The sequence below is a fragment of the Streptomyces sp. NPDC096205 genome (assembly GCF_044763135.1).
In the GTDB taxonomy this organism is placed as follows: Bacteria; Actinomycetota; Actinomycetes; order Streptomycetales; family Streptomycetaceae; genus Streptomyces.
The window spans coordinates 1-111906 of the sequence record NZ_JBIWFS010000001.1 but is presented as its reverse complement, the minus strand read 5'-3'; the positions used below and the strand labels follow the sequence as shown (position 1 = coordinate 111906).

The 111906-nt window shown below is 72.5% G+C and carries 97 protein-coding genes and 1 pseudogene (1 of these 98 only partly in view); 54 read left to right on the top strand and 44 right to left on the bottom strand.

Annotation, left to right across the window (positions count from 1 at the left end):
* From ACIQ6Y_RS00490 to ACIQ6Y_RS00480, 3 genes are all read left to right on the top strand, one after another.
* Positions 1 to 624: the 3' portion of a branched-chain amino acid ABC transporter permease gene (locus ACIQ6Y_RS00490; protein ID WP_404030746.1), read on the top strand. Its footprint begins 519 nt before the window's first position; only the last 624 of its 1143 coding nucleotides appear in the window; its start codon lies beyond the left edge, outside the window; it ends in the stop codon at positions 622 to 624.
* Entirely contained in the window at positions 621 to 1895 is a 1275-nt protein-coding gene (locus ACIQ6Y_RS00485) for an ABC transporter substrate-binding protein (RefSeq protein WP_404030743.1), read from the top strand. Before ACIQ6Y_RS00490 ends, ACIQ6Y_RS00485 begins: the two co-directional genes overlap by 4 nt.
* A gap of 88 nt (positions 1896 to 1983) precedes the next feature.
* Entirely contained in the window at positions 1984 to 3753 is a 1770-nt protein-coding gene (locus ACIQ6Y_RS00480) for an ABC transporter ATP-binding protein (protein ID WP_404030741.1), read from the top strand.
* Between the two features lie 78 nt (positions 3754 to 3831).
* On the opposite strand, the gene tgmB is transcribed toward ACIQ6Y_RS00480, so the two are convergent.
* From tgmB to ACIQ6Y_RS00450, 6 genes are all read right to left on the bottom strand, one after another.
* Positions 3832 to 4821 carry an ATP-grasp ribosomal peptide maturase gene (gene tgmB, locus ACIQ6Y_RS00475; RefSeq protein ID WP_404030738.1) on the bottom strand — a complete coding sequence of 330 codons (990 nt, stop codon included), beginning with the start codon at positions 4819 to 4821 and terminating at the stop codon, positions 3832 to 3834.
* 13 nt (positions 4822 to 4834) lie between these two features.
* Complete coding sequence (gene tgmA, locus ACIQ6Y_RS00470) at positions 4835 to 5026, bottom strand: putative ATP-grasp-modified RiPP (RefSeq protein WP_404030735.1); 192 nt, start codon at positions 5024 to 5026, stop codon at positions 4835 to 4837.
* Between the two features lie 270 nt (positions 5027 to 5296).
* Positions 5297 to 5581 (bottom strand): DUF1232 domain-containing protein, encoded by a 285-nt coding sequence (locus ACIQ6Y_RS00465; RefSeq protein WP_404030732.1) that lies wholly within the window; start codon positions 5579 to 5581, stop codon positions 5297 to 5299.
* Between the two features lie 187 nt (positions 5582 to 5768).
* On the bottom strand, positions 5769 to 6896 hold the full coding sequence (locus tag ACIQ6Y_RS00460) for a hypothetical protein (protein ID WP_404030729.1): 1128 nt from the start codon (positions 6894 to 6896) through the stop codon (positions 5769 to 5771).
* 283 nt (positions 6897 to 7179) lie between these two features.
* Positions 7180 to 8544, bottom strand: coding sequence for an FAD-dependent oxidoreductase (locus tag ACIQ6Y_RS00455; protein WP_404030727.1), 1365 nt, complete (start codon positions 8542 to 8544; stop codon positions 7180 to 7182).
* Positions 8545 to 8680: 136 nt separating this feature from the next.
* Positions 8681 to 9529: an alpha/beta fold hydrolase gene (locus ACIQ6Y_RS00450; RefSeq protein WP_404030724.1), complete on the bottom strand. Its 849-nt coding sequence runs from the start codon at positions 9527 to 9529 to the stop codon at positions 8681 to 8683.
* Between the two features lie 84 nt (positions 9530 to 9613).
* Between ACIQ6Y_RS00450 and ACIQ6Y_RS00445 the strand changes: the two genes are divergently transcribed.
* Positions 9614 to 10213: a TetR/AcrR family transcriptional regulator gene (locus tag ACIQ6Y_RS00445; RefSeq protein ID WP_404030721.1), complete on the top strand. Its 600-nt coding sequence runs from the start codon at positions 9614 to 9616 to the stop codon at positions 10211 to 10213.
* A gap of 146 nt (positions 10214 to 10359) precedes the next feature.
* On the opposite strand, the gene ACIQ6Y_RS00440 is transcribed toward ACIQ6Y_RS00445, so the two are convergent.
* Positions 10360 to 11415, bottom strand: a complete 1056-nt coding sequence (locus tag ACIQ6Y_RS00440) for a collagen-binding domain-containing protein (protein ID WP_404030718.1) — start codon at positions 11413 to 11415, stop codon at positions 10360 to 10362.
* A 198-nt stretch (positions 11416 to 11613) separates the two neighbouring features.
* Between ACIQ6Y_RS00440 and ACIQ6Y_RS00435 the strand changes: the two genes are divergently transcribed.
* The 4 genes from ACIQ6Y_RS00435 to ACIQ6Y_RS00420 all read left to right on the top strand — a co-directional run bounded on the left by ACIQ6Y_RS00435 (position 11614) and on the right by ACIQ6Y_RS00420 (position 14961).
* Positions 11614 to 12282, top strand: coding sequence for a hypothetical protein (locus ACIQ6Y_RS00435; protein WP_404030715.1), 669 nt, complete (start codon positions 11614 to 11616; stop codon positions 12280 to 12282).
* 135 nt (positions 12283 to 12417) lie between these two features.
* Complete coding sequence (locus ACIQ6Y_RS00430; protein ID WP_404030713.1) at positions 12418 to 13179, top strand: hypothetical protein; 762 nt, start codon at positions 12418 to 12420, stop codon at positions 13177 to 13179.
* A gap of 29 nt (positions 13180 to 13208) precedes the next feature.
* Positions 13209 to 14744, top strand: a complete 1536-nt coding sequence (locus tag ACIQ6Y_RS00425; protein WP_404030710.1) for an FAD-dependent oxidoreductase — start codon at positions 13209 to 13211, stop codon at positions 14742 to 14744.
* A gap of 43 nt (positions 14745 to 14787) precedes the next feature.
* Positions 14788 to 14961 (top strand): CsbD family protein, encoded by a 174-nt coding sequence (locus ACIQ6Y_RS00420; protein WP_404030707.1) that lies wholly within the window; start codon positions 14788 to 14790, stop codon positions 14959 to 14961.
* Between the two features lie 110 nt (positions 14962 to 15071).
* Here ACIQ6Y_RS00420 and ACIQ6Y_RS00415 read toward each other — a convergent pair whose 3' ends face one another.
* Together ACIQ6Y_RS00415 and ACIQ6Y_RS00410 are read right to left on the bottom strand one after the other, a co-directional pair.
* Positions 15072 to 15851: an SDR family NAD(P)-dependent oxidoreductase gene (locus ACIQ6Y_RS00415; RefSeq protein WP_404030704.1), complete on the bottom strand. Its 780-nt coding sequence runs from the start codon at positions 15849 to 15851 to the stop codon at positions 15072 to 15074.
* A 67-nt stretch (positions 15852 to 15918) separates the two neighbouring features.
* The gene (locus tag ACIQ6Y_RS00410) at positions 15919 to 17478 is read right to left on the bottom strand and encodes an APC family permease (RefSeq protein WP_404030701.1); all 1560 of its coding nucleotides are present in this window, start codon (positions 17476 to 17478) and stop codon (positions 15919 to 15921) included.
* A 474-nt stretch (positions 17479 to 17952) separates the two neighbouring features.
* Between ACIQ6Y_RS00410 and ACIQ6Y_RS00405 the strand changes: the two genes are divergently transcribed.
* Together ACIQ6Y_RS00405 and ACIQ6Y_RS00400 are read left to right on the top strand one after the other, a co-directional pair.
* On the top strand, positions 17953 to 18690 hold the full coding sequence (locus tag ACIQ6Y_RS00405; protein ID WP_404030699.1) for a D-Ala-D-Ala carboxypeptidase family metallohydrolase: 738 nt from the start codon (positions 17953 to 17955) through the stop codon (positions 18688 to 18690).
* Positions 18691 to 18762: 72 nt separating this feature from the next.
* On the top strand, positions 18763 to 19428 hold the full coding sequence (locus tag ACIQ6Y_RS00400) for a lipoprotein (protein ID WP_404030696.1): 666 nt from the start codon (positions 18763 to 18765) through the stop codon (positions 19426 to 19428).
* Positions 19429 to 19447: 19 nt separating this feature from the next.
* Here ACIQ6Y_RS00400 and ACIQ6Y_RS00395 read toward each other — a convergent pair whose 3' ends face one another.
* Positions 19448 to 20374 carry a GNAT family N-acetyltransferase gene (locus ACIQ6Y_RS00395; RefSeq protein ID WP_404030693.1) on the bottom strand — a complete coding sequence of 309 codons (927 nt, stop codon included), beginning with the start codon at positions 20372 to 20374 and terminating at the stop codon, positions 19448 to 19450.
* 220 nt (positions 20375 to 20594) lie between these two features.
* Between ACIQ6Y_RS00395 and ACIQ6Y_RS00390 the strand changes: the two genes are divergently transcribed.
* The gene (locus ACIQ6Y_RS00390) at positions 20595 to 21434 is read left to right on the top strand and encodes an alpha/beta fold hydrolase (RefSeq protein ID WP_404030690.1); all 840 of its coding nucleotides are present in this window, start codon (positions 20595 to 20597) and stop codon (positions 21432 to 21434) included.
* A 46-nt stretch (positions 21435 to 21480) separates the two neighbouring features.
* Here the strand turns inward: ACIQ6Y_RS00390 and ACIQ6Y_RS00385 are convergent, their stop codons facing one another.
* Together ACIQ6Y_RS00385 and ACIQ6Y_RS00380 are read right to left on the bottom strand one after the other, a co-directional pair.
* Positions 21481 to 21765, bottom strand: coding sequence for a hypothetical protein (locus tag ACIQ6Y_RS00385; protein ID WP_404030687.1), 285 nt, complete (start codon positions 21763 to 21765; stop codon positions 21481 to 21483).
* Positions 21766 to 22011: 246 nt separating this feature from the next.
* Positions 22012 to 22578 (bottom strand): hemerythrin domain-containing protein, encoded by a 567-nt coding sequence (locus tag ACIQ6Y_RS00380; protein ID WP_404030684.1) that lies wholly within the window; start codon positions 22576 to 22578, stop codon positions 22012 to 22014.
* A gap of 337 nt (positions 22579 to 22915) precedes the next feature.
* Between ACIQ6Y_RS00380 and ACIQ6Y_RS00375 the strand changes: the two genes are divergently transcribed.
* From ACIQ6Y_RS00375 to ACIQ6Y_RS00365, 3 genes are all read left to right on the top strand, one after another.
* Positions 22916 to 23398, top strand: coding sequence for a hypothetical protein (locus ACIQ6Y_RS00375; RefSeq protein WP_404030681.1), 483 nt, complete (start codon positions 22916 to 22918; stop codon positions 23396 to 23398).
* 168 nt (positions 23399 to 23566) lie between these two features.
* On the top strand, positions 23567 to 24769 hold the full coding sequence (locus ACIQ6Y_RS00370) for a polysaccharide pyruvyl transferase family protein (RefSeq protein ID WP_404030679.1): 1203 nt from the start codon (positions 23567 to 23569) through the stop codon (positions 24767 to 24769).
* 44 nt (positions 24770 to 24813) lie between these two features.
* Positions 24814 to 26247: an FAD-dependent oxidoreductase gene (locus ACIQ6Y_RS00365; RefSeq protein ID WP_404030676.1), complete on the top strand. Its 1434-nt coding sequence runs from the start codon at positions 24814 to 24816 to the stop codon at positions 26245 to 26247.
* A 9-nt stretch (positions 26248 to 26256) separates the two neighbouring features.
* On the opposite strand, the gene ACIQ6Y_RS00360 is transcribed toward ACIQ6Y_RS00365, so the two are convergent.
* Both ACIQ6Y_RS00360 and ACIQ6Y_RS00355 read right to left on the bottom strand, forming a co-directional pair.
* A complete protein-coding gene (locus ACIQ6Y_RS00360; RefSeq protein ID WP_404030674.1) occupies positions 26257 to 27873 on the bottom strand; it encodes a right-handed parallel beta-helix repeat-containing protein in 1617 nt (538 codons plus the stop codon).
* Between the two features lie 155 nt (positions 27874 to 28028).
* On the bottom strand, positions 28029 to 28481 hold the full coding sequence (locus ACIQ6Y_RS00355) for a YbhB/YbcL family Raf kinase inhibitor-like protein (protein WP_404030671.1): 453 nt from the start codon (positions 28479 to 28481) through the stop codon (positions 28029 to 28031).
* Between the two features lie 229 nt (positions 28482 to 28710).
* Here ACIQ6Y_RS00355 and ACIQ6Y_RS00350 point away from each other — a divergent pair, with 229 nt between their 5' ends.
* From ACIQ6Y_RS00350 to ACIQ6Y_RS00335, 4 genes are all read left to right on the top strand, one after another.
* Positions 28711 to 29223: a hypothetical protein gene (locus ACIQ6Y_RS00350; protein ID WP_404030669.1), complete on the top strand. Its 513-nt coding sequence runs from the start codon at positions 28711 to 28713 to the stop codon at positions 29221 to 29223.
* A gap of 203 nt (positions 29224 to 29426) precedes the next feature.
* Complete coding sequence (locus ACIQ6Y_RS00345) at positions 29427 to 31757, top strand: molybdopterin cofactor-binding domain-containing protein (protein WP_404030666.1); 2331 nt, start codon at positions 29427 to 29429, stop codon at positions 31755 to 31757.
* Between the two features lie 8 nt (positions 31758 to 31765).
* Complete coding sequence (locus ACIQ6Y_RS00340; protein ID WP_404030664.1) at positions 31766 to 32242, top strand: (2Fe-2S)-binding protein; 477 nt, start codon at positions 31766 to 31768, stop codon at positions 32240 to 32242.
* A 55-nt stretch (positions 32243 to 32297) separates the two neighbouring features.
* A complete protein-coding gene (locus ACIQ6Y_RS00335; RefSeq protein ID WP_404030661.1) occupies positions 32298 to 32867 on the top strand; it encodes a PadR family transcriptional regulator in 570 nt (189 codons plus the stop codon).
* 2 nt (positions 32868 to 32869) lie between these two features.
* Here the strand turns inward: ACIQ6Y_RS00335 and ACIQ6Y_RS00330 are convergent, their stop codons facing one another.
* Positions 32870 to 33238 carry an SRPBCC domain-containing protein gene (locus tag ACIQ6Y_RS00330; RefSeq protein ID WP_404030658.1) on the bottom strand — a complete coding sequence of 123 codons (369 nt, stop codon included), beginning with the start codon at positions 33236 to 33238 and terminating at the stop codon, positions 32870 to 32872.
* On the opposite strand from ACIQ6Y_RS00330, the gene ACIQ6Y_RS00325 reads away from it, so the two are divergent.
* The 4 genes from ACIQ6Y_RS00325 (at position 33237) to ACIQ6Y_RS00310 (ending at position 38736) form a co-directional block, all read left to right on the top strand.
* Entirely contained in the window at positions 33237 to 34952 is a 1716-nt protein-coding gene (locus tag ACIQ6Y_RS00325; protein ID WP_404030655.1) for a hypothetical protein, read from the top strand. The genes ACIQ6Y_RS00330 and ACIQ6Y_RS00325 overlap by 2 nt on opposite strands.
* An 80-nt stretch (positions 34953 to 35032) precedes the next feature.
* Positions 35033 to 36541 (top strand): ricin-type beta-trefoil lectin domain protein, encoded by a 1509-nt coding sequence (locus ACIQ6Y_RS00320; RefSeq protein ID WP_404030652.1) that lies wholly within the window; start codon positions 35033 to 35035, stop codon positions 36539 to 36541.
* Between the two features lie 240 nt (positions 36542 to 36781).
* Entirely contained in the window at positions 36782 to 38158 is a 1377-nt protein-coding gene (locus ACIQ6Y_RS00315) for a diacylglycerol/lipid kinase family protein (RefSeq protein ID WP_404030649.1), read from the top strand.
* Positions 38158 to 38736 carry a phosphatase PAP2 family protein gene (locus ACIQ6Y_RS00310; RefSeq protein WP_404030646.1) on the top strand — a complete coding sequence of 193 codons (579 nt, stop codon included), beginning with the start codon at positions 38158 to 38160 and terminating at the stop codon, positions 38734 to 38736. The genes ACIQ6Y_RS00315 and ACIQ6Y_RS00310 overlap by 1 nt, the downstream gene beginning before the upstream one ends.
* A gap of 123 nt (positions 38737 to 38859) precedes the next feature.
* Here the strand turns inward: ACIQ6Y_RS00310 and ACIQ6Y_RS00305 are convergent, their stop codons facing one another.
* Together ACIQ6Y_RS00305 and ACIQ6Y_RS00300 are read right to left on the bottom strand one after the other, a co-directional pair.
* Entirely contained in the window at positions 38860 to 39732 is an 873-nt protein-coding gene (locus tag ACIQ6Y_RS00305) for a trypsin-like serine protease (RefSeq protein ID WP_404030643.1), read from the bottom strand.
* Positions 39729 to 40754 (bottom strand): LysR family transcriptional regulator, encoded by a 1026-nt coding sequence (locus ACIQ6Y_RS00300; protein ID WP_404030640.1) that lies wholly within the window; start codon positions 40752 to 40754, stop codon positions 39729 to 39731. Before ACIQ6Y_RS00300 ends, ACIQ6Y_RS00305 begins: the two co-directional genes overlap by 4 nt.
* Positions 40755 to 40843: 89 nt before the next feature.
* Between ACIQ6Y_RS00300 and ACIQ6Y_RS00295 the strand changes: the two genes are divergently transcribed.
* Genes ACIQ6Y_RS00295 through ACIQ6Y_RS00285 form a run of 3 tightly spaced genes read left to right on the top strand, consistent with a single transcriptional unit; the run spans position 40844 to position 43541 of the window.
* Positions 40844 to 41764, top strand: a complete 921-nt coding sequence (locus ACIQ6Y_RS00295; protein WP_404030637.1) for a zinc-binding dehydrogenase — start codon at positions 40844 to 40846, stop codon at positions 41762 to 41764.
* The gene (locus ACIQ6Y_RS00290) at positions 41761 to 42798 is read left to right on the top strand and encodes an alpha/beta fold hydrolase (RefSeq protein WP_404030635.1); all 1038 of its coding nucleotides are present in this window, start codon (positions 41761 to 41763) and stop codon (positions 42796 to 42798) included. Before ACIQ6Y_RS00295 ends, ACIQ6Y_RS00290 begins: the two co-directional genes overlap by 4 nt.
* Positions 42795 to 43541, top strand: a complete 747-nt coding sequence (locus ACIQ6Y_RS00285) for an SDR family NAD(P)-dependent oxidoreductase (protein ID WP_404030632.1) — start codon at positions 42795 to 42797, stop codon at positions 43539 to 43541. The genes ACIQ6Y_RS00290 and ACIQ6Y_RS00285 overlap by 4 nt, the downstream gene beginning before the upstream one ends.
* A gap of 3 nt (positions 43542 to 43544) precedes the next feature.
* Here ACIQ6Y_RS00285 and ACIQ6Y_RS00280 read toward each other — a convergent pair whose 3' ends face one another.
* Positions 43545 to 44651, bottom strand: a complete 1107-nt coding sequence (locus ACIQ6Y_RS00280) for a CapA family protein (RefSeq protein ID WP_404030629.1) — start codon at positions 44649 to 44651, stop codon at positions 43545 to 43547.
* A 140-nt stretch (positions 44652 to 44791) separates the two neighbouring features.
* Here ACIQ6Y_RS00280 and ACIQ6Y_RS00275 point away from each other — a divergent pair, with 140 nt between their 5' ends.
* The 5 genes from ACIQ6Y_RS00275 to ACIQ6Y_RS00255 all read left to right on the top strand — a co-directional run bounded on the left by ACIQ6Y_RS00275 (position 44792) and on the right by ACIQ6Y_RS00255 (position 50456).
* The gene (locus ACIQ6Y_RS00275) at positions 44792 to 46237 is read left to right on the top strand and encodes a glyceraldehyde-3-phosphate dehydrogenase (RefSeq protein WP_404030627.1); all 1446 of its coding nucleotides are present in this window, start codon (positions 44792 to 44794) and stop codon (positions 46235 to 46237) included.
* A gap of 199 nt (positions 46238 to 46436) precedes the next feature.
* Positions 46437 to 47366, top strand: coding sequence for a hypothetical protein (locus tag ACIQ6Y_RS00270; RefSeq protein ID WP_404030624.1), 930 nt, complete (start codon positions 46437 to 46439; stop codon positions 47364 to 47366).
* A 242-nt stretch (positions 47367 to 47608) separates the two neighbouring features.
* The gene (locus tag ACIQ6Y_RS00265; protein ID WP_404030621.1) at positions 47609 to 48652 is read left to right on the top strand and encodes a polyprenyl synthetase family protein; all 1044 of its coding nucleotides are present in this window, start codon (positions 47609 to 47611) and stop codon (positions 48650 to 48652) included.
* Between the two features lie 152 nt (positions 48653 to 48804).
* A complete protein-coding gene (locus ACIQ6Y_RS00260; RefSeq protein ID WP_404033625.1) occupies positions 48805 to 49698 on the top strand; it encodes an ABC transporter ATP-binding protein in 894 nt (297 codons plus the stop codon).
* Positions 49695 to 50456: an ABC transporter permease gene (locus ACIQ6Y_RS00255; RefSeq protein WP_404030617.1), complete on the top strand. Its 762-nt coding sequence runs from the start codon at positions 49695 to 49697 to the stop codon at positions 50454 to 50456. The genes ACIQ6Y_RS00260 and ACIQ6Y_RS00255 overlap by 4 nt, the downstream gene beginning before the upstream one ends.
* Positions 50457 to 50519: 63 nt before the next feature.
* Here the strand turns inward: ACIQ6Y_RS00255 and ACIQ6Y_RS00250 are convergent, their stop codons facing one another.
* Positions 50520 to 50672: a hypothetical protein gene (locus ACIQ6Y_RS00250; protein ID WP_404030614.1), complete on the bottom strand. Its 153-nt coding sequence runs from the start codon at positions 50670 to 50672 to the stop codon at positions 50520 to 50522.
* 440 nt (positions 50673 to 51112) lie between these two features.
* Between ACIQ6Y_RS00250 and ACIQ6Y_RS00245 the strand changes: the two genes are divergently transcribed.
* Complete coding sequence (locus ACIQ6Y_RS00245; protein ID WP_404030611.1) at positions 51113 to 51478, top strand: CAP domain-containing protein; 366 nt, start codon at positions 51113 to 51115, stop codon at positions 51476 to 51478.
* A 1-nt stretch (position 51479) separates the two neighbouring features.
* On the opposite strand, the gene ACIQ6Y_RS00240 is transcribed toward ACIQ6Y_RS00245, so the two are convergent.
* Complete coding sequence (locus ACIQ6Y_RS00240; RefSeq protein ID WP_404030608.1) at positions 51480 to 52400, bottom strand: terpene synthase family protein; 921 nt, start codon at positions 52398 to 52400, stop codon at positions 51480 to 51482.
* Positions 52401 to 52782: 382 nt separating this feature from the next.
* Here ACIQ6Y_RS00240 and ACIQ6Y_RS00235 point away from each other — a divergent pair, with 382 nt between their 5' ends.
* A complete protein-coding gene (locus tag ACIQ6Y_RS00235; RefSeq protein ID WP_404030605.1) occupies positions 52783 to 53028 on the top strand; it encodes a hypothetical protein in 246 nt (81 codons plus the stop codon).
* 114 nt (positions 53029 to 53142) lie between these two features.
* Positions 53143 to 53943 carry a pyrroline-5-carboxylate reductase gene (gene proC, locus ACIQ6Y_RS00230; protein WP_404030603.1) on the top strand — a complete coding sequence of 267 codons (801 nt, stop codon included), beginning with the start codon at positions 53143 to 53145 and terminating at the stop codon, positions 53941 to 53943.
* 99 nt (positions 53944 to 54042) lie between these two features.
* Here proC and ACIQ6Y_RS00225 read toward each other — a convergent pair whose 3' ends face one another.
* On the bottom strand, positions 54043 to 54510 hold the full coding sequence (locus ACIQ6Y_RS00225) for a winged helix-turn-helix transcriptional regulator (protein WP_404030600.1): 468 nt from the start codon (positions 54508 to 54510) through the stop codon (positions 54043 to 54045).
* Between the two features lie 94 nt (positions 54511 to 54604).
* On the opposite strand from ACIQ6Y_RS00225, the gene ACIQ6Y_RS00220 reads away from it, so the two are divergent.
* Entirely contained in the window at positions 54605 to 55099 is a 495-nt protein-coding gene (locus ACIQ6Y_RS00220; protein WP_404030597.1) for a PaaI family thioesterase, read from the top strand.
* Between the two features lie 154 nt (positions 55100 to 55253).
* On the opposite strand, the gene ACIQ6Y_RS00215 is transcribed toward ACIQ6Y_RS00220, so the two are convergent.
* Positions 55254 to 55832, bottom strand: coding sequence for a TetR/AcrR family transcriptional regulator (locus ACIQ6Y_RS00215; RefSeq protein WP_404030594.1), 579 nt, complete (start codon positions 55830 to 55832; stop codon positions 55254 to 55256).
* Positions 55833 to 56043: 211 nt separating this feature from the next.
* Between ACIQ6Y_RS00215 and ACIQ6Y_RS00210 the strand changes: the two genes are divergently transcribed.
* A complete protein-coding gene (locus ACIQ6Y_RS00210) occupies positions 56044 to 57720 on the top strand; it encodes a cellulase family glycosylhydrolase (protein ID WP_404030592.1) in 1677 nt (558 codons plus the stop codon).
* 46 nt (positions 57721 to 57766) lie between these two features.
* Here the strand turns inward: ACIQ6Y_RS00210 and ACIQ6Y_RS00205 are convergent, their stop codons facing one another.
* The 3 genes from ACIQ6Y_RS00205 to ACIQ6Y_RS00195 form a co-directional block, all read right to left on the bottom strand.
* On the bottom strand, positions 57767 to 58615 hold the full coding sequence (locus ACIQ6Y_RS00205; protein ID WP_404030590.1) for a carbohydrate ABC transporter permease: 849 nt from the start codon (positions 58613 to 58615) through the stop codon (positions 57767 to 57769).
* Positions 58612 to 59589 (bottom strand): carbohydrate ABC transporter permease, encoded by a 978-nt coding sequence (locus ACIQ6Y_RS00200; protein ID WP_404030587.1) that lies wholly within the window; start codon positions 59587 to 59589, stop codon positions 58612 to 58614. Before ACIQ6Y_RS00200 ends, ACIQ6Y_RS00205 begins: the two co-directional genes overlap by 4 nt.
* 412 nt (positions 59590 to 60001) lie before the next feature.
* Positions 60002 to 61330 carry an ABC transporter substrate-binding protein gene (locus ACIQ6Y_RS00195; RefSeq protein ID WP_404030585.1) on the bottom strand — a complete coding sequence of 443 codons (1329 nt, stop codon included), beginning with the start codon at positions 61328 to 61330 and terminating at the stop codon, positions 60002 to 60004.
* A gap of 268 nt (positions 61331 to 61598) precedes the next feature.
* Between ACIQ6Y_RS00195 and ACIQ6Y_RS00190 the strand changes: the two genes are divergently transcribed.
* Together ACIQ6Y_RS00190 and ACIQ6Y_RS00185 are read left to right on the top strand one after the other, a co-directional pair.
* Positions 61599 to 63998 carry a glycoside hydrolase family 2 protein gene (locus ACIQ6Y_RS00190; RefSeq protein ID WP_404030582.1) on the top strand — a complete coding sequence of 800 codons (2400 nt, stop codon included), beginning with the start codon at positions 61599 to 61601 and terminating at the stop codon, positions 63996 to 63998.
* The gene (locus tag ACIQ6Y_RS00185; RefSeq protein WP_404030579.1) at positions 63995 to 65065 is read left to right on the top strand and encodes a LacI family DNA-binding transcriptional regulator; all 1071 of its coding nucleotides are present in this window, start codon (positions 63995 to 63997) and stop codon (positions 65063 to 65065) included. The genes ACIQ6Y_RS00190 and ACIQ6Y_RS00185 overlap by 4 nt, the downstream gene beginning before the upstream one ends.
* A 107-nt stretch (positions 65066 to 65172) precedes the next feature.
* Here ACIQ6Y_RS00185 and ACIQ6Y_RS00180 read toward each other — a convergent pair whose 3' ends face one another.
* The 6 genes from ACIQ6Y_RS00180 to ACIQ6Y_RS00155 form a co-directional block, all read right to left on the bottom strand.
* Entirely contained in the window at positions 65173 to 66816 is a 1644-nt protein-coding gene (locus tag ACIQ6Y_RS00180) for a cellulase family glycosylhydrolase (protein WP_404030576.1), read from the bottom strand.
* Between the two features lie 276 nt (positions 66817 to 67092).
* A complete protein-coding gene (manA, locus tag ACIQ6Y_RS00175; RefSeq protein ID WP_404030574.1) occupies positions 67093 to 68295 on the bottom strand; it encodes a mannose-6-phosphate isomerase, class I in 1203 nt (400 codons plus the stop codon).
* 655 nt (positions 68296 to 68950) lie between these two features.
* Entirely contained in the window at positions 68951 to 69919 is a 969-nt protein-coding gene (locus ACIQ6Y_RS00170) for an ROK family protein (RefSeq protein ID WP_404033623.1), read from the bottom strand.
* Positions 69920 to 70080: 161 nt separating this feature from the next.
* Positions 70081 to 71118, bottom strand: a complete 1038-nt coding sequence (locus ACIQ6Y_RS00165; protein ID WP_404030571.1) for a YihY/virulence factor BrkB family protein — start codon at positions 71116 to 71118, stop codon at positions 70081 to 70083.
* A gap of 91 nt (positions 71119 to 71209) precedes the next feature.
* Positions 71210 to 73462, bottom strand: coding sequence for an RICIN domain-containing protein (locus ACIQ6Y_RS00160; protein WP_404030568.1), 2253 nt, complete (start codon positions 73460 to 73462; stop codon positions 71210 to 71212).
* Between the two features lie 226 nt (positions 73463 to 73688).
* On the bottom strand, positions 73689 to 74834 hold the full coding sequence (locus ACIQ6Y_RS00155) for a hypothetical protein (RefSeq protein WP_404030565.1): 1146 nt from the start codon (positions 74832 to 74834) through the stop codon (positions 73689 to 73691).
* Between the two features lie 170 nt (positions 74835 to 75004).
* Here ACIQ6Y_RS00155 and ACIQ6Y_RS00150 point away from each other — a divergent pair, with 170 nt between their 5' ends.
* A complete protein-coding gene (locus tag ACIQ6Y_RS00150; protein ID WP_404030562.1) occupies positions 75005 to 75589 on the top strand; it encodes a hypothetical protein in 585 nt (194 codons plus the stop codon).
* A gap of 124 nt (positions 75590 to 75713) precedes the next feature.
* On the opposite strand, the gene ACIQ6Y_RS00145 is transcribed toward ACIQ6Y_RS00150, so the two are convergent.
* The gene (locus tag ACIQ6Y_RS00145) at positions 75714 to 76658 is read right to left on the bottom strand and encodes a DMT family transporter (RefSeq protein ID WP_404030559.1); all 945 of its coding nucleotides are present in this window, start codon (positions 76656 to 76658) and stop codon (positions 75714 to 75716) included.
* 244 nt (positions 76659 to 76902) lie between these two features.
* On the opposite strand from ACIQ6Y_RS00145, the gene ACIQ6Y_RS00140 reads away from it, so the two are divergent.
* Positions 76903 to 77424 carry a GNAT family N-acetyltransferase gene (locus tag ACIQ6Y_RS00140; protein WP_404030556.1) on the top strand — a complete coding sequence of 174 codons (522 nt, stop codon included), beginning with the start codon at positions 76903 to 76905 and terminating at the stop codon, positions 77422 to 77424.
* A 195-nt stretch (positions 77425 to 77619) separates the two neighbouring features.
* Here ACIQ6Y_RS00140 and ACIQ6Y_RS00135 read toward each other — a convergent pair whose 3' ends face one another.
* Positions 77620 to 80712 carry an NPCBM/NEW2 domain-containing protein gene (locus ACIQ6Y_RS00135; RefSeq protein ID WP_404030553.1) on the bottom strand — a complete coding sequence of 1031 codons (3093 nt, stop codon included), beginning with the start codon at positions 80710 to 80712 and terminating at the stop codon, positions 77620 to 77622.
* Between the two features lie 292 nt (positions 80713 to 81004).
* A complete protein-coding gene (locus tag ACIQ6Y_RS00130) occupies positions 81005 to 81490 on the bottom strand; it encodes a cupin domain-containing protein (RefSeq protein WP_404030550.1) in 486 nt (161 codons plus the stop codon).
* 181 nt (positions 81491 to 81671) lie between these two features.
* On the opposite strand from ACIQ6Y_RS00130, the gene ACIQ6Y_RS00125 reads away from it, so the two are divergent.
* Both ACIQ6Y_RS00125 and ACIQ6Y_RS00120 read left to right on the top strand, forming a co-directional pair.
* The gene (locus ACIQ6Y_RS00125) at positions 81672 to 82550 is read left to right on the top strand and encodes a LysR substrate-binding domain-containing protein (RefSeq protein WP_404030547.1); all 879 of its coding nucleotides are present in this window, start codon (positions 81672 to 81674) and stop codon (positions 82548 to 82550) included.
* 184 nt (positions 82551 to 82734) lie between these two features.
* Positions 82735 to 85050 (top strand): DUF4132 domain-containing protein, encoded by a 2316-nt coding sequence (locus tag ACIQ6Y_RS00120; protein WP_404030545.1) that lies wholly within the window; start codon positions 82735 to 82737, stop codon positions 85048 to 85050.
* 85 nt (positions 85051 to 85135) lie between these two features.
* On the opposite strand, the gene ACIQ6Y_RS00115 is transcribed toward ACIQ6Y_RS00120, so the two are convergent.
* From ACIQ6Y_RS00115 to ACIQ6Y_RS00100, 4 genes are all read right to left on the bottom strand, one after another.
* Complete coding sequence (locus ACIQ6Y_RS00115; RefSeq protein ID WP_404030542.1) at positions 85136 to 86626, bottom strand: VWA-like domain-containing protein; 1491 nt, start codon at positions 86624 to 86626, stop codon at positions 85136 to 85138.
* Positions 86623 to 87864: an AAA family ATPase gene (locus ACIQ6Y_RS00110; RefSeq protein ID WP_404030539.1), complete on the bottom strand. Its 1242-nt coding sequence runs from the start codon at positions 87862 to 87864 to the stop codon at positions 86623 to 86625. The genes ACIQ6Y_RS00115 and ACIQ6Y_RS00110 overlap by 4 nt, the downstream gene beginning before the upstream one ends.
* Before the next feature lie 51 nt (positions 87865 to 87915).
* Positions 87916 to 89415 carry a hypothetical protein gene (locus ACIQ6Y_RS00105; protein ID WP_404030537.1) on the bottom strand — a complete coding sequence of 500 codons (1500 nt, stop codon included), beginning with the start codon at positions 89413 to 89415 and terminating at the stop codon, positions 87916 to 87918.
* A gap of 126 nt (positions 89416 to 89541) precedes the next feature.
* The gene (locus ACIQ6Y_RS00100) at positions 89542 to 89889 is read right to left on the bottom strand and encodes a DUF1330 domain-containing protein (RefSeq protein WP_404030535.1); all 348 of its coding nucleotides are present in this window, start codon (positions 89887 to 89889) and stop codon (positions 89542 to 89544) included.
* A 148-nt stretch (positions 89890 to 90037) separates the two neighbouring features.
* Here ACIQ6Y_RS00100 and ACIQ6Y_RS00095 point away from each other — a divergent pair, with 148 nt between their 5' ends.
* Entirely contained in the window at positions 90038 to 90940 is a 903-nt protein-coding gene (locus tag ACIQ6Y_RS00095) for an aminoglycoside phosphotransferase family protein (protein WP_404030533.1), read from the top strand.
* 130 nt (positions 90941 to 91070) lie between these two features.
* Here the strand turns inward: ACIQ6Y_RS00095 and ACIQ6Y_RS00090 are convergent, their stop codons facing one another.
* Positions 91071 to 91838, bottom strand: a complete 768-nt coding sequence (locus tag ACIQ6Y_RS00090) for an SDR family NAD(P)-dependent oxidoreductase (RefSeq protein ID WP_404030531.1) — start codon at positions 91836 to 91838, stop codon at positions 91071 to 91073.
* Between the two features lie 111 nt (positions 91839 to 91949).
* Between ACIQ6Y_RS00090 and ACIQ6Y_RS00085 the strand changes: the two are divergent.
* Positions 91950 to 92458 (top strand): annotated as a pseudogene (locus ACIQ6Y_RS00085) (GNAT family N-acetyltransferase).
* A 62-nt stretch (positions 92459 to 92520) separates the two neighbouring features.
* Positions 92521 to 93492: a phosphotransferase family protein gene (locus ACIQ6Y_RS00080; RefSeq protein WP_404030529.1), complete on the top strand. Its 972-nt coding sequence runs from the start codon at positions 92521 to 92523 to the stop codon at positions 93490 to 93492.
* A 12-nt stretch (positions 93493 to 93504) separates the two neighbouring features.
* Here ACIQ6Y_RS00080 and ACIQ6Y_RS00075 read toward each other — a convergent pair whose 3' ends face one another.
* On the bottom strand, positions 93505 to 93918 hold the full coding sequence (locus tag ACIQ6Y_RS00075; RefSeq protein ID WP_404030526.1) for a VOC family protein: 414 nt from the start codon (positions 93916 to 93918) through the stop codon (positions 93505 to 93507).
* 150 nt (positions 93919 to 94068) lie between these two features.
* On the opposite strand from ACIQ6Y_RS00075, the gene ACIQ6Y_RS00070 reads away from it, so the two are divergent.
* Positions 94069 to 94467, top strand: a complete 399-nt coding sequence (locus ACIQ6Y_RS00070) for a DUF4440 domain-containing protein (protein WP_404030523.1) — start codon at positions 94069 to 94071, stop codon at positions 94465 to 94467.
* A 118-nt stretch (positions 94468 to 94585) separates the two neighbouring features.
* Complete coding sequence (locus ACIQ6Y_RS00065; RefSeq protein ID WP_404030521.1) at positions 94586 to 95167, top strand: TetR/AcrR family transcriptional regulator; 582 nt, start codon at positions 94586 to 94588, stop codon at positions 95165 to 95167.
* A gap of 16 nt (positions 95168 to 95183) precedes the next feature.
* On the opposite strand, the gene ACIQ6Y_RS00060 is transcribed toward ACIQ6Y_RS00065, so the two are convergent.
* Positions 95184 to 95798 (bottom strand): hypothetical protein, encoded by a 615-nt coding sequence (locus ACIQ6Y_RS00060; protein ID WP_404030518.1) that lies wholly within the window; start codon positions 95796 to 95798, stop codon positions 95184 to 95186.
* A gap of 258 nt (positions 95799 to 96056) precedes the next feature.
* Between ACIQ6Y_RS00060 and ACIQ6Y_RS00055 the strand changes: the two genes are divergently transcribed.
* Both ACIQ6Y_RS00055 and ACIQ6Y_RS00050 read left to right on the top strand, forming a co-directional pair.
* On the top strand, positions 96057 to 98108 hold the full coding sequence (locus ACIQ6Y_RS00055; protein WP_404030516.1) for a discoidin domain-containing protein: 2052 nt from the start codon (positions 96057 to 96059) through the stop codon (positions 98106 to 98108).
* A 38-nt stretch (positions 98109 to 98146) separates the two neighbouring features.
* Entirely contained in the window at positions 98147 to 99007 is an 861-nt protein-coding gene (locus ACIQ6Y_RS00050; protein WP_404030513.1) for a hypothetical protein, read from the top strand.
* Here ACIQ6Y_RS00050 and ACIQ6Y_RS00045 read toward each other — a convergent pair.
* Positions 99001 to 99891 carry an EamA family transporter gene (locus ACIQ6Y_RS00045; RefSeq protein ID WP_404030511.1) on the bottom strand — a complete coding sequence of 297 codons (891 nt, stop codon included), beginning with the start codon at positions 99889 to 99891 and terminating at the stop codon, positions 99001 to 99003. The two genes, ACIQ6Y_RS00050 and ACIQ6Y_RS00045, sit on opposite strands and share 7 nt — an antisense overlap.
* A gap of 69 nt (positions 99892 to 99960) precedes the next feature.
* On the opposite strand from ACIQ6Y_RS00045, the gene ACIQ6Y_RS00040 reads away from it, so the two are divergent.
* The 3 genes from ACIQ6Y_RS00040 to ACIQ6Y_RS00030 all read left to right on the top strand — a co-directional run bounded on the left by ACIQ6Y_RS00040 (position 99961) and on the right by ACIQ6Y_RS00030 (position 103388).
* Complete coding sequence (locus ACIQ6Y_RS00040) at positions 99961 to 100821, top strand: LysR family transcriptional regulator (protein WP_404030508.1); 861 nt, start codon at positions 99961 to 99963, stop codon at positions 100819 to 100821.
* Positions 100822 to 101122: 301 nt separating this feature from the next.
* Positions 101123 to 102391, top strand: a complete 1269-nt coding sequence (locus ACIQ6Y_RS00035) for an MFS transporter (protein ID WP_404033621.1) — start codon at positions 101123 to 101125, stop codon at positions 102389 to 102391.
* Positions 102392 to 102452: 61 nt separating this feature from the next.
* A complete protein-coding gene (locus ACIQ6Y_RS00030) occupies positions 102453 to 103388 on the top strand; it encodes a hypothetical protein (RefSeq protein WP_404030506.1) in 936 nt (311 codons plus the stop codon).
* Here ACIQ6Y_RS00030 and ACIQ6Y_RS00025 read toward each other — a convergent pair.
* Positions 103321 to 104037, bottom strand: coding sequence for a hypothetical protein (locus ACIQ6Y_RS00025; protein WP_404030503.1), 717 nt, complete (start codon positions 104035 to 104037; stop codon positions 103321 to 103323). The two genes, ACIQ6Y_RS00030 and ACIQ6Y_RS00025, sit on opposite strands and share 68 nt — an antisense overlap.
* 131 nt (positions 104038 to 104168) lie before the next feature.
* Here ACIQ6Y_RS00025 and ACIQ6Y_RS00020 point away from each other — a divergent pair, with 131 nt between their 5' ends.
* The gene (locus ACIQ6Y_RS00020) at positions 104169 to 105485 is read left to right on the top strand and encodes an MFS transporter (protein WP_404030500.1); all 1317 of its coding nucleotides are present in this window, start codon (positions 104169 to 104171) and stop codon (positions 105483 to 105485) included.
* Between the two features lie 220 nt (positions 105486 to 105705).
* On the opposite strand, the gene ACIQ6Y_RS00015 is transcribed toward ACIQ6Y_RS00020, so the two are convergent.
* The gene (locus ACIQ6Y_RS00015) at positions 105706 to 109080 is read right to left on the bottom strand and encodes a pyruvate carboxylase (protein WP_404033619.1); all 3375 of its coding nucleotides are present in this window, start codon (positions 109078 to 109080) and stop codon (positions 105706 to 105708) included.
* 145 nt (positions 109081 to 109225) lie between these two features.
* Between ACIQ6Y_RS00015 and ACIQ6Y_RS00010 the strand changes: the two genes are divergently transcribed.
* Positions 109226 to 110878, top strand: coding sequence for a protein kinase (locus tag ACIQ6Y_RS00010; RefSeq protein ID WP_404030497.1), 1653 nt, complete (start codon positions 109226 to 109228; stop codon positions 110876 to 110878).
* Positions 110875 to 111816 (top strand): hypothetical protein, encoded by a 942-nt coding sequence (locus ACIQ6Y_RS00005; RefSeq protein WP_404030494.1) that lies wholly within the window; start codon positions 110875 to 110877, stop codon positions 111814 to 111816. Before ACIQ6Y_RS00010 ends, ACIQ6Y_RS00005 begins: the two co-directional genes overlap by 4 nt.
* The last annotated feature ends 90 nt before the right edge of the window (positions 111817 to 111906 follow it).

The following is a 111906-nucleotide window of genomic DNA, read 5'->3' as shown; positions in this document are numbered from 1 at the left end:
TGGTACCTGGGCCTCGCGCTGCTCGCGCTGACCTGGTTCACCGCCCGCGGCATCCTCAAGGGACGCCCCGGCCGCGCGCTGGCGGCCCTGCGCGACAGCGAGACCGCGGCCGCGGTGATGGGCGTGCACGTGGCCCGCGCGCGCTCGGCGGCCTTCGTGGTCTCCTCGATGTACGCGGGCCTGGCCGGGGCGCTGCTCGCCCTCGCCTTCCGCCGGATCGTGCCCGACTACTTCGGCCTCGCCCTGTCCGTCGACTACCTCGCCATGATCGTCATCGGCGGCCTGGGTTCCGTGGCCGGCGCCACCGCGGGCGCCGTGTTCGTCACCGCCCTGCCGCTGCTGATGACCCGCTACGCCGACCATCTGCCGCTGGTCGCCACCCCGGGCTCCGGCGACGGCTCGATCGGCCCCACCGAGGCGGCCCGCTACCTCTACGGCGCCGCCATCGTCGTCATCCTCCTGTACGCCCCCGACGGGCTGCACGGCCTGGCCCGCCGCCTGCGCGCCCGCCGCCGCAAGCCGGCCGCCGACACCCCCCGCCCCACCTCCACCGACACCCACGCGGCCGACACCACCGACACCACCGCCACCACCGCCGTACGAGCCAAGGAGCACACCCCGTGAACGTCACGCACCCCCGCCCCTCCCGTATCCTCCTCGCCTCGGCCCTGACGGCACTGCTCCTCGCCTCCACCGCGTGCAGCTCCAAGGCGGGCGGCGACAGCGCGGCCGACGGCGCCGACGGCGTCAAGGCCGGGCCCGGCGTCACCGACAAGACCGTCAGACTGGGCGCCCTGACCGACCTGACCGGGCCGTACGCCACCCTCGGCAAGTCCATCGTGCAGGCCCAGCAGATGTGGGCCGACGAGACCAACGCGGCCGGCGGCATCTGCGGCCGCAAGGTCGAGATCGTCGTCGAGGACCACGGCTACGACGTGCAGAAGGCGGTCACCGCCTACGCCGACATCTCCCCGGACGTCGTCGCCCTGCCCCAGGTCATCGGCTCCCCTGTCGTCGCGGCGCTCCTCGACGACATCGAGCGCGACCAGGTGCTGACCTTCCCGCAGGCCTGGGCCGCCTCCCTGCTGGGCAAGCAGTCCGTGCAGGTGGTCGGCACCACCTACGACCTCGACATGATCGCCGCTGTCGACTACCTCACCCGCACCAAGGGTCTGAAGAAGGGCGACTCCATCGGGCACGTCTACTTCGAGGGCGACTACGGCGCCAACGCGCTGGAGGGCTCCGAGTGGGCGGCCGAGCGGGCCGGTCTGAAGGTCGTCGCCCAGAAGATCAAGGCCACGGACACCGACCTGTCCGCGCAGGTCTCCGCGCTGCGCGAGGCCGGTGTGAAGGCCATCCTGATCAGCGCCGGGCCCGCGCAGACCGCCTCCCTCGCCGGGGTGGCCGCGTCCCGCGGACTGCTGGTGCCGATCGTCAGCAACGCCCCCGGTTTCGCCCCGCAGTTGCTGAAGACGCCCGCCGCGAAGGCGCTGACCGGCCTGCTGAGCGTGGTCAGCGCGGCCCCGGCCCCCAGCTCCGAACTGCCCGGCATCCAGAAGATGGTGGCGGCGTACCAGAAGAAGTACCCGGGCTCCCCGGTCGACTCGGGCGTGCTCTCCGGCTACAACGCCGCGCAGTTGCTCGGCGCCGACCTGAAGAAGGCGTGCGCGGCGGGCAGCCTCGCCCGCGAGGACGTCGTCAAGGCGCACCGCTCGCAGCAGAACGCCGACACCGGGCTCGGCACCGGGCTGAACTTCTCCGACGTGAACCGGCCCGCGAGCGTGAAGACGTACGTGCTCAAGCCCGACGCGAAGGCGGCCGGCGGGCTCGTCGGCGTCGAGGACGCGCACAGCGCGCCGGGGGTGGAGGAGTACCTGAAGTCGCGGACGTCCTGATCCTGGACGGCGGGGTCCTCTTCGGCGCGACGCGTGGTAGTAAGCGTTTGCCACCCCCGTACGGCAAGCTGGAGAGGACCCCCGCCCTATGGCGTCGTCGACCGAGCCACCCCTCGATCACCGCTACCGGGACGAACACCCCGTCCGCACCCTCGCCTATCTGTTCCGCCCCGACCGCCGGCGACTGGCCGCCGCGGTCGGGGTCTTCACCGTCAAGCACAGCCCCGTCTGGCTGCTGCCGCTGATCACGGCGTCCATCGTCGACACCGTGGTCGAGCACCGGCCCATCGCCCAACTGTGGACCAGCACCGGGCTGATCATGTTCATCCTGCTGGTCAACTACCCGCTCCATCTGCTCTACGTCCGGCTGCTGTACGGCAGCGTCCGCCGCATGGGCACCACCCTGCGCTCGGCCCTGTGCACCCGCATGCAGCAGCTGTCCATCGGCTACCACGCGCGGGTCAGCGCAGGCGTGCTCCAGGCCAAGGTCGTCCGGGACGTCGAGGCCGTCGAGCAGATGGTGCAGCAGACCGCGGAGACCGGGCTCGGCGCGCTGACCGTCCTCACCGGCGGGCTCGTCATCATCGGCATCCGCACCCCCGAGTTCCTGCCTGTCTTCCTCGTCGTGGTGCCCGCGGCGGCGCTGCTGGTGGCGCGGCTGCGGTCCCGGCTGCGCACGCACAACGAGCACTTCCGGCACGAGGTGGAGATGCTGTCCTCCCGGGTGACGGAGATGACCCGGCTGATACCCGTCACCCGCGCCCACGGCCTGGAGGGCAAGGCCCTGAACCGCATGGACGGCACCCTGCGGCGGCTGCTGCAGTCGGGCATGCGCCTGGACCTGCTCAACGGCCGCTTCGGCTCGCTGGCCTGGGTGGTCCTCAACGTCATCGGCGTGCTGGTGCTGGCCGGTGCCGCGCTCGTGTCGTACTACGGCGTCTGGGGCGTCAGCGCCGGGGACGTGGTGATGCTCAGCGCCTTCCTCACCACGCTCACCAACGCCACCACCACCCTGGCCGGTCTCGCCCCGGTCATCACCAAGGGCCTGGAGTCGGTGCGTTCGGTCGGTGAGGTGCTCCAGGCACCCGAACTGGAGGACAACGAGGGCAAGTCGGAGGTGAGGTCCCTGCACGGCGCGGTGACCTTCCAGAACGTCACCTACGCCTACGAGTCCGACCGGGCGGCCGTGCGCGACTTCGACCTGACCGTCGTACCGGGCGAGACCGTCGCGCTGGTCGGCGCCTCCGGGGCGGGCAAGTCCACGCTCCTCAACCTGGTCATCGGGTTCATCCGGCCGACCTCGGGGCGCATCCTGCTCGACGGCACCGACATGAGCACCCTCGACCTGCGCACCTACCGGCGCTTCCTGTCGGTCGTGCCGCAGGAGTCGATCCTCTTCGACGGCACGATCCGCGAGAACGTCGCGTACGGCATGGACGACGCCGACGAGGAGACCGTCCGCGCGGCCCTGCGCGACGCCAACGCGCTGGAGTTCGTCGACCGGCTGCCCCAGGGCCTGGACACCCTGGTCGGCGAGCGGGGCGCCCGGCTGTCCGGCGGTCAGCGCCAACGCCTCGCCATCGCCCGGGCCCTGATCCGCGACCCGAGGATCCTCGTCCTCGACGAGGCCACCTCCGCGCTGGACACCCGCTCCGAGGCCCTCGTCCAACAGGCCCTCGCCCGGCTCCTGCACGGCCGTACCACGTTCGTCGTCGCGCACCGCCTGTCCACGGTCCGCGGCGCCGACCGCATCGTGGTCATGGGCGACGGCCGCGTCCTGGAGACCGGCACCCACGACGACCTCCTCGCCCGGGGCGGCGCCTACGCCGCCCTGCACAGCGGCCAGGCGGTCTCGTAGCGAAGGCCCTGGGCAGGACGGCGCCCAGGGCGTCGGCGGGCCGCGTGCCCCCTCACCCGGGGGCGGCCCGGGGCCGGGTCACGGGACCGCCGCGTTCGTGCCACCGCGGCCCCGCTGGCGGGGCAGGGACGGCGGCGTGGTGGCGAGCCACTCCGCGATGGTGCGCGCGATGGGCTGGCCCGTCTCCACCTCGATGAAGCCGAACTGGCCCGACTGGTTGCACTCCAGGAACCACCACGTGCCGTCGGCGTCCTCGACGAAGTCGAAGGCGCCGTAGGAGAGTTCCGCCTCCCGCAGGTACGCCCGCACGGACTCGGCGACCCTCGGCGGTACGTCGACCGGCCGCCAGGGCTCGTCGGATGTGGCGAATCGCACATCCACCTCGTCCGGGTCGGCGTCCACCGCGGCGGCCTTGCGCGCGGCCAGCAGCCGCTCGCCGACCGCGGTGAGACGGATGTCCGCCCGCTTGGCGATCCGCCGCTGCAGCAGCGTCGGACCGTACGCCACGGCCGAGAAGTCCGTGCCGGGCGCCACCCGGCTGGTCGGCACCGCCCGCGGCGGCTCCTGCGGATGCGCCCCGGACACCGGCTTGACGACCAGGTCCGGGAAACGCTCCGCGAAGTCCCGGGCGGCCTGCGGGAACGTGGTGATCAGCGTGGCCGGCACCGGCAGCCCGGTCGACTGCGCGAGCCGCAGCTGCCACGGCTTGTACCGGGCGCGGCGGGCCGCGTCCGGGTGATTCATCCAGCGTGCCGCGCTGCCGCGCAGCATGCCGTAGAGCGCCTGCGAGGACTCCTCGGTCAGCCACTCGGACGGTTCGGCCACCCGGGCCGCCGGCACCCCCGGCCGGCGCACCCAGACGGACCTCAGCCCGTCGATGCCCACCAGGCGTCCCGCGGACCACAGATGGCCGCGGAACGCGCCGTGCACATACTCGCCCGACAGCGCGACCTGGCCGGTCATGTCGGCCGGATCCAGCCGCAGCACCGGCACTCCGGCCGCGTGCAGATGCACGACCACCATGTCCGCTGTCACATCCTGCTCGGACGTCAGGATCAGAACGGTCATCGACGTTCCGTGTTCAGTCGTCGAAGTGCGTCTTGGAGCCCGCGGTCGATGTCGTGGTCCCCAACTCTCTCAACAGGGCGAGATCGGTGGCGGCGATCCGCCCGTCGAGGAGCACGTTCAACTGCAGTCCGGAGTCATAGGTGTACGCAGCGGTTACGTCCAACTCCGTTGCCGGGCGTGCATAGTTGAGCGCGAACGGTTGCATGGTCTCTCCCTCGTCGGTGCTGCCCGGGACAAGTCCCGGTACAGGCCGCTGTCTTGCTTCGCCCCATGGATCTTGCAGGGCTTCCATTCCTTATACGAATCGAACGAGTGAATGGTTTCGTCACGCTCCGTGGCCACGGGCGTTTCGGTCGCTCTGAACCCTGAGACGGCCGAGGCCGTCCGGCGGTTGACTGATCGTGAGAGAGCTTGCGTGGCCGCGAAACGCGGGCCGCCACCGGTCCGGACGGCGCCGCGCGGTGGTCCGGTTCCGTCAGACGGGCCCGCCCGTGCGCCCGAGAGGGGCACGCAGGGCGCGCAGAGCCAGCAGCAGTACGCCGACGTCGTCCAGGTAGACGGGGTCCGGCAGCAGGTCGGTGGGCAGGACGAAGTAGCCGACAGCGGCCCAGAAGACCCAGCGCGGGCCCGTGGGGAGCCCGGCGCGCCGCAGTCCGCGCCGCGTCCGTACCAGCCGGACGAGCAGGACGACGGCCGCCGCCAGGACGAGCGCCGCGAGCACCGCGGCGACGACGGCGAGCGCGAGGGTGGTCGAATCCACGGAGCCCTCCTGTGTGCGGTGCGAGAGTACGGGCCGATCAGCGCGTGCGGCGTCCGTGCGCCCCGTCCGCACGGCACGCACGCGCTCCTACAGAGTTACCCCCTTCGGCCGCTCTATTGCCGCGACGAAGGAAGGCCACACCCTTCGGGGGCGCGTCGTGCACCCGTACGCCCCTTGCAGGACCCGCTCAGCCCGCCGTCGAACCCTCCTGGCCCGCCGCCCCGGCCTCGTCCGTGCGCCGGGCCCTGGAGGAGCCCCTGAGGCGCTCCAGAGTGCGGGTCAGATGCTGGAAGGGGGACGTGGCCGCGGGCTGTTCGGCGGGCGGCGGGTTCCCGGCCGCCTCGCGGCAGGCGGCCAGCGCCTCGTGGGCCTGCTCGGCGGCCTCCCGGTACAGGTCCCGGGACTTCGTCATCGCCTCCAGCGCCTCGGCGTACATCGCCACCAGCTTGCGCTCGCGGGCGAGTTCCTCCTCCAGCGTCAGCAGGCGCCAGTCCTCCCGCAGCGCGGTGAGCGCCTCCTCCGCCTCCTGCGCCAGCGGCCGGGGCAGCGCGGCGAAACGTGTCACCGCGGCCGTCAGCTCGGCGGGCTCCGAACCGTCGAGGAAGACGCTGCGTACGGTGAGGTCGTCGCCGTCGTACGCCGCCGGGGCGGGGTCGCCGGGCAGCACGACGGCGCCGCCGCGCGGCAGCTGAACGCCGAGGTCGCGCAGGGCGTAGTTCACGGCGCGCAGTTGATGCGGGGCCGCGCGGTGCTCCACCACGCGGTGCCGCAGCCCCACGGGCAGCCATCCGGCGAGCGGCTTGCGGCCGCGCTCGTCGGGCGTCATGGCCTCGTGGACGACGACATGCACCGCCCACCAGGCCTGCGCGGCGCCCTTCAGCACGCGCCGCAGTTCCTTCTCGTCCTCCGGCAGCGGATTGAGCTCGGTGAGAGAAAGCTCACTGCCCGACTCGTGGGCCCACTCCGACTCCGTGCCCTGCGGCCAGAACATCTGAGCCGGCGACGGCCACGCCGCGTCCCACGCCCGCTCCGCCTCGGCGGCCAGCGTCCATGTACGGCCCCCGTCCGCGCCGGTCGCCAGCGTCAGACGCGCCCGTACGGTCACCTCGCCGACCGGCCGCCACCGCGCCTCGAACACCTGGTCCTGCGCGCCCTCGGCGGGAGGCACCTCCAGCTGCCCGTCGAGCGTCCCGGCGTCCGCCAGCTGACGCAGCCGCGCTCGTACGGCGCCTTCAGCGCCAGGACCGACATGGCGGCCGCGGGCCAGCCACACCGTAGGAGGAGTCATCGGGCGGACGGTCGGTGAGCTCGGCATGGGTCCATCGGGGCAGGGGGCGTGGTCCACCTGCCAGTATCCCTGCCGCCAGGTGCCGACGATCAACCGGGGTCCGGACCGGCCGGGGCGCACGGGGTGTGTGAGGGGCGTGCGGGGTGTGTTCCGTGAGAGCCGGAGTGCGCGGTGCGCGTACGACGCCGCGGCGTTCACTCCTGGTCGGAAGCGTGGCGCGGCGGTGAGAATCCCCGGGGCGGACAGGGCCCGCCCGCCATCCGCTTCGGGGCGGGTCCTGTCCGCACGGAGGGCCCGTGGCCCTCAGGTCCTACGCGCCGCTCGCGCGCAGCATGTCCTCGCGCTCGACGATCTTCACGCGCTCGCGGCCCTGCGGCTCGCCCAGCGCCTTCTCGGCGGCGTCGAGCTTGTACCAGCCCTCCCACGTGGTGACCCTCAGACCCCGCTCGGCGAGGAACGCGTCCACGGCCTCCGGCGCGGGCGACTCGGGCGACTGCAGACGACCGCCCGCGAAGTCGTCCAGGAGGTTCGCCACGGTCTCGTTGGCGTCGCCCTTGGTGTGGCCGATGAGACCGACCGGGCCGCGCCGGATCCAGCCGGTGACGTACACGGACTGGAGGTGGGTGCCGCTCTCCTCGATGACCCGGCCGCCCTCGTCCGGGACGGTGCCGGAGCCGAGGTCCCAGGGCAGCTTGGGGAGCTTGTCGGAGAGGTAGCCGACCGCGCGGTAGACCGACTGGACGTCCCAGTCGGTGAACTGGCCGGTGCCCTTGACGTTGCCCGTGCCGTCCAGCTCGGTGCGCTCGGTGCGCAGACCGACGACCTTGCCGTCCTCGCCGAGGATCTCCACGGGCGACTCGAAGAAGTGCAGGAAGAGCTTGTGCGGACGGTCGCCGACGTCGCGTATCGCCCAGTTCTCCAGGGTCTTGGCGACCATGTCGACCTGCTTGTTGCCGCGCCGCTCGGCGATCGAGCCCTCGTCGTAGTCGATGTCCTCGGGGTTGACGATGACCTCGATGCTGGGGGAGTGGTCCAGCTCGCGCAGCTCCATGGGGCTGAACTTGGCCTGGGCCGGCCCGCGGCGGCCGAAGACGTGGATCTCGACGGCCTTGTTCGCCTTGAGGCCCTCGTAGACGTTCGGCGGGATCTCGGTCGGCAGCAGCTCGTCCGCGGTCTTGGCGAGGATGCGGGAGACATCGAGCGCCACGTTGCCGACACCCAGCACCGCGACCTTCTCGGCCTCCAGCGGCCAGGTGCGCGGCACGTCCGGGTGGCCGTCGTACCAGGAGGCGAAGTCGGCGGCGCCGTAGGAGCCGTCGAGGTCGACGCCGGGGATGTTCAGCTCGCGGTCCGCCATGGCGCCGGTGGAGAAGATCACCGCGTCGTAGAAGGCGCGCAGGTCGTCCAGGTGGACGTCGGTGCCGTAGTCGACGTTGCCGAACAGGCGGACCTGCGGCTTGTCGAGCACCTGGTGCAGGGCGGTGATGATGCCCTTGATGCGCGGGTGGTCGGGGGCCACGCCGTAGCGGATGAGACCGAACGGGGCAGGCATGCGCTCGAAGATGTCGATGGACACACCGGGTTCGGCGGCCACGTCGGACTTCAGCAGGGCGTCGGCGGCGTAGATGCCGGCGGGACCGGCTCCGACGATGGCTACCCGCAGGGGGCGGGACATGATCAGGTTCCCTTCGAGCGATGACAGGCGATCTTCGGAGGGAAGCCTAAGTTAAGGCAAGCCTTACTTGGTACGCGGGTCCGGTCTATGGGCTCATAAGCCGGGTTTATGGACTGTCAAAGCTGCCCTTGGGTGCTCACTGGTCGCCGGGCAGCGGGTTCTCCTTCACGAAGCGGCGGATCTCCGCGGTCAGCGCCGTCGGATTGTCCAGTGGCACCAGCGTCCGGGCGTCCGGGATCTCGACGTACCGGCAGTCGGGCAGCAGCCCGGCGAGGCGCCGCCCGGTCGCGGGCGGCATCATGCGGTCCTCGGCGCCCCATGCGACCAGGGCCGGCCGCCTGAAGGACGGCAGCCGCTCGGCCGCCCGCAGATAGCAGTCCGGGTCCCCGCCGCGGCAGAACTTCGCGAAGTCGCGGCGGATCTCCCGGCTGCGCAGCAAAGGCCCGTACCAGCGCGCGATCAGTTCCTTCGGGAGAGGCTTCTTCGCCATTCCGCCGAGTGACGTCTGCATACGGGCGAGCGCCGGGAAACGGAAGGACTGAAGGAGCAGGAAGAGGCCGCCGGGTATGCGGGCGGCGCGGTTCAGGGTCTTTCCCTGGAGGCCCGGCGGGTAATTGTCGAGGGCCTCGCAGGAGGTCAGGACGAGCCGCGCGATCCGCTCGTCGTGCGCCCCGACCATGAGCTGTGCGGTGCCGGTGTCGTTCTGCACGAGAGTGACCTCGCGCAGGTCGAGCCGCTCCAGGAACTCGCCGAGCAGCGCCGCGATCCCGTGCGCCGACAGATCGGCGTCCGGCCGCATCGGCCGCCGGTGACTGCCCAGCGGCTGCACCGGGACCACGACCCGGAAGTCCCCGCGCAGGTCCTCCGTGACATCCGCCCACACCGACTCGTCGAACCCGAGGCCGTGCACCAGGACCACCACGGGTCCGTCGCCGCCGGTGTCCAGATAGTCGATCGTCCCCGCGCTCAGCTCGATCTCGGGCATCGCCTTCGCCTCCGGATCGGTCCGGTCATCAACGTCACGGCTGGACAGGTACTAGATAGAGCGTTCTAGTGGGAGACTACAGGCGTGAGGGACAAAGAATCCACCGATGTACGGGACACCCGCCAGCGCATTCTCCGAGCCGCCACCGAGCTGTTCCGGCGCAAGGGCTACACCGCGACCGGGATGAAACAGATCGCCGAGGCAGCCGAGGCGCCTTTCGGGTCGATCTACCACTTCTTCCCCGGCGGAAAGGCACACCTGGGCGAAGAGGTGGTCCGCACCTCGGGCGCCGCCTATCTCGACCTCGTCATCGCCCTCATGGCGCCGTACGAGGACCGGGCCGCCGCCACCCGTGACGCCTTCACGGGCGCGGCCGAGACGCTGCGCGAACTCGACTTCGCCGATCCCTGCCCGATCGCGACGATCGCCATGGAGGTGGCCGGCACCAGCGAACGCCTCCGGCGGGCGACCGCGGAGGTCTTCGCCGGCTGGATCGACGCCCTCGCCGCGTACTACGCCTCCGGCGGCATGCCCGAACCGGCCGCCCGCGAGACGGCCGGGTCTGTGATCGCGCTCCTCGAGGGCGCCTTCATGCTCGGCCGTGCCGCGCGCAGTACCGAGCCGGTCGTCTCCGCGGGGCGGGCGGCCGAGGCGATCGTGCGTGCGGCCCTCGTGCGCGCGTGAGGGCTCTTCGCCGTGGGGGCTTGTGCGGATGCGTGGCCGCGGGCCGTCCGTGGCTGGTCGCGCAGTTCCCCGCGCCCCTTGGGGACGTGCCCTGAAGGAGCGCGGGGAACTGCGCGAGCAACCCACGACGGCCCGCACGCAAACCTCTACGGCGCCCACGGCTCGCACCGCAACTCCGCCGCGAACGGGGAGTAGAGGATCTCGCCCGCGTTCACCGCCGAGGCCGACTGGTCCGAAAGCGGCCCCGCCACCAGGGACTTGACGATGACATCACCCTCGATGTCCGAAGAGGCGAGATCGGTGACGGCGGCGCCCGGCGCATAGAGGGTGCCGATCACCGTGTCGCCTGACGCGATGGTCATGGACGTGGCGTCGGGGAAGTCCCAAAGCATGTACGGCGCGTTGGCCCCCGAGACGCCGGCGAGGGTGGGGGTGTTCCAGGTGAAGGTGCCGTCCGTGCCGGTCGTGTCGACGACGAACAGCACCGGCGTGTCGGCGGCCGGCGGGTTCAGGAAGGTCAACGTGCCGATGGTGTTGAGCTGTTCGCCGGTCAGCCGGACCACGTTGGTGCGCCCCGGTGTGAGGGCAATCTCAAGTCGGCCGGTGTCCGGCACGGTCGCCGGGACGTTCGCCGCGCACTCGGCCATCGCGTCGGCGCGGTCCCGGTACGTCGAGAACAGCGACGGGAAGTCCATCAGTCCCGAGCGCGTGACCGAGGCCGCCGGCTGCTGGGTCGTCAGCTCGACGCGCGGGGTCGAGTCGTAGGGGAAACCGCTCATGGCGACATGGGTGTCGGCGCTCGCGCCGTTGTCGTCGCGGGTCAGTACCCGGCCGCCCGTCATCCTGCCGAGCTTCACGTAACCGTTCTGCAGGACTCGGAGAACGCCCACCTGGCTGCTGCCCGCGTAGTCGAGCCGCCCGCCGACGAGGAGCGCGGTCGGCTGGGAGTCGCCTGGTGCGGTGAACTTCCCGGGGGTGTGCACGGAGACGTGGTAGTCGTCCCCGAACGTGAGGTCGCCGCCGATCGCGACCGGCCCCTCGGACTGGGTGCTGCCGAGCGTGGCGTCGCCCTCGGTGACGACCCCGAAGCCGTTGTTCCCGGCGACGGGGTTGCCGATGGCTACCGTGTCGCGGCCCGCGGCACCCGCGGTCCCGTTGACGAGCGCAACGGCCGTCAGAGCGCCTGAACAGGTCGCGCTCACGGCGCTGAGGAGCAGGAGCCGATGCCATCGTCTGGTGCCGGAATTCATTGGTTTTGCAGCTTTTGTCATGGTGGGGAATTTAGGGCGACCGGGTCGGGGTGCCGGGAGCCACGCCGGGGCGTGAGGAAAGCGCGTGACCCCCGCCTACGAAGATCGTTCTTGCAGCGCGGTGGATCAATGCGACGGAGGAGCTGCCCGGTGAGCTGCTGGATCACGGTCGGTCTGGGCGCCGCCGCCGTGCTCGTTCCGCTGCCCGGCGGCGCGGGCGCGCAGGTACAGGCACGGGCGGGTGATGCCTATGCCGACGTACGGGTGGGAGTCTGCGCCCCGGACGCGCCGCCCGCACCTGAGAAGCCCGCTGCCGGTCCTGTGGCTCCTGCCCACCCTGCCGCCCCTGCCCACCCTGCCGCCCCTGCCCACCCTGCCGCCCCTGCCCACCCTGCCGCCCCTGCCGACCCTCCAGGCCCTGCCGAGCCGGTGGCACCTCCGGCGGAGCCGCCCGCCCGGCAGGCTCCGGGACCCGAGGGGCGGAGGGCACGGACCGCGAGCGTCCCCGAGAGGACGCCGGCCGAGGAGAGGGAATCGGCCGCAGAGAGAGCGGGACCGGCCACAACACCCACGCCCCACACCCCCTCCGCGCAGACCCCCGACCCCGCGCCCGCCCGCCCGGCTCCACCTCCGGCCCCCACACCACCCACCGCGGCCCCCGACCCCTTCCGCTGGGTCCGTCCGCACCACATCGCCGCCGCTGCCCCGCGACGGACGGCAAGCGGTCTGTCCCTGGTCACCACCAACACGGTCGTGACCGTCCCGGCGATCCTCGCCGCCGCGGCCCTGCGCCCGGCCTCCCGCCGCCGCAGGACCTGACCCGCCCACGGCTGATCCCCGTATCAGCGAATGCCGTACCACCGAAGCCCGTATCACCGAAGTCCGTATCACCGACGCCCGTATCACCGAACCACGTATCCCCGAACCCGTTACCACCGCTCTGGAGTGCACCCCGTGCCGGAATGGCTGATCTACACCCTGGCCGCCCTGATGGTCTGTGCGTTCGTCGTCGCCGCGACCGTCGTGCGCCACCGTCGCGTCGACGACGACGAGGACACGTCCGAGACGCCGGACGTGCTGGAGTACATGGTGATGATGGTCGGCGTGGTCTACGCGATCGTGCTCGGGCTGGCGATCGCGGGGGTGTGGGAGGCGCGCGGGGCGGCGGAGGACACCGTGCGCCGGGAGGCGCTGGCCCTGCACGAGATCGACCAGCGGGTGGACGTCTACCCGGTGGCCTTCCGCGACCAGGTACGCGGCCACATCGACGCCTACGCACGCCACGCGGTGACCGCGGAGTGGCCCGCCATGGAGCAGGACACCGAGCCCGACGACACCGGTGCCGTGCTGCTCGGCCGGATCCGTGCCGACCTCGCCCACCGGCCGCCCGCCGACGAACTCCAGGCCCAGGCCTATCAGCCGCTGCTCGACGAGGTGGCCGCCGCCGACGTGGCCCGCCATGAGCGGCTGGACAGCGGGGGCACGACCCTGCCGGGTGTCGTCTGGTTCGGGCTCGTCGCCGGGGGCTTCGTCACCCTGGGCCTGCTCTTCGCGCTCCAGATCCGCCGCTCCGTGCGGGAACTGCTGCTAGCCACCGCGTTCAGCGCGCTCGTCGTGTTCCTGCTCTTCCTGGTGTGGAGCTTCGACGCGCCCTTCGGCCACTCCGGCGCCGAGTCCGCCGAGCCGCTGCGGGAGCTGTACGCGTCACGGGTGTGACCGGCCGCCGCTCCGGGAACCCGGCGGCCATGCAGCAACAGGCGCTCACCCAGAGGTCGTACTGGCTCGACACCCTCCCGCCCGGCGAACCGGCCCCCGGACCCGAGGGCGAGCTCACCGTGGACGTGGCCGTGATCGGCGCCGGGATCGCCGGGCTGAGCACGGCCTGGGAACTGGTCAGGCGCGGTCACGGCGTCGCCGTCCTGGAGGCCGGCCGGCTCGCCGCCGGGGTCACCGGCAACACGACCGCCAAGCTCAGCGCCCTGCACACCCTCGTCTACGACCGGCTGCGGCGCACCCGGGGCCGTGAGGCGGCCCGGCTGTACGCCCGCTCGCAGACCGACGCGATCCGCGCCGCGGCCGACCATGTCGCCGATCTGGGCATCGCCTGCGACTGGGAGGAGGCGCCGGCCCACACCTACGCCGAGGACCCCGGCCAGGTGTCCGCCCTGCGGGCCGAGGCCGAGGCCGCCGCCAAGGCGGGCCTCGCGGCGTCCTTCGTGACGGAGACCGAGCTGCCGTTCCCGGTCGCGGGCGCGGTCCGAGTCGAGGGGCAGGTCCAGTTCCATCCGCGCAAGTACCTCATGGCGCTCGCCGACGCGATCCGCCGGCACGGCGGCCACCTGTACGAGGGCACGCGGGTCGTCAGGCTGCGTGAGGGCGAGCCGTGCGTGCTGACGACCGAGCAGGGCGTACGGGTCCTCCCCCGGGCCGTCGTCGTCGCCACGCACTACCCGGTGTTCGACCGCGCCCTGCTGTTCACCCGGCTGTCACCGCGCCGGGAACTGGTCGTGGCCGGGCCCGTCGAGGACGGCCGGGCGCCCGAGGGCATGTACATCACCCCCGAGCAGAACACCCGCTCGGTGCGCACGGCCCCCCTCCCCGGTGGAGGCCGGCTGCTGATCGTCACCGGGGAGCACTTCACCCCCGGCACGGGCGGCGACGTCGAGGAGCGCTACCGGGAGCTGGGCGCATGGGCGGCCCGGCACTTCGGCGTGGAGCAGCTCAGCCACCGCTGGGCCGCGCAGGACAACGACTCCACCGACACCGTGCCTCTCGTCGGACCGCTGCACCCGGCGAGCCGGCACGTGTACGTCGCCACCGGCTTCGGCGGCTGGGGGATGAGCGGCGGCATCATGGCGGGTCGGCTTCTGTGCGACGAGATCACCGGCAGGCCCTGCCCCTGGAGCGAGCTGTACGACCCGCGCCGCGTCCGGCCGGTCCTGCGCGAGAGCGGGCACTTCCTGAAGCACCAGGCGCAGGTGGCACGGCATTTCCTGGGCGACCGGCTGCCCGGACCCGCCCGCCCTCCGGCCGAGGGACTGGCCCCGGGCGACGGCGCGGTCCTCACCGTCGACGGGCGGCGCTGCGCGGTGTACCGCGACGAGGACGGCCATCTGCACGCCGTCTCCGCCCGCTGCACCCACCTGGGCTGCCTGGTCGCCTTCAACACCGCCGAACGGACCTGGGAGTGCCCCTGTCACGGCTCCCGCTTCGACGTGGACGGGCAGGTGCTGCAAGGGCCGGCCGTACGGCCCCTGGCACAGCGGGACCTCGGTGTTTGAAGTGCCGCCGACGGGCCACCCGTGTACAGAGAGGTGATCTGTTGTGGCACGGAACCAGAAGGCCAAGGCGAAGAAGGAACAGCTCAAGGGCAAGGCCAAGGAGGCCACGGGCCGGGCGACGGGGAACGAGCGGATGGCCTCCGAGGGCGACCTGGAGCAGATGAAGGGCGACGCCCGGCAGGCCAAGGAGAAGACGAAGGACACCTTCAAGCACTGATGCAATGAAACTGGTCCGGCTCCCGCCCGTGGCGCGGGAGCCGGACCCTTTCTGTCTCAGTGCACCGACAGGTCTCACAGCACCGACAGATCTCAGTGCACCGACAGGTCTCAGTGCACCGACAGGCCGCCGTCCACGAAGATCGACTGACCCGTGATGTACGCCGAGGCCCGGCTCGCCAGGAACACGGTCGCGCCCGCGAAGTCCTCCGCCAGGCCGTTGCGCCCGATCATCGTGCGGGCGGCGAGCTCGGCGACCTTGGCCGGGTCGGAGGACAGCCGCTCGTTCAGCGGGGTCATCACGAAGCCCGGCACGAGGGTGTTGCAGGTGACGCCGTACGGGGACCAGGCCTCCGCCTGCGAGCGGGCCAGCGACTCCAGGCCGCCCTTGGACACGCCGTAGGCGCCGCTCTGCACGAACGCCCGGTGCGCCTGCTGCGAGGTGATGTGGATGATCCGCCCGAAGCCCCGCTCGGCCATCCCCGGGCCGAAGCGCCGCCCGAGCAGGAACGGCGCCTGGAGGTTCACCGCCATGGTGGTGTCCCAGACCTCGTCGGACAGCTCGCCCAGCGGCGGCCGCAGGTTGACGCCCGCGGAGTTGACGAGGATGTCCGGTTCGCCGTACACCGCCACGGCCTCCTCGGCGGCCTTGCGCACCCCGTCCCGGGTGCTCAGATCGGCACTCACCCAGGCCGCCGTGCATCCCTCGGCCGTCAGCTCGTCCACCGTCGCGGCCAGCTCCGCCTCCCGGCGCGCCACGACCACCAGCCTCGCCCCGGCCCGGGCGAGCGCGCCCGCCATGGCCCGCCCGATCCCCGAGCTGCCGCCGGTGACGAACGCGACGCGGCCCTCCAGGGAGAACAGATCCGACAGATACGTGTCTTTGATCATGTCCACACCCTAGAGGGCCGCCTCAGCCGCACTCGCCCGCACCGGGCCTGACCGCACTCGCCCCGGCTCAGTCCTCCGCGACCAGCGCCGGAGTGGAGGTGGTGAGCACCTCGCCGCGGAAGAAGGCGGGGCTGCGGCGCTGCATCACCAGCATGATGACCACGCCGACGGCGAGCAGTCCGACACCGATGACGAAGACGGAGCCGACGCCGAGGACGGAGGAGCCGCTGCCGTAGGCCGGGTCCCACATGTCGATCAGGGTCTTGGCGAACACGGCCGTCAGCAGCAGGCCGCCGACCACCGGGAACAGGCCCTTGAAGAGCAGGTCGCGGCCGGACTTCAGCAGCTCTCCGCGGAAGTACCAGGCGCAGGCGAAGGCCGTCAGCGCGTAGTAGAAGCAGATCATCAGGCCGAGCGCGTAGATGGTGTCGACCAGGACGTGCTCGCTGACCAGCGTCATGACCGTGTAGAACACGCCGGTCGCGATGCCGGACATGAGCGTGGCGCGGCCCGGGGTCTTGAACCGCGGGTGGACCTCGGCGTAGGAGGCCGGCAGCGCCTTGTACGTCGACATGGCGAGGACCGTGCGGGCGACCGGGATGAACGTGGTCTGGAGGCTGGCCGCCGCCGAGGCGAGCACCGCGAGGAACAGCAGGATGCCCAGCGCCGGGCCCATCACCGGACCGGCCAGCGCGGCGAAGACGTTGTCGGAGGTCTCCGGGTTGGCGAGGCCGAGGCCCTTGTCGCCGGAGCCGACGATCATCTGCGCGGCCACACCGGTGGCGAGGTAGGAGCCGACCAGCACGACCATGGCGATCAGCGCGGCGCGGCCCGGTGTGCGGCTGCTGCCGCTGGTCTCCTCGTTGGCGGTCAGACAGGCGTCCCAGCCCCAGTACATGAAGATCGACAGCGACAGACCCGCGGTGAACGCGGCGAACGACTGGACCGCGAACGGGTTGAGCCAGGACCAGGAGAAGTCCACGCCGGTCGGGAAGTCGGTGCTGCCCGCCTTGCCGAAGGCCATCGCCACGAACAGCGCGAGCACCACCAGCTGGAGCCCGACCAGCGCGTACTGCACGCCCTTGGTGGCCGTCATGCCGCGGTAGCTGATGACGGTGGCGGTCGCGATCAGCGCCAGGCACGTGACGATGTGGACGGCCTTGTTGCCGTCGAGCGCGGCCACCGAGTCGCTGCCGGTGATCTCGCCCGCCAGCAGCCAGAAGTACGACGTGGCCACACCGGCCAGGTTCGACAGCACGATGATCGTGGCGATCACCAGGCCCCAGCCGCACATCCAGCCCAGCCGCGGCCCGAAGGCCTTCACGGTCCAGGTGAAGGAGGTGCCGCAGTCCGGCATCGCCTTGTTCAGCTCGCGGTAGGCGAAGGCCACCAGCAGCATCGGGAGGAAGCCCGCGAGGAACACGGCCGGCATCTGCAGACCGACCTCGCCCGCGGTGGAGCCGAGCGTGGAGGTGAGGCAGTACACCGGGGCGACGGTGGAGACGCCGATGACAGCGCTGCCCAGCAGGCCGACGGAGTTCCCGCTCAGGCCCTTGGTGCGCATGCCTTCGACGGAGCGTCCGTCGCCGTCGTCCGCGGCCCGGGGCCGCACGTCCAGCTGAGTCATGAACAGGACGTTAAGTTCTGCGGTTTCCGTGCCGGGCGGGTCGAGGGCAGAGGGCGCATCCCGGACACCGGCCATTTGTTCAACGGTCAACTCCCGCCGAGCACCTTCATTTCTAAGGTGCGACGACGGAAGTGGCTGGATCCTGAAGAACCGGACCGCAAGCGTCCGATATTCGGTAACCGCAGCGCCGCCCGAAATAGGCCTTCCGAAATTTTCCGTGTGACCCACGTCACGCACATGTCGTGGAGGTGAAGGCCGGCGGTCAACCCCGTTGCGCAGGGCGCCGATCGCCGGTTCCGTAAGGGGTTACCGCCGGTCGGACGGGGTGTGCCCGGTGTGACGGATGGGGTCGGTCGCGGGTGCGCGCCGGGTGTCTCGCGCGGATCCGCACCGCCGCAGGGAGGTGTGGTTGACGCGCGTCACATGTGCCGCCACTCTCTGTCGTGCCGCAGGTCCCTCTGCAGAGGAGAGCAGATGCTCAGACGCACGGTTCGACTCTTCGCCGCACTTGTCATGATCCTGTCGGGTACGTTCGCGGGGACCGTCCTCGCCGCGGGCACCGCACACGCCGACGGCTGCTACACCTGGACCCGCACCCTCTCCCAGGGCTCCTCGGGAGCCGACGTCACCCAGCTCCAGATCCGCCTCGGCGGCTACGCCGGCTACGGCGCCGTCCTCGCCACCGACGGCTCCTTCGGACCGGCCACCGAGGCCGCCGTCAAACGCTTCCAGTCGGCGTACGGCCTCACCGCGGACGGCGTCGCCGGCAGCAACACCTTCAACAAGCTGTACGCCCTCCAGGACGACGACTGCACGCCGATCCACTTCTCCTACGCCGAGCTCAACGACTGCAACAGCGACTGGTCCGGCGGCGCGGTCGGCGCGGCCACCGCCAAGGCCAACGCCCTGCGCACCATGTGGAAGCTGGAGGCCGTGCGGCACGCCCTCGGCGACCAGCCGATCACCGTCACCAGCGGCTTCCGCTCGTACGCCTGCAACTCGGCCGTCGGCGGCGCGAGCAACAGCCGCCATCTGTACGGCGACGCCGCCGACCTCGGCGCGGGGCCGCACTCCCTGTGCACCCTGGCCCGGCAGGCCCGCTCCCACGGCTTCCGCGGCATCCTCGGCCCCGGCTACCCGGGCCACGACGACCACACCCACGTCGACCACCGCGACAGCCAGTACTGGTCGGCGCCCACCTGCGGCATCTGACCGCCCTTGGTGCGAGCCCTTCCCGCCCCCTGGATACAGTGTCCCGCCGGATCGCGAACAGGGGAGACAGAAGTGCAGGTCGGGGCGGGAAGAGCGGGTCGGGGACTGGTGGGCGCGGCGCTGCTGGCGGGGCTGCTGACGGCGTGCTCCGGCGGGGCCGATAAACAGTCTGAGAAGCAGCCCGGGACCGCCGCCGGAACGGCCACTGCGGCGAAGACCGCCGAGGCGGTCACCAAGGGCGGCACCCTCGGCCCGGCCGGCTCCGCCTGCGAACTGCCCGTCACCTTCGACCTCGCCGCCGACTGGAAGGCGGAGGCCGTCGAGGCCCTCTCGGCCGGGGACAGCGAGGCGGTCGCCGACCTGCTCCGGCAGGGCCCGGTCTCCGCCGCCTGCGAGGTGGACGCCAAGCCTGCCGGCCACATCGGCTACCTGCGCGTGTGGACCGGCGAGCCCGGCGACGACGACCCCCGCAAGGTGCTGGAGGCCTTCGTCGCCGCCGAGGACGGCAACGCCCAGGAGCGGTACCGCACCTTCGCGGCCGACAGCGGTGTCACCGGCGCCGAGGTGGCGTACCAGCACACCAACGAGCTGTCGGGGGAGACCAAGCAGGAGCACGCCTTCGCCGTCGTCACCGGCAGCGGCCCCGTCGTCGTCCATCTCGGCGGCCTGGACGACGAGGAGCACCGGGGCATGCTCCCGGCGTACGAACTGGCCCGGAAGTCACTCCGTACGGGCTGACCCTCCGATCCTCCGGCCCTCAGGCCAGGACCGTCTCCCAGGTGTCGACGGCGTAGTGCACCGTCATGCCGTGGCGGCGGTACAGCTCCGGTGCCCCCGTGGCGTTCGAGGTGTCCACACCCAGGCCGACCGTGTCCCGGCCCAGCGCGGCGAACGCGGCGAAGGCCTGCCGCAGCAGCAGCCCGCCCAGGCCGCGGCCGCGCGCCTCGGGCAGGACGCCGATGCTGCGGATCCAGCCCATGGCCTCACGGTCGTTGCGCGAGAGCAGGAAGCCCGTCTCGCCCAGGTCGTCCGTCTCCACCAGCCACACCAGGGACCAGTCCAGGGCGTCGGCGTCGATGTCGCTCAGCCAGGCTTCGAAGGAGCGCGGCTGGAAGTCGAAGTGCTGGGCGAACGCCGTCTGGTAGAGCCGGTGGACGAGCGCCTTGTCCGCCTCCGTGGCGCAGGGGCGTATCCGTACGCCGTCCGGCAGCGCGGGCGGCTGGTCGTCGGCGCGGTCCACGGGCCGGCGCAGCACGTGATAGCGGCGTACGTCCTGCCAGCCCCGGTCGCGCAGCCGCGCGGTGTCTGTGGTGGGACGGACATTCAGATGAAGGTGGACCACTGCCCGCTCGGCGCCGTTCTCCCGCGCCCTCTCCAGCGCCCTTGCCTCCATCGCGGCGAGGACGTCGAAACCCGCCTCCTGGTGGTCGGGCAGCACATAGTGGTCGATGTCGATCCGCTCGCCACCCGACTCGTCCCACAGCAGCCCGTACGTGACCAGCCTGTCGTCGTCGAAAGCGAGCCAGGAATCGCGTTCCAGGTCGGCCTCGGGATGCTTCAAGTCGGCTTCGACGGTGTGCAGATCGGTCTCGGCCCGGCCGATCTCGATGAGGTCGACGGCGTTGAGCAGGTCGGTGATGGCGGGCGCGTCGGCGAGCGTGGCCGGACGGACTGTTGCGGGCATAGGGGTCAGCGTCGGGGGAGGGGGACGAGCGCCGCAACGGGTTTTCCCCGGACAACCGGCTTCTTGCCGCACGGGCCCGCTCGCTCTACGGACGGAGGGCCGCCCGCTTTTCGGGGCGCGGCCCGAGTGTTGTCCCGGACACGGGCAGCCCGTTCTCCCGCACACCCGCCCCGCCGAAATGCGGTTGCCCGGTGTCACCGGGGCTGACAGGGTCGCGATCATGGCCACCTTCTCGGCGTTCGACGGCACGACGCTCGCCTACCACGTCTCCGGTCAGGGAGAGCCGCTCGTGTGTCTGCCCGGTGGGCCGATGCAGGACTCCGCCTACCTCGGGGATCTGGGTGGGCTCGGTGCTCACCGGCGGCTGATCATGCTCGACCTGCGGGGTACCGGCGAGTCGGCGGAGCCAAAGGACACGGGGAGCTACCGCTGCGACCGGCTGGTCGACGACGTCGAGGCGCTGCGGGCGCATCTCGGTCTGGAGCGGATGGACGTACTGGGCCACTCCGCGGGCACCAACCTCGCCCTGCGGTACGTCGAGCGCCATCCCGACCGGGTCGACCGGCTGGTGCTGGTCACGCCGAGCCTGTTCGGTGTCGGCGTGACCGTGCCGGGGGAGGCACGCCGCGAGGCCGCGCTGCTCAGACGGGACGAGCCCTGGTTCGCGGAGGCGTTCGCGGCGCTGGAGGACATCGTCGCCGGCCGGGCGACGGAAGGGAGCTGGCAGGCCATCGCCCCCTTCGCGTACGGCCGTTGGGACGCGGCCGCCCGGGCCCACCGCGCCGCCGAGGCGACGCAGCGCAACCAGCAGGCCGCCGCCGTCTACGGCTCCGAGGGCGCCTTCGACCCGGACGCCACCCGCGCCGCACTCGCCGGATTCCACCGCCCGGTGCTCGTGCTCGCGGGTGAGCTGGACCTGAACTCCCCGCCCGGCCCGGTGGCCGAGCTCGCCGCCCTGTTCCCGGACGCGCGTCTGGTCGTACAGCCGGGGGCCGGGCACTTTCCGTGGCTCGACGACGGGTCCCGGTTCGTGGCGGCCGTCGAGGGTTTCCTCAGCTGAGGCCGAGACCGGGGCCGGCGGTGAGGCTGGGACCTGACGGCGGGCGTCAGGCCGGCGCCGGTGCCGTGCCCGGGACGGGTCCTGCGGCGTGTTCGGCGATGTCCGCGCGGTCCAGCAGCTGACGGGCCAGTTCACGGGCCTCCGTCGCGGTGAGCGACGCCCAGATGCCCGGTCCGCCGTCCCGGTGGCCGCCCACGTCCAGCGTGACGCGGCTGATCGGCCGCTCCTCAGGCACCAGCTTGAGGCACTTCACCACGATCCGGCGACCGCACTTGGTCACCAGCTCGGTGGTTCCGGCCGTACCGGACACGTCCCGACCTGTCGCCGCCATCCGTTCCACGCCCCTTCTTCTGCAACGCCGTTGGAGGCCCCCCGCCGGCATCCGCCGGGTCGGGGGAGTGCGGGCCGGACCTGGTTCGTACCCGGTCGTGGCCTCGCGGTCCGCACAACGCCGAGGGGGGCCGGGCCATTCCTGACGCGGGGCCATTTGTGGCAGAAGAGCGTGGGGTTTTTCGGGCAGCGGGAGGGGCGCCGGCCACCCCGCGCCGACGCCCCTCGGATCCGTTGATCAGGGTGGTCAGTCCGGCTTGCCGCGGCCCGTCAGCGCGTCGCGCATCCGGTCGACCAGACCCATGCCGGGGGCCAGCAGCTTGTTCGCCGGCGGCTTGTCGGGGGCCGAGGGGTGCGGGCGGGTCGGCGCGGTCTTCTTCGCCATGCGGACCTTGTCGCCGAGGTCGTCCAGCATCTCGGGCGGGCACGCCGTGCGCAGCATGGGGAAGAGGTTCTCCTCCTCGTCCGCCACATGGGCACGGATCTCGGTCATCAGGTCGCCCATCAGCCGGTCGAACTCCGGGTCGTCCGCCTTGCAGCCCTCCAGGTCCTTCATGATCCGCTCGGCCTTGGCGTGGTCCTCCAGCTCGCGGTCGGCCATCGCGTCACCGTTCGCGATGTGCTCGCGCACGGCAGGGTAGAGGTAGGCCTCCTCGGCCACGGAGTGCCGCACCAGCTCCATCGTGACCTGATCGGCGTACATCTTGCGCTGGTTCCTGTCACCTGACGGCAGCGCCGAGATCCGGGCGAACAGGTCCTCGACCTCCCGGTGATCGGTCATCAGCTCGTCGATGACGTTCCCACCGTGACCCATGTCCTTCACCTCCAGCGTGAGCACGACGGGTTCCGGACGGATCCCGCCGGCGCCCGAGTGCCCCGGGCCCGGCGCGCTACACGGCCCCTGCGCTGAGTAGCGCCCGGCCGGTGCAGCGTGACGCCGCCGACGAGCGGGGTACTCGCCGGGACAGCCGGCCGGCCTCCGCAGGACGTTCTCGAACAGGTGTTTTCCCGGCGGCCGGGCCCGGTGGGTGATCGTGCACGCGTCGGCGGTCGGCCCACGCCCGCCGGCCGTGCGGCACGCGTCACCCGCACCGCCCGCCGCGAGAGCGCGCGAGCCGGTGCTGCCGCACGCACGGAAGGAACGGCAGTCCATGAACGGTGTCGCGCACACGCTGCGGGCCCTGTACGACGGTGAGCAGGCCCTGGAGAGACAACTGGCGGCCACGGCCGAACGCCACCGCGGCGACCACGAGATCCACCACGCCGCCATCGACCTGGCCCGCTGGTCCCACGACCACCGGGCCCGGCTCGCCCGCACCGGCCGGCTCTACGGCCTGGACCTGCCCGTCCCCCTGGTCGACGGCAAGCCCGTACGCCGTCTCGTGCGCGACACGGCCGCCCGCACCCGCCGCGCGGAGCCCGGCCCCGGTCTCCTCGACGACCTGCTGGAACTGCACCTGGCCGCCACCCGCACCTCCCTGCACTGGGAGATGCTCGCGCAGGCCGCGCAGGCCGCCCGCGACGAGCGTCTGCTGGAGCTGGTGATCACCTGCCGCCCCCGCACCTTGCGCCAGATCCAATGGACGCGCACGCTGCTTAAGGAGCTGTCCCCACAGCTGCTCACCCGCGACTAGGGCCACGCCCGGACCGGGCAGGCCGCCCGGAACAGCACATCCGGGCCGCGCCCCAGGGCCCGGACCCCGTCGGTTTCCCACGACGGCTTCGGGCAACTCGGGCCCGAGCCCCCCCGGCCCCACGAAGCGCGCCGGAAGTCCCGTCCCCGCTCGGAACAGGAGTCCCGGATGGCCCTCACCCAGAGCCGCGTGCCCCCCGCCACATCGACCGCGCCGAGGATCGGCGTGCTCGGCTCGTTCGGCGGCTTCAACATCGGCGACGAGGCGATCCTGCTGTGTGTGCTCAGCTGCCTGCGCTCCCACCGGCCCGACGCCCGGCTCGTGGTCTTCAGCCGCGACGCCGAGCACACCCGCACCCACCGGCCCGACGCCGACGAGGTGGTCCACTGGGAGGGCGTACCGCAAAAGCCCGTCCTCGACGCCCTGCAGAGCCTCGACCTGCTGGTCGTCGGCGGCGGCGGATTCCTGTACGACGGTGAGGCCCGGCGCTATCTGCGCCTGGTCAAGGCCGCCCAGGACCGGGGCGTGCCCACCTTCGCCTACGCCGTCGGCGCCGGCCCCCTCAGCGAGCCCGCCGACCGGGAGGCGGTGCGCACGGTGCTGTCCGCCATGGACGAGGTGGTGGTCCGCGACGAGGAGAGCCACCTGGTCCTGGAGGAGGTCGGCGTCGAACGCGAGATCACCGTCACCGCCGACCCCGCCCTGCTGCTGCCCCGCGAGCCCTTCACCGAGCAGATGATGCGCCAGGAGGGCCTGCCGACCGACACCCGGCTGGTGGGGATGTCCGTGCGCGAGCCCGGCCGCGCGGCGGAGAAGCTCGACGAGGGCGACTACCACGCCCTGCTCGCCGACGTCGCCGACTTCCTCACCCGCCGCATGGACGCCCATGTGGTGTTCGTGCCCATGGAACGCCAGGACGTCCACCACGCCCACGCCGTGCTGTCGCGGATGAGCGCCCCGGACCGCGGCCGCATCCTGCACAACACCTACAGCCCCGGCGAGATCCTCGGCTTCATGAACCACCTGGACCTCGTCGTCGGCATGCGGCTGCACTTCGTGATGTTCGCCGCGCTGTCCGGGCTGCCGGTGCTGCCGCTGCCGTACTCCGGCAAGGTGTTCGACTTCGCCCGCCGTATGGGGGCGCCGGCGCTGGTCGGCGTGGCCCGCGAGCAGGCCGGGCTGATGCTCGCCGAGGTGGACCGGCTGTGGGACGAGTTCCCGGAGCGCCGGGAGGTGCTGGAGGTGCGGATGCGGCGGCTGCGCGAGCTGGCCGGAGAGACCTGCCTGCGCTGCGGGGCCCTGCTGGACCGGGTCGACGCCGCCGCCGCGACCCCCGGGCGGATCCGGCACGAGCACATCGAAGGAGTCTGAACCACAGCCCGCGCACCCCCAACCGAGTGGACGGGAAAAGACCCATGCCGATCCTCGAACCACCCCGCGAGACCCGGACGGTCACCCTGCCGCCCCGCGCGGCCCGCCACGGGGGCCGTACCGACGTCCTCGTCGTGGGCGGCGGACCGGCCGGCACGGCCGCGGCGCACGCGGCCGCCGACGCGGGCGCCGACGTCGTCCTGGTCGAGCGCTACGGCTTCCTCGGCGGCAACGCCACCGCCGCCCTGGTGATGCCGCTGATGTCCTTCCACAACGAACAGAAACAGGCCGTCTTCGACGAGTCCGGGGGCGACAACCGGCTGCTGCCGTCCGACCACGGCGAGGGCGAACCCGTCGTCGCGGGCTTCCTGTGGCAGCTGCTGGAACGGCTCGACGCGCGCGGCGGCTGCATCCCGCCCTCCCTGGACACCGGCTACACCGTCCCCTTCGACCCCGAGATCTTCAAGCTCGTCCTCCTCGACCTGCTCGACGAGGCGGGCGTACGGCTGCTGCTGCACGCCTTCGCCTCCTCCGCGCTGCCCCTGGACGACGGCTGGCGGGTCGTCTTCGAGACCAAGTCCGGCCCTGTGGTGATCGACGCGGACGTCGTCGTCGACGGCACCGGGGACGGCGACGTCGCGGTCGCCGCCGGAGCGCCGTACGAGGTCGGCAGGCCCGAGGACGGGCGGGTGCAGCCGATGACGCTGATGTTCCGCATGGCCGACTTCCAACCGGAGGGATTCGCCGCGTACGTGCACGACAACCCCGACCAGTGGCGCGGGGTGCACGGCCTGTGGGACCTGGTCGAGCAGGCCACCGCGGAGGGCGACCTGCGCCTGTCCCGTGAGGACATCCTCTTCTTCGGCACCCCGCACCCGCGCGAGCTCAGCGTCAACAGCACCCGCGTCACCAAGGCCCTCGGCATCGACGTGTGGGACCTCACCCGCGCCGAGGTCGTCGCCCGCCGCCAGCTGGAGCAGATCGACCGCTTCCTGCGCACCCGCGTCCCCGGCTTCGAGGAGGCGTACACCGTGCAGAGCGGCACCCAGATCGGGGTCCGCGAGACCCGCCGCATCCTCGGCGACTACCACCTCACCGGCCATGACATCCTCGGCGCCTGCTCCTTCCCCGACGTCATCGCGCACGGCGCCTACCCGGTCGACATCCACAACCCGCGCGGCTCTGGGACCGTCCTCAAACGCGTCCCGCGCGGACGGTTCTACGACATCCCGCTGCGCTGTCTGCTGCCGCGGGGGGTCGACCGGCTGCTGGTCGCCGGGCGCTGCATCTCCGGCTCCCACGTGGCGCACTCCTCCTACCGGGTGATGCCCATCGCGATGGCCACCGGCCAGGCGGCGGGCGCCTGCGCCGCACTCGCCGTGCGCTCGGGGAAGCTGCCGCGCGAGGTGCCCCACCCGATGGTGCAGCAGGAGCTGCGGCGGCAGGGGGCGCGGGTACAGGACGCGGCCGTGGTCTGAGGTCCGACCTCAGCGGCCCTCGTCGTCCGGCCAGTCCACCTCGCGGGGCGGCGACTCCAGCAGCGTGTCGCCCGAGGCGTTGCCGCGCAGGTCGTTGCCGTGGACACGGCCGCCGACCCAGGTGCCCTCCGGGGTGATGCGTACGCCGTGCGTCTGTGTCTTGGCGTGCTGGTCGTCCCACATCCGGTTGTCGTACAGCTGGAGTCCCGACACATGCGCGGCCACGGTGAGCCCGGCCCGGGGCTCCGGGGGACCGGGCAGCCGGTAGGCGGTGCCGGGCGCGGGGGTGCCCTCGCCCCAGGCGGTGTCCGCGCCCGGCCGCATCGGGGCGAGCGCGAGCCGCCGCTCGGTGTTGTACGACACCAGCGCGCTCTGCGAGCCGACCTGCACCCGCTTGCCGCGGTGCCCGTCCGGACGCCAGTCGGCGTGCTCGTCCGTGATCGAGAGCGGGCCGTAGCGGACGCCGTCCCCGTCGCCGGCCGTGGCCGGCGCCGCCCGGCGGCCGTTGTTGCGCAGCCGGTTGCCCGCGATCGCCGCCTCCCGCAGATCCGCGCCGATCCGTACGCCGTCCAGGGCGTTGTCGCGGATGTCGTTGGCCTCCAGCACCACGTCCGCGGCCGGCTCCTGGTCGCCGCCCTCCAGGTTGTGCTGCCAGTAGCCGTACCGGCCGTTGGCGCTGATCCGGTTGCCGCGCACCGCGTACGGGCCCGGCGTGTTGCCGATCGCGAGACCGTCGCGCAGATTCCCGTCGATCACACATCCGGTGACGATGCCGCCCCGGCCGCCCACGCCGGCCGTGCCCTGCGAGGACACGTCGAAGCCCGCCAGATGGTTGCCGAGCATCGTGCACGAGGTGACCAGCAGGCCGTCGCCACCCCAGTCGGAGATGCCGTAGCGGTTGTCCTCGGTGTGACAGGCGGTGATCCGGATGCCGCGCGGCGGCGGCCAGTTCTCCTGCTGGAGCTCCACGAAGATGCCGTTGGTGCCGTTGCCGATCGCCGTGCACGCGGTCACCGTCAGCCGCTCGACCGCGCCCCAGCCGCCGATGCCGATCCCGATGCCCGCCCCGCCCATGCACTCGCCCGGGTCCTGCCGCCCGCACCGCTCGGCCAGCACCGCCTCCACGACCGTGTCCTGCAGGAAGTCGCAGCCGAAGCCGGTCGCCGCCGTGTCGTGGATGTACAGGTCACTGAACCGGCCTCGGCGTACGTACTGCAGGCCGAGGCCCTTGGCCAGCGGGTCGTACCGCTCGGTGTGCACCCGTGCGCCGTCCACCTCGAAGTGGGCGAAGGTGAGGTCCGTGAGGGCGTTGTCCGGGCCCGCCCCGTGCTCCTGGGCCGTGAACCAGGCCAGCGGCACCGGCTGCCCGGGCGCGCCCGGGTTGCACAGCACGAAGCAGGTGGCCCCCCGTCCCGCCCCGATCAGCGACACGCCGCTGCGCCACAGGACCGGGCGGTCGCGGATCACGAACCGGCCCGCCGGCACCTGGATCACCCGCGGCCGCCCGTCCGCGGCACAGGCCGCGCCGAGCGTGTCCACCAGGTCCTGGAGAGCGGGGCCGTCGTCGGTGCTGCCGTCACCGGACAGACCGTGCTCGCGGGCGTCGACGGTCAGGGGCAGGGCCATGGGTGCGCTCCTCACGTCTTACGTCTCACGCGTGGTGCCGACGGTTTGCCGATACGGCCCCGGGTACCCGGCCGATGCCGCGTGCGCGCGACAGCGGCATGACAGGGGAAGGGCCGACGGCCGGGCCGGGTCCGCGGTACGCCCGGCCGGCCGTCTCACCGGTGGTACAGCCCCACCAGCGTGCCGCTGGCCACCTCCCGCTCCTCCAGCGCCCGGTGCACCTGCTCCGCCGAGGGCTCGTCGGGCAGCACGCACGGCTCCCTGAGCGCGTAGAGGCGGAAGAAGTAGCGATGGGCGTCGTCGCCGGGCGGCGGATGGGGGCCGCCCCAGCCGCGTCGGCCGTAGCCGTTCATGAGGTCGGTCCCACCACGCGGGTGCTCACCGCTCCCCGCGCCGTCGCTGTGCGGGTCGATGCCGACGCAGACCCAGTGCACGAACGTCCCCGACGGCGCGTCGGGGTCCTCACACACCAGGGCCAGCTCGGCGGCGTCGTCCGGCACCCCGGACCAGGCCAGCGGCGGAGAGACGTTCTCACCCTCCAGCGCATACCGGCGCGGGATGTAGGCGTGGTCGTCGAAAGCGCTGCTCTTGAGCTCGATGCCGGTCATGATCCCGGGGTACCCCTGGGGCGGCTGGGCATTCGGGGGAGGGGGGGTGGGGCGGCTTGTGGGAGGGGGGCGCCCCGGATGAGTCGGCTCCCCTGAAGAACCTCCGCCACCGCGCCCCCGATGTGGCGGAGGACACGGAAGCGGTGGCTTCCCGACATGTCCGGCAGGTGAGGGCGCGGGCTACCGTGGTCTGCATCCCAGTGACCGAAGCGACGCGGACGGCCCGGTAGTGCTCGCAGACTTCTCCTCCCTCATCGCGGCGACCACCCGCTGGCTGGCGTGCGCCTACCCGCCCGGCGGGGGTGCCCTGGCGGCCGCTCTGTGCGAGGCGCAGGCCCGGCAGGCGGTGACCGTGGCGGCTTGGCTGCGGTATCCCACGCCGATGGACGCCGCGCTGGTCTCCCTGGCCGGCCCCGGAGGCTCCGCGCGGCTGGACTGGATCACCGGGGCGGACGCGGGCGAGTCCGGCGAGGACGGGTCCGGCTGGCGTACCTGGGTCGACGAGGTCGTCGTGAGCTGGGCGGCGTGCCTGCTCACCGACCCCGTGCTGGCCGCCCAGGGCGTGGCCGCCGCGACGAAGGCCGAGTACGCGCCCGTGACCCCGCTGGGCTTCCGGAGGCTGACCGACCCCGATACCCGCGACCACCAGGCCGCGGCCCTGCTGCGCCACCCCGACCTGCTGGCCCCCGTCGCCGCCCTCCACCGCTCGGACCTCCTGGACCGCCTGGGCCTGACCGCCTGACCCGCGGGCCTGTGTGGGCACCGTTTGTTGCAGCGACCCACCCTCCCGACCAGCGGAATCCGCCCCCGCAGTGCAACAAACCGTGCCCACACGTCCTTGTGGACCTTTCGAGGAGAACTCGAGGACGTCTTCCGGTGCGGGCCCCGGGCGGGCACAGTCGGGAGCCGTGATCGACGGGCATCCTGACCCCGGGGAGGACATCGATGGCAGCTCACGGCCGCCCGCCGCGTGAGGGCACCGCGGCGGAGCCGGAGGGGATCGGCAGACGCAGGTTTCTCGGATACGTGGTGGCCGCCTCCACCCTGACCGTGGCGGCGAGCCTCAGTGAGAGCGCGTCGGCGTCCGCGGCCGTGCCCTCGGTCCCGGGCCCCGCCGAGATCTACGACCTCAACGACATGCTCACGCACGCCACCCTGCCGACGGCCGGCCTGATCACCATCCGGCTCGACCCCGACGGCACGGCCTCCTTCGCCCTGCCGCGCGCCGAGGTCGGCCAGGGCATCACCACCTCCAGCGCCATGCTCATCGCCGAGGAGCTGGACCTCCCGCTGGACCGCATCAAGGTCACCCTCGCCGACGCCCGGCCCGAGCTGCTGTTCAACCAGCTCACCGGCGGCTCCAACACCACCATCTCCACCTTCACCCCGATCAGGGTCGCCGCGGCCCTCGCCCGCGGCCGCCTCCTGAGGGCCGCCGCCCTCGAACTGGGTGAGACCGTCGAGTCGTTGACGACGAAGGCGGGCACGATCCTGTCCACCGCCACCGGCCGCAGCCTGACGTACGGCGAACTCGCGACGAAGGCGGCGTCCCTGACGACCGCTCAGGTCCCGGTGACCCTCAAGGACACCGCCGACTTCACCGTCATCGGCACCCCGCGGCGCCGCCTCGACGCGCTGGACGCCGTGACCGGCCGCAAGCGGTTCGCCATGGACGTGAAGGTGCCCGGCGCGCTCCCGGCGATGATCTGCCGGCCGCCGACGATCAACGGCACCGTCCGCTCGGTGGAGAACCTGGCCGAGGTGCGGGCCATGCCCGGCATCACCGACGTCGTCCCCGTCTCCACCGGCGTCGCCGTCCGCGGCCGCACCTTCGGTCAGTGCATCGACGCCGTCCGCGCTCTGAAGGTCACCTGGGCGCCCGGCACGGCCGAGGGCAAGTCCGACGCCACCGTCCTCGACGAACTGCGCCGGGCCGAACTCCCGCTGGTCGTACCGCCGTTGGACCTGCTGACCAAGGCCGTGGACGAGCGGTTCACGTTCCACTTCGCCAGCAACAGCGCGCTGGAGACCAACTGCGCCGTCGCCGACGTGACCGAGGACTCCGCCGAGATCTGGGCCAGCCTGAAGTCCCCGGTAGTGGCCCAGGAGCAGATTGCGCTGCAACTCGGTCTGTCGCCCGGCGCCGTCAAGGTCCATGTCACCGAGGGCGGCGGCTCCTTCGGCCGCAAGCTCTTCCACGACGCCGCGGCCGAGGCCGCCGAGGTGTCGCAGGCGATGGGCAAGCCGGTGCGGCTGATGTGGCACCGCACCGACGACTTCCGCCAGGGCCGCGTCCACCCCATGTCCACCTCCCGGGTGCGCGCCACGTACGCGCTCGGCGAGGTGCTCACCTACGAGCAGCGGCACACCTCCGTCGCCACCGACTTCGGCCACGGCCTGGGTGAGATCATCACCGCCGAGGCGGCCCGGCTGCCCGTCGGCGACCTCACCTTCTCCGAGACGATCTTCGCGCTGACCCAGCAGAGCCCCTACCACTTCGGCGTCACCACCCAGCTGCTCGCCGAGACGGACAAGGGCTTCAACACCGGCTCGATGCGCAACATCTACTCGCCGAACGTGCGCTGCGCCCAGGAGCTGGTGGTGGACGAGCTGGCCCGGCGCATGGGCAAGGACCCCTACCGGTTCCGGCGCGCGTTCCTGAAGGACGACCGGGGCCGGGCCGTCCTGGACAAGGCCGCCGAAGTCGGCGACTGGGGGCGGGAGATGCCCGCCGGAACCGCGCAGGGCATCGCGCTGCACCCCGAGTACCACGGCTGGGTCGCGGTCCTCGCCGAGATCGACTGCCGCCCGGAGACGACCGGCCGGAAGATCCCCGACGCGTACACCGGCCCGCGCGTCACCAAGGTCGTCTGCGCCGTCGACGTCGGCCTGGCGGTCAACCCGCGCGGCCTTCAGGCCCAGATGATGGGCGGCATCATGGACGGCATCGCGATCACCCTCAGCTCCAGCCTGCACCTCGACAACGGGCACTTCCTGGAAGGCAGTTGGGACAACTACCGCTACACCCGCCAGTGGAACACCCCGCCCGAGCTGGAGATCGTCGTGATGCCCCCGACCACCGGCGAGCCCGGGGGCGCGGGCGAGCTGGCCGTGGCCGGGGCGATGGCCGCGGTGGCCTGCGCGTACGGCCGGGCCGCCGGACGGATGCCGAGGACCTTCCCGATCAACCACTCCGAACCGCTCGGCTTCGAGCCGAAGCCCACCGTCCCGCCGATCCCCGCGTCCCCGGCCGACGGCCTCGACCGCGCCTTCTAGGAGTCCCCGTGCCCGAACACACCTTCATCCTCAACGGCGAAGAGGTCACCGTCGACATCGAGGACGACGTACGGCTGCTGTGGGTCCTGCGGGACGTCCTCGGGGTCACCGGCCCCAAGTACGGCTGCGGGATCGGCGTGTGCCAGGCCTGCACCAGCCACATCAACGGCAAGGCGTTCAACCCCTGCTCGGTCCCGGTGGGGCAGCTGCGCCCCACCGACGAGGTCACCACCATCGAGGGCCTGCCCGCCACGGTCGGCCGCGAACTGCACCCGATGCAGGAGGCCTGGCTGGAGTACGACGTGGCGCAGTGCGGTTACTGCCAGCCGGGGCAGATCATGACGGCCGTCGCCAAGGTGCGCCAGGCCCGCGAGGAGGGCCGCGAGATCACCGAGGCGGACCTCGACGAGATCCGCAACGTGTGCCGCTGCGGGACGTACCACCGGATACGGCAGGCGATCGTGGCGGGCGCGGAGAAGTACTGAGCCGTCTCTCTACTCGTTTCTTTGATTACTCAACGCCGGTGTTAGCTTGGCTGCCATGGCACTGCGACACGCGCTCATGGCGGCCCTGCTCCGGGGCGAGGCGTCCGGCTACGACCTCGCCAAGGAGTTCGACGCCTCGGTCGCCAACTTCTGGACGGCCTCGCCGCAGCAGCTCTACCGCGAGCTGGAGCGCATGGAGGGCGACGGGCTGATCGCCGCCCGGGTCGTGGAGCAGCAGCGCCGCCCCAACAAGCGGCTGTTCTCCCTCACCGAGGCGGGACACGAGGCCGTACGCGCCTATGTGGCCCAGCCGCCGGCCAAGCCCACGGCCATCCGGGACGAGCTGATGGTCAAGGTGCAGTGCGCGGACGTGGGCGACCTCGACGCGGTGCGCGCGGCTGTCGCCGAGCGGATGGAGTGGTCCCGCGCCAAGCTCGACCGCTACGAGCGGCTGCGGCAGCGGATGCTGGCGGGCCGCACCGAGGACGCGTACTTCGCGGAGGCCGACCGCATCGGCCCGTACCTCACCCTTCTGCGGGGCATCTCCTTCGAGCAGGAGAACCTCCGATGGAGTGAACTCGCCCTGCGCCGTCTGGCGGACCGGGCGGCCGCGCGCGAGGCCTGAGCTCAGCCGAGGCGGCGGGCCACCTCGTCCAGAACGCCCTTCCCGTGGGCACGCCGCCGCTCCCGCTCCTCGGCGCTGCTCAGATGCTCCTCCTGGAAGCGCAGGCCGGCCTTCGTGCCGCCGGCCGCGGGGGAGACGGTGACCTGCACGGTCGTTGCCCCGCGGGTGACGCGGATGCGCTCTCCGGCGCGGTAGCCGCGCACCTCGCCCTCGATGCCCTCGGCCGTCCGGTACGAGGCGCCCCGCTCGATGGGCAGTGCCGCGCCCGCGCCGAGCCAGAGGGCGAGTCCCTCCTGGCGCCCGCCGCTAGGCTGCGCCGCACGACCACGGTCCGCCCCGGCCGGGCGGCCGAACAGCCAGGGGAAACGCATGGATTACTACGACCTCGGCACCCACACCCGCCCCGTCACGACCTCCTCGCCCGCCGCCCAGAGCTGGTTCGACCGAGGGCTGGTGTGGACGTACTCCTTCCATCACGAGGAGGCCGTCTCCTGCTTCGAGGCCGCCGTGGCGGCCGACCCCGACTGCGCCATGGCCCACTGGGGCATCGCCTACGCGCTCGGCCCCAACTACAACAAACCCTGGGAGTTCTTCGACGACCAGGAGCTCACGCGGACCGTCGAACGCACCCACGCGGCCGTCGAGCGCGCCCACGAACTGGCGCCCGGCGCGACCCCGGTCGAGCGCGCCCTGATCGAGGCCCTGCGCGCCCGCTATCCGCAGGACCGCCCCGCCGAGGACTGCTCGGTCTGGAACGCGCCGTACGCCGACCGGATGCGCGACGTCCATGAACTGGCGCCCGACGACCTGGACGTGACCGCCCTGTACGCCGACGCGCTGATGAACCTCACACCCTGGCAGTTGTGGGACCTGCGCACCGGTGAACCGGCCACCGGAGCAAGGACGTTGGAGGCCAAGGCGGTCCTCGACCGCGCGCTCGCCTCCGACGCGGGCGCGGCCCACCCGGGCCTGCTCCACTTCTACATCCACCTGATGGAGATGTCCCCGACCCCCGAGACGGCCCTGCCCGTCGCCGACCGGCTGCGCGGTCTGGTGCCGGACGCCGGGCACCTCCAGCACATGCCCTCGCACCTGGACGTCCTGTGCGGTGACTACCGGCGCGTGGTCGCGGACAACACCGCCGCGATCGCCGCCGACGACAAGTACCTCGCCCGCTCCGGCGCGATGAACTTCTACACCCTCTACCGGGCCCACAACCACCACTTCAAAATCTACGGCGCCATGTTCCTCGGCCAGTCCCGCGTCGCCCTGGACGCGGCGGCGCAGTTGGAGGCCGCGATCCCGGAGGATCTGCTGCGGGTGCAGAGTCCACCGATGGCCGACTGGCTGGAGGGCTTCCTCGCCATGCGGGTCCATGTGCTGATCCGCTTCGGCCGGTGGGAGGACATCCTCCGACTGCCCTTCCCCACCGACCCGTCGCTGTACTGCGTGACCACCGCGATGCTCCACTACGCCCGCGGGGTCGCCCTCTCGGCCACCGGCCGTGTCCCCGAGGCCGAGGCGGAGCGCGAGGTGTTGCGCGCCGCGGTCGCCCGTGTGCCGGAGTCGCGCACGCTGTTCAACAACACCTGCGCCGACATCCTCGCCATCGCCTCCGCGATGCTCGACGGTGAACTCGCCTACCGCAAGGGCGACTTCGACACCGCCTTCGAGGCCCTGGAGCGGTCCGTCGCCCTGGACGACAGCCTGCCGTACGACGAGCCCTGGGGCTGGATGCAGCCCACCCGCCACGCGCTCGGCGCGCTGCTGCTGGAGCAGGGCCGGGTGGTGGAGGCCGAGGCCGTGTACCGGGCCGACCTCGGGCTGGACGACAGCCTGCCGCGCGCCTGCCAGCACCCGGGCAACATCTGGGCGTTGCACGGCTTCCACGAGTGCCTGGTCCGCCTCGGCAAGCTCGGGGAGGCCGGCGTCGTCGCCCAGCAGCTCAAGCTCGCCACCGCCCTGGCGGACGTACCCGTCGAGGCGTCCTGCTTCTGCCGGCTCGACACCAAAGGCCCCGATTCCGAGGCCGAGGACGGGTGTTGCTCCGGATCACCCGCCGGATCACACGATCGTAAAAGGTGAACATTTCTCACGTTCAATGTCTTCCCAACGCAGCTACTCGCCGGTACGACCTTGGGTGACACCTGCATCGGGGAGGCGTAATGAAGCGCACGAGACCCAGGATCAGATGTACGGCCGCCGTGTTCCTCGCGGCGGCCGCGGCCGCGCTGGCGGGGCTGACCGCCCCCACCGCCGGCGCGGCCACGGCCGCATCCGCCCCGCTCCCGGCCGAGTTGGAGCGGATCCGCGCCGCCGAGGCGACCGCCCTGTACGGCGACGCGGCCGAACGCCCGCTCGCCGAGCGCAAGTCGTCGCTGATCTCGCTGGGCGACAGCGAGATCTCCGGCGAAGGCGTCGGCACCTACGAACCCGGCACCAACGGCCCGGACAACTGGTGCCATCGCGCGCCGGACTCCGCGATCCACCGCACCGGCATCCCGGCCGACGTCACCTACAACGTCTCCTGCTCGGGCGCCTACACCGGCAACATCCGCATCGGCGGCGGCAAGCAGTACGCCGACGAACTCGTCCAGAGCGACAACCTCGCCATCAAGGCCCGCAACACCCGGATCAAGATGGTCCTGCTGGTCGCGGGCGCCAACGACGACCTCCAGTTCGGGCCGGTCATGACCGACTGCGTGACCCGCTGGGTGCTCAGCCAGGGCGCCTGCGAACCCAAGTACGCGCCCGGCTGGCAGGCCCGGGTCGACGGGCTGCGCCCCAAGGTCGAGCAGACCATCCGCGACCTGCGCACCGTGATGCGCGACGCCGGATACGCCGACGGCGACTACAAGCTGGTCGTGATGGGCTACCCGAGCCCCATCGGCCCGGACATGTACGACAACCCCGACTTCCCCGGGAAGCTCCCCGGCGGCTGCGCGGGCTACGACTCGGACGCCAAGTGGGGCCGCGACCACGCGGTGCCCGCCTTCGAGCGCGGCATCCGGCAGGCCGCCCGCACCGCCGGCGCGGTCTACCTGGACAACTCCCGGCTCTTCCACGGCCACGAGGTCTGCATGGAGGACCCCTGGGCGCGCGGCCTCTACCTCGACCTCGGCGACCACTTCCCCTGGGACGAGAACACCGCCCGCCAGTCCTTCCACCCCAACGCGCGCGGCCACGCGGCCTTCGCGAGCTGCCTCACCCAGCTCTACAACTCCAGCGCCACCGAGGCCGGTTGCGCCGACCCGGCGAGCACCGGCACCCCGCAGCTCTACCCGCTCGCCTGGGACGACGCCTTCAAGCCGCTGAAGAACGAGGCCACCGGCACCTGCCTCGACGCGAGCGGGGGCGCCAGCGCCAACGGCACCGCCGTCATCGGCTGGGACTGCCACGGCGGCCGTAACCAGGGCTGGTGGTACGACAGCGGGCGCCGCTCCCTGCACATCGAGTCCACGCACGACCGCTGCCTCGACGTGCCCGACGGCTACAGCGCCGGCCGTGCGCTGATCCTCTGGAACTGCCACGGCGGCACCAACCAGCAGTTCGTCCGCCAGTCCGGGACCATCCGCCCGGCCGCCGCGACCGGACTGTGCCTGACTCTGGGCGCGGCGAAGGACCCGCTGCGGCTGCAGACCTGCGACGGCTCGGCCCGCCAGCGATTCGCCTGACCCCGTCCGCCCGTCCGCCCGTCCGCCCGTCCGCCCGTCCGCCCGTCCGTACGGCAAGAGGCCGCCCCCGCACCCGGGGGCGGCCTCCCGTGTCGCCATGGCCCTCGACACGCCATCATGAGATCGTCGCCGGACGACGAAAAACGGCGACGGGACTTGGGCAGGGCCTGTCGGGCCCCGCGACGCCGGCACGATCCGGACGGCGGGCCCCGGGTCCCTGGCGCGAGGGCGGGGAGTGGAATGGCGACGGCGGCGGGCACCGGGACCGGCCCGGGCAGCACCGGTGGGGCCGACGGCCGCGCCCGCACCTGGGCACGGCTCGCCGTCGCCTGCGCGGCCGGCGCCGTCGCGGTCCTCGTCTCGGCCTACGGCTCCGGCGGCTGGCTCTTCCTCGTCGCCGGGCTCGCCGGACTCGCTCTCACCGGCGTCGGAGTGTGGTGGGCCCTCGCCCACCGTGGCGTGGCCCGCCTGGTCGGCGCCCTGCTGGCGCTGGCCACACCGGTCGCCGTGCTGGCCCTGTTCGCCGCCACCGGCCTGTGGGTCGTCGCCATAGGGGTGATCAGCCTGTGGGCGGCCGCGCTGGCCTCCGCCCGGGCCTGCCTGCGCCGGCTGCGGCAGCCGTACGGGATGCACGCCCACCGCGTCGCACGGGCCCGGCGCCCCGTACTGATCATGAACCCGCGCTCGGGCGGCGGGAAGGTCGAGCGCTTCCAGCTCGTCGAACGCGCCGAGGCCCGCGGCGCCCGCGTCGTGCTGCTCGATCCCGACAGCGACCCCGACACCGGGCCCGACGCGGAGACCCTTGCCCGGCAGGCCGTAGCCCAGGGCGCCGACCTGCTCGGCGCGGCGGGCGGCGACGGCACCCTGGCGATCGTCGCGGCCGTCGCCGCCGAGCACGATCTGCCGTTCCTCGTCGTCTCCGCAGGCACCCGCAACCACTTCGCGATGGACCTCGGCCTCGACCGCACCGACCCCTCGACCTGCCTCGACGCCCTCACCAACGGCGTCGAGCTGCGCGTCGACCTCGGCGACGTCGCCGGGCGGCCCTTCGTCAACACCGTGTCCTTCGGGGCGTACGCCCACATCGTGCAGAACCCCGAGTACCGCGACGCCAAGACCGCCACCGCCCTGGAACACCTGCCGGAGCTGCTCCAGGGCGAGGCGGGCCCCCGCCTGCACGCCTATGCGGGCGGCACCCGCCTGGACGACCCGCAGGCCCTGCTGGTCAGCAACAACCCCTACGCCCGCGCCGACCCGCTCGGCGGCGGCCGCAGGACCCGCCTGGACCGTGGCGCGCTCGGCGTGATCGCCGTACGGGTGGAGAGCGCGGCCCAGGCCGCCGAGCTGGCGCTGCGCGGTGAACGGGCGGGCGCCATCTCCGTGCTGACCGCGTCACGGGTGACCGTGCACGCCGACGCCGACCGCATCCCCGTGGCGGTGGACGGCGAGGCCCTCACCCTGCCCGTGCCGGTCGTGTGCGCCGTACGGCCCCGGGTACTCCGGGTCCGGGTGCCGCTGCACAGGCCGGGCGCCACCTATGTGACGCCACCGGTGGACTGGCGGCGCATCCTCCGACTCGCCCTGACCCCTCGTACCACTGCTCCAGGAGCCGACTGATGTCCGACCGACCGCCCTACGACCGTCTGCCCTACCGCCGTCTGGCCCGTGATCTCGGCGCCCTGGACCAGGCGCTGTACGAGGCGGTCACCATCACCGAGACGCCGGCGCTGGACCGGGCGCTGCGCCGGCTGTCCGCGGCAGCCGACCACTCCAAGCTGTCCTTCACGGCCGCCGCGCTGCTCGCCCTGGTGCCCGGACGGCCGCGCCGGGCCGCGCTGCTGGGGGTCGCCGCGGTCGGGGTCGCCTCGGCGAGCGCCAACCTGATCGGCAAGAAGCTGGTGCGCAGGCGCCGGCCCCACCGCGCCGAGGACTCGCCGTTCCCCGGACGGCATGTGCCCATGCCGGAGTCGGCGTCCTTCCCCTCCGGGCACACCGCGTCCGCCGTGGCCTTCGCCGCCGCGGTCGGGCCGGTGCTGCCGGTCTCGACCGTGCCGCTCGGCATGCTGGCGGCCGCGGTGGGCTACTCCCGGGTGCACACCGGGGTCCACTACCCGGGCGATGTGATCGCCGGGGCGCTCCTCGGCACCGGCGCGGCCGCCGTGGTCCTCGCTACGGCGGCCCGCAGGGCGGGCTGACACGCGGATACGGCGGGGCTTCCCCAAGGGGGCTCCCGGCGGGGCTTCCCTGAGGGCGCTTCCCGTGGTGGCGTCCCGACGGGGGCTTCCCGCTGGAGCCACGCCGCATCCGCGCGGGAGCGCTTACGGCAGCTTCGCGTACGGCGCCAGGAAGGCGCGCGCACCCGGGGTGTCCAGGCGGTACACGACGTTGGTGGCGTAGCACGGCCCGTCACCGGTGATGGTGGTCGCCGCGAGCACCCGCTTGCCGCTCATGGTCGCGAAGTTGGGGCCGCCGGAGTCGCCGTAGCAGGCGCCGCCGTTGCCCTGCGGGGCGGTCATGGCCAGGCGCACCCACGCGTCGTTCAGGGCGTCGAAGGACACGGGCGCCTTCATGCGGACGCCGCCGCCGGGGTGGGTCTGGCCGCCGGGGCCACGGGCCGCCTCCTGGGTGCCGTATCCGGCGACGAGCCAGTCGGTGGCGTCCAGCCCGCGAGGGCCGAGCGCGCCGAGCTGGTTGACGGTGGGCAGCGTGGCCGGGGCGAAGGACCAGCGGGACTTCATCTTGGCGGCGGGCAGTTCGATCACCGAGATGTCGTGGGTGTCCGCGGCGGGGCCCGGGTAGTCGGGGTGGCTGTGGGCGGTGCCCTGGACGGCGACGGCGTTCGCCTGCGCGGCCGGGTCGCCCGGGTGGGCCTTCGCGGCGGCGTCCAGACCCGCCTGCACGTCCTGGTCCAGCGACACGTAGAAGCGGACGTTGTCCGGCCAGTCGGTGGTGCAGTGCGCCGCGGTCAGGAACGTGTCGGTGTCGATCATCGTGCCGGAGCACACCCAGTCGACCCGGTCCGGGGTCGCCGGATCGGCGTCGTTGTCCCAGGTGGCGACGAGCGCGCCGACCTCGGTGCGTTCGGGGGCGGGAGTGGCGTTGTACGAGTTGATCGCGGACGAGTTCATCGCCGTGGCGATCACGGTGGCGCAGGCCGCTGCGGTGACGGCGGTGGCGCGGAGGGCGGTCAAGAAGAACCCCTTCGGACGGTGGTGGGACGGGCGTTCTCCTGTGGGAGGTGAGACGCATTGAAGCGCCTGGGACCGGCGGCGACAAGAGTGGGCGTGATCTCGGCCGCGGCCGGTTCGGGCAGCCAGTCGCGCGCCGGGTCGTACTCCAGCCACCTGCCGCGCCCCGCTTGTGCGGCGCAGGCGGCGAGAAGCGCGTCAAGGCCGGGGTGCCCGCCGTCGCCGCGCCACAGCAGCGACCAGGCGTACAGCGGCGTCGGCTCGACCAGCGGGACCGAGCGCAGCCCGGGCACGTCCGGCAGGGGCACGTCGGCGGGCAGCAGCGCGAACCGGCGCGGGTCGGCGGCCACTTCGTGCAGGAAATGGGCGAGGCCCAGATTGACGCCGGCGGTCGTGTCGCGGATGCCGAACCGTTCGGCGAACCGGCTCAGGAAGTCCAGCCGGTCCAGCGGACCGGGCGCCCACAGCGTACTGTCGCTCAACTGCTCCGGCCGCAGCGCCGGTTCGGCAGCGAGGGGATGCTCCACACTCAGGACGGCGTCCACAGGTTCGAGGCGTACGAGCCGGTGGGCGAGCCCGGCCGGCAGCGGAGGGTGGACCCGGCCGAAGGCGCCGTCGATGTCGCCGCGCAGAAGCGCCGCCGTCACCGACGGCAGATCACGGCCATGCCCCAGCACCAACTCCCCGGCCTCCCTGGCGACTTGAGCCAACGTCCGCAGCGGCGCGTACAGATGCCCCCAGACGTCCACCCGCAGAGGACGGTCCGTCCCGGTCACCGCCGCGACCGCGGCGTCGGCGGCGGCCAGGGTCCGCCGGGCCGGCGCGAGGAACCGCCGCCCCGCCTCGGTGAGGGACACCCCCGTGCCGCCGCGCCGCAGCAACGCGGTGCCCAGCAGCGACTCCAGCCGAGCGATCCGCTTGGACAGCGCCTGCTGGGTGATACCGAGCGTCCCGGCCGCCCGGCCGAAGTGCAGTTCCTCGGCGACGCGCACGAAGGCACGCACCTGCGCCACGTCCAGATCCATGGCACTCACCATAGGCGACAACCACAAGTTGTCGATCTTGCCCGGGCGTTGTTGGATCAGGGCACGGCCGGGGGAGTTGCATGCGGGGCATGCGAAGACTGATTCCCACGGGGGACGCGGAGTGTCCGGTCGCCTTCGCCGAGGTCCCCCAGCCCCTGCCGGAGCCCGATGAGGTCCTGGTCAAGGTCGAGGCGTTCGCGCCCAACCGGGGCGAGACGTTCCTCCTCGAACACCCCCGGCCGGGGCTGCTGCCCGGCAAGGACATCGCCGGGCTCATCGTCCAGGCGGCTGCCGACGGCTCAGGTCCTGCCGTCGGCACCCGTGTGGTCGGGCATCCGCCGCAGGGCGGCTGGGCCGAGTACGCGAGCGTGCCCACCGACTCCCTGGCGGTGCTCCCGGACGGCGTCGACAGCGTCCGCGCGGCCGCCCTGCCGCTGGCCGGCATCACCGCCCTGCGCCTGCTGCGCACCGCGGGAAACCTGGCCGGCCGGCGGGTGCTGCTGACCGGCGCCTCGGGCGGGGTCGGCCACTACGTCACCGAGCTGGCCGTCGGGTCCGGCGCCGAGGTGACCGCGGTGACGGCGACTCCCGCGCGTGGCGAGCGGCTCGTCGAGCTGGGCGCCCAGGTGATCCATGAAGTGGCCGCGGCGCAAGGGCCGTTCGATGTCGTCCTGGAGTCCACGGGAGGCTCTGCTCTCCCCGCGGCCCTGTCGAAGCTGCGCCCCGGCGGCCTGCTCGTCTGGTTCGGCCAGGCGAGCCGCACCCCGGTCACGCTGGACTTCTTCGACCTCCTGAGCGGACCCGAACGCGCGACGATCCAGCACTTCCACTACGCCGGCGCCCCGTACGGTCCCGAACTCGCCGCCCTGGTACGCCTCGTGGAGCAGAAGCGGCTGCACCCTGAGGTCGGCCGGGTGTCCGACTGGGCCGACGCCGCGCAGACGCTGGTCGACCTGCGTGAGCGCCGTATCCGCGGCAAGGCCGTACTGACGACGGGAGGCACCCGATGAACGCCGCCGATTCCGCAGCCGACTTCGCCACCGGCACCGAAGCCGATCTGGCCGCGGGTTTCGCCGCCGCGCAGTGGAGCCGGGCCACCGGTGCGGGAGTCGACCCCCACGAGTACCGGCGCGTCACCGAAGGCCTCGCCTCCGTCGCCGACTGGGGGCCGTCCTTCCTGCGCACCGGCCATGCCCACCTCGACCGCGCGGCGCAGGCGCGATCGGCCGTATCCGCCGGGGAGCATCTGCTGACGGCCGCCCGGTGGTTCCACCTCGCCACCCTCGCGCACGACGTAACGGCCCCCCGGGCCGCGGTCGAGGCGGACGCGGCGCTGGGCCGGGCGCTCACGCTGCTGGAGCCCGGCGCGCGGCGGGTGTCCGGCGAGGGCTTCACCGGCTGGCTGCGCGGCCCCGCGGACGCCCCTGTCGTGGTCGTCGTCCCCGGACTGGACTCGGCCAAGGAGGAGTTCCTGGACCTGGCCGCCGCGCTGCTGGCCAGGGGCCTGGCGGTGTTCGCGCTGGACGGCCCCGGGCAGGGCGTGCACGCGGCCGGCTCGGCGCTCACCCCGGCGTACGAGGAGGTCGTGGGCCGGGTCGTCGACGCGCTCGGCGTCACCCGTGTCGGCCTTGTCGGCCTCAGCCTCGGCGGCTACTTCGCGGCCCGCACCGCGGCCCTGGAGCCGCGCGTGGCGGCCGTCGCCACCGTAAGCGGCCCCTTCCGTCTCGACTGGGCCCAACTGCCCCCGCCGGTACGGGACATCATGGCCCGGCGTACCGGTGGGGCCGATGCCGCCCGGGAGTTCGCCGCTCACGTCGACCTCGCCGAGCTGGCTCCCCGTGTCACCGTCCCGCTGCTGGTCGTGGACGGCGGCCAGGACGTCATCCCCGGCGTCACCGACGGCGAGGCACTGGCCCGCCTGGCACCTCAGGGCACGTACCTGTATGTCCCGCACGGCGACCACCTGCTCGGCAACGCCCGGTCCGACTGGCTGCTCCAGCTCACCGACCACCTCGCACACGCCCTGAAGGGGGCCTCGGCATGAACCGCTTCACCGGCAGGACCGTCCTGATCACCGGCGGCACCAGCGGCATGGGCCTGGCGACCGCGCACCGGCTCGTCGCCGAGGGCGCCCACGTCGTCGTCACCGGCCGCACCCGTGAACGCGTCGACGCCGCGGTCGGGCAGCTCGGGGACCGGGCCTCGGGAGTCGTGGCCGACGCCGCCGACCCGGCGGCCCTGGACGCGCTGATGGCGACGGTCCGCGACCGGCACGGCCGCCTGGACAGCCTCTTCGCGAACGCGGGCACCGGCACGTTCCTGCCGTTCGAGACCATCACGGAACAGGACTTCGACCAGGGCGTCGACGTCAACTTCAAGGGCGTGTTCTTCACCGTCCAGAAGGCCCTGCCGCTCCTGGCGGACGGAGGCTCGATCGTCATCAACGCCTCCTGGACCCTCCACCGGGGCAACAGCGTCCTCACCCTGTACTCGGCGACCAAGGCTGCCGTGCACAACCTGGCCCGCACCCTCGCCGCCGCCCTGGCCCCGCGCGGCATCCGGGTCAACTCCGTCAGCCCCGGCTACATCGACACCCCGATGTACCCGTACGACGCCCTGAGCCCGGCGGAGGCGAAGGCGCTGACCGGCCAGGTCGTCGCGGGCCGCTTCGGCCGCCCGGAGGAGGTCGCGGCGGCCGTGGCGTTCCTCGCCTCCTCCGACGCCTCGTACGTCAACGGGCAGGACCTGGTGGTGGACGGGGGCCTGGTGGGCGCGGTGCCGGCCTGAGGCTCAGCCGAGGTGCGCGACCAGGGGTGCGGGGTCGTCCGTGTGGTCGACCCGGATGCCGTAGGGCCTGCTGATCCGGTCCAGGACGCCGTGCAGCCACAGCACGTCGTACTCGGGGGCCCGTTCCAGGCGCAGCCGGCGGCTGCGCAGGGGAACCATGCGCAGTCGCTGGAAGTGGCCGTCGTCCGGGTCGAGTTCGGCGAAGTACAGCAGACGGAGGTCGTCGCGGAACTGCTCCTGGCCGCCGATGCCCTCGTAGTCGTTGACGAGGTCGCCGCAGCCGTGCAGGATCAGCCGGCCGCGGTGCACCTCCAGGGGGCGCGGATGGTGCGAGGAGTGCCCGTGGACGAGGTCGGCTCCGGCGTCGATCAGCGCGTGGGTCAGCTCGCGGTCCGAACGGGCGGGTGAATAGCCCCAGTTGGAGCCCATGTGGACCGACACCACGACGAGGTCCCCGGCCCGTTTGCGGTCCTTGACGGCCGCGAGCAGCCGGGGCACCGCCGTGTCGCCTGCCTGGTGGACGCCGCTGCGCCGGGCGGTCGCGGCCCAGTCGTGGGGGACCCCGCTCGAGGCGGTGGCGAGCCCGAACACGGCCAGCCGTACGCCGGGGTGGGGCCTGAGGATCACCGGCGCGCCCGCTTCCCGCAGGTCGGCGCCCGCGCCCACGGCAGGCAGCCCGGCCCCGGCGAGCGCGTCCAGGGTGTCGGCGAGCCCCTGCCGGCCGTAGTCGAGGACATGGTTGTTGGCCAGCACGCACACATCGGGGCGGGCGACGGCGAGGGCCGGAAGGTTGGCCGGGTGCATCCGGTAGTGCACGGCCTTGCCCGGGGCGAACCGGTCGTGCTCGGTCACGGCCGTCTCCAGGTTGACGATCCGCGCATGCGGCGCCGCCGCGTCCAGCAGCGCGAGCGCCTCGCCCCACGGATACCCGAAACCGCCGCCCCGCGGCACCGCGCCGTGCACCGCCTCGGCCAGGGCCACGTAGTCGCGTGCGTCGCGGACGTACTGCTCGGGGATGGCCGGATCGAGCGGATGCGGCAGGACCTGGTCCACACCGCGGCCGAGCATCACGTCTCCGCAGAGGAACAGCGAGACCGGCTCTCTGCCCATATCTCATGACACCTGCCGGGGGCCGCGGCACGCAACCGGACAGACAGACCGGGGCGAAACGGGCTCGCGGGCAGCCCCCTCAAGGGTGGGAATCAAGTCGGGTTAGCATATGAGCGCCGTCTAGCTCGAAAGTGAAGACTGTGACTGTCAACGACGACTCGTTCACCAACTGGAAGAACCGCGAGGAGATCGCGGAGTCGATGATCCCGATCATCGGGAAGCTGCACCGTGAGCGGGACGTGACCGTCCTGCTGCACAGCCGCTCCTTGGTGAACAAGTCGGTGGTCAGCATCCTCAAGACCCACCGCTTCGCCCGCCAGATCGCCGGCGAGGAGCTCTCGGTCACCGAGACGATGCCCTTCCTCCAGGCCCTGACCGCCCTGGACCTCGGCCCCTCCCAGATCGACATCGGCATGCTCGCCGCCGAGTACAAGGCCGACGACCGCGGCCTCTCGATCGCCGAGTTCACCGCCGAGGCCGTCGCGGGCGCCACCGGTGCCAACAAGATCGAGCGCGGTGACGGCCGTGACGTCGTGCTGTACGGCTTCGGCCGCATCGGCCGCCTGGTCGCCCGGCTGCTGATCGAGAAGGCCGGTTCCGGCAACGGCCTGCGCCTGCGGGCCATCGTTGTGCGTGGCGGCGGCAGCCAGGATCTCGTCAAGCGTGCCTCGCTGCTGCGCCGCGACTCGATCCACGGCCAGTTCCAGGGCACGATCACGGTGGACGAGGAGTCCAGCACGATCTTCGCCAACGGCAACGCGATCCGTGTGATCTACGCCAACAGCCCCAGCGATGTCGACTACACGGCGTACGGCATCAAGGACGCCATCCTCATCGACAACACCGGCAAGTGGCGTGACCGCGAGGGCCTCTCGCAGCACCTGCGCCCCGGTATCGACAAGGTCGTCCTGACCGCCCCCGGCAAGGGCGACGTGCCGAACATCGTCCACGGCGTCAACCACGACACCGTCAAGCCGGACGAGCGCATTCTGTCCTGCGCCTCCTGCACCACCAACGCGATCGTCCCGCCGCTGAAGGCCATGGACGACGAGTACGGCGTGCTGCGCGGCCACGTGGAGACCGTCCACTCGTTCACCAACGACCAGAACCTGCTGGACAACTACCACAAGGCCGACCGCCGGGGCCGCAGCGCGCCGCTCAACATGGTCATCACCGAGACCGGTGCCGCCTCGGCCGTGGCCAAGGCGCTGCCGGACCTCAAGGCCCCGATCACCGGCAGCTCGATCCGCGTCCCCGTCCCGGACGTCTCGATCGCCATCCTGAGCCTGCGCCTGGGCCGCGAGACCACCCGCGAGGAGGTCCTCGACTACCTCCGCGACGTCTCGCTGCACTCCCCGCTCAAGCGTCAGATCGACTTCACCACCGCCCCCGACGCCGTCTCCATGGACTTCGTGGGCTCCCGTCACGCGTCGATCGTCGACGCGGGCGCCACCAAGGTCGACGGCGACAACGCCATCCTCTACCTCTGGTACGACAACGAGTTCGGCTACTCCTGCCAGGTCGTCCGCGTCGTCCAGCACGTCTCGGGCGTCGAGTACCCGACCTTCCCGGCGGCCCAGGCCTGACCGGTCCGGCCCCCCGGTGACCTCGGTGTCCCCGCTCGTCCTCCACGACGGGCGGGGACACCGCGCGTTTCCAGGAGTCCCCGGGCATCCGGTGCGCGTACGACCGCGGGGGCCTCGGCGTGCCCCGGGCGGGTGACCCTCGTAGGCCCACCGGACGCGCCCGGCGCTTGCGCCGCGAGAGCCGGTCGATGGTGGGGGAGTGGATGCCGAGGAGATCGTCGAGGAGTTGTACGCGCTGCGGCCCGAGGAGTTCGTCGCGGCGCGGGACGCCCGCGCGGCCGAGGCCCGGAAGGCGAAGGACACGGCCGCGGCGAAGCGGATCGCGGGGCTGCGGCGGCCCACCGTGGCGGCCTGGGCCTCCAACCGCTTCGTCCGCAGCCGCCCTGAGGACGCCGAGCGGCTGCGCGCGCTGGGCGCCACCCTCCGCGAGGCGCACCGCACCCTGGACGCGGCCACCCTGCGGCAGGCCGCCGCGGAGCAGCACCGGATGATCGCCGCGCTGGTCCGCGAGACGGCGAAGCTCGCCCGCGACGCCGGGCACCCCCTCACCGAGAGCGCCCAGCGCGAGCTGGAGCAGATCTTCCACGCCGTCCTCGGCGACCCGGACGCCGCCGACCAGTGGGCGACCGGCACCCTCGCCAGGGCCCCGGAGGCGGTCGTCGGCTTCGGCACGGTCGCGCCGGAGGCGGTGGACGCCGCGAGGAAACGGTCCGGCGCGCAGGAGCGCAGTACAGCCGAGGAGCTCGGCTCGGCTGAAGAGCCGGCGCCGGCGCGGGCCGAACCCCGCTCGGCCCGTGCCCGGAAGCAGGACCCCGAGCGTCGCCGGCGCCTGGCGCGGGCCCGTGCCGCCGACAAGGAGGCCGCCGAGGAGGCCCGCCGGCTGCACGTGGAGCGCGAGGCCGCCGAGGAGGCACGGCAGGCGGCGCGCGACCGTGTGACGGAGGCCGACGAGCGCGTCGCCCGGCTGGAGGAGGAACTGCGCGAGGCCCGCGACGCCCGACGCGAGGCCCGCGCCGCGGCCGACGAGGCCGACACCGCCGCGAAGGATGCCGCCCGAGCCGCCCAGCAGGCCCACCGCACCGCCGAACGCGCCGCCCGCGCACTGGCCCGACTCAGTGAGGGCCACTAGGGCGTCTCCCGCCGAACGCGCAGCCGGCGGACGCCGGATGTGGACGTGGGATGTGGGTGACGTGAAGGGCGTGTGGAGACGCGGTTGGCGGTCCTCCGATGGTCCCTTGAGTGCAACGTATGACGTCTGAGCCGCTCCGGTGATCCTTTGGCGTGCGCCCGTGTGCGGCGCCTCCACGGCACTGCCCGGCGCCGGTTGACTGGACGCGTACCCCCTGGTCACCCCCCGCTGAGGAGCCGTCCATGCCGCCGATCACCGAACCGTCCCCGACTCCTGTTTTCCCCCGCCTGAGTTGGGCCGAGGACATGTTCGTACCGGCGCTGAAGGAGGCCGTGGCCGGCCTCCCCGAGGCCGAGAGCAGGGTGGCCGGGTACCACCGCGGCTGGTGCGAGGCGGACGGCACCCCGGTGGCGCGGGTCTCGGGGCGGGGCAAGGCGGTTCGGCCGGCGCTGGCGCTGCTGTCCGCGCAGGCCGTCGGGGGCAGCGCCCGCAGTGCGCTGCCGGGAGCCGTGGCGGTGGAACTGGTGCACGACTTCACGCTGCTGCACGACGACGTCATCGACGGGGACGCGCTGCGCCGGCACCGTCCGGCCGCCTGGTCGGTGTTCGGCACACCTGCCGCCGTGCTGGCCGGCGACGCCCTGCTGGTCGCGGCGCTGCGCGCGGTGTGCGACACCCCGCGCGAGCATGCCGCCGCGGCGGTGAAAGAGCTGGTCGCGGCCCTGCTGGAGCTGGTGGAGGGACAGAGCCGGGACGTCGCCTTCGAGGGCACCGCGCAGGTGTCGGTCGGCGAGTATCTGGCCATGGCCGAGGGCAAGACCGGCTCGCTGATGGGCTGCGCCTGCGCCCTGGGCGGGCTGCTCGCCGGAGCCGACGGTGAACGGGTGAACGGGCTGCGGGAGTTCGGCCGCAGGCTCGGGGTCTCCTTCCAGTGCGCCGACGATCTGCTCGGCATCTGGGGGCGCAGTTCACGCAGCGGCAAGCCGGTGGGGGCGGACCTCGCCGCGCGCAAGAAGTCCCTGCCCGTCGTCGCCGCGCTGCAGGGCACCGACTCCGCCGCCGAGCGGCTGCGTGACCTGTACTGCGGCGAACATCCGCTCGGTGAAGGCGAGTTGGAGCTCGTACGGGAACTGGTGGAGAAGGCCGGCGGGCGGCAGGCCGCCGAGGAGGAGGCGCGGCGGCAGCTGCAGGCGGCGCTGCGCGCGCTGTCGTACGCGGCACCGACCGCCGACGCCTACCGGCAGTTGCAGGAGATCGCCTGGGCGATGGTGCGCCGCGACTCCTGACGTGCGCCCGGACACCGCAAGACGGTCGCCGTCCGGGCGTGACTTCGGCCCCGGTGGGCCGTTGTCCGTGCGGTGGGCCGTTATGCGGCGTCTGTCCGGCCGTACCCCGACCATCCGCAACAGGACTCTTTGTGACGAAACGCAGTGGAGCCGTGCAGCAGACCGAACCCAGTACGCCCCTGGCGGGGGACCTCCCGGCGGTGTCCGCCTACGGACTTCGAGTGGTCCGCGGCACCCACACGGTGCTGGCGGACGTCACCTTCACCATCCCCCGGGGCTGCATCGTCGGCCTGCTGGGCCCGAGCGGCTGCGGAAAGACGACCCTGCTGCGGTCCGTGGTGGGCGTCCAGCAGGCCACCGCGGGCCATGTCCAGGTCCTCGGGTACGCCGCCGGCGCCCAGCAGTTGCAGACCCGGGTCGGCTATGTCACCCAGGCCCCCTCGGTGTACGCGGACCTGACCGTGCTGGAGAACCTGCGCTACTTCGCCGCGGCGCTGGGGATGCGCGGCTGGCGGCGGGAGGACGCGGTGGTGCGGGTGGTCAAGGAGGTCGACCTGGCGGGGTACGCCGACAAACTCGTCTCCCGCCTCTCGGGCGGCCAGTACTCGCGGGTCTCGCTGGCCGTCGCCCTGCTCAACCGCCCCGATCTGCTGGTGATGGACGAACCCACCGTCGGACTCGACCCGATGGTGCGCCGCGAACTCTGGCTCGTGTTCCAGCGGTTGGCGATGGAGGGCACCACCCTGCTGATCTCCAGCCATGTCATGGACGAGGCCGACCGCTGCGACCGGCTGCTGCTGATGCGCTCGGGCCGGCTGCTGGCCAGCGCCGACCGGGAGACGCTGCTGGACCGCACCGGCTGCACGGATGTGGAGCAGGCGTTCATGCATCTGGTCGAGGCCGCCACGGCGGCCGAGAAGCTCGCCCGGCAGCGGGCCGCCAGGCAGAGCCTGCTGCCGGAACTGACCGGCCTCACGGGCCTGTTCGACGAGGCGAGTGCGCCGACCGCGCAGCAGTCCTTCTTCGCGGCGGACACACGCTCGTGAACGGCACCCCGCTCGCCGACCGGCTCCCGTTCTCACCCACCATCACCGGCGCGACCGCGGTCCGGGTGCTCCATCAGATCTCCCGGGACCGGGGCAGCGCGGCCCTGCTGCTGGTCATCCCGTGCATGCTGATGGTGCTGCTCAAGCTCATGTTCCACGGCTCGGAGGCCTCCTTCCAGCGCGTCGGCCCGCAGGTGTTCGGGGTCTTCCCCGTGATCGTGATGTACCTGGTGGCGTCGGTCTCGATGCTGCGCGAGCGCACCACCGGCACCGCCGAGCGGCTGCTCACCATGCCGGTCCGACGCCTCGACATCGTGCTCGGCTACAGCTGCGCCTTCGCCCTGCTGGCGCTGCTCCAGGCGGTGCTGTCCACCCTGCTGGCCATCGGCCCGTTGGGCCTGGACATCAAGGGACCGGCGTATCTGCTGATGGTCATCGCCATGCTCGGGGCTCTGCTGGGGCTGGCCCTGGGGCTGCTGGTGAGCGCCTTCGCCCGCAACGAGTTCCAGGCCGTGCAGTTCCTGCCGGCGGGCGTCCTGCCCCAGTTCCTCGTGTGCGGCCTGTTCGTGCCCCGCGACCAGATGCAGGGCGCGCTGTCCGCCGTCGCCAAGGTGATGCCCATGACCTACGGCGTCCAGGCCGCAGGCGATGCGGCCACGCACACCGGCGTCACCGGGCTCTTCGTCCGCGACGCGCTGCTCATCCTCGGGTGCGTGATCCTGGTGCTGGTGGCCAGCGCGGCCACGCTCAAGCGCTGAGGGCCCCGACATGCCGGCGGCCTCCCCCCGGGAACGGGAGGAGGCCGCCGGCGGGGCCGCGGTTCAGCGGTCCATGTCCCACGCGAAACCGCCCGAGACCGTGCCGGAGCGAGGGAACTCGAACGGGCCGAAGCGCAGCGGCCGGTCATGACCGTGGCCCGAGTGGCCGTCGGTGTCCGGGCCGGGGTAGGCCATTTCCTGGGTCGGCTGTGCCATGACGGAAGCGGAAGCGGAAACGGCACCGCCGGCAGCCAGTGCCACAGCCGCGAGCGAGACGACGGCGAGGCGGCGAATTCGCAATGACATGAAAAACCTCCTGTGCAACAGGCTCAGAAAGAGAGGGGGGAATCCGGGATTCACCCTAGCGGCTTGCGCGCGAGGCCGGGCCGAGGAAATGCCGAATTCCTCCGAAAGGGAAAAGAAAGGCCAATAAAATCATGACCGCAACGTTGGGAAAGGTGTTCTTTGCGGGCTGCGCCGCCCTCATGACGCTGCTGTGCTGCCCGCCCGGGGCCTGGGCCGGTCCGCCCGTACCCGGACCGCCGCCGTACGAGGTGCCACGCTGGCGCCCGCCGACGAGACCAGCGGCACCGACGGCACCAGCGGCTCCGGCACCACAGGCGGCTCCGCCGGCACCAGCGGCTCCGGCGACCGATGTGATCAGCGAGGTCAACCGGCACCGCGCGGCGGCGGGCTGTCCGGCCGTACGACCGCAGACGTCCCTGAACCGGGCCGCCCGGGCCCACAGCGCCTACATGGCCGCGCAGGGGCGGCTCACCCACGCGGGCAGGGGCGGCAGCCGCCCCGACGAACGGATGCGGGACGCCGGCTACGACCCCGGCCACACGGGCGAGGCGGTCGCCGTGGGACCTGCCACCGCGAGGGCGGTCGTGGCGCAGTGGATGGACAGCCCCACGCACCGCTCCATCCTCCTCACCTGCCTCTACACCGACGCGGGCGTCGGCACGGCGGCGGGCCCCGACGGCCCCTGGTGGACCCTGGACCTGGCCGACCGGCTGTGACTCAGCGCAGATCCGCGTCCCACCACCAGGCGATGCCCGGCGCGCCCTCCACCGGGCCCGGCCGGGTGTCGGACGGCTCCTCGGCGTACGTCAGCGCCAGATCCTCCATGCTGTCCGGCCAGTGCCCCTGGCTGAGGTACCGGGGGACCCGCATCCCCCATTCGTTGTTGCCGCGGATCCCGTAGCGCAGCCCCTGCAGATAGGTGGACAGCTCATGACCGGCCGTCGGGCGCACCCGGTCGTACAGCTCCAGGAAGCGCAGGAGGATGCGGTCGCGCAGACCGCCCCCCTCGCTGACGGCCTGCTGCAGCCCGATGCCCCGCTCGGCCATCAGTACGGTGTAGATGTTCTGGTCGGTGTGGCCCCGGGCCAGCTCCTTGTGCAGCGAGTGCCGGTCGTTGTCCAGCGAGGCCACCATGATCGCCATCTCGGACAGGGCCTGCACGGCGGGCCGGTACATGTCGCGGTCCGGGACCTCGGCCCCGGTGGACAGTTCCAGCAGCGCGTACGTCGGGTGGCCGCCTGCCGCCTGCAACCGCATGGTCAGGAACTCGTCGAGTCCGGGCATCCGGCCCAGCGCCCGGTTCCCGATCTGCCATGCGACACCCGACAGCCAGGTCCGGTGGGCGTGCTGGAAACGGGCCACCTGGGTGGGCTCGGCGAACGAGCGGAACCGCCGGACGATGTCCTGCAAGGCGCGGGCGTACCGGTCGTCGGGGACCGCCGACGCGGACTCGCACGCCCGCTGCACCTCACCCGCCAGGGCGTTGAACTGCGCCGGACGGCTGCTCAGCGGGCCGCTGTCGCAGCGCGCGTCGTCGAACGCGAAGCCCCAGTACACCCACAGGGCCGCCGCCAGAAGCCGGTCGTCGTCGGCGACCGGGGTGAAACGGGCGTAGAAGTCGGCGCTGTGCGTCGCCACGACCCACGCCTTCTCGCGTTCCGACGCGCACATACCACTCGCACCGATCCATTCCACGGCGCGTTTCTCGATCTGATGGACATGAGGGTGAACCGCTGATTCCAGAGGGCAGAACAGTGGCGGCAATTCCACTTCGGATGGATGCGGTGCCATGGCAGCGTGAACCTTCCGGTGAATGGTGGGGAAATGGGGTGGAAAACGGTCACGATCATCTGGGACATCGCAGAGCGGTTGCGACGAGCCATGCCCAGTCATCTCCCGTGTCCATCGAAGGAATGGAACCGGCAGAACGTTGACTTGACGCCGCACGGTTCACCCTTAGATCACACTTCCGGTGGATCGGTGACCCGATACCGACCCCTTCGTTGAGACGGTCATGCGAATGCGAACCTGCCGACGTGCCGTCGTCCTGCTGACCGTTGTGCTGGCCGTCCAGGGCGGCTCCTCCGCCCTGGCCGATACGAAAGACCCGCGCCCGCGTCCCGCCCCGCAGGCCCCGTCCCGCCCGCACGGCCAGTCGGGCTCGATCAACCCGCTGACGCCGTTCGCCCAGGGCGCGGCCCAGTTCGCCGAGATGACCGCGCCGTTCGTCAACGCGGCCAGCGACATGATCTTCCCGAGGACCTGAGCGGGCCGACCGCCCCTCCAGTACGCCGGCGGGCACCGGCCACCCGCCCGGGTTAGGGTGCGCGTATCCCTACACACCGGGCGGGTGAGCCCGTACGACGCACAGGGAGCAGCCATGATCGCGCTGTTCGGGGCCGGGGAGATGGGCGAGGCGCTTCTCGCGGGCCTCGTGCGGTCGGGGCGCGGCCCGGACGAGATCCTCGTGGTGGAGCCGCGGGCCGAGCGCGCGGACGATCTCAAGTGGAAGTACGGCGTGAGCGCCGTCCCGCCGCAGAAGGCAGCCGAGGCGGCGGACACCCTGCTCGTCGTCGTGCGACCCCAGCACGTGCCCGGCCTCCTCGACGACATCGCCCCGCACCTGCGCTCCGGCTGCCTGGTCGTCTCGGCCGCGGCCGGCATCCCGACCCGGCTCGTCGAGCAGCACCTCGGCGGGGAGCCGCCCGTCATTCGCGTCATGCCGAACACCCCGGTGCTCGTCGAGTCGGGCATGTCCGTGATCTCCCCGGGCCGGTACGCCGGCGAGGAACACCTGCGGCGCGCCGAGGAACTCCTCAGCCCCGTCGGCAAGGTGATCCGCCTCGACGAGGAAGGACAGGACGCCGCCACCGCCCTGTCGGGCAGCGCGCCCGCGTACTTCTACTACGTCATCGAGAACATGATCAAAGCCGGCGCCGACCTCGGCGTCCCCCGCGAGGCCGCCCAGGACATGGTCCTCCAGGCCGCCGAGGGCGCCGTCGCCATGCTCCGCAGCACCGGCGAGACCCCCGGCACCCTCCGCGAATCGGTCACCTCCTCCGGCGGCACCACCCAAGCGGCCCTGACCACCCTCGACGACGAGGGAGTCGGCCCCGCGTTCCGCGCCGCGGTGGAGGCGGCGGCGCGGCGGAGCCGGGAGTTGGGGGAGCAGGTTACGTAGGGCTCTGTTGGGGCTGGTGGCTGAGGGCTGGGGGGCGGGTTGAGGGACCGCGCACCGGCCTGCCCCGGACGCCCACCACACGCGCCGCCCCCCGACAGCTCACCCCAACCGCCGAGCCCCCGGCCCCGGGCGAGCCACCACATCGCGCGGCGTCAGCGCCGTGCGCTCCTCGCAGCACTCCACGACCACGCGCACCGGCGCGCCGCAGTCCGAGTGGCGTATGTCCAGGACCGGCCCCTCCGGCTCGCCGGCGTAGGTCTCGCCCCACTGGCCCAGTGCCATGAGGACGGGCCACAGGTCCCAGCCCTTGCGGGTGAGGCGGTACTCGTTGCGGGCGCGGCTGCCCGGCTCCTGGTAGGGGACCGTGGTGAGGATGCCGGCGGACGTGAGCTTGCGCAGCCGGTCGCTGAGCACGGCGTCCGACAGGCTCATATGACGCCGGAAGTCCTCGAACCGGCGGACCCCGTTGGCGGCGTCGCGCAGGATCTGGAGCGTCCACTTCTCGCCCACGACTTCGAGGGTGCGCTGGACGGGACAGTTCTCCGTGCTCGTCTCAAGCCAGTCCATGGGCGCCATCGTAGGCCCTGACTTCGTCATTGACAGCCAGCTGGACGCGCGGCTAGCTTCGATCTACGAAGTCAGCGGGAGAGGGTGGCGCAGCATGGGACGGACCAGGACGTACGAGTGGCAGGACCCGGGGATCACGGCCGCGGCCGTGGGCCAGGGCACCGGCCTGGACCTGCTGCGCGACATGGTGGCGGGACGACTCCCCACCCCGCCCGTCGCGGCCACGCTCGGCTTCACCCTCGACGAGGTCGAACACGGTCATGCGGTGTTCTCCCTGATGCCGGGCGAGGAGCACTACAACCCGATCGGCAGCGTCCACGGCGGCGTCTATGCCACGCTGCTCGACTCCGCGGCGGGCTGCGCCGTACAGAGCGTGCTGCCCGCGGGCATGGGCTACACCTCGCTCGACCTGAACGTGAAGTTCCTGCGCCGGGTGACGGTGGACACCGGCCCGGTGCGGGCCATCGGCCGGGTCGTCAACAGCAGCCGTCAGACCGCCCTCGCCGAGGCCACCCTCGTGGACGAGAAGGACCGACTGCTCGCCCACGCCACCAGCAGCTGCCTGCTGTTCCCGGTGCCTGCGGCCTGAGACGGCGTGCCGGCCGGCAGGGAGAGAAGGTCGGACCTCAGGGAGCCTGGCGTCTCGTTCAGCGGCGACTTCGTCCTGACCGTCGATCGCTCATGTGCCGTCCCACGCACCTCCGTCCAGGCCGATGCGCACTGAGGGCTGACCTGAGTCCCAGTCAGGTCAGCACAGGATCAGGCCAGTTGCGCAGCAGCGCGTCCAGCGCGTCCAGGATGCGGTTCCACGTCTCCTCGGTGTCCGGGGCGCTGTGGCTGAAGCCGCCGCCGAGCTCCAGGCTGACGTACCCGTGGAAGACGCTGCCCAGCAGCCGGACGGCGTGCGTCTGGTCGGGCTCGGTGAGGTCGTAGCCGCGCAGCAGTGCGCGGGTCATCCGGGCATGCCGTACGCCGGCACTGGCGGCCGCGGTCTCCGGGTCCAGCCGGAGCTGGGCGGCGGCGTACCGGCCGGGGTGCTCGCGGGCGTAGTCGCGGTAGACGTCGGCGAGGGCGCGCAGGGCGTCCTTGCCGGCCCGGCCGGCCAGGGCCTCGGTGGCCCGGTCGGCGAGTTCCTCCAGGGCGAGCAGGGCGATCCGCGTCTTGAGGTCCTGCGAGCTCTTCACGTGCGAGTACAGGCTCGCGACCTTCACATCGAAGCGCCGGGCGACCGCGGACACGGTGACCTGCTCGAAGCCGACCTCGTCGGCCAGCTCGGCCCCGGCCCGGGTCAGGCGCTCCGCGGTGAGTCCTGCGCGTGCCATCGGTCTCCCTCTGTGCTCCCGTAACGGATCTGCCTCCCGTAGCGGATTCTCCGTTTGCCTACAGGGTGTAGGCAAACGGCAAACCGCCGAGAACCTATCTCACGCACGCATCTTGACGTGTCCTTGGCATCAATGGGTTCATGGGAGCGCTCCCATGCGTCCCCACACGTGGGACCCCCACTCCCATCGGCAACCGCTTTCTGGAGTCGTAGTGAGACCAACGAGAAGCACGCCCCGCACCCTCACCGGTCTACTGACGGTGCTGGCCGCCCTCCTCGGGCTGGCCGTCACCGGAGCGTTCACCCCCGCCGCCGCACGGACCGCCGTACAGAGCACCGCGGAGTCGTCCGGCGCTCAGGCCACCGGCCTCCACATCAGCAACGGCCGGCTGGTCGAGGGCAACGGCAACGATTTCGTCATGCGGGGCGTCAACCACGCCCACACCTGGTACGCGGGCGAGACGCAGTCGTGGGCCGATGTGAAGGCGCTGGGCGCCAACACGATCCGTGTGGTGCTCTCCAACGGCCACCGCTGGACCCGCAACAGCGCCGCCGACGTGACCGCCGTGATCGAGCGCTGCAAGGCCAACCGCCTGATCTGCGTCCTGGAGGTGCACGACACCACCGGCTACGGTGAGGAGAGCGCGGCCGCCACCCTCGACCAGGCGGCCGACTACTGGATCGGCCTGAAGGACGTGCTCGCCGGCCAGGAGAACTACGTCATCATCAACATCGGCAACGAGCCCTGGGGCAACACCGATCCGGCCGGCTGGACCGCCCCCACGACCGCGGCCGTGAAGAAGCTGCGCGCCGCCGGGCTCGAGCACACCATCATGGTGGACGCCCCCAACTGGGGCCAGGACTGGCAGGGCGTCATGCGCGCCAACGCCCGCACGGTGTACGAAGCCGACCCCACCGGCAATCTGATCTTCTCGATCCACATGTACAGCGTCTTCGACACTGCGCAGGAGATCACCGACTACCTCAACGCCTTCGTCACCGCGAAACTCCCGCTCCTCATCGGTGAGTTCGGCGGCCCGGCCGACCAGTGGGGCGACCCGGACGAGGACACGATGATGGCCGAGGCGGAGCGGCTCGACCTCGGCTACCTGGCCTGGTCCTGGAGCGGCAACACCGACCCGATCCTCGACCTGGCGACCGACTTCGACCCGGCCCGGCTCAGCTCCTGGGGCCAGCGCATCTTCCACGGCGCCAACGGCATCGCCCAGACCTCGAAGGAGGCCACGATCTTCGGAGGCGGCGGCCCCGCCGACACCCAGCCGCCGACCGCGCCCGGCACCCCGACGGCCTCCGCCGTCACCGCCACCTCCGTCACCCTGACCTGGCCCGCCGCCACCGACAACGTCGGCGTGACCGGCTATGACGTCGTCCGCGTCGCCTCCGGCTCCGAGACCGCGGCCGCCGCCTCCACCACCACCTCGGCCACCGTCACCGGCCTGACCGCGAACACGGCGTACACCTTCGCCGTCTACGCCAAGGACGCCGCGGGCAACCGCTCGACGCGCTCGGCCACCGTGAACGTCACCACCGGGAGCACCCCGGCCGGTTCCTGCGCGGTCGGCTACCGGGTCACGGGCGACTGGCCCGGCGGCTTCCAGGGCGAGATCGTCCTGCGCAACACGGGCACGGCAGCGCTCAGTGGCTGGCGGCTCGGCTTCTCCTTCGCCGACGGCCAGACGATCAGCAACATGTGGGGAGGCACCCCGACCCAGACCACGGGCGGCGCGGTGACCGTCACCCCCGCCTCCTACACCTCCACCATCGCCGCCGGCGGCTCGGTCACCCTCGGCTTCATCGCCGCCAAGGGCGCCACCAACACCGCCCCGACCGCGTTCACGCTCAACGGCAGTGCCTGCACGGTGAGTTGATCCGCCGCCCCGGGCCGGCCGAGGACACCCGGTCGGCCCGGGCCCCTCACTTCGTCGCCCCCTGCGTGAACCCGCTGTAGATGTAGCGCTGCAGGAAGAGGAAGACGACCAGCGTCGGGACGATCACCAGGACGGTGCCCGCGGAGATGTTCTCCCAATGCGCCCCGAAGGGGCCCTTGAAGCGGAACAGGGCGGTGGAGATGGTGCCGAGCTCCTCGGAGGGCATGTAGAGGAAGGGAATGTAGAAGTCGTTGTAGACGGTGATGCCCTTGATGATGACCACGGTCGCGATCGCCGGCTTCAGCAGCGGCAGGATGATCTTCCAGTAGATGGTCAGCGAGTTGGCGCCGTCGAGCCGGGCCGCCTCGTCCAGCGAGACCGGGATGCCCCGGATGAACTGCAGGAAGATGTAGATCGAGACGATGTCCGTGCCCATGTAGAGCAGAATCGGCGCCCACAGGGTGTTGAACAGGCCGAAACTGTTGACCACTTGGAAGGTCGCGACCTGCGTGGTGACACCCGGCACCAGCGTGGCGATCAGGAACAGCGCCATGATCGGCTTCTTGGCGCGAAAGGCGAAACGGTCGATCGCGTACGCCGTCATCGAGCCGATGAGGACCGTGCCGGTGATCGAGAACAGCAGGATGAACGCGGTGTTCCCGAGCGCGGCGAGCATGTCCCCGTCGGAGAACGCCGTCACGTAGTTGTCGAGGTTCAGCCAGTCGTGCGGCAGCGACAGCGCGCCGCCGTCGTCGACCTCGGACGACGTCTTCAGCGAGGTGAGGAAGACGACGACCAGCGGGATCAGTACGACGAGCGAGGCGAGTGCCAGGGACAGATAGACCAGGACCGGACCGATACGGCGGCGGCGCCGGGCGGGCAGGGACAGGGTCATACGAGATCCACCCTCTCGTCGGGCACGAGCCGCCGCTGGATCCAGGTGATCACCAGAATGATCACCAGCAGGACGACGGCCGCCGCGGAGGCCAGGCCCGTCTTGTTGAACTGGAAAGCGAGCTTCACGGTCTGGATGACGAACGTCGACGTCCCCGTCGCGCCCGCCGTCATGATGTACGGGATCTCGAACACGGCCAGTGACCCGGAGACCGCCAGGATGACGCTCAGGCTCAGCACCGGCCGGATGCTGGGGGCGATGAGATGCCTGAACTGCTGCCACCGGGAGGCGCCGTCCAGCTGTGCCGCCTCGTACAGCTCACCCGGGATCGACTGGATCGCGCCGAGGAACAGGACGAAGTTCAGCCCGGTGAAGCGCCACACGGACACTCCCGCGAGCGAGGTGTTCGCCGACGTCGGGTCGCCCAGCCAGGCGTGGTCGGTGTCGGTGCCGAACCAGGACAGCACCGAGTCGAGCGTGCCGCCGTCCTGAAAGAAGTAGAGGAAGACGAAGCCGATCGCCACGCCGTTGATCAGGTAGGGGAAGAACAGGATTCCCTTGAAGAAGTTCCGGAAGCGCAGGTCGAAGCTCAGCACTGTCGCGAAGTACAGCGCGATGACGATCTGCACGGCCGACGCGGCCAGGTAGTAGCCGCTCACGAAGAACACCCGGAACAGCTCGGGCCGCGTGAAGATCTGCCGGTAGTTGTCGACGCCCGTGAAGTTGCGGTCGGGGCTGACACCGTCCCAGTCGGTGAAGCTGTAATAGATCATGTTCCCCACCGGGACATAGGTGAACGTGATCAGCAGGGTCAGCGGCACGGCGAGAAACAGCCACGGCGTCAGCCGGCGCAACAGTCCGCCACCGCTCCGGCGCCGCCCACCGGGCGAGGCCGCCGCCCCGCGCATCTTCCTGCTCGGCGGCACGCCGGTACGCGGCGGCCGCGCACCCACCGCATCGGTCGTCTCGGTCATGATCGGGCCTTTCGTCTACGCCGAACAGCGACATACGGGCAAGCAACGGGGAACCGGCCGCCCCCGGCCACACGGACCGAAACCGGAAACCGGCCCCAATGGACGGGGGCCAACCTCGCGGTCTCGCCCCGGGGCGGGGGCCGGGACCAGCCGGGCCCTGGGCCGAGGACCTGCCGGGCCCTGGGCCGAGGACCTGCCGGGCCCTGGGCCCGGCACGTACCGCGACCGGGCGGCCCCGGCGACCACTCCCGGCCACGCCCAGGACCCAGGACCAGCCCCACCGACCACACCCGGCCACGCCCAGGACCCAGGACCAGCCCCACCGACCACACCCGGCCACGCCCAGGACCCAGGACCAGCCCCCACCGACCACACCCAACCGAGCTGAGGTCCACGCCCCCCATCGGCCGGCTCAACCGCCGGAGGCACCCGCGCTGCGCGCAGCCTCGTTCCATCGCTCGTCGAGGTCCGCGAAGAAGCCCTTCAGGTCTCCCTTGCGGGCACCGCGTGCGAGATCCACCAGCTGCTGGCGGTAGTCCGGCTTGGCGAGCCCGATCTCCGCCAGGTTGTCGATGGCGTTGACCTGGCCGGTCTTGGCCTCGGAGCGCTCGATCAAGGTGACATCGTTGTCAACGAAGTCCTTGAGGGTGTCCGGCATGGGAGCGGACTTCAGTGCGGGGACCGCGCCCTCCTTGGCCGAGTAGCCCGACTTCTGGGTGAACCAGTCGATCCAGGCGCGGGCCGCGGCCTTGTGGTCGGAGTGGGCGTTGACCGCCTGCTGGTAGTCGGAGACGAGCGTGGCGCAGAACTTGCCGTCCTTCTGGACGGGGAAGGGCATGAAGCCGATGTCGTCGGGGTCGGTGCCTGCCTTGTCGGCGGCGGCGCGCATCTGGGTGATGGCCCAGGAGCCGAGCTGCATGGTGGCGATCTCGCCCTTGGCGATCATGCCCTTGGAGGCTTCCCAGTTGGTCGTGTTGGGGTCCTTCTCGGACAGGCCGTCCTCGACGATGTCGTGCAGCAGTGTGTCGATGACGTTGAGCTCGCCGCCCGCCTTCCAGGGGGAGACGGCCCCGGCGAGCTTGTCGTTGGCGCCGGTGTCGCAGGTGACCGAGCCGATGTTGTTGCTCCAGGCGGTCAGCGGCCAGCCGTCCTTGAAGTTGGTGTAGTACGGCACCGCGTCCGTCTTCGCCTCGATCGCCCGCAGGCCGTCGAGGAACTGCGCGGGCGTGGTCGGCCAGTCGGTGACGCCGGCCTTCTTCCAGACGGCCTTGTTGTAGACGAAGCCGTTGGCGGTGCCGAACTGGGCGATGCCGTAGACCTTGCCGTCGACGTCGGTCTTGTCGCTGAACCGGTACTTCCCGCTCAGTTCGGCGGTGCTGCCCAAGGGGGCGAAGAACTTCGGGTAGTCGTTCTTGGCCACGGCGCCCGGGATCATGAGGACGTCGCCGTAGTCCGTGGTGTTCATCCGGATCTTGACCTCGCCCTCGTAGTCGGTGAGGGCCTCGAACTTCACCTTCACGTTCGGGTAGGTCTTGTTGAACTCGGCGGCGTACTTCGCCATCGTGCCGTCCTGGACCAGGTCGGTGCGGTGTGTGAGGACCTTGATGTCGCCCGAGGCCTCGGCGGGATCGGCAGGCGCCGACGCCGCCTCGCCCGAGGGTGCCCCTGCACCGCTGCATCCGGTGGCGGTCAGGATCGCCGAGGCCAGCAACGCTCCGGCGAGCGTCTTCCTCTTCCCCATGTGCCCAGCTCCTTAAGGATCGCGGCTCACTCTGCGGGTGGGATGTCGGCACTATGTCAGTCGGTGGTGAACCGGTAAAGCTCCGATTTCGAGCGCGATACCCAATCGTTACAGTCCTGGCCCTGCAACCCCACGAAAGCGGGTCATTCGGCCGCCGTCCGTCACGGAAGACGACTAGACCGGTTTATGGACAGCTCCCGGCCGCCGGGCTAGCGTGTGCGCGTCGCACTTCTCATCCGGCCTGAAGTCAGGCGATTGGAGCCGCACCATGAAGGACGTCACCCAGCTCACCGAGGGCTGGAGCCTGCGCCACGGCGAGGAGTTGCTCGAGGCCCGGGTGCCGGGCTGCGTCCACACCGACCTCATGGCCGCGGGGGTCGTCCCGGACCCCTTCCTCGGCCTCGGCGAGACCGAGGTCGCCTGGGTCGGCCGCCGCCCCTGGACCTATGTCGCCCGGCTGCACCACGACAGCCCCCACGAGCGCACCGACCTGGTCTTCGACGGCCTGGACACCGCCGCCTCCGTCACCCTGGACGGCCGCCCCCTCGGCACCACCCGCAACATGCACCGCGTCCACCGCTTCGACGTCACCGGCCGCACCGGTGAACTCCTCGTCCGCTTCGCCTCCGCCTACGACGAGGCCGAGTCGGTCCGCGCGGCCGTCGGCGAGCGGCCCAACGTGTATCCCGAACCGTCCCAGTACATCCGCAAGATGGCCTGCAACTTCGGCTGGGACTGGGGCCCCACCCTCGTCACCGCCGGCATCTGGCGGCCGGTGCGCCTGGAGCACTGGTCCACCGCCCGCCTCGCCGCCGTGCGCCCCGTGATCACCGTCGAGGACGGCACCGGCCTCATCGAGGTGCGCCTCGACACCGAGCGCACCGCCGTCGGCCGCGGCCGCACCCTGCGCGCCGAGGCCCGTATCGCCGGCGTCCGGGCCGAGACCGACTTCACCGGCGACGAGGCGGTCCTGCGCCTGGAGGTGCCCGACCCGCGCCTGTGGTGGCCCCGCGGCTACGGCGAACAGCCCCTGTACGACCTGGACATCACGCTCTCCGACGACGACGGCCCCCTGGACACCTGGCACCGCCGCGTCGGCTTCCGCACCGTCGAACTCGACCGCTCGGCCGACGAACACGGCACCGGCTTCACCGTCGTCGTCAACGGCGTACGGATCTTCGCCCGCGGCGTCAACTGGATCCCCGACGACGCCTTCCCCTCCCGCGTCACCCCCGAGCGCTACCGCACCCGGCTGACCCAGGCCGCCGACGCCAACGTCGATCTCGTACGCGTCTGGGGCGGCGGCATCTACGAGGACGACGCCTTCTACGACGTCTGCGACGAACTCGGCCTGATGGTCTGGCAGGACTTCCTCTTCGCCTGCTCCGCCTACCCCGAGGAGCAGCCGCTCCGGGGCGAGGTGGAGGCCGAGGCCCGCGACAACGTTGTCCGGCTGATGCCGCACCCCTCCCTGATCCTCTGGAACGGCAACAACGAGAACCTCTGGGGCTTCCGCGACTGGGGCTGGGAGCCTGCCCTCGACGGTGACTCCTGGGGCGAGGGCTACTACCTCGGACTGCTGCCCCGGATCGTCGCCGAACTCGACCCCACCCGCCCCTACACCGCAGGCAGCCCCTGGTCCGGCTCCTGGGACCACCACCCCAACGACCCTGCCCACGGCACCCACCACTCCTGGGAGGTGTGGAACCGGCAGGACTACGCCGAGTACCGGGTCAGTGTGCCGCGCTTCGTCGCCGAGTTCGGCTGGCAGGCACCGCCCGCCCTGGCCACCCTGCGCCGCGCACTCCCCGGCGAGCAGCTCGCCCCCGACTCGCCCGGCATGCTCCACCACCAGAAGGCCGAGGACGGCAACGGCAAGCTGAACCGCGGTGTGGCCCGCCACTTCCCGCTGCCCGAGGGCGACTTCGACCGCTGGCACTACCTCACCCAGCTCGTCCAGGCCCGCGCCGTCGCCGCGGGGATCGAGCACTGGCGCTCCCACTGGCCGGTGTGCGCCGGAACCGTCGTCTGGCAGCTCAACGACTGCTGGCCGGTGACCTCCTGGGCCGCCGTCGACGGCGACGGCCGCCTCAAGCCCCTCCACCACGAACTGCGCCGCGTCTACGCCGACCGCCTGCTCACCCTCCAGCCGGAGGGGCCGGGCCTGGTACTCGCGGTGATCAACCAGTCCGCCGAACCCTGGCACACCCGGGTCACGCTGCGGCGCGTGGCGGCCGACGGCACCGTACTCGACGAGGGTGTGCTGGACGCCGGGGCCGGACCGCGCGAGGTGCTCCGGCTGCCCGTGCCCGACGGCCTGGCGCCGGCCGCCGGGTCCGCCAAGGAGTTCCTGGTGGCTGATGCCGACGGGCTTCGTGCGCTGCACTTCCCCGTCGCGGACAAGGACTTCGGCTACCCGCGGCCCCGATTCGACATCGAGGTGGAGCCGGTGCCGGGGCAGGAGGATAAGGTCGATGTCGTGGTGACCGCCCGTACCCTCGTCAGAGACCTCCTGCTGCAGCCCGACCGGCTCGACCCGGCCGCCGTCTGTGACCGCGGCCCGCAGACCCTGCTGCCCGGCGAACGCACCCGTATCCGCGTCGGCGGCTGCGGAGCCGTCGACGCCGACGCGGTGCGCGCGGCCCTGTTCTGCGTGGACGTGGTGTGAGCGGCGCGGCGGGAAGCGGACCCGGGGCTCCCGGCGGCGCGCCGGAGCGCGTCACGATCAAGGACGTCGCCGCGCGGGCCGGGGTCTCCAAGGGCGCGGTGTCGCTGGCGTTCAACCACAAGCCCGGTGTCTCCGCGGCCACCCGGGAGCGGATCTTCGCGGCGGCCAGGGAGCTGGGCTGGGCGCCCAGCGTGACCGCGCGCAGCCTGTCCAGCCGGCGGATCGACATCGTCGGCCTGGCGCTGTGCCGGCCCGCCCGGCTGCTGGGCCTGGAGCCGTTCTACATGGACTTCATCTCCGGCATCGAGAGCGTCCTGGCCGAGCGCTCCTGCTCCCTGCTGCTGCGGCTGGTGCACGATCTCGACGAGGAGATCGGCCTGTACAAGGAGTGGTGGCGGGGCCGCATGATCGCCGGGGCGATCCTGGTCGACCTGCGCGAGGGCGACCCACGGATCCCGTCGTTGGAGGGCCTCGGCATGCCCGCGGTGGCGGTCGGCCATCCCTCGCTGGCCGGGTCCTTGCCGGCGGTGTGGACGGACGACGCATCCGCGGTCGGTGAGGCGGTCCGCTATCTGGCCGCCCTCGGCCACCGGCGGATCGCCCGCGTCGGCGGACCGGCCGACCTCGGCCACAGCGGCATCAGGACCCGGGCGTTCGCGGACACCGTCCGTCAACTCGGCCTGGAGGACGCCCCGCAGATCGCCACCGGCTTCGACGAGAAGGAGGGGGCACGGGCCACCCGTTCCCTGCTGCTCGGGGCCCGGCGGCCCACGGCGATCGTCTACGACAACGACATCATGGCGGTGGCCGGCGCGGGCGTGGCCGCCGAGATGGGGTTCACGGTCCCCGACGATCTGTCCCTGCTGGCCTGGGACGACTCCCAGTTGTGCCGGATCACCCATCCCACGCTGTCGGCGATGAGCCATGACGTGCACCAGTTCGGCGCCGAGGTGGCGCGGGTCCTGTTCGACGTCATCAACGGCGAGCACAGCGGCCCCCACCAGGTGCCGACGCCGTCCCTCACCCCGCGCGGCTCCACTGCGCCCGCACCGGGGCACGCGGGCTGACCCGAGTGGACGACGGGGGCCGCACCTGATCAGGTGCGGCCCCTTGTTCTCGGGTTCCCTCGCCAGGTTGAGCTGAGGGCCAAGTCGGCCCGTACCGGCGGGGTGACTCAACTCTTCGTGCAGGAAGCCCCGTTGAGGGTGAAGGCGGCAGGGATGCCGTTCGTTCCGGTGGAGCTGCCGTTGAAGCCGAAGCTCACCGAGCCGCCCGCCGGGATCGTCTCCGTCCAGGACTCATGGGTGGCCCGCACGCGCGTGTCCTGCTGGACGACCTTGGCGTTCCAGGCGGAGTTGACCTTCTGCGCGCCCGGGAAGGCGAAGTCGAGCTGCCAGCCCTTGACGGCGGTGGTGCCGGTGTTGCGGATGGTCACGTCGGCGTTGAAGGTGGAGCCCCAGTCGCTCAGCCGGTACGCCACCGCGCAACTGCCGCTCGTGGAGCCGCCGGCGGTGGTCACCTGGACGGCGCCCGAGCGGGCCGAGCGGTTCCCGGCGGCGTCACGGGCGTACACGGCGAAGCTGTACGCGGTGGACGGGGACAGCCCGGTGACCGTGGCGCCGGTCGAGGTGCCGGTCGCCACGCGGGTCTCCTGGGTGCCGTCCAGCCGGACGACGTCGTATCCGGCGACGCCCACGTTGTCGGTGGCCGGCGCCCAGGAGAGCCTCACTCCGGTCGCGGTGACCTCGGCGGCCGTGGGGGCTCCGGGTGCGGTCGGGGCCTGGGTGTCGGTGCCGCCGCCGGAGAAGACGCTCGCCTCGCGGGCGGTCTGCTGGATGCCGTCGGTGCCGGTGAAGATCCTGCGGCCCCACGGCGTCAGCTGCGAGGCGTCGAAGCCGGTCGCCATGTCGAGATACTCGACGCCGCCGCCGTTGCCGCTCCAGGACCAGCCCAGGTAGCCGATGCCAAGCTGCCGGGCCGTCGCCATGATGGCGTTCTCGTCCGGGTCGCCGTCGGAGTGGAAGTCACCGAATTCCCCGACGACCAGGGGGAGTTTGCGTGCAGTGAACCGGTTGAGGTAGTCCTGCACCTCGGTGGCCGTGTCGAACACGCCGTACATGTGGATGGAGAACACGGTGTTGCGGTCGGGATCCGCGGCGAACACGCTCTCGGCATTGTCGCGCATGGTGAACGACCAGTCCTGGCCCCAGTTGGGCGCGTCCATCATCAGCGTGTGATCGAAGCCGGCCGAGCGCATCCGGGCGATGGCGCCCTTGGTGTCGGAAGTCCAGGCGGAATAGCCGGAGTTGCCGTGCGGCTCGTTCCCGAGGTTCAGGACGACGTACTCCTCCTCGCCCTCCACCGCGCCCTTGACGCTCACCCAGTAGTCCACCGCGCGGTCCAGGGAGACGGCGCCGCTCTGTTCGCCGTAGCCGGTGGTGTCGTGCGCCTCCAGGACGCAGACGAGGCGGTTCTGCTTGCACTGGGCGACGATCGAGGCGACGTCTGTGGCGTCGTTGCGGGTCCAGCGGTCGCCCGTGCTCAGCACCACCCGTACGGCGTTCGCGCCCAGCGCCTTGATGTCCTTCAGCGCCTGTGTGGTCCGGGTGGGGTACCAGGTGTGGGCGTGGTTGACGCCGCGCATCACGAAATCCCTGCCGTTGGCGTCCAGCAGCCGTCCGTCGGCGACGTGGAACCCGGTCGCGGCCTCGGCCGCCCGGTCTGGAGTGGCTCCCTGGGCGGTCGAGGGCGGTGCCGCCAGCACCGATGCCGTGACGGCCAGCAGCGCTCCCGCCGCGGCGGCCAGCATTCTTCTCATCCCTGTTCTCCTGTGGTCGCCCGCGCGGGCCGGCCGGAACGCCGGCCGGGCCCGCACGGAGGGGAATGGATCACGGACTCAATTCGCACGCCGGCTCATCTGTCGGCGCCCCTGGTCAGGCGTGGATCACACGCCGTGCGCAGAAATGCGGGGTGCCGGAATACCCGGGAAAGCAGCGGCAGTTGAGCGCATCCGATCGGTGGCCGGAAATGAGGCTAGGGAAGGAAATGGAGGGAGACAACAGGCTGGACGAAACCGGTTAAGTTTAGCTGCGGTTCAGTTGCCGGGCGGCACGGGAACCGTCGCGCGGAACACCGTGCCCTCTCCCGATACGGCGACGCGCTCGCCGTGGGGCACATAGGCGGAGCGGCCCGCGGTGAGCAGAACGTCCCCGTCCGCAGCGCGCAGCCGTACCGCCCCGTCGGTGCACACCAGGATCTGCGGCCCGCCGCCGTCGAGGGTCCGCGCATCCGCGTCGCCGCCCGCCCGGACCCGTAGGCGGGAGAGGCGGAAGTCGTCGACGGGAGCCGGGTAGAGGTCCTCCCCGCCGACGTCGAACACCGGGCCGGACGGACGGACTGGGGCGGCGTCGAAGCGCACCACACGCAGCAGTTCGGGCACGTCCACGTGCTTGTCCGTCAGGCCGCAGCGCAGGACGTTGTCCGAGGCCGCCATGATCTCCACGCCCAGACCCCGCACATAGGCGTGCGGCACACCCGCGCCGAGGAACAGGGCCTCGCCCGGCTCCAGCCGGACGTGCCGGACCAGGAGAGCGGCCAGCACGCCGGGGTCACCGGGGTGAGCCTTGGCGATCCTGTCGTACACGTCGAACAGCGCCGCCCGTTCACCGCCCTCCCGTGTCGCCCGCGTGAGCGCGTCGGTGACGTCGTCCAGCAGGCCAGGCGCGGGGGAGAGGAAGTCGGTGAAGACCTCCCGCAGCGCCCGCTCCTCAGGGGCGGAGCGCAGCACCTCGACGTACGGACCGAGCCCCGCCACCCCCAACGCCTCCAGCAGGTCCGCGCTCGCACCGGCCGGCCGGAACCCGCAGAGCCCCTCGAACGGGCCGAGCGCGACGATCATCTCGGGCTTGTGATGAGGATCGCGGTACGACCGCTGCGGCGCGTCCAGCGGGATGCGCCGCTCCTCCTCACGCGCGAAACCCTCGGCCGCCTGGGCCGCGTCCGGGTGGACCTGGAGCGACAACGGGGCGTCCGCCGCGAGCAGTTTGAGCAGGAACGGCAGCCTCGCGCCGAAGCGGTCGACCACCCAGTCACCCAACTCCCCCCGCGGATCCGCCCCGACCACCTTGTCCAACCCCTCCCGCCGCCCCGCCCGCTCGGCATACGAGGGCGCCGCAGGGTGCGCCCCCATCCACAGCTCGGCCTGCGGAGAGCCGTCCGGCGCGATACCCATCAGCTTGGGCAGGGCTGTGGTGGAGCCCCAGGGGTAGGGGCGCACGGTGTTGATGAGTCGGTCCATGGGGTGGGTCCTTTCGGGGTGCTTGTGGGGGTGGTGGGAGGTGGGGGCGTGGATGAGGGGGCGGGCGGCGGAAGCGGGGCCCCGCCCGGGAGTGCTGTGCGGCGACGCGCCGGCGTGGTGGGAGTCCCTCCGCCCTGTACGAGGGCCTGCTTGTCCAGGGGCGCGGCGACGCGTCCGGTGCGGCTGCTCCGCCCTGAGGGCACGTGGGCGAGGGCATGCCCGGTGGGAGTCCCTCCGCCCCGGACGAGAACCCGTTCCGCCCAGGTGCGCGGCGACGCATCCGTTGCGGCCGCTCCACACTGAGGGCACGTGGGCGAGGGCATGCCCGGTGGGAGCCTCTCCGCCCCGGACGCGAACCCCAGGTGCGCGGCGACGCCGACCGCGAGTGCCTCTGCCGAGAGGTGACCGGCCTCGCTCAGGCACGCCGTGACGTGCCCGGTGGGAGTTCCTCCGCCCGGGGAACGAGCCCGCCGGCCCGGGTGGGCGGCGACGCGCCGCATCCGAGTGCCTCCGCCCGGAAAGGGATCGACCGCGCCCAGGCACGCGATGGCATACCAGGTGCGATTCCCTCGGCCCCGGCCCAAACCCCGCTCGACCACCCGCGCGGCAACGCAACCCACCCCAGCCCGGAGGCGGCCCCACCGAGTCGACGCGCTCAGACCCCCGCCACCGGTGCGTACGGCGTGGGGTCGGCCTCCAGCGCAGCGGCGCCGGCGGCCGCCGCCCCGATCAATCCGGCGTCCAGCGCCAGCCCGGCCGGGACCACTGCCACGTCCCGGGCGAAGTCGAGCACCGCGTAGCGGGTCAGCCAGCGTCGCAGGGGGTCGAAGAGGACGTCGCCCGACTGGGCCACGCCGCCGCCGATGACGGCCAGATCGAGCTCGACGAGGGCGGCGGTGGCGGCGATGGCGGCGGCGAGGGCCTGGGCGGCACGGTCGTAGGCGGCCAGGGCGACCGGGTCGCCCGCGGCGGCGGCAGCGGCCACGCTCGCGGCGTCCGGGGCGACACCGGCCGGTGCACGCCAGCCCGCCGCCGAGGCATGGGCGGCGATGGCCGTGCCGCTCGCCAGGCCCTCCACGCAACCCCGGGCGCCGCAAGGGCAGTCGGAGCCGTCGAGGTCGACGGAGATGTGCCCGATGTGTCCGGCGTTGCCCGAACGCCCGGGGTGCAGGCGCCCGTTGAGGATCAGACCGCCGCCGACCCCCGTGGAGACCACCATGCACAGGGCGTTGTCCACGCCGCGGGCCGCGCCCAGCCAGTGTTCGGCGGCGGTCATGGCCACCGCGTCGCCGATGAGGGTGACGCCCACGTCGGCGGGCAGGGCCGGATGTGCCCGCACCCGGTCCACCAGGGGGAAGCCACGCCAGCCGGGGATGTTGACGGGGCTGACCGTCCCGGCGGCCGTGTCGACCGGACCCGCGCTGGCGATGCCCAGACAGGCGAGGGACCGCCACTCGGAGTGCGTGGACAGCTCGTCGAGGACCGAGGCCACGACGGCCATCAGCGACTCGGCCGGTTCACGGGCCGGCGTCGGCCGCTGCACCCGGGCCAGCACCCGCCCGTCCGCCGAGACCAGCGCCCCGGCGATCTTCGTGCCACCTATGTCCAGTGCTCCGTACACCATGTCCATGTCTGAAGGTCCTCCTGCGTCGGCGGCATGGGATGGACGCGCCGCGGAGACACTGTGCCCGCCGCATGACAACGTTGTCTAGCCGGAGGGTGAGTTTAGTGACGGGTTTAGCCGCCAACGCCCTCCTGTCTCTGGTCACACCCACCACAACCGGTTCAGGAAGGCTCCTGCCGCCTCATCCGGAGACGGTCCTGCTCGTCCCATTTCGTCGTGTCACGCGGCGTCGTGTACGGCTCCTCGTCCGCGGGATACCCGCCCGCGACCGCGCGCTGCCGTGCCGTCTCGGCGTCGAACTCCAGGCCGAGCAGGATGGCGAGGTTGCCGAGCCAGAGCCACACCAGGAACGCGATGACGCCGGCCATGGTGCCGTAGGTCTGGTTGAGCGAGCCGAAGTTCGCCACGTAGAAGGCGAAGCCCGCGGAGGCGGCCAGCCAGATGACCAGGGCCAGCAGACTGCCCGGCGTGATCCACTTGAAGCCGCGGATCTCGGCGTTGGGCGTGGCCCAGTACAGCAGCGCGATCATGGCGACGACGAGGGCGACCAGCAGGGGCCACTTGGCGATGGACCACACCGTCAGCGCGGTGTCGCCGATGCCCAGCGCGGTGCCCGCGCGACGGGCGAGGCCGCCGGTGAACACGACGATCAGGGCACTGAGGACGGCGAGGACTAGCAGCGTGACGGTCACGGCGAGCCGCAGCGGAAGGATCTTCCACAGCGGGCGCCCCTCGGGGACGTCGTACACGGCGTTGGCGGCGCGGATGAACGCGGCGACGTACGCCGAGGCCGACCAGACCGCAAGGACGAGGCCGACGACGGCCATGACCGAGCCGAGTCCGCCGCGGTCGCTGAGCTGCTGGACGGCCCGGGTGACGATGTCGCGGGCCGAACCGGGCGCGAACTGGCCGAAGTTGTCCAGCAACCGGTCCGTGGCCGAGGGCCCGGCGATGCCGATCAGGGAGACGAGCACCAGCAGGGCCGGGAACAGCGACAGGACGCCGTAGTAGGTGAGGGCGGCGGCGCGGTCGGTCAGCTCGTCGTCGCGGAACTCCCGCACGGTGCCCTTGAGTGCCGCCCACCACGCGGTCCGCGGCAGCTCCGTCGGGGTGTCGGGGGCCCGTTCCTCGACCTCGGGGTCCGGGCCGAACCGTTCGGTGGTGCGCCGTGGGCGCAGGGCTCTGAGCAGTCGGTTCATGGAGGCCGGGTATCCGCCGCCGGACACCCCACGCGCGGGCGGGCCCCCGCTGTCCGGGAGCCCGCCCATCGGTCCGTCGTCCGGCTCAGGCTCAGGAGATCGTCCAGCGCTGGAGCGGCGCGCCGGTGTCCGGCTGCTGGCTCACCTTCGCCCCGTCGGAAGTGGCGGCGCTGGTCAGCAGCAGGCCGCTTTTCACGGAGGCGAGTTCGTAGCTGCCGTCGGGCTGTCGCGCGGCCCGCCAGCGCTGGTTGGTGTTGCCGGTGCAGGTCCACTGGACGACCTTGGCGCCCGCCGCGGTGGAGCCGCCCTCGACGTCCGCGCACAGCCGGGACTCGGCGTTGCGCAGTTCGTAGGAGCCGTCGGACTGGCGGGTGAACGTCCACTGCTGGTTGGCGCCGCCGTTGGGCGTCCAGGTGACGAGCTGGGTGCCGGGCGTGGTGCTGTGGTCGGGGTCGTCCAGCGCCTTGCCGCCGGTGACCAGGGTGTGCGTGCCGTCGAGCGAGCCGGGCGCCGGTCCTACGGCGGTGAGGCGCAGGGTCTGTTCGGCGGCGGTGCGGGTGCCGGAGCTCCAGTAGCGGGAGGGCGCCGTCTCGGTGGTCCGTGCGGAGTCGGCGGACAGGCCGAGCACCAGGCCGCTGTAGCGGTTGACGAGCCGGTAGGTGCCGTTCGCGGTCCCGTCGGCGGAGGTGCCGGGGATCACCCACCACTGCTGTCCCACCGCGGGACCCCCCGCCCCGAGCGCGGTCGCGGTCGGCCTGGTGCCCCACGCCCGGGTCGACGTGCTGCCGGAGCCGACGCCGAGCAGCGCTCCGGTGGCCGCGTTCGCGATGCGGTAGGAGCCGTCGCCGTTGCCGGTGAAGATCCAGGCCTCGGCCGCCGAGCCCGTCGGCGCGGCCACCGACGTGGTCGCGGAGCCGCCGGTGACCTGGGCGAGGACCCGCCCGTCAGCGTTGCCTATGCGGTACGACGTCGTCGTGTCGACCGGCGAGGCGGGGGCCGAGGTGCCGATGCTGACGTCGACGTACTCGCTCGACGAGCCGCCCGAGCAGCCGAACGAGCAGTACGAGCGGAACGACCTGCCCACGATCTGGGAGCTGGTCCTGCTCACGCCGTCCAGGAACCACCGGTACCAGGAGGCGTTGGTGTAGCTGCCCGTGTCGCCGATCAGCCGCCACTTCTGCGTGGCGAGGTTGTCGGTGGCGTAGAACTGCTGCGGGGCGTTGCCGCTCTGGTCCACCGCCTGCGGCTCGCCGATGTACAGGCCCAGATGGGCGTCGTAGGTGATGTCCATGACGAACAGGGGCGAGGTCGGCGGCATCCTGCCCGCCGCGACCTGCTCGGCGACCTTGCCGCTGTTGGCCGGGTCGTACTCCTTGTCGACGGGCGTGTAGCCGGTGGCGCTGTCGGCGCCGACCGGGATCATGTTGCTCTCCCGGCCGCCCACGCCGGGCTCGGACCAGGTGCCGTCGTACCACTTGCGCCATGAACTGGGCGCCATCTTCTGGGAGATGGGAGCGCGGGCCACATGTGCGTGGAACGCCTTCCAGCCGCCGCCCTTCTCCACGATCCGCGAGCCGTAGAAGACATAGAACCAGCCCGAGGCCGTGTCGACGTACAGCCGCGGGTCGCCGTCGCCGTAGTGGTACGTCTGCTGCGGGAAGGCGGTGGTGTCGTCGCGCCTGGTGCTGTAAGGCGAGGTGATCACATGGGACTTGATGTTCCAGGTGCGGCCCTTGTCGGTGGAGACGGCGTAGTCGATGCCGTCGTAGTGCAGACCGTCCCCGAAGGGCTGCGGGGTGAACTCGTTGTGCACGAGCCCGTACCAGTGGCCGGTGTCCGGGTCGACCCAGACGCCCGCCAGGTCGCAGTAGTTGCGCTGCGCGTAGCCCGAACCCGTGGGCGCGTAGGTGGACTCGACGCCGGTGGGGCTGTTGTTGCAGCGCCAGGTCGTGTCGCCGTTCTTGTCGTCCGGGTTGGCGGGGTTCACCGCGTTGCTGATCGTGCCCGACCGGGTGGCCGTGTCGAGGTTCGTGCCGGTGAAGAAGGTCCACTGGCGGCTGTCGTTCGCGCCGTACAGGGCGTGGGCCTGCTGGAAGTAGTAGGTGCCGTCCTTGTCCATGTAGGAGGCGGCCGGGGTGTCGTCGGGGTGGGTCCAGGAGCCCTTGGAGCCGACGGTGACGGTGTAGGCGGCATCGGCATCGGCATCGGCCACGGCTTTGGCCTCGGCTCCGGTCTCGGAGGCCGCCGACGCCGGGGGTGAGCCGAGCGTGCCGGCGCCGGCCAGTGCCAGGGCCGTGGCCGTTGCGGCGAGCGCTCCGGCCAGTCTCCCGCGGACAGTTGACACAGGTGCTCCTCACGGCTGGAGGGGCCGCGCTCCTTCACGGCGGCCCCGTGCGGGCGTTGCTGAGAGGTGGGACAGCTGGTCGGTGTGCGGTGCTGCGTCCAGGACGTGGGTGCGGCGGTCGCGGCCACTATGGCAGAGGATGTTATCGATGCCAACGGGTTGCGCGGATAACCAGCGAGAGCGCAGTCGGGCTGCCATGTTGGCGATAACACAAGGCCCTTGGGGGCTAAGGCTTGGCCCCCTCGCCCGGCGGCGGGGCGCTGCCCGGGCCACGGACGGCGTCCAGAAGCGCCTGGCCCTGCGAGTCGACGAACTTGGTGAAGAGCTGCTGCGAATAGCCGAAGATGATGGCCCACGCGATGATCTGCGCCGAGGAGTCGAGGGCGCTGAGCCCGGGGACGAAGCCGCCCCGCATGAGCAGCAGCCCCAGCAGGGCGGTGAGGGCCCCGGTCGGCAGCTTGAGGGCGGCCAGGAGCAGAGGCACGTTGTACGGCAGAGCCGTCCCTCTGATCCGGCGCAGTGCGGCGGCCGAGGCGACGGCCGCGGACACCGCGCCGACGATCTCCACGACGAGGTAGTCCTGGGCTCGGGCGGCCTTACCGATCTCACGCGTGTTCGGCGGGTGGCCGATCCTGGTGACGCTGTCGGTCGGGCAGACGACGGAGAACGTACCGCCGTCCTCCGGGGCGAAGCACAGGGGGACCATGCCCGGCCATCTGAACGCACAGAAGGCCACCAGCACCGCGATCAGCAGCATCGTGGCCGAAACCGCGGCGAGGACCCGGGCGAAGCTCCGGACGCGGAGTGTCTCCTTGCGCAGCATACGGCGGGCGAGCCCGGTCGTCTCGGAGAGGAAGCCGCGGTCGCTCGGGGTGAGGTCCCCGCCCTTGCCCACCCGCTCGGAGATCTCCTTGATGCGCAGCCGACGCGGGTCCTTGGCGGTGAAGTGTTCATCGACCAGCGCGACCATCTGGGGAAGCATCGCCTTGACATCGTCCTGCGGGGCCAGCGAGACGATGAGGTTCTGCGCGGTGTCGAGGTGCGACTGGGCGACACCGACGTGCGCCGCGCCCCGCATGGCCGCGTGGGCGGAGTGGGCGAGTGCGTCGCGTGCCTGCTGCAGTTCTCGCTCGGCCACGGCCTTGTAGGCCGCCGTGGCGTGGGCCTGGGGTGAGTCGGCGGCCGCGCGGCTCGCCGCCACGTCGAGGGCCGCCTGGATCTCGGAGATCCTCGCCAGTACGGCTTCCCGCTGTTCCCACGGCCCCAGCTCGGCGGCGGCCCATCTGCGCCTCTGCCACCACTCCTTCCATGGCCTCTCCTTGCCCTCCGTCTTCTTGCCGTCCGTCTCCTCGCCCGATCCGCTGTCCGACATGGAACGGAATATGCCGGACCGGCCCATCCCGGTGCCCGCGCCGGGCTGCTCGTCGCAGGGCCTCTCACCCGTGCGGCGGAGACGGTCGATACCGGCGAAGGACGCCCGGGGGCCGGACCGGCGGCGACGATCGACGAGTCGTCAGCAACCCTTCCCCACCGGAGCCTTCAGTGCTGAAACAGATCGTGCGCGCCACCGCCCTCCTCGCCCTCGTCACCGCGTTCGCCGCGCCCGTCGCGCTCGCGGCGCCCGCCCAGGACCACCCCGTCGCCTCCCGCCCGGCGGCTGTCACGCTCGTGTCCTCCCTCGAAGGCACCGCGCGCCTGGACTACCCGGTGACCAGCGAGGCGGTCCGGGTCAGCGTGGACGCCCACGCCGTGTACGACAACCTCGGCAGCATCCCCGCCCGCTCCTGGGGCACCTTCAGGATCTCCCACGCCATCCAAGGCCGGGACTTCTGGGGCGAGTTCGAGGTCGACTGCCTCACCACGGGCGGCCCCACCGCCACTGTGACCGGCCGCCTCGTACGCACCAGCCCCGGCCACCCGTGGACGACCGCTCTGGACCCGCACACCCGCATGGGCGTGAGCTTCTACGTCCCCGAGCGCGGCAAGGGCCGTCACGACCCGGCCCGCGCGGGGCTCTCCGGCGCGACGGCCAAGGGGGCCCCGCCGCTCACCCGGTGCATGGCGCCCGCGGCCGACATGGCGGTGGTCGCGGGCGGCTACACGCTGCGGGACCGCGAGTCCCGCTGAGGCCCGGTCAGCGCCGCCGGGCGCTACGGTTCAGCGCCGCCGGGCGCTACGGTTCAGCGCCGCCGGGCCGGTACGGTTCAGCGCCGCCGGGCCGGTACGGTTCAGCGCCGACGCGCCGCTACGGTCAGCGCCGACGCGCCGGTACGGTCAGCAGGACCAGGCCGGCGCCGAGGACGGCCAGCCCGCACCAGCCCACGGCCGGCAGCCTCTCCCCGAGCACGGCCACGCCCAGCACCGCCGCGACGGCGGGCTCGGCCAGCGTGAGGGACGTGGCCACCGACGCGGGCGTGCGGCGCAGCCCGTATCCGAAGAGCCGGTAGGCCAGGCAGACCGTGAACACGGCGAGATACGCGGCCACGGACGCACCGCGCGCCGTGCTCAGCCAGCCCGTGTCGGTGCACGCCACCACCGGCACGACGAGTAGCCCCGCCCCGCCGAACAGCACGCCCATCACCGCTCCGGAGGCGTGCCCGCGGGTGATGAGGCTGCCGCCGATCAGCGCGTAGACGGCGTACGACAGCCCCCCGCCCGCGGCGAGCGCCACCCCGGCCAGGTCCGTCGGGGTGGCCTGCCCGGCGGGGGCGAGCACCAGCAGGGCGCAGCCGAGGACGGCCGCCGCGGTGGCGGCGGCCCAGCGGGCGGTCGGCCGGCCCCGTCCGGCGATCCACGTCAGCAGCCCGGCGAAGACCGGCGCGCTGCCCAGCGCGATCACCGTGGCCACGGCCACGCCGGTACGGGCCACCGCCGGGTAGAAGCACACCGGATACCCGGCTACCGCCACCGCGCCCAGCGCGAGCAGCCGGCGCTCGCGACGCGAGCAGGCACCCGTCAGGGAACGCGCCCCGCGGGAGGTGAGGAACATGAGCAGCCCGCCGAGGGCCAGCCCGGCGCAGCCGATCGCCGCGGGCGGCGCACCGGCCGGGGCCAGGGAACTCGCCGTTCCGGTCGTGCCCCACACCACGGCCGAGGTGAGGATGGGGCCGGGTCCGCCGAGGAGCCGGTGAAGGGAGCGGCGCGGGCCGGCGTCGGCCGGGCGCGCGGGAGTCGAAGAAGCGGTGCGGTTCGGCACAGTCGTGTCTTCCGTCGTCGAAGCGTCTGGGAGTCGATCCGAGAACGGGCGCACGACAACAACCCCTGACCGCCCCTGAGGGGCCGGCCGGGGCCGGGGATTCAACTACCGCCGGAAGTCCGCGCCCGTCAGGCGCAGGGCGGCGGAAGGACGACGTGCCAGTGGGTGTTCACGCCGTGATGATAACCGGACAGGACCGGGGGGTGCCGTGCCATGGGCTGCCACCGCCGTGGATCATGAGGGCATGGATGACGATCCGACGACTCCGGTACGGCTCGCGGCCTACACCAGGAGCGATCTGACAGAGATCCTCGGCGACGGTGACGACCCCTTCGGGGTCGCCGGCACCGGGCTGACCTTCCTGCCCAAGGACGAGCACTTCGGCATCAGACTCGCCGGCCGTCTGGTCGCCCACGCCGGTCTGCTCCGCCTGTCGCTGACCGTCGGCGACACCCGCACCGAGGCCATGGGCGTCGGTGGCGTCGCCGTCGCCCCCGACGTCCGCGGCCGCGGCCTGGCCCGCCGGGTCGTCGCCGCCGCGCTGGCCCACGCCCGCACCCAGGGCCCGCCCTACGCGCTCCTCTTCTGCCGCACCCCGCTCGTCCCCTTCTACGCCCACCTCGGCTGGCACCCCGTCCAGGCCCCCGTCCATGTCGAACAGCACGACGGCCCGGTGCTCATGCCGCTGAACACGATGTGGACGCCGCTGCGCGACGAGGCCGACTGGCCGCTGGGCACCGTACGACTGCACTCGTTCCCGATGTGAGGACCGCCGGGAAACCCTGGTGACCTGTCGGTTCAGGCCGGTGGGCGGACCGTCCTCGAACTGTGGGTGCCCGCGGAGGAGTTGGCGGAGTTCAACGCGCACATCGTGGACCGCGTCGAGGTCGTGCACGAGTTCCGCTGACGCGCGAGAGCCGCCGGCGCGGCGCAGGGCCGGCCGGCGGCTTCGCCGACGGGGTCAGGGCGCGCAGTGGAACTTCGCGTCGGCCCAGTCCCCGTGGTCGCCGGACTTGGTGCCGTCCGTGTCGGTGACCAGCAGATTCACATGCCGGGCTCCGGCGAGCGGCACGTCCGCCCGGACCGGGTCCGACCTGCCGTTCACCGTCGGCGACGACCACAGCGTGCGGCCGTCGGCGACGACCGAGAAGGACACGCCTCCGTAGCCGTTGATCTCGTCGTCGATGCCGACGGTGGCGGTGAAGGACGTGCACTTCCCGCCGAGCCAGAACTCGATGTCGGAGTTGGCGTGGGCGCCGATGCCCTTGGTGTACGTCGTGCCGTTGAGGGTGAGCGTATGACCGTCGGACGAGCCCGACTCGCCGTTGCTGCGGTCGCGTTCGGGCGGACCGTAGCCGTTGGCGGACTTCAGCCACGGCAGATCGCTCGCCCAGGCGTCCTCTGTCGGAGGCTTCGGCATGGTGCGTACGGCGGCCCGTAGGGCGGTCAACTGTGCCTCGCCCGCGGCCCGGTAGCGGGCGGTGGCAGTCAACACCGCCTCGCCGACGCCCTGTTCGCCGGGCGGCGTCACCGTGAACTCGGCGTGCGCCCGCTGACCCGGCTCGACCCGGCCGAGCCTCCGTGCGGCCGACACCGTCCAGCCCTCCGGGGCGGCCAGCGACAGCTCGGTGGCGTCGGCACCGGTGCGCCCGGCGGTGAAGTCGACCGCCACCTGCGCCGACGTACCGGCGCCGAGTTCGGCGGGCGCGGTCACCGCGAGCGTGCCCTTCGCGCCGGGCACCTTGCCGCCCACCGCGCTCGCCCCGGCCAGCTCGATCCGGAACGCCTGAGCGGTGCTCAGCGCACGCGTCTTGACCTGGACGACTCCGGCCCGGTCGGTGGCGTCGTACCACCAGCCCTCGGCCGCCGCCTCGAACGCGGCCTTCGAGGTGTACCGCGGCAGCACCCGGTCGGCGAGCAGCACCTGCTCGGGCGTGGAACCGGTGTGGACGGTGAACCGGTACGGGCGCGCGGTCTGCTTGCCCGTGAAGGCGCCCGCGCTCGCGCCGACGTCGATCGTGACCGGCCCCGGTCCGCTCTGCGGCGCGCTGACCTGGACCCGCTGCTCGGCGTACTTGCCCGTCCGATGCTGCCGGGTCACGCCGTCGTCCTCGTACAGCGTGAAGGACGTGCGTCCCTGCGGGTAGACGTCCCAGGCCAGCGGGGAGCCGGCCGTGCGGTCGCGGTACGAGGTGATGCCCGGCCACATCGGCACCGGGGCACCGGCCTTCACGAACAGCGGCAGCGTGTCCAGCGGCGCCTGGTAGCCGTCGACCGTGGTCGGACCCTCGTAGGTGCGGCCGGACCAGTAGTCGACCCAGGTGCCCTTCGGCAGGTAGATGCCGTCACGGACGGCCGTGTCGCGGTAGACCGGCGCGACGAGGAAGTGCTCGCCGGTCATGAACTCGTACTTGGCGGCGTCGGACGCGGCCACCGGGTCGTCCGGGTACTCCAGCGCCAGCGGCCGCACCGGGCCGACACCGTCGCGGTGCGCGCGGGCCGCGTAGGTGTACATGTACGGCAGCAGGGATTCCTTGAGCTTGAGGTACTTGCGGTTGATGCTCGTGTACGGCTCCCCGTACCGGAAGGGCTGCTTGTCGCTCGCGGCCCAGCCGTCCATCGTCATCACGGCCGGCAGGAACGCCTTCCACTGCAGGTCGCGGACGTACGTCTTGGCGCTGCCGCCGAAGATGCCGTCCACGTCACCGGTGGTGTAGGCGAGACCGGACATCGTGGCGCCCGCGTACGTCGGGATCTGCCAGCGGATGTAGTCCCAGCTGCCGGACTGGTCGCCGCTCCACTGCACCCCGCAGCGCTGCGCGCCCGACCAGCTCTCCGGCGCCCAGGTGAAGCCGCGCGCGTCGCTGTTGTCCTCGATGCCGCGGTGGGCGGCCTTGCAGCCGTCGAGCGCGAACTTGTAGCCGTCGCCCACCCAGGCCACGTCCAGCTTCGCCACCCGCTGCCCGGCCTTCACCTGCTCGGCGAGCTTGTCGAGGCCGTCCTCGGTCCACAACCCCATTTCCATCTTGCGGTCGCCCAGACCCTTGGCCGTCTCGGCGAGGTTCTCGTAACCGCAGCCATAGCCGTCGTTGACGAGCATCCAGCCGAGCGGCATGTCGTGCTTCACGTACTCGTCGGCGACCTTCAGCGCGTCCAGCGTGTGCCGTTCGCCGCGGTTGGCGTTGTGCAGGTAGCAGTCCGAGTCGCCGATCTCCAGGCCGTAGATGGGCGGCATCATGGGCCGGCCGGTGAGCTTGGTGTACTGCCCGATCACGTCCTTGGCGGAGCGGCCGGCGACGTAGTACGCGTCGAACCGCTTCTCCTTCTCGGTGGTGGTGACCGGGTCGGTGAAGGCGTACGTGCCGGGGGAGTAGGTGTTGCGGTACACGCCGTACCCGGCCGAAGACAGGTAGAACGGCACCGAGTTGGGGTGACCGCCCTCGTTCCAGTTGTAGTCGACGCCCACGTCGAGGGTCTTGCCGCGGTGCGAGGTGTTGCCGCTGCCGTTCTGCTCGCCCAGGCCGTAGAACTGCTCGTCCGCGCCGCGCCGGAGCGTCTGGGTGGTGGACGTGCCGGTCCAGCTGATGCCGCGGGACTCCTCCCACAGGCGGGTGCCGTCGGCGCGGTACAGGGCGAAGCGCAGCGGTGACTTGTAGGCGCGCAGGGTGACTTGGTCCGTGGACAGCTCGTAGCGGTCGCCTCGGTCGGCCCACCGCGTGGCGGGCGGCGTGCCCTGCGGCAGCACGATGTCGTCGCCGACCGGGTCGGTGAAGGTGCCCTCGGGTGCCACCTCGATCCGGAAGGTCTCCTGACCGACGAAGCTGACCCGGGCCTTGGCCGCGCCGGCGGTCAGTGTGTAGGTGGCGCCGTTCGCGGAGAAGCCGGTGACGTCGCCGATCACCGTCGCGGCCTCGGTCTCCGCCTGGGCGGCTTGCGCGGCCTGCGCGGCCTGCGCCGGGAGGGCCGGGCCGGTCGCCGCCGCCAGCAGGGCGAGCAGCGTGGCGCCGATGAAGGCAGCCGGGCGCGTCGTGGGTCTACGGGGTGGAGCGGTCATGTCGATTCCCTTCGCAAGCGTCTGTCGGCACAGGTCGCGTTGACGGAAGGTGCTTGAAAGTCGGTCGCATCGAGCACAATCAATCAGGCGAGGAAGGTATAGCGCATCGGCGCATGCGTTGGCCAGAGTGCGTGCCGGGGCGGAAGGGAGACGGCGGACAGGGGGACGGGCCCGCGTCCGAAGGGCGGTTGCCCCTGTGGTGGGCGCGGGCCCGGGGTGGTGTGGGGGATCGGTGCAGGTGTGGCGATGCGGGAGTGTGAGGGGCGCGGTGTGTTGGGCGGGGCGGTCGGTGTCAGGCGTTCCGGCCGCGCAGCTCCGCCCACCGGGTGCCCTCCACGAAGTGCACGTCGTAGCGGCCCTGTTCCGGCAGCAGGCTCTCCGGCGGTTCCAGGCCCTGGGACACCCGCCCCAGGTGACGGAAGTAGCCGAACCGCTCCACGCTCGGCGCCATCACCACGAGCACGTCGGCCCCCGTCCCCGGGGCCGCGCCGAAGGCGTGCACCAGGCCCGGCGGCACCACGACCAGACCGCCCTCGCCCACGGTCACCGAGCGCTCCCCGAGGAGGAACTCCATCCGCCCGCCCAGCACATGGAACAGCTCGGCCGACCGCTCGTGCCGGTGCGGTCTCGCCCCGTCGGCCCCGGCCGGCAGGGTGAGCCGGTTGGCGCCCAGCGCGCCCGCGGTGGTGTCGCCGTCGACCAGTAGCCGGAACGCGCCGCCGTGCGCCAGCTCCACCACCTCGGCCTCCTCCGCCGCCACGACCAGGGCCTCCGTCATCTCGAACTCCTTCCGTCGAACAGATCGAACAGATCGAACGGGTCGACAGATCGATAGGTCGACAGGTCGAACAACTCGTCCGCGACCATTCGACAGCGGGAACAACCGCCGAACCAGAAGCAGTTGGCGCACACAGAGATCAGCGATCGTGATGAATGAGGCAACGAGGAGGGGGACGGCCGTGGAGCTGCGCCAGTTGCAGTACTTCCTCGCCGTGGCGGAGGAGGGCGGCTTCGCCCGCGCCGCCGACCGCATCGGCATCGTCCAGTCGGCCGTGAGCCAGCAGATCCGCAAGCTGGAGCGGGACCTCGGCGTGACGCTCTTCGACCGCTCCACCCGGCATGTGCACCTCTCGGCAGCCGGGGAACGGCTCCTGCCGGAGGCCCGCCTGGTGCTCGAAGCCGCCCGGCGCACCCGGCAGGTCGCGGCCGACATCACCGCGGGCGCGGCGGGCGTCCTGCGGCTCGGCACGATCCACGGTCCCGGCGAGTTCCTGTACCGCGCCCTGGCCGAGCTGGCGGAGACCCACCCGGGGCTCCAGGTGCGCCTCAAGCGGCTCTCGGCGGCCGAGCGGGTGGCCGCCGTACGAGAAGGCGGACTGGACGCCGCCCTGATCCGGGCGATGACCGCCGAACCCGGCCTGCGGCTCATTCCCCTGCGGACCGACCCGCTCCACGTCGCCCTGCCCGCCCGCCACCCCCTGGCCGCCGAGCCCCGCCTCGCCCTCGCGCAACTCGCCGACCTGCCACTGAGGTTGGCGCCCCGAGAGAAGAACCCGCCGTTCCACGACCTCGTCAGCGACGCCCTGCGGGCCGCCGGAGTGTCGCCGCCACCGGGCCCCGAGTTCACCAGCCTGCGCGAGACCCTGGCCGAGATCGCCGTCGGCCCGCCCTCCTGGACCGTCTTCTACGACGTCTCCGGACTGCCACCCGCCCCGGGCATCACCATCCGACCGCTGGACGAACCGAGCGTGCCGACCTCGTTGGCCGTGCGACAGGGGGAACTGCCGCCTGCGCTGCGGCACTTGACGGGGAGCCTTCAGCGGAGCTTCACGGACTGAGGCCGGGTGAGCTCACTCGTCCCCCTCGCGGGCTCGGGCAAGCCCGTCTTTCCGGCGTTGTCAGTGCCCCCTGCCATGATCGAGGCATGTTCGACGCCCGGGTGACCGTACCCCGCAGCAGTGACCTGCATGGCGGCAGGACCGCCGCCGTCTTGGCCGACGCCTTTGTGTCGGGGGGTGCCCGGTGACGCCCGCCGAGCGGTTGAAGCGTGCGCTGACCGACGCGTCGTACGAGATCGCGGACCCGTACGGGGACGCGGCCGAGGTGTCCGAGGCGGAGTTGGGTGCGTTGATGCCGCTGGCCTACGGTGTCACGGCCGGGGGCGGGGCGCCCGGTATGACCTCGGCCAGGTTCGCGGTCGAGGAGGCGGCCAAGGAGCGAGCGCCCCGCTACACACCCGACACCTGCCGCCGGCTGTTCGAGGCGCTCGTCGCGGGCACCGAGCGGCGGAACTGGGCCGATCTCGGCCTCACCGCGGACGCGTTGACGCGCTGCACCGGACCGCTGCCCGACCTCTCCGAGCCCGCCCGCTTCCTGGTGGAACACGCCCTGCGCGAGAGCTACGCGGACCGGCGGCAGCTCACGCTGCTCGCCCTGGGGGCGCTCGCCGGAGAGGAGACTCTGCGCAGGGTCGTACAGCATCTGCTCCGGGCCGAGGACCCCATCGCGCGGGACGAGCTGGAGGTCCTCCACGCGCTCACCCCGACCGAACTGACCCTGTTCTCCCAGGTCGACCGGCACCCGATCGCTGATCCGCCGGCGCCGCCGGAGGCATGGCGGGCCATCGCCGCCCTCCCGGCCTACGCCGGCCTCGCCCACCGCGTGCTCCACGCGGCCGCCGACCGCACCGACGCCATCAGGGCAGGCACCGTCCCCTACCGGTCCGACAAGGCCTTCACCTCCCAGGAGGTCTCCACGCTCGGGCGCGCCCTGCGGGTGGCGCTGGTGCGTGACGAACCCTGGCTGCCGGACCTCCTGGACAGGCTGCTGCCCGGCATCGCCCTCGCACCGACGGCCGCCAGGACCCTGCCCTCCCAGGCGCTGCTCTACGAAATCACCCGCGCGGCACAGGAATGGCCGACGCCCGAGCTGGTCACCGGCCTGCGCACGGTCCGCGGGACGGTCCGGCACGCCGGTGTGCCCAAGCAGCTCGACAAGTCGCTCAAGAAGATCGAGGCGGCCCTCGCCGAGCGCGCCGACGTGGCGCTGCGCCTGCCCACCCTGGGCTTCGCCGACGACGGTGTCCTGCGCCGGCAGGCGGGCGCGTACACGGCCGTCGTCACGGTCGCCGAGAGCGTCGAGCTGGCCTGGGAGAAGGACGGCCGCCGGCTGCGCGGCCTGCCCGCGGCTGTCCGCCGCGACCACGCCGACGTGCTCAAGGAGACGCGCGAGCTGGTCAAGCGGGCGGCCGCCCATCTCGCCACGCTGGCCCGTGCGTTGGAGGGCTCCTACAGCGTCGACGCCACCCACTCGTACGGCTGGTGGCGCACCCGGCTGGCCGGACATCCGCTCGGCCGGTCCGTCGTGGGCCGGCTGATCTGGGAGATCGAGACCGCGCCGGGCACCTGGCAGGCCGTACTGCCGGAGACCGACGCCCTTCCCGAGGCGCCCGAGGACGCGGCCGTGCGGTTGTGGCACCCGCTGCGCTCCGACCCGAACACCGTACGGGCCTGGCGGGACCTGCTCGTCGAGGCGCGGGTGAGGCAGCCGTTCAAGCAGGCGTACCGCGAGATCTACCTGCTCACCCCGGCCGAGGAGGAGACCCGCGTCTACTCCAACCGCTTCGCCGGGCACCTCGTGCACTACCACCGGATGCGTGCGCTGTTCCGGGCCCGCGGCTGGACGAGCGGGCGCCCCTGGCACCCGGGCGACGACGACACGGCCGAGCGGATGCTGGGCGCGGGGGAGTGGTGCGTCACCTTCCGGCACGCGCTCGCCGACCGGGCGGACGAGGACGCCCTGGCCTCCACCGACCAGGTCCGCTTCACCCGCCGGACGGACGGGGCACGGCAGGTGGTGCCGCTGGCCGAGGTGCCTTTGCTGGTGTTCAGCGAGGCGATGCGGGACGTGGACCTCTTCGTCGGGGTGACCTCGATCGCCGCCGACCCCGACTGGACCGACGGCGGTCCCGGACACGCCTACTGGCGGCGCGCCGGGTTCGCCGAGCTGCCCGGGACCGGCGAGGTCCGGCGCGAGGCCCTGGCACGCATCCTGCCGAGGCTGAAGATCGCCGACCGGTGCACGCTGGACGGGCGTTTCCTCGTCGTCCGCGGCGAGCTGTGCACCTACAAGATCCACATATGGTCGGCGAACATTCTGATGGAGCCGGACGACCGCTGTCTGTGCGTGGTTCCGGCGCGCCGGCCGGCCGAGGGGAAGATGTTCCTGCCGTTCGAGGACGACCGGCTGGCGGTCATCCTCAGCAAGGCGTTCCTGCTCGCCGCCGACACGGAGATCACCGACCCGACCATCCTTCGGCAGATCGAGCGAGGGGTCTGAGGGCGGATGAGTTGCTGAGGTGTCGACCGGCTGCTGAGCACTGTCCGGCGGGGTCGGTGGGGTCGGCGGGCCGGCTGAACCACCGTCAGCCCCGCCCGCTCCCGAGCCGTACCACCCGGGCCCAGGCCGGTGGCCGATCAGGCGCATGGTCCGGGTCGTCCTCGTCGCGCGGCCCGGGTGACCACAGGCGTGGGAACAGGCCGACCACCGTGCGGCACGGCGGGCGGACGGACGGCCAGGGCGTCTGACCGTCGGTCAGGGCGACGATGACGTCCGGGCGCGGCTGCGCGGCGAGCGCCTTCGCGAAACCCGACCGCAGATCGGTGCCTCCGCCGCCCACCAGTGGAATGTCCTCGGCCCGGCACAGCGGATGCACCACCCCGGCCGCCGCGTCGCAGGACAGCACGCTGACCAGGTCGCGCCGGCCCCCGACGGCCCGGGAGATCGCGGCGACCTCCAGCAGCGCGCTGCCCAGCTCGGCGTCGCTGACGGACCCGGAGGTGTCGACCACGACGGCGACGCACGGCGGCGTCCGCCGCAGGCTCGGCAGCACCACACCGGGCACCCCGGCCGAACGCCTCGCCGGGCGGCCGTAGGTGTAGTCCTCACCGACGCCGGGGCCGGAGACCGCCGACCGCAGGGCCGCGCCCAGCAGCTCCCGCCAGGGCTGCGGCGGATGGAACGCCTCCTCCGCCCAGCGCCGCCAGCCCAGCGGCGCGTTGCCGGGCCGGCCGTTGATGCCCTCGGCGACCCGGAACCGTACGGCGTCCTGCTCCTGCTCGCTCAGTCCGTGCGCGCCGTCGGGGCCCAGGTCCCAGTCGCGGTCCAGGCCGTCGGCGCCGCTGCCGCAGTCCAGCCAGGCCAGGTCCCCGGTGAGCGGCCCGACGCCGATCCGCCGTGCGTACTCCTCCATGAGCAGGCCCTCGGGCAGCAGCAGGGAGGCCGGCCGCACGACGTCCTCGGGCAGGACGAGGCCGTCGCCGGCGATGTCGTCGTTGATCTCGAAGTCCGCGGCGATGTTCATCCGCAGCCGCCCTGCCGGACCGTTCATCCCCAGCTCGCGCGCCAGCCGGTCGCCCCGGCCGTGGTGGTCGCGCAGCAGATGCGACACCTCGTGCACCCACACACCCGCCAGCTCCTCCACGGGTGTCGCCGCCACGAAACCCGGTGAGACATAGCAGCGCCAGTGCCGGTCGACCGCCATGGTTGGCACCCGGCGCGACACGACGACCCGCAGGGCGAACAACGCGGTCGCGAGATAGGGCCGGGCCCGGGCGGCGTGCAGCCGGGCGGCGTACAGCTTGTCGAAGTCCGCGGCCCCTGCTGTCCGCTCGTCACGGTTTACGGCTCCTGCTGTCCGCTTGTCGAGGTCTGCGGCTCCTGCTGTCTGCTTGTCGAGGTTTACGGCTCCTGCCGTCCGCTCGTCACGGTTTACGGCTCCTGCTGTCTGCTTGTCGAGGTCTACGGCCCCTGCTCCCCGCGTGTCGAGGTCCGCGGTCCCTGCTGTCCGCGTGTCCGGGTGAGCGCGGGCCGGGCCGCACTCGGCAGGCCCGCTGTCCGTCGCCTCCGCGTTCATCGGGCGCCCTGCCCGGCGACGGCGGCGGGCCGGTTCGCCACGCGGTGGGCCGCCTTGTCGGCGCGCCGCGACAGGGACACCGCTCCGGCGAGGCGTTCGATGGCCTCGGGCACGTCCCAGTCCTCGCGGCGCAGCCCCGCGAGCGCGGTCGCGGGGGCGACCACCAGATCGGGCGCCCCCGTCTCCAGCGCCCGCACCAGCAGAGCCCATGCCGCATCCCAACGGGCCCGCTCCGGGCGGGCGTTCACGGCGGCGACCACCGCCTCCAGGCTGGCCTGGCGCAGATCCCCGCGCTCGGGCAGCTCGGCCCGCGCGGGGTCGGCGAGCAGCAGCTCCGGGTCGGGAAGCTCCATCCGGTCCATCGCGGCCAGCAGCTCCAGCCCCGGCCCGTCGCCCACGGTCCCTCTGACCAGCAGGGCCAGCACCTCCCGGGAGGAGCCCGCGGCGGTGGCGAAGGCGATCAGGGACAGCGTCATGTCCCAGCTGCGCGGCGAGGGCCAGGCCCCGCCCCGGCGCGACTCGCTCCCCGGCAGCCGGTGGACGAGGGTGGGCCGGGTCGTGAGGAACCCGCACACCGCGCGGCGTGCGAAGTCCACGGCCTCGGTCAGCCTTGCCGGGTCCAGGCGGGGCAGGGTCGCCCGGGGCCAGGTCCCGCCGAGGCCGCGGACGACGACCTCGTGGTCGTGGGTCCACTGCAGATGGACGAAGCGGTTGGCCAGCGGCGGGCTCAGCTCCCAGCCGTCGGCAGCCGAGGACCGCGGATTGGCCGCGGCCACGATGCGTACGCCCGGCGGAAGCCGCAGGGTGCCGATCCGCCGCTCCAGCACCAGCCGGAGCAGGGCGGCCTGCACGGCCGGCGGCGCGGTGGACAGCTCGTCCAGGAACAGCAGGCCCCGCCCGGCTCGCACCAGGCGCACCGCCCAGTCCGGCGGCGCCATCGGCACGCCCTGCTGCGCAGGGTCGTCGCCGACGACCGGCAGCCCGGAGAAGTCGGACGGCTCGTGCACGCTGGCGATCACGGTGGTCAGCGGCAGGTCCAGCGCCGTCGCCAACTGGGTCAGTGCCGCGGTCTTGCCGATCCCGGGCTCACCCCACAGCAGCACCGGCAGATCGGCGGCCACGGCCAGCGTCAGGGCCTCCAGCTGGGTGTCCGGGCGCGGTTCGGTCGTCGTGTCGCGCAGCAGGCTCAACAGGTCGCCTGCGACGTCGAGTTCGGAGTACGAGGAGGTTGTGGGCATACGTCATCACCTAAGGGGTCTGGAGAAGTCCGGGGGAGGGGGAAGGAGAGTTCAGCGCGCGGTCGTGTGGCGCGGACGGTAGCGGTGGGCGCGCGGGCGGGTCGGGCCCGGGAGCAGGGTGCGGCGCGGTACGGGGTCGGCCAGGTCCGCCCTGAACAGCCCGTACGCGATGCGCCGTTGGGCGGCCGCCTCCAGTTCGTCCAGCAGCGGACCGCTGCGCAGCACCGCGCCGGGCCCGAGGAGACCCTCGACCACGGCGAGCGCTCCGGCGATGTCGCCGTGCAGCAGACGTTCCCGTACGCCGGTCAGGCAGTCGGGGCGGCGGTGGGCCTCGTCGATGGCCCGCAGACAGGGCAGTGGTGGTCCGGACAGCGCGGCGAGGAGTTCCTCGCGCCGGACCTCGCCCGGCTCGTGGTCCAGCGGGGCCAGCACCCCGTCGACCAGGCCGATCCGGTGCTGCCGCCCCCGGCACTCCACGACGTGCGGCGCCCCGGGCGGCTCCACGGCCCGTGCCGGTCCGGGCGTGTGCCCCGGCACCAGGGACTCGGCGACCAGCGGATGCAGCAGCCCGGGCTCGGCCAGACCGGCCCGCAGCAGCTCCAGATCGGGCAGCACCCAGGTCGCCGCGTCCGGCAGCACCGGCAGCGCCGCCACCCGGCCACCGGCCGACACCCGCGTGACCTCGACCTCGGGCGGCCCGGTGCCGTCTCCGACGGGGGTGAGCAGCAGCCGGTGCCGTGCGTCGAGTCGTACGACGACACCGTCGGCGGCCGACCCATCCGCCCGCAGCAGCAGCCGGGCCTCGGCCGCCCACAGGTCCACGGCACAACGCCCGGGGCCCGGCAGAGCCGACCACGTCTCCGTGGCGCAACGCCCTGCGTCCGTAAGGGAGTCCGGCAGAGCCGCCCACCAGCTCGCGGCACAACGCCCGTCATCCGTAAGGGAGTCCGGGGGACGCGGAGGCGCGTCACGCGCGCTCGGCGCGAAAGGTGGCGGTCGGTCCGCGCCGGACCGTGTTCGCAGCTCCCGCGTCCTGCGTACGTCCCACAGGTGCCGGTGCAGGTCGAGGCGGAAGCGTCTGCTGGGGCGGGCGTGCGGGTGGCTGCCCGCGCCGGTGCCGGGGCGGGAGGCGTCCCACAGGGCGAGGCTCATCCGCTGACCGGCGTCCGCGCGGGCCGGCGGGGTCCGCACCACGAGATGCAGCGGGCTCACGCCGTCCCGCCCGGCGCCCTCGTAACGGGCCAGGGAGACGGTCAGGGCCGGGCGCAGCAGTCCGTCCGGGGCGATCCTCGGCATGTGCCAGCGCAGCAGGTCGGGCGCCAAGTGGCGGAGGTCGTCGCGCAGTTGGGCCGCCGCTTCGCGTCCGTGGGACAGTGCCACGGAACGCGGGGCGAGATCCACGTCGATGCCCGCGGCGGCACATGCCCCGGCCCAGTCGCCGGCGCGGCGCCGGGCGGTCGCGGTCTCGACCATGGACGGCGGCACGGCGTACTCGCGTACGCGCAACCAGAAGGAAAGTCGGGAGTCCCCGTTCGCGAGGTGAGAGGCCATCAGCACTCACCTTGCGCGGACGGTGCCCCCAATCTCTGAAGAGAGTGAGTCGTCATCGCCGTGATCGTGGCACACGCCCGCGGGCCTGTCAGGTGATTATCCGCGCGCGGCCCGCGGGTGCCGTGGTCACTCGGCGGGCAGGGCCGCCCGTACGGCCTCGGCCGTGACACGCGGGTCGTAGCCCTCGGGCACGCCCGGCACCAGGACGATGTCGCCGACGATGTGCCGCGAGCGCAGGGGCGCGATCTCCTGGTAGGCGGGGGAGTCCCACCACGCCCGCGCCTCGGCCATGCCGGGGAAGCCGATCATCACGACGGCTCCCGGCCAGTCGCCCTCCAGCACCTCGTGCGCGGTGCCGTGCACCAGGAAGCGGCCGCCGTACGGCTCGAAGGTGGCGCTGATGCGGTCGATGTACTCGGGGATCTCCGGGTGCGGAGTGATCTCCCGCAGATGGGCTATGGCGTAGGCGGTCACGATGGTCCCTCCGGTCGGTCGAACGGCCCTGCTCACACCGACGATCGTGGCACCGCCCGCCCGCCGGGGCGATTACCTCCGGGGTAAAGGCCCGCGGCCGGCAAATGCGGTTGACCGCCGTCGCCGTCCACCGGTCGGATGGCGTCCCATGAGCGCAGGACAGATGCATCCCGGCCGGCCGCCCCTCGACGACGATCTCGTACGGCGGTTGGTGGCGGGGCAGTTCCCCCGGTGGTCCGGCCTGCCGGTCCGGCGGATCGCGTCCGGTGGCACGGTCAACGCCATGTACCGCCTCGGCGACGACATGGTCGTACGGCTGCCGTTGGTGCGGGGTGGTGCGCCGGACGTGACGACGGAGCAGGAGTGGCTGCCGCGTCTGGCGGCCCTGCTGCCCGCGGCCGTGCCCGAGGTGCTGGGGGCCGGGAAGGCGGCCGAGGGGTATCCGTGGCCGTGGTCGGTGTACCGGTGGCTGGACGGGGAGAACCCGGAGGCGGGTGCGCTGGCCGAACCGGTGCTGCTGGCCGAGGACTTGGCGGCGTTCGTCACGGCGATGCGCGGCATCACCCTGCCCGGGGCGCCCCCGGCGTACCGCGGCGGGCCGCTCGCCCTCCAGGACACAGAGACCCGTGCGGCGATCGAGCGACTGCGGGCACTCCCGCAGGAAGGCGTCGACTGCGACGCCGTGACCGCCGTGTGGGAGGACGCCCTGCGGGCGCCCGAGGGCGAGCGGACACGGGTGTGGCTGCACGCCGACCTGATGCCGGGCAACCTCCTCCTGCGCGGCGGCAGGCTCGGCTCGGTCATCGACTTCGGCTGCATGGGCGTGGGCGACCCGGCCTGCGACCTCTTCCCGGCGTGGAACCTGCTGCCCGCCGACGCCCGCCAGGTCTTCCGCGACGCGCTCGGCGTCGACGAGGCGACCTGGCGGCGAGGCCGGGCGCGCACCCTCTCCCAGGCCCTGATCGCCCTGCCCCACTACCGCGACACCAACCCGGCGATGGCGGGCAACGCGCGGCATGTGATCCGGGCCGTGCTGGCGGAGACGGCGTAGCGGCCGATGGGCTCAGGCGTGAGGTGGGCTTACGGGTGCGGTGGGCTTACGAGTCCGGTCAGCTCACGCTCCGCTGGGCTCACGCGTCCGGCGGGCTCACGCGTCCGACGGGTCCACACGTCCGGTCGGCTCAAGTACGCAGGTACGACGCCCCGTTGAGGTCCAGAATCGCGCCCGAGGACCACTCGGCCTCGGGTGAGGCCAGCCATAGTACGGCCGCCGCGATCTCCTCCGGCTCCGCCACCCGCCCGAAGGGGCTCTGCGCGCGGATCGCGGCGCCCTCGGGCCCGTCCAGGCGCGGGGAGACCCGCTCGGTGGCGAAGAAGCCGGGCGCGACGGACGCGACACCGATGCCGTATGGGGCCAGGGACACCGCGAGGGACTGGCCGAGCGCGTGCACCGCGGCCTTGGTCGCCCCGTAGGCGGGGTGGTCCGGCTCGCCGCGGAAGGCGCCCCGGGAGCCGATGTTGACGATGCGTCCGCCCGTGCTCTGGTCGATCATCCGGCGCGCCGCGAGATGACTCAGGTTGGCCGTGGCGAGGAGGTTCACGGCCACATGCCGCTGCCACACCGCCACCCACTCCTCGTACGGTGTCTCGGCGAGCGGATGCCGTACGTTCACGGCCGCGTTGTTCACCAGTACGTCGATCCCGCCGAGCGCGTCGGCCGCCGCGTCCACCACCGCCGCGGCCCCGGCCGGGTCCGCGAGGTCGCCGCCCGTGAGGGCATGCCCGGTGCCGGTGAGGGAGTCCAGGGTCGCGCGGGCCTCCTCGGCGCGGGAGCCGTAGTGCACGGCGACCCGGTCGCCGTTGGCCGCGAACGCCTGCGCCACCGCGCGGCCGAGCCCTCGCGAGGCACCGCTGACGAGGACACGGCGGCCCGATGCGGGCAGGTTCATGCGGATGCCTTTCCGTTCGGCGACGAGTCGGCGAGAAGCCGTCCCCACGCTACGCCCCGCCCCCAGGTGCCGGATCATGGGACCCACCGCCCCACGGCCGAGGAGGGCTTGGTGCACCTGCGCAATGTCACACCCGACGACGTCGACGCCTATCTGCGGATGCGCTGCGACCCCGTGATGATGGCCGACCTCGGCGGCCCGCTGCCGCGCGAGGGGATGGCGGACAAGGTGCGCCGCGACGCCCTGGATGCGGCGGCCGACACGGCCTGGATCAAGGTGATCGTCCCCGACCCGGACCGCCCCGACGTGGCCGGGCTGGTGACCCTGTGGTCCCACGAGACGGACGACGGCCCCCTGTCGGAGATCGGCTGGATGATCCTGCCCGAGCACCAGGGCCGTGGCCTGGGCGGACGCGCCGCCCGTGCCCTGCTCCAGCGGGCCCGCGACGAGGACCGCTGGGGCACCGTCCACGCCTTCCCGGCCGTCGGCAACACCGCCTCCAACGCCATCTGCAGCTCCCTCGGCTTCCGTCTGCTCGGACAACGGGACACCCCCTTCGCGCCGACCGCGTCCTGCGCACCAACCACTGGTCGATCGACCCGCGCACCGACCTGACCTGACGCCCGCCCGAGCCCGGGAAATCCCGTTGCCCTCCGGCACCCCGCCTCCTAGGGTCCCGATCATGCTGCCTGTCGTGGAGACCGATGCCCAGTGGGACGCGATCGTCCCGGACGAGGGTGTGATGCGGCCCGGCGTCGAGGATCTCTGTGCGCGCCTCGGGCTGGCGGGGGCGTCGCTGAGCCGGTTCGCCGACGGGTCGCAGCCCGTGTACGCGGTCGGTGACGACCTCGTCCTCAAGCTGTTCCCCGCCGCCGCGGCCGCGGACGGGCTCGCCGAGGGCAGGGTCCTCGCCCACCTCGAGGACCGGCTGCCGGTGCCGACACCGCGGGTGCGGGACTTCGGGACGTACGAGAACGGCTGGCGGTACGTGCTGATGTCCCGGCTGCGCGGCGAGAACCTCGCCGGAGTCTGGGAGCGCCTGTCCCGGCCGCAGCGCGAACGGGTCGTCACCGAGGTCGGCGAGACCCTCGCCGTCCTGCACTCCCTGGACCCGGCCCCGCTGGCGGACGTGCTCGGCCCCGGGGACTGGGGCGCGTTCGTGGACCGTCAGACGGCCGGTGCGGTGGAGCAGCAGCGCCGCAAGGGGCTGTCCGAGGCATGGCTGGAGCAGATCCCGGACTTCCTCGCCGCGACCCCGCTGCCGCGCGCCCCGCGGCCCTCCTTGCTGCACACGGAGGTGATGCGGCAGCACTTCCTGGCCGAGATGGCCGAGATGGCCGAGATGGCCGACATGGCCGACATGGCCGACCCGGCGGACGGCCCGCGCCTGACCGGCCTGTTCGACTTCGAACCCGCGATGATCGGCGACCCCGCCTACGACTTCGTGGGCGTCGGCCTGTTCGTCACCCGCGGCGACCCGGCCCTGCTGGCCCGGCTCTGCCGCGCCTACGGACGCACCTTCCGGCCGGACGAGCTGCTCGCGTACACGCTGCTGCATGTGTACAGCAATCTCCCCTGGTACATACGGGAGTTGGGCGTCCCCGCCGAGGAGAGCCCGGCCGCGCTCGCCGAGGCGTGGTTCGGTACGGCGTGAAGGGCGGCTGGATCAGCTCTGGGGCTCGGTGATGTCGATCATCCAGCTGACGCCGAAACGGTCGGTGCACATGCCGAACACATCGCCCCACATCTGCTTGTCCAGCGGCACGGACACCTGGCTGTCGGCTGACAGCTTCTCCCAGTAGCCGCGCAGCGCGGCGTCGTCGTCCCCGCTGACGGACACCGCGATGTTGTTGCCCGCCTTGACCTCCATGCCGGGCGGGGAGTCGGCGCCCATCAGGGTGAAGCCCGCGGAGGTCTCCAACATGGCGTGCATGATGTTGTCGGGCTGGGGGACGCCCTCGGGGCCGAAGTCGGCGTAGGTGTTCAGCGTGAGGGTGCCGCCGAAGACCTCCTTGTAGAACTCCATCGCCTGGCGGGCGTCGCCGTCGAAGCTGAGGTAGGGGTTGAGGCGCGAAGCCATGAATACCTCCCGGAACGGGCGGATAGGTCGATTACGCGCAGACTAGCGCGGGGCACTGACAGCGGCCCGCCGGACGGACCCGGCCGCCGGACACCGGCCACGCGACATCCGGCGTCAGGTGCGTGAGCGGTGCGTGATAGTCCTTCGGCCATGACGTCGAACCAGTCGAACCACACGGTCCACGGCGGTGACGACCCGCAGGTGGCGGAGGCGATGGCCGCCGAGTACGAGACGCTGTCGCCCGCCTGCCGGGCCGACGCCGACCGGCTGAGGAGCTTCCTCGCCCCGGACTTCCACGAGTTCGGCGCCTCGGGCCGGGAGATCTTCTTCGAGGGGACCGCCGAGCGCGTCGCGGCTTACACCGACCCCGAAGGCGAACCCATCGGGGTGGAGGCCATGCGGGGCGTACGGCTGGCCGACGGGCTGGTCATGCTCAAGTACACGGCGTGCATCGACGGCCGCTGGTCGCACCGGACGTCCCTGTGGCGCCGCGTGGCGCCGGGTCGCTGGCAGATGTTCCACAACCAGGGCACGCCCACGCGACTCTGACCAGGGCACGCCCACCCGACTCCGACCAGGGCACGCCCACGCGACTCCGACCACGGGGCGCCTGGCCACTTCATCTGTAGTAGTCTGCGGCCGTCGTACGGCAAGCGGAGTGGATGCAATGGTGCGCAGGAACGATCAGCGGCGGGCCGCCCTGGTGGACGCCGCCATCGAGGTGCTGGCCCGCGAGGGCGCGCGCGGCCTGACCTTCCGCGCGGTGGACGCCGAGGCCGACGTGCCCGTCGGGACCGCCTCCAACTACTTCGCCAACCGCGACGACCTCCTCACCCAGACCGGCGCCCGCGTCTACGAGCGGCTCCGGCCGGACGAGTCGGTCCTCGCCCGGCACCGTACGGCCGCCCGCGACCGGGAGACGTACACGGAACTGATGCGGGAACTGGTCTGCCGGGTCAGCGCGTTCCGGGCCGGCTACCTGGCGCTGCTGGAGCTGCGCCTGGAGGCCACGCGGCGACCGGGGCTGCGCGCCCTGCTGACCGAGCAGGTGCGCACCGACCTGGACGCCAACGTCGCCTACCACGAGGAGTCGGGACTGCCCGGCGACGCCACCGCCGTACGCCTGCTGTACCTGGCGCTGAACTGGCTGATCGTCGAGCAGCTCACCCTCCCGGACGTGCTGTCGGCGGCGGAGCGCGACCAGCTCGTCGCGGCGGCGGTCGACCGTCTGGTGCCCGGCGTTCAGTAGAGCTTGTTCACCGCGTTCAGTAGAGCTTGTTCACCGCCGTCCTGGTGGTCTTCCTGAAGTCCGCGACCTGGGCGTCCCGGAAGGTGCCCATCTGCGCCCACTTCACGAACGTCACCGTACGGCCGTCCCGCCCGACCGAGAGCAGGGCGATGTCCGAGGCGCCCCAGCTCGACGCGGTGTGCAGACCGTAGACGTCGGCGCCCTCCTCGACGTTCAGGCGGCCGTAGTACCTGCCGGTCGCCGTCATGTCCGGGTCCTGCCGTTCGAGCGTGGTCGCGCAGTCGCGGATCTTCTTGCGCAGCAGCGCGGCGAAGTTCTCGGCCCGCTGCGCGCTGCGCTCCACGACGGTCACCTGCAGCGCGTTGGTGTCGTACTCGGTCCAGAACGTGCGGTGGGAGGAGATGGACGGCAGCGACTCGCCGACGCAGATCGGCAGCGGGTCCGGCTGCCCGGGGGTCACCCGGCCCGCGTACCAGGGTGAGGTGGGGTGCGGGGGCAGCTCGCCCGGCTTGAGGAACGCCGGGCCGCCGGAGGCGGCGGTCGCCGCGGGCGCGGCCACGCCGACGGCGAGCGCGGTGCCGGTCGCAAGCGCGGCGAGGGTCGGTCGGATCCGTCGAGAACGGTGAGTCATGGTGCCCCCTGGGAGGTGTGTCGTCGCACTGGGAGGTGTGTCGTGGCAGTGACTGTGACCGGTACGACCCGTGGCCGTGTCGGTCCGTTGCCCCGTGTCCCGACACAAAGTGGTCTCATTCGTCACGGAACGGCTACATCCGCCCACTTCGGAGGCCGGCACGACCCTTGACTCCTCGCGCGCCCCTGACGATCCTCGTCGGTAACTTTCCCTGGGCATGACAACAACCTGCCCGTTACGACCGAGGGACGTGGGTCGATGGCCAAGGTTCGGCACCCGTACGTCGCCGCCGTCACGCTGCTGATGCTCGTGCTGGCGATGGCCCTCGGCCCCGCGCCGAGCTCCGCCGCAGGAGCCGACGACTGGTGGAACCCGACCGCACGGCCGGCGCCGGACGCGCGGATCGGCGTGACGGGCGAGCCGTTCCAGGGCATGGACTCCCGCGGCGAGGTCCGCGGATTCGTCGACGCCCACAACCACCTGTTCTCCAACGAGGCGTTCGGCGGCCGCCTCATCTGCGGGAAGACCTTCTCCGAAGCCGGTGTCGCCGACGCCCTCAAGGACTGTCCCGAGCACTACCCCGACGGCTCCCTCGCCGTCTTCGACTTCATCACCAAGGGCGGCGACGGCCGCCACGACCCCGTCGGCTGGCCCACGTTCAAGGACTGGCCCGCCCATGACTCGCTCACCCACCAGCAGAACTACTACGCCTGGGTGGAGCGCGCCTGGCGCGGTGGCCAGCGCGTCCTCGTCAACGACCTCGTCACCAACGGCGTGATCTGCTCGGTGTACTTCTTCAAGGACCGCTCCTGCGACGAGATGACGTCGATCCGTCTCCAAGCGAAGCTGAGCTACGACCTCCAGGCCTACGTCGACAGGATGTACGGCGGTCCCGGCAAGGGCTGGTTCCGGATCGTCACCGACAGCGCGCAGGCCCGCCAGGTCGTCCAGCAGGGCAAGCTGGCCGTGATCCTCGGCGTGGAGACCTCCGAACCCTTCGGCTGCAAGCAGATCCTCGACATCCCGCAGTGCAGCAGGGAGGACATCGACAAGGGGCTGGACGAGCTGTACGCGCTCGGTGTGCGCAGCATGTTCCTGTGCCACAAGTTCGACAACGCCCTGTGCGGCGTCCGCTTCGACGAAGGCACGCTCGGCACCGCCATCAACGTCGGCCAGTTCCTGTCGACCGGCACCTTCTGGCGCACGGAGAAGTGCACCGGCCCGCAGCACGACAACCCCATCGGCCTGGCCTCCGCCCCCGGCGCCGAGGCGAAGCTCCCGGCGGGCGTCTCCGTCCCGTCGTACGCCGCCGACGCGCAGTGCAACGTACGCGGGTTGACGGAGCTGGGGGAGTACGCCGTGCGCGGCATGATGAAACGCAAGATGATGCTCGAGATCGATCACATGAGCGTCAAGGCCACCGGCCGGGCCCTCGACCTCTTCCAGGCCGCGTCCTACCCGGGCGTGATCTCCTCCCACAGCTGGATGGACCTGAACTGGACCGAACGCGTCTACTCCCTCGGCGGGTTCATCGCCCAGTACATGCACGGCTCCGAGGGCTTCAGCGCGGAGGCGAGGCGCACCGACGCGCTGCGCGACAAGTACGGCGTCGGCTACGGCTACGGCACCGACATGAACGGCGTCGGCGGCTGGCCCGGCCCGCGCGGCGCCGACGCCCCCAACCCCGTCAGGTACCCCTTCCGCAGCGTCGACGGCGGCTCCCTCATCGACCGGCAGACCACCGGCGAGCGCACCTGGGACCTGAACACCGACGGGGCCGCCCACTACGGACTGGTCCCCGACTGGATCGAGGACATCCGGCTGGTCGGCGGCCAGGACGTGGTCGACGACCTCTTCCGGGGCGCCGAGTCCTACCTCGACACCTGGGGCGCGACCGAACGCCACCAGGCCGCAGTGAACCTCGCCAAGGGGGCCGCTGCCACGGCCAGTTCGGCCGAGTGGAACCCGTTCACCAGCTACGCGCCGGGCCGGGCCGTGGACGGCTCGCGCGACACCCGCTGGGCGAGCCACTGGAGCGACGACCAGTGGCTGCGCCTCGACCTCGGCACCACCCACCGCGTCGGCCGCGTCACCCTCGACTGGGAGCGCGCCTACGCGCGTGCGTACCGGATCGACCTCTCCACCGACGGCACCGACTGGCGGACCGTCTGGTCCACGACCACCGGCGACGGCGGCCTGGACACGGCCGACTTCACCGGGACGCCCGCCCGGTACGTGCGCGTGCAACTCCTCGACCGGGGCACGGACTGGGGGTACTCGCTGCACGAGGTGAGCGTCCACAGCGGCTGACGGGCCGCATGTCAGTGCCGTCTGCCAGACTGCCGTGCATGGATGCCGGTTACGCTCGCTCGGTCTGGCAGGTGCTCGAACCCCTGCACGCCGTCACGTACTTCGCGCCGGAGAGCCGTGAGGCCGCTCGCGCGGTGGGCCTGCGCGGTTTCTGGATGGGCTACTTCGCCCTGCGGGCCGCACCGCTCGGCGCGGTCACGCCCGGCGTGGTGGAGGCGGCCTTCTACAACTTCCACCCCGCGATGGTCCGCCGCGCCCTGCCCGACGCCTGGGACTTCGCCTCGCCCGAGGCGGTTCTGCGCGCCCGCGCCGACGCGGCCACCGCCGCCCTGCGCCGGGTGGCACCCGCGGTGGCCGAGGGGGCGGCGCCGGTCGCGGAGCTGCTGGAGCGGGTCGTCGCGGCCGCCGACGGAGCGGGACGGCCGCTGTTCGCCGCCAACCGGGACGTGCCCGCGCCCGAGGACCCGGTCGGCGCCCTGTGGCAGGCCGCGACCGCGCTGCGCGAGCATCGGGGCGACGGCCATGTCGCCGTCCTGACCGCCGAGGGCCTCGACGGCTGCGAGGCGCATGTCCTCTTCGCGGCCGGCGAGCAGGTGCCCGTGGAGGTGCTGCGGGACAACCGCGGCTGGTCCGCCGAGGAGTGGCAGGCCGCCCTCGACCGGCTCACCGCGCGCGGCCTGCTGAAGGACGCCGACTCCCTCACCGCCGACGGAGAGGCCATGCGCGCACACATCGAGGCCCGCACCGACGAACTCGCCGTCCGGCCCTACCGCGTCCTGGCACCGCACGAGGCCTCCCGCCTGGTCGAGGAGCTGACCTCCCTGGCCGAGCAGGTCCTCGCCAGTGGGGTCATACCCTTCCCGAACCCGATGGGACTGCCGCCCCGCAGAGCTCACTGAGACCCCGTCCGCACTGCCCCCGCGCCGGCCGCCACCACCATCGCGACGGCCGCGCACTGCACCCCGGACAGGCCCTGGCCCAGCACCAGCAGACCCGCCAGCGCGGCCAGGGCGGGCGCCAGGCTCATCAGCACCGCGAAGGTCGCCGCGGGCAGCCGCCGCAGCGCGAGCAGCTCCAGGGTGTAGGGCACGCCCGAGCTCAGCACCGCGATGCCCAGGCCCAGCACCAGCACGCCCGGCTCCAGCAGGGCCCCGCCCGCCGAGGCGACGCCCAGCGGCAGGCTGACCAGCGCCGCGACCGCCATCGCGACGGCCAGCCCGTCCAGCCGCGGGAAACGGCTGCCCGCACGGGAACCGAGCACGATGTACGACGCCCACATCCCGCCCGCGGCCAGCGCGAAGCCCACGCCCGCCAGGTCGAGCCCGCCCACGCCGCCGCCCAGCAGCGCGACCCCCGCCAGCGCCAGCACGGCCCACAGCACACCGGAGGCCCGGCGCGCGGCGAGCACCGACAGCAGCAGCGGACCCAGCACCTCCAGGGTCACCGCGGGGCCGAGCGGAATCCGGTCGATCGCCTGGTAGAAGAGGACGTTCATACAGCCGAGGGCGAGCCCGTACCCCGCCGCCACCGCCCAGTCGCCGCGCGAGAGGCCCCGCAGCCGTGGCCGCGCCACCACCAGCAGCAGCACCGCCGCCAGGGTCACCCGCAGCGCGACCGTGCCGAGCGCCCCGGCCCGAGGGAACAGCAGGGCCGCGCAGGCGGAGCCGAACTGCACCGACACCGCCCCGGCCAGCACCAGGCCGACCCCGGCGAGTGTGCCGGGCCGCGCGGAGGATCGTAGAGAGAGTGCAGTGGCCGTAGTGTCGCGCACCGGAGTCGTCATGCCCTCCACGCTAAGGAGCGCGCTGCCGCCCGTGAAATGCCGATTCCGCTGCGGTTATGCTCCTGAAGCATGACCATCGAGCTGCGGCATCTGCGGGCCTTCCTCGCCATCGCCGACGAAGGCAACGTCACCCGTGCCGCCGCCCGGCTCCACCTCGGGCAGCCCGCCCTCTCGCGCACCCTGCGCCAGCTGGAGGACCACCTGGGCGCCCGGCTCGTCGACCGGTCCACCCATCACCTGCGGCTCACCGCGGAGGGCCGGACCTTCCGGGACAAGGCGCGGGCCGCGCTCGCCGCCGTGGAGACCGCCCTCGACCCCGCCGGACTGCGCGGCTGGCCGCTGCGCCTCGGCCACACCTGGGCCGCGCTCGGCGATCACACCGTGCCGCTGCTGCGCCGCTGGGACGAGACGTACCCGGACGTGCCCCTGGAACTGCTGCGCGTCGACGACCGTACGGCGGGACTCACCCAGGGCAAGGTCGACGCGGCGCTGCTGCGCGGCCAGGTCACCGCTCCCGGCGTGCGCACCGAACTGCTGCTGTCGGAGGAGCGGGTCGTCGTCGTGGCGGCGGACAGCCCGCTCGCCGCGCTGCCCCGCGTGACCCTCGCGGACCTCGCCGCACACACCATCGCCCTGAACACCGTGTCCGGCACCACGACCCTGGACCTGTGGCCGGCCGGGCGGCGGCCGGCCGCGAGCGTCGAGGTGACCAACACCGACGAGTGGATCATCGCCATCGCCGCCGGCCGCGCGGTCGGCGTGTCCACCTCGGCCACCCCGAGCAACCACGCCCACCCCGCACTCGCCTACCGCCCCCTCGCCGACGCGCCGCCCGTCCCCGTCCTCCTCGCCTGGCGCGACGGACCGGGACACCCCGCGGTACCGGACCTGCTGGCACTCGTACGGGAGGTCGTCGCCCGCGCCGCGTGATCCGGAACACCCGCATCCGGCAACGTACGAGCACAGGACGGGTGCGGCCCGGAGCGTGTGACCGGAGTAACGGCCGTACGACCCGTGCCTCTCCGACCCCGTCTGCCACGATGGGCGACGCCGTCATCCGGCACCGAGGAGTGAGCCGCGCAGCGCAGCCGGTGTTCCCACTCCCGCCGGAACACCCCCTCCGAGTCCCGCCGGACTCCTCCCGAGTGACTTCACCGTGCCTTCCTCACCTGTCTCCGCCGTGTCCTCGTCCGCCTCCCACTCGCCGTGGCGTTCGCTGCGCCACCGCAGCATGCGCTGGTGGTCGCTGGCCAACTTCGTGTCGAACGCCGGCACCTGGATGCAGCTCACCGTGCAGAACCTGCTTGTGCTGCAGATCACCGGCTCCGCCGCCGCCACCGGCCTGTCGATGTCCGTGCAGGCCGCGCCCGCGCTGCTCATCAGCGTGTTCGGCGGCGCCGCCGTCGACCGCTGGCCCCGGCGTCTGACGGCCGCCGTCAGCCAGGCGCTGCTCGGCCTCGTCGCCTTCGCCACGGCCACGCTGGTCGCGCTGGACCGGCTGGACGTCACGACCCTGATGGTGCTCGCCGCCGTGACCGGTGTCGTCGCCACCGTCGACGGGCCCGCCTGCGCCCTGCTGGGCAACGACCTGGTGCCGCCGCAGGACGTGCCGTCGGCCATCGGCGTCGGCTCCCTGGTGCACAGCGCCGGCCGGCTCGTGGGGGCCGGGCTCGCCGGAGCCACGGTCGCCTTCGTCGGCACGGCCGCGGCGTACGCGGCGAACGGTCTGTCCTTCCTGTTCGTGGCGGCGGTCATCCCGTTCCTGCGGCCCGTGCGGCACACCGAGCCCGCGTCCGCGAAGGAGCGCACGGAGCTGGCGCCTGCGAAGGGGCCCGACGCGCCCGGCGACGCCATGACCGTGCGCGAGGGCCTGATGTTCTTCCTGCGCCGGCCGCGGCTGGTCGCGCTCGCCGGAATCACCGGCGTGAGCGCGGTCTTCGGCCGCAACTACGGACTCACTCTCGCCGTCCTGGTCACCGGCCCCCTCGCGGGCGGCGCCGGCGCTTTCGGCACCGTCTCCACCGTCCTCGCCGTCGGCGGCATCCTCGGCGCCGTCCTCGGCGCCCGGCTGCGCCGGCCCTCCGTACGCCTCGTCGGCATGCTCGCCGCCGGCGGTGGGCTTCTCCAGGTGGCGGCCGGGCTGTCGCCGTCGATGACCGTACTGCTGGCGCTCGTGCTGCCGATGGCCATCGTCGAGTCGGTGTCCGACACCGCGGGCACCTCCGTTCTCCAGACCGACCCGCCCGCCCGGATGCGCGGCCGCGTGCTCGGCGTCTGGGGCACCATCGCCACCGTCTGGGGCCTCGGCGGCCCGCCCGCCCTCGGCTTCCTCATGGAACACGCCGGAGCACGCGGCGCCCTGGTCACCGGCGGCCTCCTCATCGCCGGCGTCATCGGCACCGGCTTCCTGTTCCGCTCCCGCCGCACTCCGGTCACCGTCCCGGTGCCGGCCCTGCACGAGGATCTGCGCGAGCGGGAGGCGCTGGCCCCGGCGGCCTGACAGCCACCGCAGTCCCGCCGTTCGCCTGTGCCACGGGCAGGCGAGGACCGAGGATGGGGCCGTGACGGGAGCCAGTGGGGGCGAAGTGCGGTCGGAGGACCCAGGGCCGCAGGACCCGGCGCCGGGGGAGGCGGGCGGTGCGGAAGAGGTGCGTGGCGGCAGGACGGCCTCGCTGCTCACCTCGCTCGCCTCGCAGACGGCGCTGCTGACCGCGCTGATGTTCTACTTCGGCTGGGTCTCCACGCGCGCCGCGTACCGCTACTTCCGGGTCGACACCAGCCTGTTGGACTTCTCGACGGTCGACTACATGGTGCGCGGCGTCCGGCTCGCCTATCCCACCCTCCTCACGCTCGGCCTGGTGGCCTTCTTCTGCGTGCACGCCCACCACGTCGTACGGCAGCGCGCCGAGTCCGACCCGGAGCTGACGCGGCGGCTCGGGCGGGTGCTCGAACAGGCCGGGTTCGCCGGGGTGCTGCTGGGCCTGGCCGTCGTGGCGCTGCTGGACAGCGGCAGCGGGACGGAGCCGCCGCTGGGCCCGGCCTTGATGACGGCCGGCTTCGCGGCGGTGGCCTACGGCGATGTCCTCGCTCCCGGGCAACCGCGCGCACGGAGCCCGCTGTGGCGGGGCATGGCGATCGTGCTGGCCATGCTGTCGCTGTTCGCGGCGGCGGCCGGGTACGCGGAGACCGTGGGCCGCCGAACCGCGCAGACCACCCTCGGTGCGCTTCCCGACGCCCCCGACGTCGTCGTCTACAGCAAGGACGACCTGTTCCCCGACCCGGCCCCCGGAGTCCGGTCGGTGCGGCTGAAGCGGCCCGTGGGAGCCGAGCCGCTGTACCGCTACCGCATCACCGGCCTGAAGCTCCTCATCAGGTCGGGCAGCCGCTGCTTCCTCGTCCCGGAGAACTGGCACCCCGAGCGAGGCCCCGTCATCGTCCTGCCGAGCGACCCGAAGGACCTGGAGGTGCGGATGGAGTTCCGGGAGCCCGGGAGCTGACGGTGGCACGCGGGTGTACGAGCACGCCGTACCGGCAGTCCCCGGCGACCATCGTGAACTCCCGCGTCTCCGCCTCGGCGCGCACGCAGAGGGTCGCGACCCAGGGCTCGGTGGCGGACCTGCCGGAGGCGTCCACCAGCGTGACGTCGAAGGTCTCGGGCTCCCCGGCCTTCAGGAGCAGCGCACGGGCGGGCGCGAGCAGTTCCGTGTCGGCCCGTGCGGGGAGCCGTAGCGTCGGCGGGGCCGTACCGGCCGGTACGGCGGGGCGCGTGTGCCGTGCTTCAGGACGTGGCCGCAGGGTCAGAGCGGTCACGAATACGTCGATGCCGCGCGCCTGCACGGTGATGTGCAGCCGCGCCGTGCGCACCGGCGTCCGGGGGCAGGCCGGGGACGCAGGGCCCGTGTCCCCGGGGCACGGAAGCACCGTCCACTTCTCGGCGGTCGGCCTGCCCACGTCCACGGTCAACGGGTCCGCCACGGGGCTCATCGTCGCGCCGATGCTCAGCAGACCGCCCAGCACCACCGCCACACCGAGCAACAGGGCCAACAGCCCCAGCCAGATGGACAGGCTGCCGGGGCGCGGGCGGGGGACCGACGGCGTGCCGTCCTCACCTCGCGGCTCTTCCTCCGGGGCGTCGGCGGCCGTCATGCCCAGCACCTTGGCCCAGCCGACGCCTCAGGGGCAAGGGAGGCGGCGACGACAGGTGCGTAATTCGGTGGAGCCCTGACGAGGCGCCGGGATAGCCTCCCCGCCGTGAACCACGCCGCCACCCTCGCCTCATGAGCCTGTCCAGGACCCTGCTGGACGTACGCCCCCTGCGGACCTCGCCCCTCTTCCGGCGGCTGCTGATCGGGCGCACCGTGTCCACGCTCGGCGGCTTCATGACCGCCGTCACCGTGATGTACCAGGTGTGGGACATGACCCACAGCGCCGTCTGGAGCGGAGCCGTCGGTCTCGCGCAGGCGCTGCCGCTGGTCGGAGTCGGGCTCGTGGCGGGCGCCTTCGTCGACCGGTCCGACCGGCGCCGGGTGTACCTGGTGGCCACCGTCGGACAGGCGGTGTGCTCGGTGCTGCTGGCCGTCCAGGCGTTCGCCGGGACCGTGCCGGTCGCCGTGATCCTGGCGCTGGTCGCGGCGCAGTCGGCGTTCGGCGCGCTCGGCGCGCCCGCGGCGGGCGTGTTCCTGCCGCGGCTGCTGCCCCGTGACCAGATCGCCGCCGGACTCGCCCTCAACCAGGTCACCGGCCAGGCCATGATGCTGCTCGGCCCGGCCGTCGCGGGCCTGGTGCTCGGCTGGTGGGGCATCGGCGTCTGCTACGTGATCGACGCCGTCAGCTTCGGGGTCGCCTTCTACGGCGCCTTCGGCCTGCCCGCGCTGCCGCCCGAGGGCGAGAAGTCCCGGGCCGGGGTGCACGGCGTCCTGGACGGGCTGCGTTTCCTGACCGGGCACCGGGTGGTGCGCGGCGCGCTCGTCACCGACCTCGCCGCCACGCTCCTGGCCATGCCGGTCAGCCTCTTCCCGGTCGTCAACGCCGAGCGCTTCGGCGGCGATCCGCGCACCCTCGGCCTGTTTCTGTCCGCGCTCGCCGTCGGTGGCGTCGCCGCGACCGCGTTCTCCGGGCCGCTCACCCGGCTGGCCCGTCCCGGCCCGGTCATGCTGGTCGCGTCCGGGACGTGGGGCGCCGCCCTCGTTCTGTTCGGCATGACCGAGGCCGTCTGGGCTGCCTTTGCCACCCTCGCGCTGGCCGGGGCCGCGGACTCCGTGGCCGTCCTGTCCCGCACCACGATCATCCAGACCCACACGCCCGACGCCCTGCTGGGCCGGGTGACGGCCGCCGAGCTGATCGTCGGCCAGGCGGGACCGCATCTGGGCAACCTCCGCGGCGGCGTCCTGGCCGGCTGGACCTCCGGCGCGACCGCCCTGATCACGGGCGGCCTGATGTGCCTGGCCGCGGTGGTGACCGTGGCGGGCACGACCCCGGAACTCCGGCGCGATGGCGGCGCCTCCTCGGGGGGAGCCCCGAAGGGAGAGCGGCCCGGGCCTGCCGACGTCGAGCCGCAGCGTGGACCTGCGGAGGAGGAACCGGCGGGGCCGTGACCCGGCTCGGGACAGCTTGCCCGGGTGGGCGCCCCTCCGCTCCGGCACCGACCTGAGCCGCGTCAGCGGGCTCCGGTCCGAGGCTGAGCCTAAGGGCCCTTCCCGGCTGAGCCCGAGGGTTCCTTCCCGGCTGGGCCGCCCGAAGCGCCTGCCCGGGGACCCGAAGAAGCCCGAAGTCCCCTCCCCGCCAAGCCGACCCCAAGGCCCGCCGGCCGTGTCCTCACCCCAGCTCGACCAGCAGGTCACCACCCTCCACCTGCTGGACCCGGTTCACCGCGAGCCGCGCGACCCGGCCGGACCTGGGCGCGGTGATGGAGGCCTCCATCTTCATGGCCTCGATGGTGGCGAGGGTCGTCCCGGCCTCCACCTCGTCGCCCTCGGTGACCACCAGCGTGACCACGCCCGCGAAGGGGGCGGGGACATGGCCGGGGTTGGTCCGGTCGGCCTTCTCCGTCACCGGGACGTCGGTCGCGGCGGCGCGGTCGCGGACCTGGATGGGGCGGAGCTGGCCGTTGAGGGAGGACATCACCGTGCGCATGCCCCGCTCGTCGGCCTCGCCGACGGCCTGGAGCTCGATCAGCAGCCGGACCCCGGGCTCCAGGTCGATGGCGTACTCCTGGCCGGGCCGCAGCCCGTAGAAGAAGTCCTTGCTGTCGAGCACGCTGGTGTCGCCGAAGGCGTGCCGGTGGTTGTCGAACTCCCGCGTCGGCGCCGGGAACAGCAGCCGGTTGAGCGTGGCCCGCGGCTCCTTGACCAGCCCGGCCCGGTCCTCGGCGGACAGCTCCGCCATCGGCTTGGCCTCGGCCCGTCCGCGCAGCGCCTTGCTGCGGAACGGCTCCGGCCAGCCGCCGGGCGGGGTGCCCAGCTCGCCGCGCAGGAAGCCGATGACCGAGTCCGGGATGTCGTACTTATCGGGGTTGGTCTCGAAGTCCTTCGGGTCGACGCCCGCGCCCACCAGATGCAGCGCCAGGTCACCGACCACCTTGGACGACGGGGTGACCTTCACCAGCCGGCCCAGCATCCGGTCGGCGGCCGCGTACATCGCCTCGATCTGCTCGAAGCGGTCGCCGAGCCCGAGCGCGACGGCCTGGGTGCGCAGGTTGGACAGCTGCCCGCCGGGGATCTCGTGGTGGTAGACACGGCCGGTCGGCGCGGACAGGCCCGCCTCGAAGGGGGCGTACACCTGGCGTACGCTCTCCCAGTACGGCTCCAGATCGCCGACGGCCGCCAGGCTCAGCCCCGTCGGCCGCTCCGAGTGGTCCGTGGCGGCCACGATCGAGGACAGGGACGGCTGGGACGTCGTACCGGCCATGGAGGCCACCGCCCCGTCCACCGCGTCCACGCCCGCCTGCACCGCGGCGAGATAGGTGGCGAGCTGCCCGCCCGCGGTGTCATGGGTGTGCAGATGCACCGGCAGGCCGAACTCCCGCCGCAGCGCCGAGACCAGTGTCGCCGCGGCCGGTGCCCGCAGCAGGCCCGCCATGTCCTTGACGGCCAGCACATGCGCGCCCGCCTCGACGATCCGCTCGGCCAGCCGCAGGTAGTAGTCCAGCGTGTACAGCTTCTCCGACGGGTCCGACAGATCCGACGTGTAGCAGAGCGCCACCTCGGCGATCGCCGTCCCCGTCTCCCGTACGGCGTCGATCGCGGGCCGCATCTGGTCCACGTCGTTCAGCGCGTCGAAGATGCGGAAGATGTCGATGCCGGTGGCCGCCGCCTCTTTCACGAACGCGTCGGTCACCTCGGTCGGATACGGCGTGTAGCCCACGGTGTTGCGGCCGCGCAGCAGCATCTGCAGGCAGATGTTCGGCACCGCCTCCCGCAGCGCGGCCAGCCGCTCCCACGGGTCCTCGGCGAGGAACCGCAGCGCCACGTCGTACGTCGCCCCGCCCCAGCACTCCAGGGACAGCAACTGCGGCAGCGTACGCGCCACCACCGGGGCCACGGCCAGCATGTCCTTGGTGCGCACCCGGGTCGCCAGCAGCGACTGGTGGGCATCGCGGAAGGTGGTGTCGGTGACGCCGAGGGTCGTCGACTCGCGCAGCCATCGCGCGAAGCCCTCCGGGCCCAGCTCGACGAGCCGCTGCCGGGAGCCCGCCGGCGGCTCCCCGGAAGGCAGCGGCGGCAGCTTCGTCACCGGGTCGATCAGCGTAGGCCGCTCACCGTGCGGCTTGTTCACCGTCACGTCGGCCAGGTACGTCAGCAGCTTCGTACCGCGGTCGGCGGAGTGCCGGGAGGTCAGCAGATGCGGCCGCTGCTCGATGAACGCGGTGGTGACCCGGCCCGCCTGGAAGTCCGGATCGTCCAGCACGGCCTGCAGGAACGGGATGTTGGTGGCCACGCCACGGATACGGAACTCGGCGACGGCGCGCCGGGCGCGGTTCACGGCCGTGGTGAAGTCCCGGCCCCGGCAGCTCAGCTTGACCAGCATCGAGTCGAAGTGCGCGCTGATCTCCGAACCGGCGTGCGTGGTACCGCCGTCCAGCCGGATGCCGGAACCGCCGGGGGAGCGGTAGGCGCTGATCCGGCCGGTGTCCGGGCGGAACCCGTTGGCCGGGTCCTCGGTGGTGATACGGCACTGCAGGGCCGCACCGCGCAGCGTGATGTTCTCCTGCGACAGGCCGAGGTCGGCGAGCGTCTCGCCGGAGGCGATGCGCAACTGCGCCTGCACGAGGTCGACATCGGTGACCTCCTCGGTCACCGTGTGCTCGACCTGGATGCGCGGGTTCATCTCGATGAAGACATGGTTGCCGTCGCGGTCGACGAGGAACTCCACCGTGCCCGCGTTGCGGTAGCCGATCTGCCGCGCGAACCGCACGGCGTCCGCGCAGATACGGTCCCGCAGTGCCGGGTCGAGATTGGGCGCGGGCGCCAGCTCGATCACCTTCTGGTGCCGGCGCTGCACCGAACAGTCCCGCTCGAAGAGATGGATGACATTGCCCGCCCCGTCGGCGAGGATCTGCACCTCGATGTGACGGGGCTCGACGACGGCCTTCTCCAGGAACACCGTCGCGTCCCCGAACGCCGACGCCGCCTCCCGGGAAGCCGCCTCGATGGCCTCCCGCAACTGCGCCGGCTCCTCGACCCGGCGCATACCGCGCCCGCCGCCGCCCGCGACGGCCTTCACGAACACCGGGAAGCCGATCTCCCCGGCCGCCCGCACCAGCTCGTCGACATCGGTGGAGGGCGCCGACGACCCCAGCACCGGCACCCCGGCCGCCCGCGCCGCCGCCACCGCCCTCGCCTTGTTGCCGGTCAGCTCCAGGATCTCCGCGTCCGGCCCGACGAAGGTGATGCCCGCCTCCTGGCAGGCCCGCGCCAGCTCCGGGTTCTCGGAGAGGAAGCCGTAACCGGGATACACGGCGTCGGCCCCCGCACGCCGGGCCGCCCCGACGATCTCCTCCACGGAGAGATACGCCCGCACCGGATGTCCCGGCTCGCCGATCTCGTAGGCCTCGTCGGCCTTCAGCCTGTGCAGCGAGTTGCGGTCCTCGTGCGGGAAGACGGCAACCGTCCGCGCGCCCAGCTCATAGCCGGCGCGGAACGCGCGAATCGCGATCTCGCCACGGTTGGCGACCAGCACCTTGCGGAACATTCCGATCCCTTCAGCCTGCCGGTGGGACGAGCCCATGGTGTCGGCCATGCCCTCCGTACGCCATGTGAGCCGGGCCACTGACACTCTTCCCCTCCGCGTGCGTTCCGACCGCAACCGCGGTGGCCGAAAATGTGTCTCTGGACGCATGAATGCTTGGGCGGTGCCCGGATACGCCGAGTCACAGGAACTCGGCTCAGGCGCGAGCGGCCGGGTCGTCCTGGCCGTGCACACCGAGACCGGCGTGCCGGTCGCGGTCAAATACCTCAGCGACTCGCTGCGCACCCGGCCCGGCTTCGTCCAGGAGTTCCGGGCCGAGGCCCGGCGCCTGGGCGGACTGGCGAGCCCGTACGTCGCCGGGTTGTACGAGTACGTCGAGAGCCCCGACGGCGCCGCGATCGTGATGGAGCTGGTCGACGGCGTGTCCCTGCGGGCGCTGCTGGCCCGGCAGGGGCCCCTGGAGCCGGAGGCCGCCCTGGTCGTCCTCAAGGGCTCACTGCTCGGCCTCGCCGACGCGCACCGGGTCGGGGTCGTCCACCGCGACTACAAGCCCGAGAACGTCCTGGTCCGGCCCGACGGCACGTCCCGTCTGGTCGACTTCGGCATCGCGGTCGACTCCGGCATCAGCGCGACCATCGCCGGGACGCCCGCCTACATGGCGCCCGAGCAGTGGACCGGCGCCCCGGCCTCCCCCGCGGCCGACGTGTACGCGGCGACGGCCACCTTCTTCGAGTGCCTCACCCGCCACAAGCCCTACCAGGGCGACAACCTCGCCGAGCTGGCGCTGCGGCACGTCGACGCGCCGATCCCCGCGGAGGAGGTCCCCGAGCCGGTCCGCGACCTGGTCCGCCGGGGCCTGGCCAAAGACCCTTCCCAACGACCCACCCACGCCGAGGAGTTCGTCCGCGAACTGGAGGCGGCCGCCGGTGCCGCCTACGGCCCCGACTGGGAGGAGCGCGGCCGGGGCCGGCTCGCAGCCCTCGTCGCCCTGCTGCCCCTGCTGCTGCCCCGCCCCCGCACCGACCCGCGCACCACCGTCGACACCGCCCGCACGGTCCTGGCCGGCCCCACCGCCCCCGGCGGCCTCCGCGCCTGGCTGCCGGGCCGCTCGGGACTCCTCCTGTCCGGCGCCCTGGTCCTCCTGGGAATCCTCCTCGCCTACGGTGCCCAGCCGCCCGCTTCCGAGGCGGCCCCGGGCGAGGCCGCGCGGGCCCTGGCCACGACCAGCGCGAGTCCGGGCGTATCGGCCTCGCCCTCGGTGCCCGGGACGGCCTCCCCGTCGGCTTCGGCCGAGACACCGACGGCCTCGGCGACGGAGACGGGGTCGGTCACGGAGACGCCGACGGCCACGTCCGCGCCCTCTGTGTCGGCGCCCGCCACCACCCCCGCGGAGACCACGGAACCGCCGCCTCCGCCGCCGCCCGGCGACACCGAGGCCCCGCCGACGAGCGCCCCGCCCACCAGCGACGCCCCGACGGCCGTCAAGTACGTGACGGTGACGGCCTTCCAGCAGACGGGCCTGCTCACCGCGAGCGCCACCTTCACCGTCACCACCGACGGCACCGGGCCGGTGTCCGTGAACGTCGTGTGGTTCACCGGGGACACCTCCGGACAGCCCGGCACCCCGGACGGCGCGACCGAGACCGTCCAGCGCAGCGGCGCCACCAGCTACACGGTCACCGTCGAGCACACCTTCCAGAGCCGGGGCTGCTACTGGACCGTGCAGGCCACCACCACCCCCGCCTCCGCCGACGGCGGGGCCTCGCAGCAGCTTCTGACCAGGCAGTGTGAGCTGAGATGACGACGCACGACGACAGCACGCCCCCGCGCGGTTCGGGGCCGGAGCCCGCCGACGACGAGTACAGCGCCACCGTGCTGGCCAGCCACTGGATCCAGGGCCCGGAGCCGGGGGAGACCGGGACCGTGCGGATGCAGGGCCCGGAGCCGGGGGAGACCGGGACCGTGCGGATGCAGGGTCCCGAGCCAGGAGAGACCGGCACCCTGCGGATGCAGGACGGGCAGCCGGAGAAGACCGTGCCTGAGGCGTCGGGTCCGGGGTCCGGTGAGACCGGGACGGTACGAATCGGGGGTCGGGGCGCCCAGGCCACCGTGCCCGCGGGGGATCGGAGCGCGGGGCCGGCGGAGGCGGGGTCCGGCGAGACCGGGACCCTGCGCATCCAAGGCCCGGGGCCGCATGCCACCGTGCCAGGGGCACTGGAGGGCGGCCCCCAGCCGGATCGTGTCGAGGGCACCGTCCTGCGGTTCGGTCCCGGCGTCACGGCGGCTCTCGCGGAGCGGACGCTGCGGCAGGTGCCCGTCGTGGCCGAGCCGCCCGCTCCCCGGCCCCGCACCGGGCTGCGCCGATACGCCCTGCCCGCGCTGGTGCTCCTGTGCGTGCTGGCGTTCCTCGCCTGGCAGCGGCTCGGCTCGTCCGTCGAGGTGCGGTCGGTGAGTGTCGCGGCACGTCCGGCGGTGCTCGGCTGCGACACCACGTCGGACATCGTCGCCCGGGTCACCACCGACGGCAGCCCCGGCACCCTCACCTACCGCTGGATCCGCAGCGACGGCACCGCCTCCGGCGTCCTGCGCGAGACCCTGGCCCGGGGACAGCGCGAGGCGCGCCTGCACCTGCGATGGACCTTCGAGGGGGAGGGCCACCTCACGGGACAGGCGGACCTGCGCCTGCTCACCCCGACCACCCACACGGTCACAGCCCAGGTGACGTACGACTGCTCCTAGGGCCTGTCGTTTGGATCATGCCGGCGTCGCGGGGCCTGGCACGCACATCTGCGGCGTTGTCGTCGGTTGCCGACTCCCCCACTCTCGGCT

Excerpts from the sequence above, each read along its gene's own strand:
- ACIQ6Y_RS00215 (WP_404030594.1), bottom strand. The coding sequence starts at position 55,832 with ATGGCACGCGCAGGACTCACCGCGGAGCGCCTGACCCGGGCCGGGGCC.
- ACIQ6Y_RS00095 (WP_404030533.1), top strand. The coding sequence starts at position 90,038 with ATGAGCGCAGGACAGATGCATCCCGGCCGGCCGCCCCTCGACGACGAT.
- ACIQ6Y_RS00320 (WP_404030652.1), top strand. The coding sequence starts at position 35,033 with ATGAAGCGCACGAGACCCAGGATCAGATGTACGGCCGCCGTGTTCCTC.
- ACIQ6Y_RS00200 (WP_404030587.1), bottom strand. The coding sequence starts at position 59,589 with ATGACCGAGACGACCGATGCGGTGGGTGCGCGGCCGCCGCGTACCGGC.
- ACIQ6Y_RS00395 (WP_404030693.1), bottom strand. The coding sequence starts at position 20,374 with ATGCCCGCAACAGTCCGTCCGGCCACGCTCGCCGACGCGCCCGCCATC.
- ACIQ6Y_RS00310 (WP_404030646.1), top strand. The coding sequence starts at position 38,158 with ATGTCCGACCGACCGCCCTACGACCGTCTGCCCTACCGCCGTCTGGCC.
- ACIQ6Y_RS00225 (WP_404030600.1), bottom strand. The coding sequence starts at position 54,510 with ATGGACTGGCTTGAGACGAGCACGGAGAACTGTCCCGTCCAGCGCACC.
- ACIQ6Y_RS00455 (WP_404030727.1), bottom strand. The coding sequence starts at position 8,544 with ATGTCCCGCCCCCTGCGGGTAGCCATCGTCGGAGCCGGTCCCGCCGGC.
- ACIQ6Y_RS00205 (WP_404030590.1), bottom strand. The coding sequence starts at position 58,615 with ATGACCCTGTCCCTGCCCGCCCGGCGCCGCCGCCGTATCGGTCCGGTC.
- ACIQ6Y_RS00060 (WP_404030518.1), bottom strand. The coding sequence starts at position 95,798 with ATGACTCACCGTTCTCGACGGATCCGACCGACCCTCGCCGCGCTTGCG.
- ACIQ6Y_RS00065 (WP_404030521.1), top strand. The coding sequence starts at position 94,586 with ATGGTGCGCAGGAACGATCAGCGGCGGGCCGCCCTGGTGGACGCCGCC.
- tgmB (WP_404030738.1), bottom strand. The coding sequence starts at position 4,821 with ATGACCGTTCTGATCCTGACGTCCGAGCAGGATGTGACAGCGGACATG.
- ACIQ6Y_RS00135 (WP_404030553.1), bottom strand. The coding sequence starts at position 80,712 with ATGACCGCTCCACCCCGTAGACCCACGACGCGCCCGGCTGCCTTCATC.
- ACIQ6Y_RS00315 (WP_404030649.1), top strand. The coding sequence starts at position 36,782 with ATGGCGACGGCGGCGGGCACCGGGACCGGCCCGGGCAGCACCGGTGGG.
- ACIQ6Y_RS00020 (WP_404030500.1), top strand. The coding sequence starts at position 104,169 with ATGAGCCTGTCCAGGACCCTGCTGGACGTACGCCCCCTGCGGACCTCG.
- ACIQ6Y_RS00050 (WP_404030513.1), top strand. The coding sequence starts at position 98,147 with ATGGATGCCGGTTACGCTCGCTCGGTCTGGCAGGTGCTCGAACCCCTG.
- ACIQ6Y_RS00220 (WP_404030597.1), top strand. The coding sequence starts at position 54,605 with ATGGGACGGACCAGGACGTACGAGTGGCAGGACCCGGGGATCACGGCC.
- ACIQ6Y_RS00035 (WP_404033621.1), top strand. The coding sequence starts at position 101,123 with ATGCGCTGGTGGTCGCTGGCCAACTTCGTGTCGAACGCCGGCACCTGG.
- ACIQ6Y_RS00045 (WP_404030511.1), bottom strand. The coding sequence starts at position 99,891 with ATGACGACTCCGGTGCGCGACACTACGGCCACTGCACTCTCTCTACGA.
- ACIQ6Y_RS00010 (WP_404030497.1), top strand. The coding sequence starts at position 109,226 with ATGAATGCTTGGGCGGTGCCCGGATACGCCGAGTCACAGGAACTCGGC.
- ACIQ6Y_RS00285 (WP_404030632.1), top strand. The coding sequence starts at position 42,795 with ATGAACCGCTTCACCGGCAGGACCGTCCTGATCACCGGCGGCACCAGC.
- ACIQ6Y_RS00105 (WP_404030537.1), bottom strand. The coding sequence starts at position 89,415 with ATGGCCTCTCACCTCGCGAACGGGGACTCCCGACTTTCCTTCTGGTTG.
- ACIQ6Y_RS00460 (WP_404030729.1), bottom strand. The coding sequence starts at position 6,896 with ATGCCGAGCTCACCGACCGTCCGCCCGATGACTCCTCCTACGGTGTGG.
- ACIQ6Y_RS00055 (WP_404030516.1), top strand. The coding sequence starts at position 96,057 with ATGGCCAAGGTTCGGCACCCGTACGTCGCCGCCGTCACGCTGCTGATG.
- ACIQ6Y_RS00005 (WP_404030494.1), top strand. The coding sequence starts at position 110,875 with ATGACGACGCACGACGACAGCACGCCCCCGCGCGGTTCGGGGCCGGAG.
- ACIQ6Y_RS00330 (WP_404030658.1), bottom strand. The coding sequence starts at position 33,238 with ATGCGTTTCCCCTGGCTGTTCGGCCGCCCGGCCGGGGCGGACCGTGGT.
- ACIQ6Y_RS00040 (WP_404030508.1), top strand. The coding sequence starts at position 99,961 with ATGACCATCGAGCTGCGGCATCTGCGGGCCTTCCTCGCCATCGCCGAC.
- ACIQ6Y_RS00235 (WP_404030605.1), top strand. The coding sequence starts at position 52,783 with ATGCGAACCTGCCGACGTGCCGTCGTCCTGCTGACCGTTGTGCTGGCC.
- ACIQ6Y_RS00360 (WP_404030674.1), bottom strand. The coding sequence starts at position 27,873 with ATGGCCCTGCCCCTGACCGTCGACGCCCGCGAGCACGGTCTGTCCGGT.
- ACIQ6Y_RS00080 (WP_404030529.1), top strand. The coding sequence starts at position 92,521 with ATGCTGCCTGTCGTGGAGACCGATGCCCAGTGGGACGCGATCGTCCCG.
- ACIQ6Y_RS00155 (WP_404030565.1), bottom strand. The coding sequence starts at position 74,834 with ATGTCGGACAGCGGATCGGGCGAGGAGACGGACGGCAAGAAGACGGAG.
- ACIQ6Y_RS00265 (WP_404030621.1), top strand. The coding sequence starts at position 47,609 with ATGCCGCCGATCACCGAACCGTCCCCGACTCCTGTTTTCCCCCGCCTG.
- ACIQ6Y_RS00365 (WP_404030676.1), top strand. The coding sequence starts at position 24,814 with ATGCCGATCCTCGAACCACCCCGCGAGACCCGGACGGTCACCCTGCCG.
- ACIQ6Y_RS00480 (WP_404030741.1), top strand. The coding sequence starts at position 1,984 with ATGGCGTCGTCGACCGAGCCACCCCTCGATCACCGCTACCGGGACGAA.
- ACIQ6Y_RS00115 (WP_404030542.1), bottom strand. The coding sequence starts at position 86,626 with ATGAACGCGGAGGCGACGGACAGCGGGCCTGCCGAGTGCGGCCCGGCC.
- ACIQ6Y_RS00385 (WP_404030687.1), bottom strand. The coding sequence starts at position 21,765 with ATGGCGGCGACAGGTCGGGACGTGTCCGGTACGGCCGGAACCACCGAG.
- ACIQ6Y_RS00290 (WP_404030635.1), top strand. The coding sequence starts at position 41,761 with ATGAACGCCGCCGATTCCGCAGCCGACTTCGCCACCGGCACCGAAGCC.
- ACIQ6Y_RS00140 (WP_404030556.1), top strand. The coding sequence starts at position 76,903 with ATGGATGACGATCCGACGACTCCGGTACGGCTCGCGGCCTACACCAGG.
- ACIQ6Y_RS00025 (WP_404030503.1), bottom strand. The coding sequence starts at position 104,037 with ATGACGGCCGCCGACGCCCCGGAGGAAGAGCCGCGAGGTGAGGACGGC.
- ACIQ6Y_RS00090 (WP_404030531.1), bottom strand. The coding sequence starts at position 91,838 with ATGAACCTGCCCGCATCGGGCCGCCGTGTCCTCGTCAGCGGTGCCTCG.
- ACIQ6Y_RS00190 (WP_404030582.1), top strand. The coding sequence starts at position 61,599 with ATGAAGGACGTCACCCAGCTCACCGAGGGCTGGAGCCTGCGCCACGGC.
- ACIQ6Y_RS00250 (WP_404030614.1), bottom strand. The coding sequence starts at position 50,672 with ATGGCACAGCCGACCCAGGAAATGGCCTACCCCGGCCCGGACACCGAC.
- ACIQ6Y_RS00075 (WP_404030526.1), bottom strand. The coding sequence starts at position 93,918 with ATGGCTTCGCGCCTCAACCCCTACCTCAGCTTCGACGGCGACGCCCGC.
- ACIQ6Y_RS00380 (WP_404030684.1), bottom strand. The coding sequence starts at position 22,578 with ATGGGTCACGGTGGGAACGTCATCGACGAGCTGATGACCGATCACCGG.
- ACIQ6Y_RS00425 (WP_404030710.1), top strand. The coding sequence starts at position 13,209 with ATGCAGCAACAGGCGCTCACCCAGAGGTCGTACTGGCTCGACACCCTC.
- ACIQ6Y_RS00110 (WP_404030539.1), bottom strand. The coding sequence starts at position 87,864 with ATGCCCACAACCTCCTCGTACTCCGAACTCGACGTCGCAGGCGACCTG.
- ACIQ6Y_RS00355 (WP_404030671.1), bottom strand. The coding sequence starts at position 28,481 with ATGACCGGCATCGAGCTCAAGAGCAGCGCTTTCGACGACCACGCCTAC.
- ACIQ6Y_RS00180 (WP_404030576.1), bottom strand. The coding sequence starts at position 66,816 with ATGAGAAGAATGCTGGCCGCCGCGGCGGGAGCGCTGCTGGCCGTCACG.
- ACIQ6Y_RS00335 (WP_404030661.1), top strand. The coding sequence starts at position 32,298 with ATGGCACTGCGACACGCGCTCATGGCGGCCCTGCTCCGGGGCGAGGCG.
- ACIQ6Y_RS00405 (WP_404030699.1), top strand. The coding sequence starts at position 17,953 with ATGCTCAGACGCACGGTTCGACTCTTCGCCGCACTTGTCATGATCCTG.
- ACIQ6Y_RS00300 (WP_404030640.1), bottom strand. The coding sequence starts at position 40,754 with ATGGATCTGGACGTGGCGCAGGTGCGTGCCTTCGTGCGCGTCGCCGAG.
- ACIQ6Y_RS00165 (WP_404030571.1), bottom strand. The coding sequence starts at position 71,118 with ATGAACCGACTGCTCAGAGCCCTGCGCCCACGGCGCACCACCGAACGG.
- ACIQ6Y_RS00375 (WP_404030681.1), top strand. The coding sequence starts at position 22,916 with ATGAACGGTGTCGCGCACACGCTGCGGGCCCTGTACGACGGTGAGCAG.
- ACIQ6Y_RS00295 (WP_404030637.1), top strand. The coding sequence starts at position 40,844 with ATGCGAAGACTGATTCCCACGGGGGACGCGGAGTGTCCGGTCGCCTTC.
- ACIQ6Y_RS00370 (WP_404030679.1), top strand. The coding sequence starts at position 23,567 with ATGGCCCTCACCCAGAGCCGCGTGCCCCCCGCCACATCGACCGCGCCG.
- manA (WP_404030574.1), bottom strand. The coding sequence starts at position 68,295 with ATGGACCGACTCATCAACACCGTGCGCCCCTACCCCTGGGGCTCCACC.
- ACIQ6Y_RS00415 (WP_404030704.1), bottom strand. The coding sequence starts at position 15,851 with ATGATCAAAGACACGTATCTGTCGGATCTGTTCTCCCTGGAGGGCCGC.
- ACIQ6Y_RS00195 (WP_404030585.1), bottom strand. The coding sequence starts at position 61,330 with ATGGGGAAGAGGAAGACGCTCGCCGGAGCGTTGCTGGCCTCGGCGATC.
- ACIQ6Y_RS00325 (WP_404030655.1), top strand. The coding sequence starts at position 33,237 with ATGGATTACTACGACCTCGGCACCCACACCCGCCCCGTCACGACCTCC.
- ACIQ6Y_RS00345 (WP_404030666.1), top strand. The coding sequence starts at position 29,427 with ATGGCAGCTCACGGCCGCCCGCCGCGTGAGGGCACCGCGGCGGAGCCG.
- ACIQ6Y_RS00390 (WP_404030690.1), top strand. The coding sequence starts at position 20,595 with ATGGCCACCTTCTCGGCGTTCGACGGCACGACGCTCGCCTACCACGTC.
- tgmA (WP_404030735.1), bottom strand. The coding sequence starts at position 5,026 with ATGCAACCGTTCGCGCTCAACTATGCACGCCCGGCAACGGAGTTGGAC.
- ACIQ6Y_RS00450 (WP_404030724.1), bottom strand. The coding sequence starts at position 9,529 with ATGCCCGAGATCGAGCTGAGCGCGGGGACGATCGACTATCTGGACACC.
- ACIQ6Y_RS00410 (WP_404030701.1), bottom strand. The coding sequence starts at position 17,478 with ATGACTCAGCTGGACGTGCGGCCCCGGGCCGCGGACGACGGCGACGGA.
- ACIQ6Y_RS00280 (WP_404030629.1), bottom strand. The coding sequence starts at position 44,651 with ATGGGCAGAGAGCCGGTCTCGCTGTTCCTCTGCGGAGACGTGATGCTC.
- ACIQ6Y_RS00130 (WP_404030550.1), bottom strand. The coding sequence starts at position 81,490 with ATGACGGAGGCCCTGGTCGTGGCGGCGGAGGAGGCCGAGGTGGTGGAG.
- proC (WP_404030603.1), top strand. The coding sequence starts at position 53,143 with ATGATCGCGCTGTTCGGGGCCGGGGAGATGGGCGAGGCGCTTCTCGCG.
- ACIQ6Y_RS00170 (WP_404033623.1), bottom strand. The coding sequence starts at position 69,919 with ATGGTGTACGGAGCACTGGACATAGGTGGCACGAAGATCGCCGGGGCG.
- ACIQ6Y_RS00015 (WP_404033619.1), bottom strand. The coding sequence starts at position 109,080 with ATGTTCCGCAAGGTGCTGGTCGCCAACCGTGGCGAGATCGCGATTCGC.
- ACIQ6Y_RS00070 (WP_404030523.1), top strand. The coding sequence starts at position 94,069 with ATGACGTCGAACCAGTCGAACCACACGGTCCACGGCGGTGACGACCCG.